Source organism: Reinekea thalattae (assembly GCF_008041945.1).
GTDB classification, from domain to species: domain Bacteria; phylum Pseudomonadota; class Gammaproteobacteria; order Pseudomonadales; family Natronospirillaceae; genus Reinekea; species Reinekea thalattae.
Map to the genome: position 1 here is coordinate 1441785 of NZ_VKAD01000001.1, position 115343 is coordinate 1557127.

Sequence of the window (115343 nt, forward strand, 5' to 3'; positions counted from 1 at the left end):
CTTAGCGATTTTATTGGGTATTTTTGGACTCATACTCAGTATTACCAAAGGCGGTTCACGACTGGTGACACTCACCGGAGACGGCGTAGCAGGCGGGCTATTGGTGTTTTTAGGTTTATCCGGCTCGCTCTCTCAGATCAACTCGCTGATTGACTGGTCTAGTGCCGTTGGCGTTGCACACGTAGGTTTTATCGTACTGTTTGTGAACATCATTCTCTACGCTTACCTCGCTCGCATTGGCAAGCGCTGGCTGGCTATACCAGCCTGTTCAGTCGTAGCCGTTGTCGTCGCTTTGGCCTTAGGTGCGCCGTTTGAGTTTAAAACCTCACCCGGCCTTCCAAACCTAAACCCAGCTTACTGGTGGTTATCAACCGAAACCGGTTGGAAACTTGGCTTACCAAACATGCAGCATTTCATCGCTTCACTACCGTTTGCATTGCTGGCGGTTGCCATGTGGTCTCCTGACTTCTTAGGTCACCGCATCTTCCAAGAGTTGAACTACCCAACTAAAGCCAAAAACACGCTAATGGATGTTGATGACACCATGACAGGTTGTGCCGTTCGACAAATTGTCGGCACTGCATTTGGCGGCGGTAACGTTACCTCGTCTTGGGGGACTTATATGATCCCTGCGGCAATTGCCAAGCGCCCTATTCCTGCTGGCGGTATTTTACTCGGTATTCTATGTATTGTGATTGCGATTGCCGGTTACCCAATGGATATCACGGTATGGCGCCCAGTGATGAGCATCGCACTATTGGTTGGCGTTTTCTTGCCACTGCTAGAAGCCGGTATGCAGATGGTCAAAAATACCAAAGACTCTCAATCTGCAGGCATCACTATCTTTGCCTCTGCAGTCGTCAACCCAGTATTCGGCTGGGCACTTACCATGCTGCTTGATAACAACGGACTGATCGGCGATGCAGAACGAGCTAAAAAATTATCGTTTGCCGACCGAATCATCATCCCGTTAAGCGCCTTTATTATTTCTGGCGTCGCCATGGCAGCAGTGGGCATGTTACCGGGCATTCCCGCACTGCTTTAATAGCGCAGGCAATTACACACACCCTAGAAACGCCAGCAAACGCTGGCGTTTTTTATGCCTTCCAATAAAAAAGAAAGCTTCCTATACTGGCTGTAACATCATTTTAAGTATTGAGCTGATTTAAAGATGACCGAAGCCGCCGCACAACAGACTATAAACCTAGCCTTACAAAAAGCAGAAAACCTAGAAAAGTCAGGTGAAGTTGGCCTAGCTAAAACGCTTTATGAGCATCTAGTCAAGACACTTCCTCATGTTCATCAAGCCTGGTATCGATTAGGCGTTATTGCTGAAAATAATAACCAACTGAAAGAAGCAGCTAAGCTAATTTCAAATGCGTCTTTGGCTAAGCCTGATAACTTTCTCTATCACAGAGAGCTAAACAGAATATATTTAGTAATCGGCGATATCGAGAAAGCAATCATATCTGGTGAGCAAGCAACCGCAACAAATCCAAAAGACTCTAGCAGCTTTTATTATTACGGTGCGGCCTTACAATCAAATAATGATACAAAGAGTGCAATTACCGCATTTACCAAGGCAATAAAACTGAACCCTCAGTTAGCTCAAGGGTTCTACAATCTAGGAGTGTGTTACGGATCTATTAATGACTTCAAGAATGCAGAAAAAAATTATCTGAAATCATTAAGTATCAACCCAAACTCAACAACTGTTGTATACAACTTGGCTGGAACCTATTTAGAAAATGGGAATACCGATGCCGCGATACAGCGATTTAACGATATCTTAAATATTCAGCCCGACCATATGGAATCACACTTCAACCTATCTAGATTGAAAAAATATTCAGGAAATAGCGATAAGCACTTTGAGATATTAAAAAGCCTTTCACGAGAAATTTCACGGTACTCACCAAAAGAGCAAGCTCATTACTGGCTCTCCATTGGAAAAGCTTACGAAGATACTGCCGATATAGAAAGCGCATTCGAGGCATTTCAAACTGCAAATAAAACCTATAGAAAGACCTTCACCTATGATACGAAAAATACAAAAACATTAACAAGCGAATTACAAAAAATCCCTCTAATAAAGCCAGACAATCAGAACTCAGCCTCAAATCATTCTCCGATCTTTATTGTTGGCATGCCAAGGTCAGGATCAACTCTAATAGAACAGATTCTAGACTCTCATTCTCGTGTATCTGGATTAGGTGAAATACCAGATTTTCAAAAATCTATAAATACCGTTCTGAGTAAAAAAGGTATTAATTATTTAGAATTTTTAAAATCAGCAACCAATGAAGACCTAAATCTTATAGGAGAGCAATACATTAACTCTATTAAGTATAAAAATTCAGTTAGTGAGAGACTTGTAAATAAGCTACCGAATAATATTTTTAACGTAGCGCTGATATATAAGATATTTCCAAATGCAAAAATAATACATTCATTACGCGACCCTATGGACACTTGCATGTCTAATTACAAGCTTCTTTTTAACGAACCGCAACCATTTGCGTACGACATGGAAGAGCTAGGGGTATACTGCAGAATATTAGATAACCTTGGTCTATATTGGAGCAATAATTTACCTGATAATTTTTACTATCGCATTGAATACGAAAGCCTAGTTAACAACCTTGAAAATGAAGCAAAAAAACTTATCGATTTTTGCGAGTTAGAATGGGAGCAAAATTGCGTGAAGTTCTATAATCATAAGAGAAAAGTAAAAACCGCCAGCCAACACCAGGTCACTAAACCAATTTACACAACATCGATTAAATCCTGGAAAAAGTATGAACCCTACATTCAGCCGATGATCGACGCCTACAATACTGAAATTGATTACAACTTATGACTCTTAACCAGAGAAATATATCGAGCTACATCGAGAAAGAACTTGCCAAAGGCGCTGAGTTACAACAGGCAGGTAAGTTCGATTTAGCTGAAACTGTTTATAAAGAGCTTTTGATAAAGCATCCTGAAGTGGCTGAAGGCTGGTTTCATCTAGGAATGATTGCCTATCACTTTAAACGACCTGACATCGCTATTCGATTTATTAGTAAAGCAGCACACTTTGATAAAAAAATGCGCAATACCATTGCACGCTTTCTAAAATCGCTAGTGAGCTAGGCGATACAAAAAAAGCTTTGCTACATGGTGAGTACGCTGTTAGGTATGACCCGGAAAAAGCCGTTACTCATTTTTACTACGGTACTGCATTTTTAGGTGAGAAAGAATTTGAACAGGCAGCCGAGCTCTTCAAAAAATCTATTGAACTTGACCCAAACATGGTTCAAGCCTACATCAATTTAGGCAGCGCCTATGGAAACTTAGACCGCCATGACCTAGCTAGAGAAAACTACCTAAACGCTATTAGGCTTGACCCTAATCGATTCAAAGCCCATCTAAATCTTGCGACCTTAGAACTTACGGAGGGTAATATAGAAGAAGCGACTAAGCAGTTTGAAAGTATTATTACATTAAATCCAGATAATTTAAGTGCGCATCGAAACCTTTCTCGGTTAAAAAAATATACCGACGGCGACCCTCATATAGAGATACTTGAAAAAATAAACCCTAACATTCATCGCTACTCAATTGAGGACCAAGTTGATTACTGGTTTACATTAGGCAAAGTCTATCAAGATTTAAAAAACTATAAGCTCGCATTCGAAGCTTTTGATATTGCAAACCAGCTGCATCGCAAAACCTTTAAAACCGATAGCGGTGACTTTTTAGAGTTTTTTGAATTACTAAAAGGTCAATATAGCGAATCAATTTCACACCGAAATCTCGATATCACTCACGATGATACTCCTATCTTTATCGTCGGCATGCCTCGATCTGGTACAACACTGACAGAACAAATTTTAGATTCTCACTCTCAAATATCGGGAGCTGGCGAACTTACTGATCTTCAAGATACTATTTTAGAACTACAAAAAACTGGAGAGTCGCCGGATTTAAATTGGTTAATGAACGCAACGGACGCCCAACTCACGACAATTCAACAGCGCTACCTTGAGCGCTTAAAAAATCGCTACCCAAAAGCAAAAAAAATCGTCAATAAATTACCAGGGAACGCACTCTATGTCGGGCTTATATATCAACTATTTCCTCACGCCAAAGTCATACATGCTATGCGCGACCCTATTGACACCTGCGTATCCATTTATACTCTGAAATTCAGTGAACCTATCGCTTACGCTTACAACTTAACAGAACTAGGTACTTACTGCCGACAATGTGATGATATTATGCAGCACTGGAAGAGTATTCTACCGAATGATTTTATATACAGCCTGCAATACGAATCACTTGTTGAAGACGTAGAAACATACGCACGCGAGCTTATTAATTTTTGCGGACTAGATTGGGAAGACCATTGCGTCGAGTTTTATAATAATAAGCGGGTTGTTAAAACTGCCAGTCAAAATCAAGTTAATAAGCCTATCTATAAGGACTCAGTAAAACGCTGGAAACATTATGAACCTTACCTCCAGCCACTTATCGAAAGTTATTATTCATCCTAACCCTGGTGACTCCTGTCTAAAAACAAATTAGCAACCGAATAGAGTTCAAGAAGTATCATATAGTCAGTTCAACCCTAATCGATTTGCTGACTTAAAACATCAAATGGCTTGATACTTGCTGTATATTTTACGAACGCTTTATCCCCATGCAGACGGTGCATGATAAGTGATCCAACTCTACACTGGGAATGCGGTGACTTCCCATAAACGGGCGTCCAATCAACTCTAGAACAGTGCAGTGTTCAATAATGAGGCGAACTTCCCGCGTTTTCTAAGAAAGCGAGGTATTAATGAAAGGTTTAACGAGCCACTATAACTCGAAAGATTTTTTTGATGAACTGATCGATTCACAAGGAAAACCTCGGCAACCTGCCAAGCAGCTATTCCATTACCTAAATAACTTAACGGAAGACGAATTAGAAAAAAGAAAATTGATGGCTGAAGCAACCGTTCAAGAAATGGGCATCAGCTTTACGGTATACACAGAAGAAGGCAATATCGACAGAGCTTGGCCGTTTGATATCGTTCCACGCACCATCGATGCCAAAGACTGGCGCTTAGCCGATGCCGGTTTAAAACAACGTTTAAAAGCTCTTAACCTTTTTATTGACGATTTATATCACGATCAAAACGTCATCAAAGACGGCATCATTCCTGAACACATCATTAAAGATTCCAAAAATTTCCGGCCAGAATGTGTCGGCGTTTCTCCAGCTCACGGCGTTTGGGCACATATTTGCGGTACCGATTTAGTACGCGCCGATGACGGCGAATTTTATGTTTTGGAAGACAACTTAAGAGTACCTTCGGGCGTCTCTTACATGTTAGAAAATCGCGCCATTACAAAACGTGTATTGCCAGAGCTATTTGAAAACGACCATATTCTACCGATCGATTCCTATACTTCTCAACTGTTTGACACGTTAGTTTCGTTATCTCCTCGTGCTATAGAAAACCCAGAAATCGTTGTCTTAACGCCTGGCATCTATAACTCTGCTTATTTTGAGCATGCTTTTTTAGCCCAACAGATGGGAACAGAATTGGTTGAAGGCAGTGATCTTTTTGTGGCTAGCGATGATTGTGTTTACATGAAAACAATTAATGGCCCAGAAAGAGTCGATGTTATTTATCGCCGTATCGACGATCTCTTTTTAGACCCAGAAGCTTTCGATTCTGATTCCGTGCTGGGTGTTGCAGGCTTAATGCGCGCTTGGCGCAAAGGCAATGTTGCATTGGCGAATGCACCCGGCGCTGGCGTTGCAGACGACAAAGTAGTTTACGCCTATGTTCCAGACATTATTCGTTACTATTTAAACGAAGAACCGATATTAAAAAATGTTGAAACCTTTTTATGCGAGGATGAAGAACAGCGAGCCTATGTATTAGAAAATTTGGATAAATTAGTGGTTAAACCCGCTAACGAGTCCGGCGGCTATGGCATGCTTGTAGGGCCTCACTCAACCAAAAAAGAACAGGCAACATTCGCAGAATTAATCAAAAAGAAACCTCGCAACTACATTGCGCAACCGACGTTAAAACTGTCTACCTCACCAACGCTTGTCGCCAAAGGCACACTCGAACCAAGACACTTAGATCTTCGACCTTTTATTTTACAGGGTAAGGATATTCATGTGACTACCGGTGGATTAACACGCGTCGCCATGAAAAAAGGTTCGCTAGTGGTTAACTCATCTCAGGGCGGCGGCAGCAAAGATACCTGGATTGTCGATACGGAGGCTAAATAATTATGTTATCAAGAGTTGCAGAACGCCTCTATTGGAGCGCACGCTATTTAGAACGAGTTGAAAATACCGCGCGACTCATCAGTGTTTATGATGAACTATTATTTGACTTACCTCGGGATATAGAAATTTCTTGGTACAATTTAATCGAAATTATCAGTGGCGAAGAAGAATTTGAAAATCGCTATAAGGTTAAAGACGAACGTAACGTTGTGAAGTTTTTGTTAGCTGATGATTCCAACTCAAGTTCGGTACTGTCATCATTAAAAATGGTGCGTGAAAATATCAGAACAACGCGCGATGTTGTGCCTGAAGAAATGTGGGAATTAATAAACGAACTCGACCTTTATGTCACCAGCAATATCAAGCAGGGCATTAACCGTTCTGATCGTCATAGCTACCTAAATACCATTATCGAAGGCTGCCAAAAAGTGATTGGCTTGCTGGCGGCAACCATGAGTCGAGATGCCGGTTGGCATTTTTTAATTATGGGGCGCTACCTAGAGCGAGCCGACATGAACACTCGAATTCTCGATGCGGCAACCAAACTTATTTTGCAATCTAAAAAGGATAAGAGCGTGCGGCTTGGCCAAATTGTTTGGTCCAAAGTACTGCGTTCACAGAGTGCTTACTTAGATTATCGACGCACCATGCGAACCTCTATTAACGGTGCAAAAGCGGCAACCTTTTTAATTAAAGATGCTTATTTCCCGAGAACACTGGCCTATTGCTTTAGCCAAATTCGTGAATCTGCGGAGCAGCTACCTCAAGGCGAAAATAACATTAAGGGAGATATTGATCGGCTCAGTAATGGTCATTATCGCATTGAAAGCTCTCATGACTTAAATGAGCACTTCAGTGAATATCTCAATGACATTCAGCTAGACATTATTAAAATCAACCAACAAATTACCGAGAATTGGTTTAACTTTCATCTAGCGGACTAAGCTGATGCCTTACCTATTGGTGATGAGCAAACAGTACTAAAAACTGTATAACGGTACCTTATTTTCATCTATTCATATCAGAAGATGTGGTACCTTTGCGAACCCTTATTTTGGACTTCCGATGACTATGGATATCGAGTCTGGCTCGTTTAACAATCCGCTAACGGCGCTGCTGTATGATCAGCCAGCGCACGCGTATGATGAAGCCTTTACCGACCAACGCAAAGCTCGCGAGCATTGGCGTTACCTATTGCATCGCCTGCAAGAATTAGGCGATGAAGGTATTCTAATGCGCCAACAACGAGCGCAGCATATTCTTCGTGAAGACGGCGCCATCTACGACCTGACCAGCGACCACCAAACCGCTGGGCCTCGTGTCTGGTCTTTGGATATCTTGCCGCACCTGATCAGCCATGCCCAATGGGCCGAAACCGAGCGAGGCCTAGTGCAGCGTTCAACCCTGTTCGACGCTATATTTAAAGATTTATACGGCGCACAAGAACTGATCAAAAGCGGGACTCTACCTGCCGCTGCAATCTTTAATAATCCGAGCTTTTTAAGGCAATGCCACGGCATAAAAACGCCCGGCCAGCACCAGCTGCTCTTGCATGCTGTGGATATGGTAAAAGGCAGTGACGGTCACTATCGAGTACTCACCGACCGAGCCCAAATTCCGAGCGGTGCAGGCTATGCATTGGAAAACCGAACGGTTATGTCACGGGTGATGCCTAACATCTATCGCGACAGTCAGGTGCGTCGACTAGCGCCATTTTTTCAGTCAATGAAGACCATGTTGTCGTCTCTGGCCGGCCACTGGACAGATACACCCAACATCGTCATTTTAACGCCCGGCGTATACAGCAGTAATTATTTTGAACAGGCTTTTTTGACCAACTACCTCGGCTATCCATTAGTGCAGGGACGCGATCTCACCGTCCGCAATGGCTCGGTATGGATGAAATCGTTAAATGGTTTAGTACGCGTCGACGTCATCGTGCGCCATGTCGATGACGACTATTGCGATCAGGCCGAATTACGTACCGACTCACTACTCGGCGTCGCCGGTTTGCTCGAAGTCGCCCGTGCTGGCAATGTTGTGCTGGCCAATCCTTTAGGCAGCGGCCTGTTAGAAGCGCCAACATTACATAAATACCTGCCCGATATTTGCCAATTTTTATTAGGTGAACCACTCATCACGCCATCAGTCACGACCTATTGGTGCGGCGATGCAGACGATCTCAACTATGTGCTGGCCCACTTGGATCAGCTGATCATTAAACCGGTATCGCGCAAATATCACGAACGCAGCATCTATGGTCATACTCTAGATAAACAGGCACTGGCCGAGGTTAAATTACGTATTCAGCAACAACCGCAGCTGTATGTCGCTCAAGACTATTTAACCGGCTCCATGACGCCAGTTTGGCAAGAAAGTAGATTAACTGCCAAGCCCAGTTTATTACGAACCTTTACCTGCGCCAGTGAGCAAGGCTATAAACTGATGCCCGGAGGCTTATTACGCACCGGCGATGCGGCCTCAGGAATGATCGCTTCGAACCTTTCTATGTCTAACACTAAAGACACCTGGGTGCTGGCCGAAAAACCTGAGCAGCCGATGTCGTTGTTGCAGAACAAGCCCGCACCGCAAGCTGCGATGCAGGGCAATATTCCCAGCCGCGTTGTCGAAAATTTATTTTGGATGGGTCGCTACGCCGAACGTATCGAAATGAATGCGCGCATGTTGCGTACGCTATTTAATAAATTGCAGGGGCTGTACCCTCTGTCATTAGAAAGTCGGCGGCTGTTATTGCAATCTATCTCGATACAAACGCAATGTTCACTGCAATTACTCAGTGCCGATGATGACTTACTCAATCAGCCAGATATGGCTCTGGCGGCAATCATCACCAACGGTCAACAACCCGGCTCGGTGAAGTCCGACCTCTATGCCTTACTCAACTGCAGCGAACAGGCCAAAGAGCGGTTGTCTTCTGATTCACGAATCATCGTCAATGGTTTGTACGATCAAATACATCAGCTCGACCAAGCCTATCAATTTGGCTTACCACTGGCCCCAGAAGAGCCGTTAAACCATTTGGTAACAGCCTTACTGGCATTAGCAGGGCTGTATCATGAAAGCACGTTACGCGGTCAATCTTGGTCGTTCCAGCAAATAGGACGTTGCACCGAACGAGCCTTAAAAACCGCAACACTGTTAAGAGCGTCGCTCAGCTATCCGTTAGCAGAAGCACATCAACAAGAGGTTTTAGAGTCGATCCTACTCAGCTCTGAAGCACTCATCTCATTCCACCGGCGCTATAAAAACTACGCCAACCTCGCCGATGCCTTGGAACTTTTAATTACCGACAAAAGCAATCCTCGTTCATTGATGTACCAGTTTGAACAGCTCAATCAATGCGTCGTGCAATTGCCACGCAGTGCGCCCAATCAGGGAGTCAGCACGGAGTACAAACTTATTCAAAGCTGCTTAATCGACATCAAACATGCCGATCTCGATAAGCTGGCAAGCATCGACAGCGATGGCAATTATCGTGAACAGCTTAATCAATTTATGTCATCTTTAATCGAGCGGCTCGAGCAATTAACCACGGTCATCAGTGACAAGTATTTCGATCACACCACCGAACCTCATAAGCTTGTACATTCGAGCCGAGGGCCCGCTTTATGAAATACCAAGTTCGTCACCTAACCCAATACGACTACAGCGCACCTGTGAGTCTGTGCTACAACCGCGCGCACCTGATTCCCAGAGACACGCAAACACAACATTGCTTAGACCACCAAATCAAAATAACACCAGAACCTGCATACCAACGTGGTGGCAAAGACTATTTTGAAAACTTCACGTTGTATTTTTCAATTGAAGAGCCACACTCGACACTGGCCATTGAAGTGATCAGCGATATCGAAAGACGACCTATCGATACTAGCCAGTGGCTGCCCTTTCAAGAATTGACCTGCGGCCAATTACGACAAACGCTGAGCCAAGCTGACAGCCCTGAATTACGACTGGCACAGGAGTACCTGTTTGATTCAACCCACATTCACCGCTCGCCATTATTGCAACAGTATTGCGAAGATATTTTCGCCGATGATCGCCCTGTCATAGCGGCCTTACAGCAGCTCACCGAAAAAATATTCCATGAATTCACCTTTGATGCCAGCGCTACCAACGTCGCAACGCCTATCGAGCAGGTTTTGCAACAACGCAGTGGCGTGTGCCAAGACTTTGCTCATCTAGCGATTGGCTGCTTGCGCTCGGTCGGTATTCCAGCACGCTACATCAGTGGCTATTTAGAAACCCTTCCACCACCGGGTGAAGAAAAACTCGTCGGTGCCGATGCCTCTCACGCTTGGTTTGCCGCCTTTATCCCCGAGCTCGGCTGGTTAGAATTTGACCCTACCAACAACATTCTGCCCGATGAACAACATCTGACCACCGCCTGGGGGCGTGATTATGCCGATGTGACGCCGTTACAAGGCGTTATTTTTGACGGCGGTGATAGTCAATATATGAGCGTTTCTGTCGACGTTAAACGACTCGACGACTGACCAAACCCACTTGCTGAACTCAGCAACGTCATGGCATATTTTTACGCCCAAATAATACTAATCAATTTGACAATCTAAAATATAACAAGGACTATAACCAGCGTTAGACACTCAAACTTTGCTAAACACAACGCACTGATAAGAGGGTAAACGTTATGAACCATCTGACTGATTTAGGCTTAATTGCAGAAACTATTGGTCGGCAACCGACCACCGTCGTCGTTTTGCCCAGCATATCCCTCGGTTATTTAACGCGCCGCTTTCGGCCCGACCTAGATAACTTTGAAGAAACCTTTTTGTTCCATCTATTTTGGCTAGCCAAATCCAATATCGAACTGATTTTTATTTTTACAGAAGGCTTCGATAAACACCTAATCGATCATTCACTCTATACCGTGGCTCAACATCTTAATACGAAACAATCATCGTTGCGCAGCCGTATTCAAATCCTTACCGTGCCTTCCTCTCAAGAAGGACTCAGCGCCAGCCTTTATCAATCGCCACAACATCTTGAACAGTTAGCAACGCTATTAAATCACCGCCAGGCTGTTATTTCGGCTTGGCAGGTCGGCCACTATGAAATTTCCGTAGCACAAGAATTAGATTGCCGATTACTTTCCGGCAACGCCGCCTGTGCTAAATACGATAATAAATCAGCAGGGCGGAAACTGGCGCAGGCCGCTGGCGTGGCAACAGCAGTGGGTGTCGAAGATATTTACTCTCTTACCTGCGCACAGAAACAGATGAGCCTGCTAGCAAAGCAGGCAGCGGCTGGCAGAGAATTTATTCTAAAGCTCAATAAAGAAGACGGCGGCAGCGGTATCGGCTACCTCAAGCTCGATCAAAGTCTCAATAACATCGAACAGCTGACCATCAGCAAAAACATTCCGAAAGCCCAATTTGAACAACAACTCGCCGTGCAAGGCGCTGTTCTTGAGCAAATGATTGTTGCCGACGTGATCGCGGTGCCAAGCATTAAGCTGTTTATTTCCGACAGCGGAGAAGCCCAAGTATTAGCAACACACGACCAATTAGAAGATGCCGAAGTCTACCTCGGCGTACACTTTCCAGCCAACGCCGCTTACCGTAATGAGCTGATTCAGCAAGGTTTAAAATTAGCGAAACAGTGCTGTAAGGTTGGTATTCGCGGTCTATTTTCGATTGATTTTTTAGCCAAGCACAACCCAACCACCGGCACTTGGCAACTGTATTTTTTAGAGCTGAACTTACGCGCCAGCGCAACAACTCATCCTTATTTTTGGACCAAGTACTTAACCGGCGCGCAGTATAATAACGACAGTGGGCATCTAGAAAAAAATGGTGAACAATTTTTTTATAACGCTTACGAACACTTCCAGCATCCGCTATTAAACACAATCGATACACAAAAAATTATTCGAGCCTGCCACGAACAGGGACTCAGTTACTGCCGCCAAAAACAAACCGGCGTACATCTGCATATGCTCAGCATGATTAACGCCTTTAATCGATTCGGCGCAACCATCATCGGCACCAGCCAACAACAGATCGAAGAACTCAGCACCGAGTTAAATACACTGATACAAAAACTCTGTGAACAAACCGAAGGGCACTTTTCGACAGACGAAAAAAAACCAGCTAAAAAGCTGGTTCTTTAATTTGGTAGCGGGGGCCGGATTTGAACCGACGACCTTCGGGTTATGAGCCCGACGAGCTACCAGGCTGCTCCACCCCGCATCAACTCGTTTAGACTGGCTTTGGCTTGGTGCTCAATGCCTGTCAACGGAGCGGTATATTAATGATTGAGCCGTTTTTGTCAACTAACTTTCTGATTTAGTTAGATTTTTACGATAAGCGAACAGTTCTTGCTTGTTTCATTCTGGCTTCCAACGGCTCGTAATCGAGAGGCTCAACCGGCCCGACAGCCAGCCATTGAGCGACCCGCTGATGAAAGTCAGCCAGCTCATCAACGCCTGATCCAACGCCGTTAGATAATAATTTCACCTGAGTACTCATTCGCAATGCGGCATCTTCTGGCGGGCTGTTTAAACCAGCCAATACTTCAAGCTCGACTGTTTTTTCATGCAAGGATTGCAAATATTCTGCTTGCGCAGGCTCGGCCCAATGCGATAACAAATTAATCAAGCCTTTGCTTTGCGCTGGTCGTTTTTCTGCTTGCCACTGTTCTACCAGTTCGGTTTGTGAGTGCTGACCAAAACGCGCCTGCTTTACCCAATCGATTGTTGAGACCCATTGCACATCCAATTCTGCTCGCTGCTCGGCATCGCAACGCTGGGAAAATTGAGCCGCTGCGGCACGCACACGTTCAGCCAATTTTTTATAGGCGGCACTGGGAATATCGGACAGCGCTTTGAACTCAGTGTGTAACGCCTCGAACTCAGCTTTTTTATCGCGACAGGATTCAAGCTCTGCATTGAGAAAACTTTCTAGCTGAGTGACGATGACTTCGGCCTGCTCAATGCTGGCTTGCTGTTGCGCTTTCGACTGCTGCATTTGTGCGTCGCGTCGCTCAAATAATTGATCACACACCTGCCTAAAGGCTTGCCACAGACGCTGCTCATCTTTGCGTGCAACCATGCCGGCCTGCTTCCATTCTTGCTGTAAGGCTTTCGCTGCTTCTGTCGCTTGGTGCGCGTCTTCTATTTCGAGTAACGCTTTACTGCGTTCGATAATGTCTTCTTTCGCCGCCAGATGCTGTACTTGTTGCGCGCTCATCAGCGCGAATAATTTTTTATGGATGGCGTCAAATTCAGCCTGAACTTTTTTATTATCATTGCGATCCACCGGCGCATACTTACGCCAGTCGTTTCTGGCAACCTGCAATACTTGATCTAGCTCTTTGGCGTCGACTCGATCCAAATCGATACGTTCAGCGTAAAGATTCAGTTGTGCCACAACCTCTTGTCGCTTGGCTAAATTTACCTGGCGTAATTTTCGCTGCTCGGCAAAGTATTCGCGGCACGGCTCAAAAGCTTGATTAGATAAATCGTGAAACTGCTGCCACAACTCCTTCTGTCGGTCTTTTAAACCGCGACTAAGAAGCTTCCATTCGTCCTGCATATCTTTGATTGTTTTCGCACGATCTTCAGGATCCAGATGTTGGTTCACCAGCTGCTGCATACGCTCAATCAACACCTGCTTTTTCGGTAACACAGCAAAGGCTTGCCAATCTCGCAGTTTTTCTAACTCATCGAACGTTTCGTCATATTGTTTTTGCACAACAGGTTGCCACTGCGAAGCCAAAGCCTGTCGCTGCTCTTCGGCCCCTTGAAACAAACCTGAGGCGCGACGTAAATGGCCATCTCGAATGGCGGCAGTACAGCGTCTTAGTTGTCCACGCAATGCCTTCACTGCCTCTGCGACATCCGCTGGCATAGCGTTAGTTGAGTGGCTTTTGGCTTCATTTTGTGAGCTGTTGGCGCTTGAAAACTCAGCCGACTCAACTGAAGATTCAGACTCTAACGGCTCTGTTTGGTTTTGGTTTTTAGCTTGAGCTTCTGCCTGCGTGTGTACTTGCTCTACATCCGCAAGCTCAACAATGGCTGATTGATCTGTTGTCTCGTTGTGCTGCTCGTCATACTGGTCAAACTTATCCACCAGTTGCGCGACTAAGGCATCAAACGACTGCTGTTCGGTATCGCTAATATCAGCCTGAGTTTGCCACTGCTCGCTTAGCAGCGTTAATTTTGCTCGGCTCATTGGTTCATAAGGCGCGCTCAACAGTTTTTGCAAACGTGTTAACAACTGCTGCTTTTGTTGCTGATGCGTTTGCTCAGCTTGCTGCTGCTCCTTTTGTTGCGACAACGTTGCCTGCAATATGCGATAAACTGCTTTATCTTTGCCTTTGGTTTGCTGCATCAATTCGGTTAATACTGCTAAGCTCTGTATTTGTTGCGCGGCGTATTTTTTTATCTTAGAAGTAATGCCAAACAGCACTAGCTGCTGCCAGCTTTCTTCGCTGTCATCATCAACCGCTAAATCAAATTCTATGGCCACGGAATTTTTTGCTTGACCAGAAAACGCCGTGCAAACATCAGCGGCTTGCCAGTCGCCCTGATCGATATATTCCAGCACAGTTTTTAATAACTTTGCCTGCGCTGCGCTATCCAGCTGATCGAATTGTTGCGCCGCCTGTTCAGGGTTTTGAAACTTTGGATATTGATGCTTTGAATGTTGAGACTCTGGATTTTTCAACAACGCCGTGTGTTTTTGTGCAGAGATTTTTTCTTTGTTATTTGGCTGTTGCGCCTTTTTATTTGAAAATCGCTTAAAAAACATGATTAGCTCCTTGATTAGCCACGCCCAATCGCTGGGAGTCAGCAAATGAACGGAATTTTACTCACAGGTCTATCTACAATGCCTAACAACACGTTAGCATAACTGGATCCAGATCTGTCCGAAATAGCGACCGCCCACTGACTCGGTCTGCTCGGCACTCGGATTGAACAATCGGCAACTCAACTGAACGAGGTTTTCTATGGCGGCTAACACTACGCTACTTTGGTACGACTATGAAACATGGGGCGCAAGCCCAATGAAGGACAGCATTGCCCAGTTTGCAGCCGTGCGTACCAACCTCGACTTAGAGATTATCGATGAGCCGATTGATATTTTTTGCCGCCCAAATATCGACACCCTAATCGAACCTGATGCCGTCAACGTCACTGGCCTTTCTCCCATCCAATTGCAACAGCAAGGCATGAGTGAATGGCAGTTCGCTCAGCAAATACACCAACAGATGATCCAAGCAGGAACCTGCACCGTCGGCTATAACAGTATTCGCTTTGACGATGAATGCACGCGTTATCTTTTTTATCGTAACCTATTAGACCCGTACGCTCGCGAATGGAAGAACGGTAACAGCCGATGGGACATTATGGATATGGTACGAATGACTAAGGCGTTACGCCCTGAAGGCATCGAATGGCCAGTTCGCGAAGATGGCTTTGCTTCATTCAAGCTAGAACACCTCACCCAAGCTAACGGCATTAGCCACGAAAACGCACACGATGCGGTCAGCGATGTTAAAGCCACAATCGCCATGGCCAAACTGATTAAAGAGCGACAACCTAAGCTTTACAACTATGCGTTTTCCCTGCGTTACAAGCGTGAAGTACTAAAGCATCTTGATGTTATGTATCACACGCCTCACCTGCACTTTAGCGGCAAGATCCCTGCGCAAGAGCACTGTTTAGGCATAGAAATACCGCTGATGATTCACCCTGATCGCAGCAACGAAGTCATCGTCATCGATATTCGCGAAGACCCTAGCTGGGTGCTGGATTACAACGCCGAGCAATTACAACAGTGGTTGTACACGGCGACAAGCGAGTTGCCAGAAGGAATACAGCGGCCGCCGTTTAAAACCATTCATATTAATCGCAGCCCGATGGTCGCGCCGATATCTCTGCTCGACGCGGAAACGGCAAACCGACTGGGAATTAACCTTGCCAAAATAGACCAGCACCGAGCTTGGGTGGCACAACACCCTGATGTATTAAAGCTGGCACTCGATGTGTTTACCGATAAACATGAGCGCGAACAAGCAAGTAACCCAGAATATGCCCTGTACAGTGGTTTTATCGACGATCACGACCGCGCTATTTTGAATCGTTTCACCGAAGCTAAAGAACCCGAAGAACGCTGGCTTAGTGAAGCCGATGCGCTGCACGATAAACGACTGCCCGAATTGGTCACCAATGTTTTAGCGCGGCACTTCCCTGAAGCACTTAGCCCTCAGCAAACCGAGGCTTGGCGCGAGCAGCGTATCAGCTACTTAGAAGAACTCGACGCAGGCCAAACCGAAACTCGGTTAGAACAGCTGCTAGCGAAAGCTCGCCTGATAAACGAAGCCGACCCTAACAACCAAGCCATAGCCGATACCTTGCAATATTTAGAAGCATTCGAGCAACGCTGGTTTGATACTAAACCTACTGCCGAGCCGCTCGTCGACGAAATAGACGAAATAGAGGGTGCTGAAAATACAACGCCCAATCAACAAACAACAGAGACAGAGACAGAGACAGAGACAGAGACAGAGACAGAGACAGAGACAGAGACAGAGACAGAGATTAAAACGAAAACAGACACTGAGACAAAACCCGAAAGTGACGAGCAAGGTCAGCTGGATCTGTTTTAACGCTCAAGCGATCAATGACCGATCATCTCAGCGCCTTTGGCAGCAAAGCACTGCCTGCTTAGCACTAAAGGACAGATGTACAAATTTTCGGCTAAGGTTTTAAAATGGCTGCGGCGTAAATTGATCGAACCGAAACAGCTTGTAACAGGTCTATAGAATTAAAATACAACAGCGATAACCGTCGCTGTCGCGAATAAAACAACACAAATAAGCACCAACATACCTAGATTGGGCGGAAGGAAGAGACGAATGACCCTTATAAAAACTGAAGACTTTGTTCAGAGTGTTGCCGATGCACTGCAGTACATCTCCTACTATCACCCTAAGGACTTTATCGACGCAGTCCATGAGGCGTACCAGAGAGAACAATCTCCGGCGGCAAAAGACGCCATGGCGCAAATTCTGATTAACAGCCGCATGTGTGCCGAAGGCCATCGACCTATTTGCCAAGACACCGGCATTGTCACCGCCATTGTTGAAGTCGGTATGGATGTGAGATTCGAAGATACCTCAACCAGCCTAGAAGATATGGTCAATGCGGGCGTACGACGCGCCTATTTGCACCCAGACAATGTATTGCGTGCATCGGTACTGGCCGACCCTGACGGCGCGCGTGCCAATACCAAAGACAACACTCCAGCGGTCGTGCACACCAAACTGGTACCCGGTAACAAGGTTCATGTGCAAGTCGCAGCAAAAGGCGGCGGCAGTGAAGCAAAATCTAAATTTGCCATGCTCAACCCTTCCGATTCCGTGGTCGATTGGGTACTAAAAATGGTTCCACAAATGGGCGCTGGCTGGTGCCCGCCGGGCATGCTCGGCATCGGCATTGGCGGTACTGCCGAAAAAGCCATGCTGATGGCCAAAGAAAGCCTGATGGAGCCGATCAACATTCAGGAACTACAAGCTCGCGGCGCACAAACCCGCTCAGAAGAATTACGTTTGGAGTTGTACGACAAGGTCAATCAATTAGGCATTGGTGCGCAAGGCCTCGGCGGTTTAACCACCGTTTTGGACATCAAAGTCATGGACGCGCCAACGCATGCAGCCAATAAGCCAGTTGCTATCATTCCGAACTGTGCCGCAACGCGTCATGTACACTTTGAACTCGATGGCAGCGGCATTGCAGAACTACCAACGCCGAAACTATCAGACTGGCCAGAAATCACTTGGGAAGCTGGCGCCAACACCAAAAAAGTAAACCTTGATACGCTGACCAAAGAAGAGACCCTAAGCTGGAAGCCGGGCGATACACTTTTGCTTTCCGGTAAAATGTACACGGGCCGCGATGCCGCCCATAAACGCATGGTCGATATGATCGATGCTGGTGAGCCACTGCCGGTCGACTTAAAAGGCAAGGTGATCTATTACGTCGGCCCAGTCGACCCGGTGCGCGAAGAAGTGGTTGGCCCTGCTGGTCCAACAACGGCGACACGCATGGATAAGTTTACCGACAAGGTACTTGAGCACACTGGGCTGTATGCCATGGTTGGTAAAGCAGAGCGTGGACCTGCCGGTATTGAGGCGATTAAAAAGCATCAATCCACTTATTTGATGGCTGTTGGCGGAGCGGCCTATTTGGTTTCAAAAGCGATTCGCTCATCCAAGGTTGTCGCCTTTGCTGATCTCGGCATGGAAGCCATTTATGAATTTGAACTGGACGAAATGCCGGTGACTGTCGCAGTCGATAGCAACGGTGAATCGGTGCATCAAACCGGGCCAAAAGAATGGGCCGTTAAGATTGCAGCCGCCAATGTTTAATAGCCTAAGCTGAATAAAAGGGCTCGATTAAAAAAACATTTTTAAAAAGCATGGCTTAAGTAACTCGCTAAGCCATGCTTTATTCTTGCCATCTTTTTATCGCTTTTTAAGCAAGGCCAGAATCAACGTCGTTCAACACAACAACCTGTTCTTGCTGAACTTCAAAATAAAAACAATCGCGGCGGTTGGTATGGCAGGCAGCACCCTGTTGATCTACCAACAAAAGCAGCGTATCGCCATCGCAATCGGCACGCATTGAAACCAATCGTTGCCGATGACCCGAACTTTCACCTTTACGCCAATAGGTTTGGCGCGAACGAGACCAGTAACAAACCTGACCTTCTTTTAGCGTTTCACGAATCGACTGCTCGTTCATCCACGCCATCATCAACACTTCACCTGTATCATGCTGCTGAGCAATGGCAGGAATCAGGCCCTGTTCGTTATATTTTAAAACAGATAAATATTCGTCCAGTGCAATGGCCGAACCCTGACTGAGCTTTTCCCACTCTTTAAACATTGTTATACCTTCTTATCTATAAATTCTTATACAAAACGGTTTAAAAAACATCACTTTCATCGCCAATATAATCGAGCAATAGTTTCGTTAGGCTGTCAGTGTTTTTAAATAATGCTCGATGCGATCAACCGCTTGCTGCAAGCGATCAATACCCACGGTGTAAGCCAAACGAATACAGCTATCAGGATTAGGCCCGCCAAAATCGAGCCCCGGAGTTACAGCTACGCCAGCTTTTTCTAACAAGTCAGCACAAAAGGCTTTGGCATCTTTTGAATAGGCAGAAATATCAATGTACAAATAAAACGCGCCATCAGGGTTGGCTAAAATATTTAATCCTAAAGCAGGTAGTGTTTGCATTAAAAAATCACGGCGGCGTTTTATTTCGGCAACCCGATCAAAACAAAGCTGTTCTACTTCTGGCTGAAAGCCAACGAGCGCAGCTTGCTGTGCTAATACTGGCGACGATAAAAATAAATTTTGCGCAATGCGCTCGCAGGCTTCAACGGCATTTTCTGGTGCAACCAACCAACCCAAACGCCAGCCAGTCATGCCATAAAATTTAGAAAAAGATTGCAACACCCAGCCATCCTGAGTGACTTCCAATAAGCTCGGCGCTAGGCCATCAAAGCTGATGCCGTGATAAATTTCATCGGCAATGAGTTGCAACGAATGCTGCTGACAAAACTGCATAACCTGCTGCCATTGTTCTTTACTCATCACCGAACCCAAAGGATTAGAAGGCGAGGCTATGAGCACTGCTTTGGTTTTATCCGTCAGCGCTTTTTCAAGGGCGTCTAATGTTAATTGCATACCTTGATCGGCTTCTAAATAGACTGGCACACCAACCGCATTGACCGTATGCAGTAGGTTTTTATTGCAAGGGTAACCGGGCTCCGGCAATAACACCTCATCGCCCGGGTTTAGCGTCGCCAAAAATGCTAACTGCAACGCCATTGAGCCGCCCGGCGTTATGATTACTCGGTTTGGATCTAGGCTCACACCATGCCAACGCTGATAACGCTCGGCGATCGCTTGTTTTAATTCTAAAATACCGGTGCTGTTAACATAGCCTTGCGATTGATGAGTGAGTGCCTCTTTTGCCGCCTCTATGATGGCTGGCGGCGTTGCAAAGTCCGGTTCGCCAACAAACAGGCGAATAACATCAACACCCTGCTGTTCTAGTTTTTCAACTTGGCCTAGGATTTCGACGACATAAAAAGGGGAAATGAGCTGGGTACGTGTTGCGAGTGTCATCGGGTTTCCTTAATGCGGTAAAATAAACAACAAAGCCGTATACTGATTCACTCATACGGAGCTTTCTAATACTGAATTTTCTAATACGAAGCTTTCCTGTACAGAGCAATCCAATACGGAACATATCCAATACTGGCTAAGCCTGTAATACAAAGACGCGCATTCTATCTAAGATTAGGCACGAAAACACGACCATGAGTATTGTACACCCTTCGTCAACCGCCGCCGTGCAAAGCCGTTCTGGCTATCGTGGCCGCTTTGCACCGACGCCTAGCGGCCCGCTGCACTTTGGCTCTTTGTTTGGTGCTTTAGTCAGTTACTTGGATGCAAAATCTCAACAGGGGCAATGGTTACTGCGCATAGAAGATATCGACCCGCCTAGAGAACAGCCCGGTGCGGCCGATGCCATCCTTGCAACACTCGAAGCGCACGGACTTTATTGGGATGAACAAGAAACCTACCAGTCCGATAACAGTGAACGCTATTTAGCTCACTTAGACGAACTCGAACAACAAAAACTACTATTTTGGTGCCAATGCAGCCGTAAAGATTTAGCGGGTGTTCATCCTTATCCGGGCACCTGCCGGCAGCACCAAAACTCTCGGCCCAATAGCGCCATCCGGTTTTTAGCACAAGAAGGTGTCGATTGTTTTGTTGATATTTTTCAAGGTGCGCAGCAGGCTAACATTCAACAGCAGTTTGGCGACGTCATATTGCGTCGCCGCGACGGCTTATTTGCCTATCAGTTAGCGGTTGTTTGCGATGATATTGCCAGCAAGATTAGCCACGTCATTCGCGGTATCGATCTGCTAGATTCGGTTTATTGGCAACGCGCGCTGTACCGAGCCTTTGGTAAAGGGCTGCCGCACTACGGTCACTTTGCAGTCATTCACAACGCCAATAGCGAACAAAAGCTGAGTAAGCAAAATCTGGCTCCAGCTGTCGATGTACAACAGGCCAGTGTTAATTTACAGCAAGCGTTAAGGCTGCTCGCCATCGATGTTGATCTCGACACCCCTGAACGCATGCTGCAACAGGCGATCACACAATGGCAGCGGGCGTCACTTGCCAACCGACAGATCATTACACTGGCGCCTGAGGCTCTGTTGCCATAACTAGCAGCATAAAACGGCCATCCATGATGACTGCAAAAAGCACACAAACTGCTTTCTAATTTCAAAGCCGTCAAGGTAAACTGATGCTCAATCTAATAAAACAAACAGCAACAGGCTTAGAAGCAGCGAAAGCCAACATCCATTCACACTAATAACAATACTGATACCTATGTTTATTAAGCTGGTTATTTTACCGATTTACATCATATTGCCATTTTCATTCAGCTGGTTTGATTCTCAAGCATTCTGGTACCTGCCTTTTATTCTTTGGCTTGGCGGCATTATTGTTAACGCCTTAGTTGAGCGTTCGCGAGGCGAATACTGATGGTTTTTGATTGGGGCCAACTGGTATTAGCCACCATCATCTACATTGCGGTGTTGTTTTATATTGCCTACCTCGCCGAGCAGGGCAAAATTCCTGATAAAATTTTAAAACACCCGCTGGTCTTTATTCTGGCCTTCGGTGTCTGCTGTAGCTCCTGGACCTTTTACGGTTCGGTTGGCATGGCCTACGAAATCCAACACGGTTATCTCGCCTTTTACTTAGGCGTCTCCATCCTATTGTTATTCTCGGCCATTATTATTCGGCCGCTCTTTACGCTGGCAAAAAACTATCAGCTTTCCTCTCTGGCGGATTTATTCGCTTTTCGTTATCGCTCACGCTGGGTTGGTTTACTCACCGCTCTGGGGGTGTTTTTAGCGGTGATGCCGTTATTAGCCCTGCAAATTCAAGCGATTACCGATGTTATTGTAACGCTCGACCCAAACGCCCACACTCGCTCCATTGCTGCAACCGTCAGTGTCATTTTGCTCTACGTCACCATGCTATTTGGTACGCGCAGCATTAAACCCAGTGAACGTCACCCAGGGCTTATTTTTGCACTGGCGATCGAATCGGCCTTTAAACTGGTGGTGCTGTTAATTATCGGCGTGGTTGCCAGCAGTGAAATAGGCGGTGGCCTTGGCTCTATGCAAACCTGGGCCAACTCGGTCGACGCAGAACTATTGCCTAGAGCCTTTATGAACCCAATGCAGTGGTTTTCGCTATTACTGCTGTTTGTTATTGCACCGTTGGTGCTGCCTCACCTGTTTCAAATTTTGTTCCGTGAAAGCGCCAAACCTGGGCGAATGCAATTTATTACTTGGGCTGCGCCGCTGTACGTCTTTTTGATGGCGTTACCTATTTTGCCAATTATGTGGGCTGGCGTTAAAACCGGCTCCAGCCTCAGCCCTGAGTATTTCACTCTCAGCGTTGGCCTTGCCCTAGAAAGCCCTGGCCTCATTTGGCTGACCTTTATTGGCGGTCTCTCTGCGGCTTCTGGTGTTACTGTAATTGCGGCGCTGTCTATTTCCAGCATGCTGCTTAACCATCTAGTACTGCCATTTAACAAGCCTAAAAACGACAGTGATGTCTATCAATGGCTGATCTGGTCCAGACGCATTCTCATCACCTTTGTGTTTGCCTCGATTTTTGGCTTTTATGTCTTTTTGAATCAGGTACATAATCAGTCGACGCTACTGATTACCTCCTATTCCGGCCTCGTACAGATGGCCCCGGGTTTGGTCGGGCTGCTTTTTTGGAGTCGAGCTAACCATAAAGCCTTTATTGTCGGCGTCACCCTTGGTTTATTTTTCTGGGTTATCTGGCAGCTGGCGCCAGTGTTGAGCGACAGTTTATCGTTAGTCAGCCGCTTACCATTACAGTTTGCTATTGATCGTGATAACTGGACTGAGGTGGTGTTCTATTCATTAAGCCTCAATACAGTCGCCTTTATCATCACTGCGCTGATCACTAAACCTACCGAAGCAGAACAGGCTGCTGCTGAAATCTGCGTTATCAGCCGAGTCGACCGACGCCAGCGCTTGCCGCTGAAAGCTAAAAATGCCCGTGAATTTATCGAAGCATTAGCGCGCCCACTTGGCCAAGTCATGGCTGAACGTGAAGTGCAACGAGCGCTCACCAAGCTGCGACTCGACTTAAGTGAATATCGGCCTTATGCCCTGCGTCGATTACGCGACACCATTGAAGCCAACTTATCTGGCTTGATGGGGCCTTCTGTAGCTCAAGCCACTGTTTCGCACTATTTGCCTTACGAACAGGTCGAAGCGGTACGCAGTGAAGACATTCACTTTTTAGAACAGAATTTAGACAACTACCACTTTCAACTCAGTGGCATGGCCGCCGAACTCGATCGGCTGCGCCGACATCACCGAGAAACACTCTACCGGCTGCCGATTGGTGTCTGCTCACTGACCTCTGATGGTGAAATCTTGCTGTGGAATCAGGTGATGACCAAACTCACCAACATCGAAGAAGAACAAGCCATCGGCGCAAAGGCGGACTCCTTACCCGATCCTTGGTATAAATTGTTCGATAACTTTATCAACGGTCACGACGAAAAAATCACCATCGAACAAGAAAACCCCAGCGATCCGCGCAATAATCGTTGGTTTAGTCTGCATAAAACCAGCTTTGGTAAAGCCAGCACCGACCTCAACGAAGGCATCATTTTGCTGCTCGAAGACGAAACCGAATACAAGCGTTTAGAGTCAGAGCTGGTGCATTCAGAGCGGCTCGCCTCCATTGGTCAGCTGGCCGCAGGCATTGCGCATGAGATTGGTAATCCAATCACTGGGATCGATTGCTTAGCGCAGGATTTAAAGTACGCCACCAGCCAAGACGACATTATTGATATTGGCGAACAGATACGGCTGCAAACCGAGCGCGTCACCAAAATTGTACGCTCACTGGTCAACTTCTCTCACTCTGGCTCGGAAAACGGCAAGTCTGGCAACCATCCGCATTCCTTGCGCCAAATCGTGCAGGATGCGATGGATCTACTGGCGCTATCACGTGACGAAAACCAGGTTCATTTCGTTAATAAAGTTGACCCCAGTTACGAAGTGATTTGCGAACCACAACGTTTGGCGCAAGTCTTTATTAACCTGCTCGGTAATGCGCGCGACGCGAGCCCTGCTAATGAAGCGGTGGTTGTCGATGCCAGCATTGAGCCAAAACGTGAAACCTTGAGTATTACCGTAACCGACCGTGGCACCGGCATCGCCGAAGATGTCATCGATCACATTTTCGACCCATTCTTCACCACCAAAGAGGTCGGCAAGGGTACCGGACTTGGGCTTTTCCTCTCCTACACCATTGTTGAAGAGCATTACGGCCACATTAGTGTGAAATCTCCGGCTTATTTACTTGAAGGTGTTGGAACTCAATTCACGATTAGGCTACCCTTGCACAGCAATACTGTTACCCTAGGTAACAATTAAATCGCTACATAAAGCAATATAACAACAATAACATCACTGTTCGCCAGAGCTTTGGAGGTCTGTATGGGCAATATTCTCATCGTAGAAGACGAGAGCATTATTCGGTCGGCACTAAAACGACTATTGGAACGCAACAAATACCAAGTCACCGAAGCTGAATCGGTCGCCGAAGCCTTACAGAACGACCTCAACACTTTTGACCTCATTATTTCTGATCTACGACTACCTGGCGCGCCCGGTACCGACCTGATCTCTGCAGCCGAAAAAACCCAAGTTTTGATCATGACCAGTTACGCCAGTATGAAATCGGCCGTTAACGCCATGAAACTGGGGGCCGTCGACTATATTGCCAAGCCGTTCGATCACGAAGATATGATTCGCACGGTAAGACGAATTATTGAAGAGGCGCGTAATAAACAAAATGCGCCAATACCAGAAGACCAAGCCGATGGCGAAAGCACCGCTGAGCCTGAGGTATTTCTTGAACGGGACGACAAACGCGCCGCACTCGGTGGGCTGGTTGGCAGCTGCGAGCCAATGCAGCAGCTTTACAAACGTATTCTAAAAGTCGCACCTGCGGACATCACCGTACTTATTCAAGGCGAGTCTGGTACCGGTAAAGAGCTGGCCGCCAAAGCCATTCACGATTACAGCGAACGCAAAGACAACCCAATGATTTCGGTTAACTGCGCCGCCATCCCTGAAAGCCTGATTGAATCTGAATTATTCGGGCACGAGAAAGGCGCCTTTACCGGAGCCAGCGCAGCCCGCCAAGGCCTTATTGAAGCGGCGGAAGGTGGCACACTATTTTTAGATGAAATTGGCGAATTGCCAATCGAAGCTCAAGCTCGCTTGCTGCGTGTTTTGCAAGAAAACGAGATTCGACGAGTCGGTTCAGTACAAGCGACTAAGATCAACATCCGGCTTATTGCAGCGACGCACCGCGACCTGAAAAAGCTGGTAAAAGAAGGCCTGTTCCGTGAAGACCTTTATTACCGTCTGCAAGTCATCGAAATCGCACTGCCACCATTACGCGAACGAATGGGTGATGTTATCGATATTGCCGAACATTTAGTCAATAAACACTGTAAACGCTTAAAACTCAGCAAAATACTGCGTCTGACCAGTAATTCACGCAAGCTAATGCGCAAATACGACTGGCCCGGTAACGTTCGGGAACTAGAGAATGCGATACAGCGAGCCATTATTTTATCGGATGACGGCCGGCTGCATAGCGCCGACCTCGGCATCTCTCAAGACGACTGGGAAATTCCAGCAACCTTCACCAACCAACAGGCGGTTCCTATCGCTGCAGTTAGTGATACATCCGATACTGAGCAAACAGAGCAAGACAGCGATGACCTTTCGCTAGAAAGCTACTTCCAACACTTTGTGCTTGAACACCAAGAATCAATGTCCGAAACCGAGCTGGCGCAAAAACTAGGCATTAGTCGAAAATGCTTATGGGAGCGCCGACAACGGCTCGGCATTCCTCGGGCAAAAAAAGTAGCTGCTCGCTAAACCCGAAGCCAAATCCCTTTAGTCAAACCTTCCTTCTCATAGCGTGCCGCGGATTAGATAAACGGCACGCTATTGAACCACTCGTCACACTGCCAAAACGGCGACTCTTTACACGGCAGCACCGGTAAATAAACGACGCTTTAACGCCACTATTATTAAAGTGCGATTAAGCTGAGGCTATTAGGTCGGGCACAGATAACCCCAAAAAGAGCAGAAAAATCACTCGGTAACACTTTTTGCTTTTACGCACACATAAAACAACAGCGTTCAACTGCCAGCCCTTGAATTTAAAGGCTTACAGCTAAAAAACACCGAGTGATCTCGGCGCTTTTGCAGTAACAGAACAGCGGTAACACCACTGTTCAATTTTTAACCTATCACATATAAGCTATTGATTTTAAAGAGGTTTTAAAATATGGCACACCAAATGCTATATACCTAGGTGTAACAAAGGCAAATCCACTATAAAAACAAAAATAGGATGCCTTCTATACAAAGCCTCATCTAAAAATAAAAATAAGAGGCTCTTTACATTGAGCAACATAAAATAAAAATAATAATCTATAAGAATAATAAGCTCAGACGATCTCGATGAAAGCAACATTACAGCCGGCAACACTGCCGGCTGGCTACTCTTAACAATTACAAACTCTTAACAATTAAAAGCTCTTATCAATTACAAACGCTTACCAATCAAAAACACTTACCAATCAAAAACACTTACCAATCAAAAACACTTACCAATCAAAAGCTCTTGCCTATCAAACATATTGTAGAAGCCAGCAATAAACAGCCTGACCAAAACCATTAACAAACGCTCTTAGCATTTTCATTGCAACTGATTCTAGAAGCCATTGCGACCAAATAGACAACTGCGAACCTAAAAACGCCCTCACCTTGACGGTCGTGGAATCTATCTGTTCTGGCCGATAACGGCATATTGGTTTTGGTCGATAGAAATGTATTTGTTTTGGTCGATAGTAGCCTAGCTCGAATAAGTGCTATAAACTGCGCCACTTCTTACAGCAAGCCTTTTAGACTCACTATTTCATGGTCGTTAACTGGATAAAACGCTGGATCAACCAGCCTGAAAAACAATCGTTGTTGGTAGACATCTCTCGTGATGATCACAAGGTGTCGCGCCGTAATGTCAGCCACAATGCCCTCAAGGTACTTTATCGCCTACAAAACTCAGGCTACGAAGCCTATTTAGTCGGCGGCTGCGTGCGAGACATACAACTGGGTTTATCACCAAAAGATTTCGACGTTGCCACTAACGCAACGCCCGAGGATGTTCGCAAACTCTTCACCAACTCCCGAATTATCGGTCGCCGTTTCCGTATTGTGCACGTTAACTTTGGTCGAGAAGTTATCGAAGTCACCACCTTTCGTGGTCAGGCAGACAAAGGCGGCTCTGATCAAAAACAGACTTCCGAAGGTATGTTGGTACGCGACAACGTCTACGGCAGCTTAGAAGATGACGCCCAACGGCGTGACTTTACTATTAATGCGATGTACTACACCGCCAAAGATTTCTCCATTAAAGCCTACCCTCAAAGTATGCGGGATTTAGCCGAGCGTAAAATACGCATCATTGGCGATGCCGAAACTCGTTATCGCGAAGATCCGGTTCGTATGCTTCGTGCGATTCGCTTTGCGGCTAAATTAGGTTTTAGCATTGAAGAGAAAACTCGCCAGCCGATTGCTAAACAGGCCAACCTGTTAGCCAACATTGCGCCGGCGCGGCTGTTTGATGAAGTCATCAAGCTGCTGATGAATGGTCAGGGCTTAAAAACTTGGCAGGCGATGCAACAGCACAAGCTTGATCAACCCTTATTTCCGCTCAGCTGCCAAGCCATAAAGCAAAGCAAAACACTCGATTACGATGCCTTTATTGCTCAAGCATTGGTCAACACCGATGCCCGAGTTAATGCTGGCAAACCGGTCACTCCGGCATTCTTGTATGCGGCGCTACTGTGGCCTGCAGTGCGAGAGCAAGCCTTAACTAACATTAAAATGGGCTCGCCAGAAATGCCTGCTTGGCACAAAGCGATGGGCAGCGTACTGAGCGCACAAGTCAAAGTGATTGCCATTCCAAAACGCTTTTCATTACCAATGAAAGAGATTTGGGAGTTGCAACTTAGACTAACCAAGCGCAGCCCAAAACGCGCCGAACAGCTACTTGGTCACCCTCGTTTCAGAGCCGCTTATGACTTTTTAGTATTGCGTGAACAGGCCGGAGAAGCCTTAAACGGCTTAGGTCAATGGTGGACCGACTATCAAAATGCGCACCCAGAGCAACGGGCTAAAATTGCCGCCAATAGCCGCTCCGACCAGCCCAATAAACGCCGTCGCCGCCGACCACCTGCAAGTAAGCCATCTCAAGCATCATGAAAACGGCTTACATTGCTTTAGGCAGCAACCTTGATGTTCCAGCGAAGCACATAGAGCAAGCGCTGGAAGATCTCGCTCAACTGCCTGAAAGCAACCTAGTTGCCTGCTCAAACTGGTATAAAACCGAAGCCATTGGCGGCCCTGCAAATCAACCGGATTACATCAATGCTGCCTGCTGTTTAAGCACCGCGCTTGACCCTGGCTTACTGCTTCAAGAACTTCAAGCGATCGAGCAGCAGCATGGCCGACTGCGACTTGAACACTGGGGTCCTCGCACGCTCGATTTAGACATCATTTGGTATCAAGACATCGCCTGTCAGGATCCACTACTGACGCTGCCACACCCTAGAGCCCACCAGCGCGCCTTTGTGCTACAACCCTTACTCGATCTCAATGCTGAATTTCCACTACAGGGACATTCTCTGAGCCATTGGCGACAGCAACTGCATGATCAGCGAATCGAACAGATCAGCTTGGCGTAATCAGATCAAGGTCTTAGCTCACTGAGCTTAACCACTATTGACATCTGAAAGCCAAATCGTAAACATTCCCCGTCCTCATCACAGTGAAGAACAGCATGACAAAAACAATGACAGTCGCGAGTCTGAAAAAAATGACCGCCGACGGTGAAAAATTCACCATGTTAACGGCCTACGACGCCACCTTTGCTCAGCTATTATCAAGCGCGGGTGTTGAAACACTTTTAATTGGCGACTCGCTAGGCATGGTCATACAGGGTCAGCATTCAACCTTACCAGTCAGTGTTGATGAAATGGTTTACCACACCCAAGCCGTAGCACGCGGCAATCAAGGCGCACTGTTAGTCGCCGACATGCCATTTAATTCTTACGGCACGACCGAACAATGCTTAGCAACGGCTGGCAAACTGATGCAGGCCGGTGCTCATATGGTCAAACTTGAAGGCGGCGACTGGCTCTGCGAATCGATTACGGCAATGAGCCGCATGGGCATTCCAAGCTGTGTACACATGGGACTGACACCGCAATCGGTGAACAAGTTTGGCGGCTACAAGGTTCAAGGCCGAGATAACGATGCTGCACAAAGCATGATCGACCAAGCATTGGCCGTGGCCAACGCTGGCGCTGATTTTATTCTGTTAGAATGCGTCCCGGCTTCACTTGCCAAGGCGATTACTGAGGCAGTACCGGTACCGGTTATCGGCATTGGTGCCGGCAAAGACACCGACGCCCAAGTACTGGTGTGTTACGACATGCTTGGTTTAACCCAGCATCGCATGCCTAAGTTTGTTAAAAACTACATGCTCGAACATCATAACTACCAGTCTGCCGTCAAAGCCTATATTGACGAAGTTAAGGCTCAGACGTTTCCTGCGGCTGAGCACGAGTTTGACTAGGCGCGAATTATTCGCGCAGTGAGCCAGACCTATTTCCTTTATTAGCGCCAAATCAGTTAGGTACTTATTACATGCAAGTTGTCGACAACCTTAATGACCTTAGAGACAAGCTCAGCCAAGTTCGAGCACAGGGCAAGCGCATTGCTTTTGTGCCAACCATGGGCAATTTACATCAAGGGCATTTAAGCCTGATAAAAAAAGCTAAGCAGCATGCCGACTTTGTTGTCGCCTCTATTTTTATTAACCCAACTCAGTTTGGTGAATCTGAAGATATCGACAACTATCCCAAGACCTTAGAAGAAGACAAAAAACATCTGATAGAAGATGGTTGCCAGCTGCTGTATTTGCCGAATAAACAAATCATGTACCCGCAACCAGATCTGACCCGAGTTCAGGTCAACCACATCACCACCTTGCATTGTGGTGCCAGCCGTCCTGGGCACTTTGTCGGCGTCGCGACAGTGGTACTTAAGTTTTTTAATCAGGTACAACCGGATGTCGCTGTTTTTGGTCTAAAAGATTTCCAGCAATTCCGCGTTATTGAAATGATGGCAGAAAATCTATTTTTGCCCATTGAGATTATCGGCGTGGATACCGGCCGAGCCGAAGATGGTTTGGCCTACAGCTCACGCAACAACTACCTAACAGCAGCAGAGCGAGAAACCGCACCCACGCTATACGCCACCTTACAAAAGGCAGCAGCGCAAATTCAACAGGGTGACAGCTTTGATCAGATTATTCGTCAGGCCAAAGAGGCTTTGCACCAAGCCGGAATGACGCCAGATTACTTCAACATCAGTCGACAGCTTGATTTAGAGCCCGCCAGTGAAGAGGATTCGAAACTGGTCATTTTGGCGGCCGCCTTTCTTGGTAAGGCTCGATTGATCGATAATATCTGCCTTACCCGCTCATAGAATAATTATTATGACGATTACTCAATAGTTTGATTTCAATCCGATGACAAATCCGTAAAATAGCGCAGCTCAATTATGATCAATTCATGGCGTTGTATTTAATCCGGCTGTTATTTTTATTGGATAGCCGTTTATAACGATAAAAACGAATACACCCCACACTGAATGCGCTGTATCCACATGAGTGCTGTTAAGGAGACTACTATGGATCTCATCATGTTAAAGGCCAAGCTGCATAAAGCTCGCGTCACGCATACCATGCCCGACTACGAAGGCTCGTGCGCCATCAGTGGCGACCTATTGGATCTAGCCGGCATCCACGAATATGAGCAAATACAGATATACAACCTCAGCAACGGCGAACGCTTTACGACCTACGCCATGCGTGAAAAGGAAGGCGAAGGCATTATTTCGGTCAATGGCGCGGCAGCATTAAAAGCCAAGGTCAGCGACCGGCTAATCATCTGTGCTTACGCTAACTTTAGCAGTGAAGAAATAGAAGGCTTTAAACCCTGCACTCTTTACATGAGCTCCGACAACTCCATTAGCCATACGGCCAACGCAGTACCAGAACAGGCGATTTCCTAACATTATTGTTCGTATTGAACAGCTTTATTAATAAAATCCGTTAACTGGAACTCATTTTAAAGAAAATATATATGATCGCCTTGCGTAGGTTAAATCAAGCATCTAACCTACCTGCTTAAAGTAATTTCTTAACTTTGGCCTCGGCCGAATCAAAATAACTGGTTAAACAACTACGATCAGACCTAACCGTTTGCTCAACCGATATAAACAGGGAATAGATAGAATGAAAAAACAAGCTGGCTTCACGCTTATTGAATTAATTATGGTAATCGTTGTTCTTGGCATTTTAACGGCCATTGCCTTACCTCGTATTGCTGACCTGAGTGGCGAAGCTGAAAAAGCAACGGCTCAAGGTGCCTTAGCTGCGGTTAAATCTGCGTCTGTAATTACTCATGCTCAGTACTTAGCGGCTGGTGCAACAACAGACAGCACAGGTACTGAAACTTTATATTCAGTAGACCTTGAAGGTAAAGCAATCGAAATCATCAACGGCTACCCAGGTGCTGACACAACCAACGACGACACTGCAACATCAGCTGCGCCTGCGAGTATCTGTGTTGCCGCTGGCATCAGTGACGACTTTAGCTGTACAACCGATTCAGCTGGCACAACCGTTACCGTCACTACTACTCAAGGTAACTGTAAATTTACTTATGCTGAAGCAGCAGACAGCAGCTCTTCGCCTGAGATTAGTACAGACGTTCTTGACGTTGATACGAACAACACTTGCGGTTAATAACCGCTGACTAGGCGAAGCATTGTTGTTTCGCCTTTCATTAGTTAACACTACTATTGTTAGTTAAAACTATGCATAAAAACCGAGGCTTTACGCTGGTTGAACTGGTTGTCGTGATGATTATTCTCGGCATACTTTCAGCTTTTGCGTTACCTCGGTTTTTTTCGACCTCGACATTCCAAAATTCATTTGACCAGTCAGACTTTATTAATGCGCTCGATTGGACAAAAAACCGCGCTGTTACCGCCCATTGCAGCTATGAAATGCGACTGACTGACCAAGGCTGGTCTGTGTATCGAGATAACGACTGCTCGACTCAATTGACCGAAGTTGGCTGCACCAGCTCACTAAAAATGGTCGGCCCGGTCAACAATAGCCTTGCCTCAGCCTTATCGGGTACTTACCCAACCGTGAGCAGTGCAAATAGTCCATTGCGATTAATCTATTTAGCCACCGGTGAATTAGCCGTGAGCAACAGTTTAGCCAGTGACAGCTGTACCGATTTACCAACCAGCTTGACCGCCAGCCGTGGTACCATCAACCTAGAGTCAAACAGAACGCTTTCTTACGATGAAGCCACTGCCTATGTTGAAATCCAATAGTTCCTCTTTGCTGCCAGCACACCCTAACAAGCGATTACAAACAGGACTGACACTCATCGAGCTGATCATCGCCATTGTTATTATTTCCATTGCCGCAGTTGCCATTTCTGCCACACTCGGCCGACAGGTACTGTTTAATGTCGACCCGATGTTACAAAGCCAAGCTCAGCTATTGGCTCGCAGCTACTTACAGGAAGTCAGCAGCAAAGCTTTTTTTGACCCCAGTAACGACCCGCGTTTGCAATCTGGTTTAACTCAGGCAGAAGTCAGTGCCGCACTTTTGGATCAAAGCCAGTCGGCCAGTTCAAACAACCGCAGTACTTGGGACAACCTTTACGAATATCATGACTATAGCGATAACATCCGAGACATAAACGGTAATCTCATTACCGAACTGGCGGCTTACCAGGTTGCGATCGATATCGATGTCAGTGCTGGGCTGACACTCGACACGCTCAGTAACAGCAGTACTTGCCCTGCTACGATTGCGCGTATCGACATCAGCGTCACCGACCCAAGTAACCAAGTCACTCGCTTAAGTGGTTACCGTACTGCCTATTGGGATGAATCCACCTATTGGGCAGGAGGCTGTTAGCATGCACACAATGCGTAACAAGGGCTTCACCCTGATTGAATTAATTATTGTTATTGTCATTGCTGGCATTTTAAGTGTTGTTATTGCGCCACTGATCGGCAATCGGTTTTCTGCTGCCTATCAATCAACCCAACGTGCCTACTGGGTACAACAAGCAGAACAAGCCTTTATTCAAATACGCCGCGATCTAGCCAACAGTGTGCCCAACTCAGTTTTTATCGCCGACAGTAATGACAGCAACGTCGAGTTTTTAACCGCTCCGGCAACCATCAGTGCTTACGCTATACGCTACCGCAATAGCGCCAATGCGCCTTACGATCATCTGAGTCTTTATAACGACAACAGCTTCGATACTTTTGTCGATGTCAGTGAAGTACCAGCTTACATCAGCATTAATACCGAAAACGCTGATGACCTGCGAGACCAAGCCGGTAATCTTAACTCGTTAGGCAGTGACATTTCGGTGGCTCAAATTGCCAGCGCCAGCACTGGCACTGCAGAAAACGGCAGCCCTATTACAACGATCACGCTTTCCAGTTCGCATTCTTTTAGTGGCCATTCACCCTATTACCGAGGCTATTTTTTTGATGGCCCAGTTGGCTATCAATGCGATACCACAAACGGCTACCTGTACCGTTATGCTGACTACAGCTCGATAGACCCTTTATCCAGCTTTACCACCCGCACCTTAAACGCGCGCCAAGATCGTATTATTAGCCGATTAAAGAGTTGTGCTTTCTCGATTGTTGAAGGCGGTGTTTACAGCCCGCCGGTATTACAAATCAGCATTGAAGTTGGCGATGACAACGAGAGCGTGCAATTAATCGAGACGATTTTACTGAGCAATGCGTCATGAATGAGCCCACTCCAGCGATAGATTTTTGCCGAATAAAAACAGCCAACGGCCGCCCACCAAAGGCCAACCAGCAACAGGGCATTGCATTAGTAGCGGCGATTTTTTTAATGATCGTTCTTGGCTCTGCGGTCATTCTTTTAAGCACGCTCAGCTTACGTAATGCTGAACAAACCACGCAAAGCCTATTACAGATGCGCGCACAGCAAGCCGTTGCCGCGGCACAAGAATATGCTGTACAACAATTGATTAAAACCGATGGCGCCGCCTGCGCCAGCATTGATGGCAACAGTCTTTCGATCGATGCATTCAGTGAATTTAACATCAACATTGAATGCACCGGCTACCAATACGACGGCGCATCGCAAACAATATGGCTCTATAATTTATATGCCAGCGCAGAATACGGCAGCATCGACAACCCTGATTATGTTTGGTCAGAGCTGGAATTTTCCGTTGAATTTTAACCCCTGTTTTGTACGCCTTGTTACGTGCAGCCAAAGTGAGTGCTAACGTCTTTCATGAAACAGCTAACCCTTATGTCATCGGCTTATCTAGCCCGCCTATTTTCACTGCTGATGTTTGTGCTGGCCTCAACTACGTCGGCAGACTCGGCATTTTTCCAACTCAATGAAAGCACCAATTGGGATGGCAGTTCTGGCGAAATTGTCGATACGCTGACCAACTACAGTTCGGCTAGACGCATTGGCGACGCGCAAATTATTAGCGACTCCGATGCCTCAGCTTGCCTCGCCGGTTTCATTCCTGAAAACTCGAACTCCAGCCAAGATGCCATCGATACTGGCGTTGACATCGACGATGATATTGGCGACCAAGGCACTATTATGTTTTGGTATAAAAGCGAGGATGACGATGAAAACCGTCGCTTATTCGATGCTTCAACAGACAGCAAATATTTTTATCTTTTTTTAGATGACGACAACGAGCTGGAATTTAAACTGGAAGATTCTGACGATGAAGATTTCACCATCTCTTCCGATGACTTCGACTCTGAACAATGGAACCATATTGCCGTCACTTGGGACCTCGATAACGATGAGCTAGTGCTCTACATAAACGGTAATCAAGAAGATAATGACGATATCGACAGTAACGGTGAATTAGGCAACCTCAGCACGCTGTACATCGGTGACAACCGGCAGACTTCCAATATTGTCGGCACTGACAATTCCGCCACTGGCTACTTTGATGACATTCGCATTATCGACCGCGCGCTTGATGAAGACGAGATAGAAGATTACGCCGACGCCAATCGTAACTGTGGCGGTAGCGGCGGCGGTGACGATGGCGATAATGACGCCGACGACCTGACTCAGCCGTTGGCTTTCTTTGAACTCAGCGAAACTGCCGCTTGGTCTGGCTCATCCGGCGAAATCATCGACTCTACTGGTAATTACAACAACGCCGTACAGGTTGGTGACGCACAAATTGAAACGCAGGCGGATGCTTCCGCCTGCCTTGCTGGCTACATTCCAAGCAACACCGATAACAGCCAAGATGCCATCCATACTTATATTGATATCGACGATAACGTTGGTAACCAAGGCAGCATTATGTTTTGGTACAAAACCACAAGCGATGAAAATAATCGTCGACTGTTCGATGCCAGTACCAACAGTAAATATTTTTATCTAGTTATGGACGATAACGACAACCTCGAATTTAAGTTAGAGGACGATGATGATGATGACTTTGCTGTCGACACAAACAGTATCAACTCCTACGATTGGAATCACATTACCGTCACTTGGGATTTTGACGATGAAACTATCGCCATCTATGTTAATGGCGTCTTACAAGACAGTGATAGTTTTAGCAGCAGCGGCGATATTGCCGAATTAAATACGCTGTACTTTGGCGACAACCGAACCACCTCAAACATTGTCGGCACCAATGATTCTGCCGCTGGCTATTTTGATGATATCCGTATTTTTGATACCGCCTTAGAGAGCGATGAAGTTGCTGGCTTCGCCGCCCTTACACGCAGTTGCAGTGATACGCCTGTTATTTTAATCCCGCCAATTGCCGCCTTTGAACTAAGTGAAACGGCCGATTGGAACGGCACAGCTGGTGAAGTCATCGACAGTACAGGTAACTTTACCAGCGCGATGCAAATTGGCGACGCTCAGATCGCTAACGACAGTTACCAAGAAGCTTCCGCCTGCCTAGCGGGTTATATCCCTAACAACAGAAACACCACTCAAGACGCCATCGATACGGGCATTAATATCAACGATGACATTGGCAATAAAGGCACTATTTTATTTTGGTATCGCAGCGTCGCAAACTCTGGCGACAACCGTTTGTTTGATGCCTCACTCGGCAATAAATATTTTTATATGGCAATCAGCAGCGACGATATTGTCGACTTCAAACTGGAAGACGATGCCGATGATGATTACAACGTGACTTCAATTTCCGGCATCGAATTACAGCAGTGGAATCACATCGGTGTGACTTGGGATCTCGATAATGACCAGATGGAAATGTACATCAACGGTAATCTCACCAGTCGAGTTTCGTTTAACAGCAGCGGTAGCATTGCCGACTTCAACAGCCTCTACTTTGGCGATAACAGACTCATTTCGCCAATTATTGGTACCGACAATTCTGCGCATGGCTATTTTGACGACATCTATATTTTCGATTCTGTCTTAAGCGACGAAAATGTCGATGAGTATGCATCGGTGTTGCGTGACTGTACGGTTAGCGACAGCACGATTCATCACTACGAATTAGATCGTGACTTTTACCAAGGGCTGACTTGCGAGCCATTAAACGTCACAGTACGCGCTTGCTTAGACGAAAGCTGTAGCCAACAAACCAGTGAATTAATCAGCACCAGCTTTTTGCCAACTTCGGGCTGGAATGGTTCCAATACCAAAACCGAATACAGCAGCGGCTCTTCTTTCGAATTTCAGCGCACCACTGCCTCGACCTATAGTTTCGACATTAGCAGTTCGTCACCGGCGTTAGACTCATCGGTCAGCGATTATTTGCGCTGCTTTGTCGGTGGTATCGAACAATCCAATTGCCAGGTTGAATTTGTTGATGCCGGTTATCGCTTCTTTGAAGCGGCCAGTGGCAGCAGCAGCGTTTCGTTTATCGATTTAATTGCCGCTGACACTTCCGACACTCTTTATTTGCGAGCAACTCAAACCGATGAAAGCACAGGCCAGTGCGTTAACGTGCAGACCAGTAACATCGAAGTCGCTTCCGAGATCGGCACCAGTTGCAGCAGCACCGATTCCTGTGTTGCTGGCGAACAGGTTATTTGGAACCAAAGCTCAGATATCGCACTTGCCAATCCAACTGACCAACAGAGCGGCAGTGATTATTCTGACATTGATATCAGCTTTGGCAGTAACGACACCGCAGCCTTTACGCTCACCGCACCCGATGTTGGTATTCAACCACTGACTATTCGCAGCGAGATTCTCGATGTCGATGGTAATGCAACCGGTGAATACATCGAAGGTAGCGTCAGCTTACGCGTGCGGCCTGCCAGCTTGGTGATTCAACAAACCGATGTCGATAACGCCGATTTTTGGACCGCTGGTAACGACTTCGGCGTCACCATTAGCGGCCTCGACGTAAACGGCAACGCCACCAAGAGCTTTGGTCGAATTAACGATCTATACAGCGTCGACTGGACAGGCTCGAGCGTTGCCGACCCGGTTGGTGGCAGTCTCGGTGCAATTATTGGCGGTGATTCAAGTGACGACTGGAGCTCTGTTGACCTTGCCAGTGGCACAGGTATTAGTGGCAGCGACGGCATTACCGAGTCGATCAACGCCGACATCCAATACCAAGAGGTTGGTATGGTTAATCTAGTGGCTACCATCGAGAACTATTTGGGCTCCGACTTCGACGTCACCAGTGCCGACAAACTGACTGGCCCATCAATACCGGCCTACCTCAATGCTGAGCAGATCGACAGCGCCATATGGGGCAGCGAAGACGACAACATTTACCAAGGGCAAAGCGCTGAACTGAGTGAGTTAAGTTTCTCCGTGCAGGCCTATTCTTCGACCGGTACCTTGCTGACCAACTATGTTGGCGATTACGTTGATTTTAATACCGGCTTAGACGACGCCTTGAGTAAACCCGATAGCCAAGCGCTTGTCGGTGGCGATATTGAAACAGGTCAACTCACTTGGCAGGTATCGAACGACGGCACGTTAGCCGAAGGCGACGGTGATGGCACCATTACCTTAACGGCAAACAATGTCGATCTTTTATGGCCACGCAACATCGCCGGAGCGAGCGTGAACGACATCGCTACCGATATCTCGCAACTCGATCTACTCAGTAGCGCGCTCACCGATGCCGATGGCGTCTGTGTTAAAAATTCAGCCAGCGAGACTGACTGTGAAGCACTCAGCGTACAGCTGGAACCACGCACACTCTATTTTGTTCGCGCCAATCTACCGGACACCGTTGCCGGCGGTTACTACGAAGCCGACATCGACATAACCTTGGAAGCCTTGTCGCTGGACAGCAACGGCGATTTTAGCTGGAGTACATTAAGCACCGATAACGACCTCGCCAGCGATACGTTTTATGGCTTAGACTTCGATAGCAGTGTGCATGGCTGTACTTTGGCATCACAATCAGATTCGGAAGCGGCCTGCTTGTTACTCGCGCAAAGCGCCATCTATTACGGCCCTGATGGAACGGGTGATTACATGAGCGCAGGAGAAGCCTTATTCCGCGTTTATTCCAGTGATCCACTCACAGGCTTGGCTGAATTACAGCTCGATGCGCCGCACTGGCTAACATGGGATTGGTCGGGCGATGCCAGCATTGAACTGGATTACACGCTAGACAGTACTGTCATTTTGTTTGGTGAGTACCAAGGTCGACCACCGGTACTGTTTACTCGGCCAAGTTATCGGTAAACACCAAACGCACGATAAGATATGAAACCTTAAGCAGCTCGTTCCAACAGCATTGGCCACAACTGCAAGTGGCTTTGCTGTTCGCTATCAAAACGCAACAAACCATCGTAATCGAATCCACGCCAACTCGATAAATATCGACGCACGCGACCAATACCCTCTGTGCGCTCGGCAATGAGTGCAAAGGCGCCGCGCTGATCTTCCAGATACCAATACAGCTGCTGCTCCAATACTCGCAATTCTGCACGCCGCAGATCGTCGATATCGACACAGGTGAGTGCGCCATTACTACGCCGATGGATCAGCTGCCCGTCTTTAATATCAACACAGGCCAACATCACTTCAGGTTGTTTTACAGTACGCCTAAAAAACATCATTAAGGAGCCTCAAAATCTGGTAAACCCAACAATGGGTCATTTGGATCATCTTCAATACGGTCAAACTGAACAGTGACACGACGGTTTTTCGCCCTTCCTGCCGCCGTTTCATTGGTCGCAATTGGGTAACGGTCACCGTGATAACGAGTCAGAATCATGCCGGCATCAACGCCTGCATTGACCAAATAATCGGTCACGCGATAAGCCCGCTGCTCCGATAACCGACGGTTGTTATAACGGTTACCAGCCGAATCACTGTGACCATCAATATAGATCGCCGTTATCAACGAGTCTTCACGCAAATAGGTAACGATGTCGTCCAGTTGCGAACGCACTCGGGTACTGAGCTGATCGCCTCCGGCATCAAAACTCAGCGTGGTACGTTCTATTTGCCGATAGTTGACCGGCAACAGGCCAGTCTGACAATTCAGATAATCGCTGTAATACTGCTTAAAATTAACTGGCGAAATATGAAGGCTAATGGTGTCGTCGCCGTATTTAGAACGCCGCGTTAATGAAGGCGACATGCCACGGCCTAGCTCATCCATCATGCGACCGGCGCGTGCGGTTTCAATTCGAATGGGAATCGCCAAGTCTTTCACTCGTACATAACCCAGCTCAGTGGTCAACGCGCTGGAGCGCCAAGGCGGCGCCTGAATGGTAATAGCCGCTTGTCCAACGGCCATCAAATTACGCGTTGATTGCAAATAAAACTCTAGGGTTTCGCCAGCCTCATGAAAAAAAACCGCCGAGCCATACTGAGGCAATGGCTGATAAAAACGACAATAGTAAGGGTTCGCTTCTATGCGCCATTCGGTATCGGTCAGGCCGGTACCAAAGGTCACCGCCTGTGCAGATGGTTGAGCAAACGCCAAAGCAACCATGGCTGTCGCACCCATGAAGGGAAACCTAGGTATTAAGGAAAACTTAATCATTAAGGAAAACAACTGCCTAATTTTGGCCATATTCTTCCGCTTTTCTAATATAATTTCTTTCATATCAGTACATTAGCAAGCCTCAGACCAACCTCGTACAACCATAGCTATTTACTGACAAATCAGTAACATGCCTCTTTTTGAATTGTTGGAGAACCCGTGTCGGACATAGACCCACTCAATACACTTGCTGAACGTTTCCGTGGCTATTACCCGGTAGTCATCGATGTCGAGACAGCTGGTTTTAATGCCAATACCGATGCGCTACTCGAAATAGCCGCCGTCACGCTAAAAATGGACGAGCAAGGCTGGCTGGTTCCCGATGATTGCCAATTCTTTAATGTCGAGCCATTCGAAGGGGCTAACCTAGAACCAGCAGCGCTCGAATTTACCGGCATCGACCCTCACAACCCGTTACGAGATGCTGTTGACGAAGGCGAAGCGCTAAAGTCTATTTTTAAAATGGTACGCGCCGGTATGAAAGCCAGTGGCTGTAAACGTGCAATTTTAGTTGGCCATAACGCGACTTTTGATCACAGCTTTTTAATGGCTGCCGCACAACGTGCTGCCAACAAACGCAATCCTTTCCATCCTTTTTCGACTTTTGATACCTCGGCGCTTTCAGCACTTGCCTTTGGTCAAACGGTATTAAAAAAAGCCTGCGAGACTGCTCAGATAGAATTTTCTGATCGCGAAGCTCACAACGCCGAATACGACACCCGAAAAACTGCCGATCTGTTCTGTAACATCATTAACCGATGGAAAGAATTAGGCGGCTGGCCGTTAGCCGCAGCAGAAGATGCAGATGCAGATACAGACATAGATAAAGAATCTATCTAAAAATTTGCCTAAGAACCTGCCAACAGCCGCGATTAAACAGACGCCAACGTACAGATGAAAGGAGCTCGACAATGAAATGCATGGCCGACCTTTGTGTTATTCCATTTAATGGCAAAATTTCAGTTGCCCAAGAAATTGCCCAGTGTCAGCAGATACTGCAGCAGTTTGATATCGACATTCAGCTGCACGGCTATGGCACCAATTTATACGGCGAATGGGACGACGTATTTGCCGCCATTAAAGCCTGCCATGAACAGCTGCATGAAACCGGCATTGTGCGCATTAATTCCACCATCAAGGTGGGCACTCGCACCGACAAAGACCAAAAGATCGAAGATAAGGTCAATGCCGTCAACGACATCTTAAACGCTTAACAGGTTTTTACTGTAATTTTTTACTGGTAATAAAGCCAAGCTGAAATGGCAGCAGCGCAACAATTACAGCAACGCACAATGACCAATAAGCAACTCACTGTTAAAAACAGGCGTTAAAAATAACCAAGAGGCCAGAGCAGGATGAGAAAAGACAGCCGACTATCACGCATGCTGCACATCTTAATCCATATGGATAACATGGAAGAGGTCGCGACATCCGAATTTCTAGCCAACATACTCAGAACCAACCCAGTGGTTGTCAGGCGTACCATGAGCGGCTTACGCGAAAAAGGTTATGTCACCTCGGTTAAAGGTCATGGCGGCGGCTGGCGGCTTAATGTTGCACTGGAAGATATAACCTTGCTGGACATTCACAACGCCTTAGGTGAAAGCTCGGTTTTTTGTATCGGCCTAAGCGATGAACACACCGAATGTAAAATCGAACAGGCGGTGAACCGAGAAATCAGCAGCGCACTAAACGCTGCCGAACAACAGCTACTGACTCGCTTTGGAGAAGTCAGCTTGGCCGTACTGGCAAAAGATTTTAAACAATAACCTTTAAATCATGATTGCTTATCACCTTCGCCACTACGCACAAAGCCGAGCCGAATAAAAACACCAACAGGCCTAATTATTTAACAATAAAATAGTTAACGTCCTGCTTTAGTTTTTTAGCAAGCTGTTCTAATGCTTTCGTTTCTTCGGTATTGCGCTGTAAAAACTGGCTGGTCTCTTTCGACATATTGGCCACTTCTTCAACACCTTGACTGATCTCCAGAACCGTCGCTACTTGAATATCCGTTGCTTCAACCACTTCCAATACTTTAGCTAGTGAATCATTCGATTGCTGCTGAATATCACTCAGTAACGCGTTCGCTTCACGGGTCAAACTCAAGCCATTTTCGACTTGCGGCACAGTGGTTTCCATCGCTTCTACCGATGCCTGGGTGTCTTCTTGAACCTGATTGATCATTTCTTCGATATCACCTGTCGCCTCGTTAGTACGCTGCGCCAATTGACGTACTTCGTCTGCAACAACCGCAAAACCTCGACCGGATTCTCCTGCACGAGCCGCCTCAATTGCGGCGTTCAACGCTAACAGGTTAGTTTGCTCAGAGATGCCTCGAATGACATTAATAATGTCTCCAATCTCTCCTGCTCGCTCTTTCAGTACATTCACTTGGTTCACGGTGGCATTTACTGTATCTGATATTTTCTCAATTTCTGTTGCGACCTTTTGCACCGCATCGCGACCTTTTCTAGATAGCTCTACCGTATCATTGGAGTTACTTTCTGTTTGGCGCACAGTGTCTGCAATCGCATTAATACTTAAATTCATATCGTTTAGGCTTTGCACTGCCTGATCGGTAAATTCAACCTGCTTATCTGCTGCAACCAAAGCCTGTTCAGTACCAGAAGCAACAGTCGCCGAACGATCTGATAATTCTTCCGATGAACCAATAATTTCATTGACAATATCGACGAGCTTTTCTTGCATCACCTGTACTGATGACATCATGCTATTTTGACTAAGTGATTTAATTTGCGCAGTTAAATCACCTTTTGCAATCTTAGCGATAACCTGAGCAGCTTGCTGCGGCTCACCGCCTACCGAATGACGAATACGACGGCTGATAACGAATGTAACGCTAACCCCAATCATAATGGCGATCACCGTTAACAGGATCATCCAACCTTGAAACGAGCTGGTTACTTTTCTGGTTTCTTCTGTTGCAACAAAATTAGCGTTCTCTTCAAAATTGATGAATTCATTAATCACCGCCAACCAATCAGTAAAGGCCGGCTTTGCTTGATTCAGCAGCAAGGCCTCTGCTTCTTGATTATTTCCGCTTCGCTGTAACGTAATAATTTGACTGACTAACGGCAGCGTTCTTCGCTCTACATTTTGAATTTTGTCGTATATCGCCTGCTCTTGAGAGGTCAACACAACAGTATCCATCGCTGTTGCAGCCTCTTTATAGAAGGCGGCTAACGAGTTAATTTCAGCGACGCTTTGGCTCGCTTCATCTGCGCTTCTTGCTAGTACGACATCACGGATAGCAATGGCTCTATCATGAACACTGCCGCGGAAATTGATCGCGTAACGCTGTTTCATAGCATTCACGTCGGTCATTTGAGTAATGGTGGCATCGATGAAGTTAACTCGCTGGACACCGATTCCAGAGAGTATGATCATCATGGCTAAAATAGCCCCAAAGCCTATGATTAAGCGAGTATTAATAGTCATCTTTAATTCCGTTTGGTTCCGTGCATTGCTGCTTAGTTCTGTTTAGCTCTATTTAGTTCCGTTGCGTCGTCCTGACAACACTCAAAAATATACAGATCTGTATATCATATAAGATGCAAACCAGCTCTAGAATGTTTTTTTGTAACAACACTGTTGATTGAACTTTTAACGAGATGGCAATCACTACCCTAGAGCCTCAGAGAAAGTGAAGCTTAGCGACACGTAAAATACAAGTAATCTGCACGCCACATCACCACCAGTAAGTCTTCCAGCCTAGCAATGGCAGGCTGACTTACAGCAGTAACAGTCTATGACATTAGAATGAGCGCGCCATTTAACATAAGGCTGGCACCTAATTTTGAGTACAAAAAAACCTCGCGTATGCGAGGCTTCTAGATTATTGAAACGAAAAGATGGACCCTTAATAACTATTTCAAAAAATTATCTTTATAAAAACGTAGCTCTTCAACCGACTCGATAATGTCGTCCATAGCGCGATGGCTGCCTTTTTTTGTGTAACCAGACAATAATTCTGGCTGCCAACGGGCGGCGAGTTCTTTTAACGTACTGACGTCGATATTACGATAATGACAATAACTATCGATGCTTGGCATGTACTTAATTAAAAAGCGGCGATCTTGCCAAATGCTATTGCCACACAGCGGCGAAGCACCTTGCTCAACCCACTGCTGCATAAAGCTCAATGTTTGCGCTTCTGCTTCAGCAAGGCTGATGTCGCTGCTTTTAACCTTATCGGTAAGGCCTGATTCGCCATGATGGGTTGTGCACCATTCATCCATCTCATCTAAAACCGAGTCTGGCTGGTGCACCACGATTGAAGGGCCTTCTGCCAAGATGTTCAGGTCTTTATCAGTAATCAGAGTGGCGATCTCAAGAATGTGGCAAACGTCAGGGTCTAGACCGGACATTTCCAAGTCTATCCAGATTAAATTGGATTTTTTATCCATTAGGCTCAACCTTTTAGCAGGGAACAAGTAAACTTAGCGCTCAGTATAACGTATTAAGCTAAGCAAGCGCATGAGCAAACGACGATTAAGCCGACAGCAGCAGCATCGAATTGACAAGGTTCAACAAGAGCGCCTTGCCCGCGCGCAAAAGAAAGATGCAATCATTGATGAACAAATCAATGGCGAACTCGGCGCGCCAGAACAGGGGTTAATTATTGCTCACTACGGCGCTACACTCGATTTACAACGTGATAGCACAGCAGGCGGAGACATTATTCGCTGCAACGTTCGCAGTAATTTACCTGCGATGGTCACCGGCGATCAGGTTGTTTGGCAGCCAGACAACAATGGCGGCGGTGTGATTAATGCTTTGGTCGAACGACGCAGCATTCTGACTCGGCCAGACGTACGCGGTAAATTGCGCCCAGTAGCAGCTAATGTCGACCGTATCATTATCGTAATTGCGCCTAGCCCACGAACACCGGTTAATTTAATTGACCGTTACTTGGTGGCAACCGCACACGATGATATCCACCCGATTATTTTATTAAACAAAAGCGATCTACTCAGCAAAGCGCCAGAAATGCAGCAAGAGCTAGATGAATATAAAGCATTGGGTTATGAGACTCATATTGCTTCAGCAACTGAAGTCGACGGGTTGCAGCAGATCCAGCAATTAGTCGCAGAAGGAAACTCGGTATTTGTTGGTCAATCTGGCGTTGGTAAATCGTCGATCATTAATCAACTACTGCCAGAAGAAGACTTAAAAGTCGGCGATATTTCACAAGCTACCGGCAAAGGTAAGCACACCACAACAACTGCAAAACTCTACCACATTCCAAGCGGTGGCCAACTGATCGACAGCCCCGGCATTCGTGAATTTGGTTTATGGCATACCAGCCTTAATGATTTACACAAAGGTTTTCCAGAAATTTCTGAGCAGTCACACTACTGCAAATTCAACGATTGCAGCCACACTCATGAACCCGGTTGCGCATTAAAAAAAGCCGTCGAAGATGGCGTTATTTTAGCGCGCAGACTTGAAAGCTTTTTATCAATTCGTGACTCACTTGATGAAGTAGATATGCGGTTATAAAAAACGCATCGGCAGTTGATAATATTCAAGTCATCAAAGACTCTGACCCTTTGATTCCTGCTTTGAAGTCAGTGCCAATTACAACATTCGCCTGTCCATTCGTGCACTTCCTTCGGCCATTTATGCTTAACAGGAGTTAATAGAGCCATTTTATTGGGGTTGAATAAAAACACAAACGGCGCAGTAATGATAAAAACTAAAACTGCTTTGAGATAACCAGTTTTCCGTGCTAATTCAGTGTTAAAACTCGGCCGCCTTGGCTTTTTAGTTATTTCAATATACAAGGGTTGCTCACTGTTCATGTAGCGGCGCACGTATTCCCAGTAGGTGTAGAGCGGGATATGGTGATTCATATTATGAAGCATATTCAGTGCGACATGCTTTTGTCCTGTTAGGTCTTGGTTAACTGCATGCTTTGGGTTTAGCCAAAGAGTCAGCTGATAACCGTCTTGTAAACCACGATAGCCTTCATTTCTTTTAGCCACTTGAACAGATAGTTCACACTCCTGCCATGGAATACGATATAAGACTTTTTTGTGCCACACGTAGACTTCTTGGTTCTTCTTATGAAAACGTACAGGAGTAGCTAAAGGACAAAGAAATGTTATCGAACTTAGACCAAAACAAAGGAAGTACATTCCATATATAATACTTTCTGGCACAACCCATGTAGTAAAAGATCGAATCACCAAGTAATCAAAAGTCCACCAGATAAAAGCAACAATTAACCCGCTATAAAAGAAAACATCTCGATTTGTAACTGAATTAACGCGCATATCCAAATAGCCATCGTGACCACCTGCGGAAGAATGGTCAAACACTTCACCTAAATATTTGGCGGACAAATCACCTGGATAATCAGGATGATCAGGCTCATCTTCATAATCGAAGCGGAATTTTTTATTGCCTGGATTCAAAGTCTCATGCAATAGAGAGGCCCCATTAGGGTAATAATTTAAAGCATGTTCCGTCCTCTGGAATTTCGGAGTTACACCGAAGTGCTCAGGGGCAACCCATAAATTGGAGCCAACTTTTTGGATGTTACTCATAGTCTTTTTGCTCCATTATAAAGCTTTCCACTTCTGTTTTATTCTGCCACTAGCGCTGACGATACCAATGCATAATAAATAATTACAGTCACACTCATGAACCCGGTTCGCGCATTAAAAAAAACGTTAAAGATGGCGCTATTTTAGCGCGCAAACTTGAAAGCTTTTTATCGATTCGTGACTCTCTTGATGAAGTAGATATGCGGTTATAAAAAACGCATCGGTATTTTATAATACGCGATGCGTTTAAATTTTATTTCGATTAATTTTAACTAAATCAATTAAAAATCATTCTGCATTTTTAATAATAGGCTTTAGTCGATAATCCGTACGAACTTCGTTTTTAAATTGATACTCTTTATTACCGAAGTTGTATTCAAACACCAGTTCTTTTAACCGCGGATAAGCCAAACAATTATCTGGTTGATGTTTTTCTAAAAAAATAGAATCACCCTTTACCAAAAGATTAAAATTCTGCTCACTAGTGCAGCCTTTATCACTTACAGATACAGTTAATTTATCTTCGCTGAGTATCGGATTATAAAGTACTACATCTTCATTAGTAGCGCTGGAATTTAACGCACAGCTAGAAAGAATAATTAGCAATAATAAAAAAATAGGCTTTAACAAATAGTGCATAATTCTATCCTTTGAAAGCAACTGGCATTAATCAATCGCTCAAGCCATGACCGATGACCATGACACTAATATCCGAGCCTGGATTTTGCTCGGCATCTTCCGCTAATTCAGCAAACAAATCCGTTGAGGGTAGTGATAAAGATTCATTCGAAGGCCAAGGCGAAGGACCTAATTGAATCAGTGCGATGTCATTTTCCAAATCATCTACATCACCACGCCAATCGTCATGAACCGTGATGTCTGAACCAGTAACCGTATGAATCTCTAAATAACTGCCGATGTATAAAACAAATCCTGTTGCATCTTCACTCTCTGAATCAGCACTCCAAGTACAATCAACCCCAAATTCATCATAAGTACATACTTCGTATGCCATTTCGTCAGAATAATTACCAACCAAAAGATAAATTTGCTCTTCAGATGAAAGATCATCAACACAATGGGCTGCGGTTAGCACCCAGCCATCGCCTAGATAAGAGCCGCCGCAAAACGGATAGTAATAACCTGTATAGTCAGGATACTTCGTCATTAGGGTAACAAAGTATTCATGATTATCTGTTTCGGCATCAATGCCACCAATAATGGTTGGCTGAACAATAGAGTCGGAGTGCTCCATTGAGGTTGCAGTAATATCATAGTTAGTCGTTGCTTCTATCCACCCGACAAATTCGTAGACATCTGCAAAGCCACCGTATTTGTAATAGGTATATTCGCAATTATTAATTGTCCAACTGGTAACGCCTAAAAGAATGTTGTCGGTACCATCGTCATAAAACAATGGGCCACCGCTGTCGCCCGAGCAAACACCTACTTCAGAATCGCCAGCACAGACCATAGAGCCAGAATCGAATGAATCACTATACACACTCTCACACTGGGTATCTGTTTGCGGGGTAATGTAGAGCTCTTGAAGAATAGCATTCTGAGTATATTCATCGCTTCCATCCCCACCATTAGAAGAGCTAGTACAAGACACACACAAGAGGACTAATAACTGCAGACCTATTCGAAAATACACCATCTAAATACTCTTTAATATAAAGTTTGCCTTAGCATAACCCAGGGCAAACTATTAAATTCCGACTCAATCCACAAAAACAATACTATTCAAACTAGCCCAACCAAACCCGCGCATTACGGAACATACGTAACCAAGCGCCATCTTCTTGCCAGCCTTTCGGTTTGCTTGAATTAGTGACGGTACGGAACACTCGCTCTGGATGCGGCATCATGATGGTGATGCGGCCGTCGGGCGTGGTGAAACCATTCATACCCAATGGTGAACCATTTGGATTCTGCGGGTAATGCTCAGTAACTTTGCCGTAGTTATCGGTGTAACGCAGTGCCAATTGGCCGCTGTTTTCAGCCAGCTGTTGATGCGCTGAATCTTTAAATTCGGCTCGGCCTTCGCCGTGTGCAACAGCAACCGGCATACGTGAACCAGCCATACCTGCTAACAGGATAGAAGGCGACTCGGTAATTTCTACCATGGCGGTACGGGCTTCAAACTGCTCGGAATGGTTACGCACAAAGTGTGGCCATGCTTCGCTGCCATCAATAATAGAACGCAGATTAGAAATCATCTGGCAGCCATTACAAACACCTAACGCAAAGGTATTACTGTCGGCAAAGAAACTTTGGAATTGATCTTTCACTGATTCATTAAACAGGATCGATTTTGCCCAGCCTTCCCCTGCGCCTAAAACGTCGCCGTAAGAGAAGCCACCGCAAGCGGCAAGGCCATTAAACTGTTGCAGCTGAGTTCGACCTGCAATGAGGTCACTCATATGAACATCTACCGCATTAAAGCCAGCACGTTCAAAAGCAGCGGCCATTTCCATCTGACCATTAACACCCTGCTCACGCAAAATTGCGATGCTTGGACGAGCCCCCTTGTTAATAAAGGGCGCAGCGATATTCTCGTTTACATCGAAGCTTAACTCGGCATGCAAGCCGGGGTCGTTGGCGTCAAGCAATCGGTCGAACTCTTGCTCTGCGCATTCGGCATTATCACGCAGCGCCTGAATGCGATAACTGGTTTCGCTCCACATACGCAAAATATCAGTGCGCGGCTTAACATAAATTTCTTCGTCATCGGCGAGCACCCGAATAAAGTCATCATCATTTAACTGACCAATCACGGCGACACAATCTTCTAATCCAGCGGCAGAAAACTGCTGCAACACCTGTTCGGTGTCGGCTTGCGCCACTTGAATCACGGCACCTAATTCTTCACTGAATAGTGCTGCCAGTAGGTTGTCGTCGTTTAGGCGATCGGCATTCAGGTCGATACCCGTACGTCCAGCAAAGGCCATTTCAACAAGGGTAGTAAACAAACCGCCGTCAGAGCGGTCGTGATAAGCCAACAGTTTTTCATCAGTAAGTAAGCCCTGTATGACTGCCCAAAATGCTTTTAAGTCTTCGGCGTCGTCAACATCCGGTGCAACATCACCAACCTTGCGATACACCTGAGCCAGCGCACTACCACCGAGCCGGTTTTGGCCTCGACCTAGGTCGATTAGAATTAAATCGCTTGCGGCTTGGGTGGTTTGCAATTGAGGCGTAACGGTTTTGCGTACATCCAACACCGGTGCGGCACCCGAAATAATTAAGCTCAACGGCGCTGTTACAGCTTTGGTTTTACCATCTTCTTGCCAAGTGGTTTTCATCGACATCGAATCTTTACCCACTGGAATGGTTAAACCCAGTGCTGGACAAAGTTCTAAACCAACCGCTTGCACGGTATCGTAAAGTGCTTCATCTTCACCCGGGTGACCGGCTGCGGCCATCCAGTTAGCCGATAAACGTACTTTTTTAATATCGCCAATTTCGGTTGAGGCTAAGTTGGTCAGCGTTTCTGCAACCGCTAATCGGCCAGAGGCGGCAGGGTTAATCAGCGCCACTGGTGTGCGCTCGCCCATCGCCATCGACTCACCCTGATAGCCTTGATAATCCGCCGTAGTGACTGCGGCATCGGCAACAGGAATTTGCCACGGGCCAACCATTTGGTCGCGCGCAATCATGCCGGTAATTGAACGGTCACCAATGGTGATCAAAAAGCTTTTACTGGCAACGGAAGGCAAATGCATTACGCGCTCAACAGCGTCGTTAATATCAATACCTTTAGTACTAAAGCTGTCTAGTTGACGCTCAACACGTTCAAAAGAGCGCGACATTTTAGGCGGCTTGCCAAGTAAAATATCGAGCGGCATATCAACTGCGTTATTATCGAAATGACGATCCGACACTGTAAGGTTTGGCTCTTGTGTCGCCTTACCAATAATCGCATAAGGGCAACGTTCACGTTCACAGAAGGCTTTAAACTGAGCCAGTTTTTCATCGGTTACGGCCAGCACATAACGCTCCTGCGATTCATTACACCAAACCGCGAGCGGCGACATGCCCGGCTCATCATTTGGAATATCGCGAAGTTCAAATTGGCCGCCACGACCACCGTCGGCAACCAATTCTGGAAACGCATTCGATAAACCACCGGCACCAACATCGTGAATAAAGCTGATCGGGTTTTCTTTACCAAGTGACCAACAACGGTCGATCACTTCTTGGCAGCGACGCTCCATTTCTGGGTTGCCGCGCTGTACCGAGGCGAAGTCTAAATCTTCATTGCCTTCGGCGCTGTCGACCGAAGAAGCCGCGCCACCGCCCAAGCCAATTTGCATAGCAGGGCCACCCAATACAATCAGGTTGGCACCAACAGGAATTGCATCCCACGCCTTTTCGATGTGCTCTTCTTTAATGTTGCCATAACCGCCAGCAATCATAATTGGCTTGTGATAACCACGAACATCGTAGCCATCAACACCCGGCACAGACTGTTCAAATGTACGGAAGTAACCGGTTAAATTTGGACGGCCAAATTCATTATTGAAAGCTGCGCCACCTAAAGGGCCGTCGATCATAATATCCAACGCGCTAACAATACGCGCTGGCTTGCCATAGCAACTTTCCCACGGCTGTTCAAAACCTGGAATGCGCAAGTCCGAAACGGTAAAGCCTGTTAGACCAGCTTTCGGTTTACCACCAGAACCGGTTGCGCCTTCATCACGAATTTCACCACCCGAACCGGTTGCCGCACCAGCAAAAGGTGCAATCGCGGTTGGGTGATTATGGGTTTCGACTTTAAATAAAATATGAATATTTTCATTGTGATAAGCGTATTGATGATCAACACCCGGATAAAAACGCTCACCCTGATAACCAGCAAAAACGGCGGCATTATCTTTATAAGCAGACAACACGCCTTCGCTGTTTTCGTTATAGGTATTTTTGATCATTTTAAATAACGACCAAGGCGATTGCTCACCATCGATTGTCCAGTCGGCATTAAAAATTTTGTGACGGCAATGCTCTGAGTTGGCTTGCGCAAACATCATTAACTCAACATCGGTTGGGTTACGTTTTAATTCGGTATAAGCCTTTAATAGATAATCGATTTCGTCATCAGCCAACGCCAAACCTAATTTGATATTGGCGGAACTTAACGCATCTCGACCGCCAGCTAATAGATCGACTTCGGTCAAGGCTTCGGGGTCATGTTCACCAAATAATTGCTCCGCTTGCGGCGCTTGTAAGTAAACCGATTCAGTCATACGGTCGTACAATGCAGCACTGGCAATTTTGAGTTCAGTCTCACTCAATGCCTGTTCAGCTTGAATCCAATAACGGATGCCACGCTCAATACGACGCACAGAATCTAATGCACTGTTATGAGCAATATCTGTCGCTTTTGTTGCCCAAGGTGAAATGGTACCAACCCGAGGTGTCACCCATAACGAGGCAGTGCTATATTCTTCGACAGCAACGCTTGGGCCATAATGCAACAATTGGCTTAACACCTGATGCTGCTTATCGGATAAGCTGTCCGTCAGGTCAACAAAGTGAACGAATTCTGCGTATACTTGGGTGATGGATGGAACAAGCGTTTGCAGCTCTTTTGTGAGCCGTTGGCGGCGAAACTGCGATAGAGCGGGGTTACCTCGAAGCGTGAGCATCTTTAAGAACCTGTGTCGTCAAAGTTTGGGCGGAAAATCGGGCGGTATAATACTGGATTTACTCAACAAATGTCAGTCGTGTTTCGGTTGATAAGCAGACAAAAAAAGCGATGTAAAAACTATGAGATTTATACAACCCTATCGCAGCAATAAACTGGCGAAAATATTTTTTTCGATTATTGCCAGCATTGGTTTTGTTTTTTTGATCGGTTACGGCTTTAAATGGCACGATCACTGGCAACAAATTGAGCGTCGCGGCGCCTTGGTGGTTGCCGTGCGAGAAAGCGAAGGAATTTATTGGCCGACTGGTCAATCTTTTACTGGACTAGAACACGACCTTTTAAACGAACTTGAACGTCACCTAGACATACCAATTCAAATTTTTGCTGTTCGCGATCTTGATGACCTTTACCGCTCATTAGAAGTCGGCGCTGTCGACATGGCTTTGCCGGGCACCAGTATTTTAAGCAGCGATTGGCCTGTGAGTATTCCATACGCCACAACAACGGTTGGACTAGTAAGCACTGGCACCGACCTACCCGCACAGCAAGAACGTCGGCTAGGCATTTTGGACAGCATTTCACACAGCGACGTTATCCCTGAAGCACTAAAACAAACGGCTTTTGATTCTGCCATTTACGAACACGGCCGACTCAGCGCCGAACTTTTTACGCTTTTAGAAATGGGCGATATTGAAACCGTACTGATCGACAAACGAGACTTCACCTTACAGCAAAGCGCCTTTCCTACCTTGCAGTTTTCAAACTTAGACTTACCCGAACGTAGCCTGAACATTTACTTTTCACCCAGCGAGGACGGTACTTTAATTAACCGAGTCAACGAAGTGCTACAGCTGTTTCAACAAAGCGGCCTGATTGCGCAAATTACCGACCGCTACCTAGGCAGCGCACTCGAGTTCGATTATGTTGACAACCTGACATTCGAAAAACATATGCGCTCGCGCCTACCCAACTACACCGAGTTATTCCAAAAGTACGCCGACATATATCAGATGGATTGGCGTCTGCTGGCAGCCATTGCCTATCAAGAAAGTCATTGGCGTCCTAACGCTCGCTCCCCGACTGGCGTGCGCGGCATGATGATGATCACACTCACCACCGCCGAAGAGATGGGCATTACCAATCGGCTCGATCCAGAACAAAGTGTTTTGGCAGGTGCTAAGTATTTTTCTAGCTTAAAACAGCGCGTTGTTCCTGAGATTAAAGACCCAGACCGCACCTGGTTTGCTTTGGCATCCTATAACGTAGGTGCAGGCCACTTAGAGGACGCGCGTAAAATAACCGAGCTACTTAAGGACGACCCGAATCGCTGGGTAGACGTTCGCAAGCATCTGCCCAAACTAGCGCTGAAAGATTATTACCCTTGGACCAAGTATGGTTACGCGCGCGGCGCTGAACCTGTGGTCTATGTCGCCAATATTCGTCGCTTTTACGAAAAGCTAAAAATGGAATACCCAACTTCAGAGGAGCTACTAGAACCGGATCGCCTTGATCAGCTACCAGATTCGGCCATTCCAATCTTTCCATTACTGCAATGATTGGGGCAAAAAAACCAACGAAAGCCATTAAAATTCGGCCTTGATTTTCAATCAAATGAGCCGAAATAGTTGTTCCCACATTAAAGGCAATGATATATGATTCGCCGTCTTTTGATGAATGGAACACTGCCTAACATATAAAGCGAGCCGTATCAATGCTTTATTAGGTACAGGTATAAATTAACAGAAGTCGCCAACCCGCCAGCTGCTTTTATATGGCTCGGTTTGCGAAACAAGACAATACGGGAATATCGCTATGCTGACTGAAGAACAACTGTTGGCCGCACCAGAAGATGAATACATGAACGAAGCTCAGCTTGCGTTCTTTCGCCAGTTACTACTCACTCAAGCAGAAGAATTAAAAGTTTCTTTGGCCAATGCCAAAGAGCAATTAGCCAGTTTTGAAAACGAGCCAGATGAGCTTGATAAAGCCAGTGTTGAAGAAGAACGACGCATGGCGCTGCGCTTTTTAGATCGCCAAACAAAGCTACTACCAAAAATTATGGAATCCATTAAGCGCATCGATGAAGACGATTACGGCTTTTGTGCTGTAACCGGTGAGCCGATTGGTATAAAACGACTGCTATTGCGTCCAACTGCCACCCTGTGTGCAGAAGAAAAACAACGCCAAGAGCTTAAAGAGCGCAATTACCGCGACGCTTAAGCCCTAAAGCAATACGCGGCCTGCGCTTTTTAAGCGAGGCCGCTTCTCACTTCCTTTCCCGCCAGCTACTTTCTTTATTATTCTGCTCTGTTGGTCTTTTTACCTCTGCCTTCGCTATTCTTTAACTGAGCTTCGCTAAACCAAGACAACGACTTTTTAATTGCCACCCTTCCGCCTTCGCTCTTTTTAAAAATGGGCCCGCTATTTGCTATTAACCCAATATCATTAACACAGAGTTTGGCCATGGATATTGCAAGCAACCTCATTCAGTCGTATCAACACAACCAGAATATTTCCGGCAACCCCGCCAGCATTGGGGCTAGCGAGGCAGCTTCACTCAACAAAACTGAAGACGAGTCGATTATTGATGATGAAGTCTCGATCAGTGATCAGCGTGATATCTACGAATGGGTGGCATCAGAACTGCCGCATTTATCCGCCGAACCGGCAACTGTCAGCCGCGCCAGTCAAATGCTGTACGAATATCAACTGCTCGACTTTAATGACATCAACACTATGAATTCTGTTATCGCTAACACCAACGAAAGCGGCCCCATTACAGAAGCGATCAACGATGCGCTTTCAGAGTCTGGCTCCTATTCAGAGAAACAATCGCTGACTCATTTAAAGCAGGTGTTCTCGACACTCGAAGCCGCTAGAAGTGCCTACAGCGGCTAAGCCGCTCTAATATGACGGAGCTGAAAAAGGCTCCAAGCTAAAACGCTGTTACAAAAATATACGTGGGAAATTCGCGATTTTTATCATCCGGTGCTAGGTTTTAAGCAGTTCTAATTGCTAAATAAGTTGCCAATAATGATAAAAAAAGAAAACATCTTAGAATCTGCCCGCACCGTTTTAACCGAACAGGGAATTAACAAACTCTCACTCAGAAAGATTGCTGCTCAAGCAGGCTGTGCAGCGCCTTCTATTTATTACTACTTTAAAAACAAACAGGAAATTGTCGCTGGACTCTGGGAAGAGATAGCACCTTCACTTGCACTGCAAATGAAGAACTCAAGCAACATGCAACAGGCCTATAAGGATTTTTGGCTTTCGCGACCTGATGATTTCCGACTGTTTATTACCAGCGCAGACTATTTTCCTTTTGTCGCCAAAACCGATGGCTACCAAGCGATTAAACAAACGCTGGGAAGTGAGCTACACGCTCTCAACGGCTGGCTAATGGAAGAGATCTTTACCCAATCAACCTAATCATTTGGCCATAACGACAGCTGGCTAGCTGGAGTCTCGTTTGCAAACCGGACTCCTAGGCCCAGCAAGCGTATAGACTGCTCACTCCGTGGTGCCTTGACTCGCAATAAGCGCTGAAAGTTAGCAATTGATAACGCCCAGTTGCGCTCAATGGTTTGGGTTTTAAAGTCAGCGTATCGCACCTTTAGCAGAATCGATTTTAGTGGCGGCGTGGTTTTATCGCTCAAGCGATCGCTGAGCTTACGATACAGCGCCTGCACTTCTTGTTCGCTCTGCTGTAGGGTTTCTAAATTGGTTTCATAGGTGTGCTCTACAGTCATCGACTTGGCTGCTCCTTGACGACCGACGTCACGCTCATCGATGCCACGAGCACGCTGATAGAGCCAAACACCAGACTTACCATAAAGCTGAACTAAACGCGGTAACGACCATTTTTGTAAATCACCACAGGTTTTAATACCCATTGCTGCTAGCTTTTCAGCAAACTTTTGGCCAATGCCTGAAACTCGCTGCACCGGCAAATCCATTACGAAACCAGGCACACTACTAGGCTCAACGACGAACAAACCATTGGGCTTATTCCAGTCCGAAGCGATTTTGGCTAGATATTTATTAGGAGCAACACCGGCTGAAACACGAATGCCAAGTTGCTGATAGATTTGCTGGCGAATGTGTTCTGCCAGCAAGGTTGCGCTACCAGAAAACCAGCTTGAATCAGAAACATCGATATAGGCTTCATCCAGTGACAAAGGCTCTATTTTATCGGTGTATTGATTAAGAATGGCGCGAATTTGCTGCGAAACCGAACGATACACCTCAAACCGCGCAGGCCGAATAATGAGTCCGGGACAACGAGCCAGCGCCATTGAGCTTGGCATCGCAGAACGCACGCCATACTGTCGAGCAATGTAATTGCAGGTCGCCAATACCGAGCGCGGCCCAGTGCCACCAACAGCCACCGGCTTGCCTCTGAGTTCAGCAAAATCTCGCTCTTCTAACGCGGCATAGTAACAATCGCAATCTATGTGGATGATTTTTCGCTGCATAAAAAACCTGTATATAAATACAGGTTTTGATTGTAGTGCGATTCGACCTAAGATCAAGTCATCATCGTTACAAGCTTTGATCAGTGCTATGTATTTAGCTCGAATTATTGAGCTTAAAGTAAGTGAGCCTAAACAGGGCTTACTTAACCAACGTGCTCGCCCTTAGCTTGCAAATCAGCATGGTAGCTTGAACGTACCATCGGGCCTGAAGCGACATTCAAAAAGCCCAATTCATAGCCATAAACTTCTAGCTCTTTAAATTCATCTGGGTGTACAAAACGCTCTACCGCCAAATGGTGTTTAGATGGCTGCAAATACTGACCGATGGTCACCATATCGACATCATGAGCCTTGAGGTCGCGCATCACTTCTTTAACCTGCTCGATTGTTTCGCCACAACCGACCATAAGGCCAGACTTGGTACGAACTTCTGGTTTACGACGCTTAAACTCTTTTAATAGATCTAACGAATGTTGATAGTCCGCACCTGGGCGCACCTTTTTATAAAGCGCCGGCACTGTTTCAAGATTGTGGTTAAACACATCTGGGGCATCTTCAATCATGATATCAACCGCCTTTTCTAAGCGGCCACGGAAATCCGGCACCAAGGTTTCAACAACAATACTCGGCGTTTTTGCTCGGACTTCACGCACGCAATCGGTAATGTGCTGTGCGCCACCGTCACGTAAATCATCGCGGTCAACCGAGGTAATGACGACATACTTTAACTGCATGTCGGCAATGGCTTCGGCTAATTCTGTCGGCTCGTTTTCATCCAGCGCATTAGGTCTGCCATGGGCAACATCGCAAAATGGGCAACGGCGAGTACAGATATCGCCCATAATCATAAAGGTGGCCGTACCGTGACTAAAGCATTCACCTAAGTTAGGGCAGCTTGCTTCTTCACAAACCGAATGCAGTTTGTGCTTACGCAGCTTATTTTTAATGCTGGCAATTTCGCTACCACCAGCAGGGATCTTAACGCGGATCCACTCTGGTTTTTTTGGCATGACTTCGGTAGGGATAATCTTAATCGGAATGCGATCAGTTTTATCTGCGCCACGCAGCTTAACGCCACGCTCTTTTTTAACTTTGGTCGTTGTCGAGCTGCTTGCTGTTGTCATTTATGATTCCCATAAAGGTTCTAGACCTAAAATAGTACAGAAGGCACTTACCCAGCGCTGCATTACCAGCGTCATATCAGGGTCAGCGACAAAATCACTCACCTGTGCCATTTCCAGTCCCGCATAACCACAGGGGTTAATGCGTAAAAACGGTTCTAAATCCATATTCACATTCAATGCTAAGCCGTGAAAGCTTTTGCCATGCTTAATTCTAAGGCCGAGCGAACAAATTTTATTGCCGCTGACGTACACGCCAGGCGCATCTTTTTTCGCGCCCGATTGAATATCAAAAGACCCAAGGGTGGCAATAATACTATTTTCTAAGGCGTTGACCAATTTTCGCACATCTGAGTCGACGCGCTTCATGTCCAGCAGTACGTAGGCAATCATTTGCCCCGGACCGTGATATGTGACCTGACCACCCCGATCAACATTCACGACCGGGATATCGCCAGTATTGAGTAGATGCTCTGGCTTGCCAGATTGCCCCTGTGTAAACACAGGTTCATGTTCTAGCAGCCAGATTTCGTCGCGAGTATCGCTACTACGGTTGGCAGTAAAATCCTGCATTCGATGCCAGGTGTCTAAATAAGGCACCTGACCTAAGTATCGAATAACAACAGGCGAACTAAGCAATATTACAGAACCATTTTAACCATCGGTGAAGCTTTTAACTGGCGATCAAGAGTTGCTAAATCGGCTTCCTGCTCAATGCGCATACGCACTGTCAAACTGGTAAAGCGGCCATTTTTGCTTGGGTTTTCTCGAAAGCTGGTCTCACTAATACGCTCATCGAATTGCTGTAAAACCTCAACCACTAAAGCTCGAAATTCGATGCAGTTGTCGCCCATCACCTTGATCATATAGTCATCACACGGGAACTCGATCTTCGGTGCGTCAGGAGTTTTCTCCTGTAACTTGGATAACGGCAATTTAGACAGCGGTAACTTAGATAAATCCATGGCGACTACTTCGCTAATAACTGATGAAAGAACAGACGAACCATATCCCAGAGTCGAGCAAAGAAGCTCGATTTCTCAACCGCTTGCAATGCGATCACATCGTGACGAGACACCTCTTCACCATCGAGAGTCAGCACCATTTCACCGAGTTTATCACCTACGGCAACTGGCGCTTTAATAACAGAGTCGATGTTCAATCGAGTCGATAAGCCTTCTTCACCACCCCGTACAATGGTCATCTTCACGTCTTCGTCCAAACCGAGCGATAGCTGCTTATCTTTACCACCCCAAATACGCGCATTATAAAGTTCATCGCCCTGATTATGGACATTCACGGTTCTAAAGAAGCGGAAGCCATAAGTCAGTAGTTTCTGGGTTTCTGAGGCTCGGGCTTCATCTGATCTTGTGCCCATAACAACGCTGATTAAACGCATGTCATCCTTTAAAGCCGATGCCACCAAACAATAACCAGCGGCGTCCGTGTGGCCTGTTTTTAAACCATCGACATAAGGGTTAGTGCCAAGCAGTCGGTTGCGGTTAGCTTGGGCGGCAACGGGACCATACTGAAAGCTACGCTCAGCATAAATTGGGTAGAATTCTGGGTTTTCATAGATAATCGCACGCGCTAACAAGGATAAGTCGTAAGCGGTGGAATAATGCTCTTTTCCAGCTTTTGGCGGTAAACCGTGCGAGTTAGCAAACAGAGTGTTGCTCATATTCAGTTTTTCGGCGTATTTATTCATCATCTGAACAAATAGCTCTTCTGTGCCACCAATATGCTCCGCCATAGCAACGGAAGCATCGTTACCAGAGGTGATGATGATGCCTCGCAGTAAGTCTTCAATGCTGACCAACTTACCTTCTTGAATAAACATTCGTGAGCCGACCATACGCCAAGCTTTTTCACTAACCAACGTTTCATCGGATAACTCAAGACGACCTTCAATGATTTCTCGCTCAGCAACATAGCTGGTCATCAGTTTAGTCAAGCTTGCTGGCGGTATGCGTTCGTGCTCATTGTGTGCAACCAAAACCTGGCCGGTTTCGGCGTCCATCAGTAAATAGGCTGTCGCGGCAAGTTGTGGTGCGGCGGGGATAATAGGCTGTGCAGATACCAATGTGGTAATAGACAAAAAAGAAACAAAGCCTAGCTGTTTAACATACTTAATGAGGTTCACGGTCAATCCTAGTTAATGTCGATCAATAGAAAAGGGTGCTTAAAATACAACTATCAAATTAAGGCACAGAAAAATAATTATTATAACAGGCTGCGCGCTAACTAGCAGGTCTAGCAGCGTTAACCTCTTCACAGCCAATACGAGCAGTCGTTGTATAGCGAAAAAATTAACGCACTAAGAACAATTAATCGCAGCCAATTTAAAAGCCTAATTGTCCGCCACGATTAAAGGCTTACCAATTGCGTCACTCGATAATTCTGTCTGCAACTGCACTGCTCGGTCGTAGGTAACAGGGCCAATCCTAACGCGATAGAAGGTATCTTGGTATATTTCCACCGGATCTTTTACTTGATCTGACAATTGGCGTTGTAACGACTGAGCTGAATTCTGTTGGCTAAAAGCACCGACCTGCACGAAATAAGAAGCGGTGTCTAATTCGTTATCTGGTAAGGCTTCGACGCGCACACGAGCGGTTCCTTTATCATGAAAACCAAGCTTCACTGCAGCGGCGTAGGATAAATCAATAATGCGACCAGAATGAAATGGACCTCGATCATTAACGCGCACGTAGATCGATTGGTTATTGTCTAAGTTAGTGACTCGAACCCAAGTTGGTAATGGCAACGACTTATGAGCCGCGCTTACTTGGTACATATCGAACACTTCACCGTTGGAGGTAGTATGACCATGAAATTTCTCGCCATACCAAGAGGCAAAACCCTCTTCGCGGTAACCTTTAGCGCTTGGCATAATATGATAGGTTTTACCCAGCACTCGGTAAGGGCTTTTATTACCGCCTCGCGATAAAGGCTCTTTACGGGGTTGTGGCACTTCGATTTGATCGGCAGATAGCACACGCGTCGGCGCTCTATCTTGCGCAATGCTGTACCGGCTAGACTGAGCATCGCCGCTCATCTGATCACCGGCTACAAATTTGCTAGAACAGGCAGGTAAGTAAATAATCACCAAGGCAGCCAAAAACGTCGTTTTGTATTTATATAGCAGTGTCAACATTGCCTCGACCCTCTATGGCTCCACTAACGCTTCTGCTAAATGAAATACCGCCATCGAATATGGGATCGACCGGTTGTATCGAGAAATGGCCCAGAAGTTTTTATAGCCTAGCCAGTATTCTTTGCCGTCTTCGCCATCTAAACGTATTGGAAACACTAATGATGACGGATCTTGCAGTAGCTCAGGCTGCCAACCTAGCGCTTGAACCGAGGCCAGTGTTCGGTCTCGATCAAAAGAATTCATCTTCACCTTTTCGAAATCGCCACTTAGCTCGACATTAGAAACAATGTACTCACCAGGTCGCCAGCCGTTTTTACGCAAATAATTGGCTACCGAGCCTATTGCGTCATAAGGGTCATCCCAAATATTAATGTCACCGTCTTCATCGTGATCGACTGCATAGGCTTGATAGCTGGTCGGCATAAATTGCGGATAACCGGTGGCGCCAGCGTACGAGCCTTTCATGGCACGCGGATCCATTCCCTGCTCAACTGAGTTGACAATAAAACGCTTCCATTCACGCTGAAAATAATTAGAGCGACGACTTTCAATAACCGCCAGCGAGCCTAAGGAGTCAAAAGTATTGTGACGACCCTTAGAGGCACCATAACGGCTTTCGATACCAATAATCGCCGTAATGATTTCTGCCGGCACACCATATTTATCTTCTGCTTTTTTTAGCAACACCGCATTGTGCTCTAAAAAACGCCGACCATTACGTACCGTCTCAGTCGAGACAAACATAGGTCGGTATTGTGCATAGGTTCTGGTTTTTTCTGCCGGAGCACTGAGCTTTTGCGCATTAGATTCCTGCACCGTACCTGCCGCCATCCAAGACTCGGCGAGTGCTCGGTCGATCTGATGTTCATCGACTAATTCGTCGACGACCTTTTGTGCCCGCTCATAAGCTAAAAAATTTTCTGCCAGCGCTGAGTTAAGCGTTAGAGAAGCCAAAATACAAAACAACCGCATACCAATACCTATTTAAAAACAACACACCAACAAACAAAACCTGTTTTAACTAGGTCCGTTTATGGGTACTAATTGACATGAGAATCCCAAAACTGCCTAACAGCGACACAATCGAAGTTCCCCCATAACTCACCAGAGGCAAGGGTACGCCAACCACCGGCAATAACCCACTGACCATGCCGATATTTACAAAAACGTAAATAAAAAAGGTCAGTGTTAAAGCGCCCGCCAAAAGGCGACAAAAACTATCACGAGCGTTAATAGCAATGTAACTACCGCGCCAAATAATTAAAAAATAGCAGACTAACAGTGCGACAACGCCAATTAAGCCAAGTTCCTCACTTAAGACAGCAATAATAAAATCGGTATGGCTTTCTGGTAAAAAGTCGAGCTGTGATTGAGTACCGTGCAGATAACCTTTTCCATAGAGACCACCAGAACCAATAGCGGTTTTCGACTGGATAATATTCCAGCCTGCGCCCAGCGGATCGGACTCAGGGTTTAAAAAAGTCAGTACGCGCTGCTTTTGGTAATCATGCAAAACAAACAACCACATTGCAGGCAGCGAACCTAATGCCAACACCACCGCACTGGCAATCAGTTTCCACGATAAGCCCGCTAAAAAAATAACAAACACGCCCGATGCCGCAATAAGCACAGAGGTGCCAAGATCTGGCTGCATAACAATTAAAACGGTCGGCACAAACAGAATAATTAAAGCCAATAGGATATGGCGAAACTTGGGTGGCATGCCTCGGCGAGCTAAATACCAAGCCAGCATAATGGGGACAGTTACCTTCACCAACTCTGACGGCTGAAAGCGGAACAGACCAAAAATATCCAACCAACGCTGAGCGCCTTTAGCGTGCGCTCCGGCATAAAGCACCGCCAACAACAACAGCAAACCTACGCCATAAAGCACGCCACTCCACTGTTGAAAGAATCGAGGATCAAATTGCGCAACAATAAACATGGCTAAAAAGCCAACACCAAAGCGCACCATCTGGCGTGATACGGCACCCAGATCACCGCCGGTAGCGCTATACAAAATGATCAGACCGGCCATAGCCACCAGCAGTAGCGCCATGAATAGATAGATGTCGATATGCAAACGTTGCAACAACGTTCGCCCTTGTGAAAAAGCACCTGACTGGTCGTAGCGAACGAAATCATTGAGCATTTATGGTTTCTTCTCTTAGTATGTATTCATCCAACAACTGCCGCACGATAGGCCCTGCGACTGCTCCACCACTGCCACCGTGATCTACCACAGCAACGACCGCTATTTTAGGATCGTCCGTCGGCGCATATCCTATAAAGAGTGCATGATCTTTAAGGTGGTCCGGCACATCACCCAATGCATTACCAAATTCATCACGCTTAATTTCAGCCACCTGCGCTGTACCAGACTTACCGGCAATGGTATACGCAGAAAGATAACCGACACTTTTCGCGGTTCCTTTCTTCCCATAGAGCACTTCTGTCATCGCGTGCTCCATTTTTTGCCAGTTGCTTTCATCCTGTAATTCGATGTCCGCTTGCGCCTTTTCAGGAAAATCTAAAAGTGTCTCGTCTGTACTGTAAAGCAATAGCCGAGGCATAAACCAATCACCATGATTAGCAAAGACGCCTGTGGCTATCGCCAACTGTAACGGCGTCGTTAACATATAGCCCTGACCAATACCTAAGTTCACCGTATCACCAGCAAACCATGCAAAACCATGACGATCTTTTTTCCAGTCACGGGTTGGGTTATTGCCGCGCGCGGCGTTATAAACATCTAATGTCGTAATCTTGCCAAAACCAAACTTGTCGAGCATGTCGTGAATAGGCTCTAAGGTCATTTTATAAGCCAAGTCATAAAAGTAGGTATCGACTGATTCTTCAATGGCATCGGTTAGGTTAACAATGCCGTGGCCACCACGCTTCCAGTCTCGATATATTCGCGCATCATTGGGTAACTTAAACCAACCCTTAGCTTCCATGGTTTCATCCCACGTAGTGAAACCACCGTCGACACCGGCCAAACCAATAAAGGGTTTAATGGTCGAGGCTGCTGGATATTGACCACCCACTGCTCGGTTCAAAAACGGCTTGTCTGGTGAATCTCGAAGTTCGTTATAGAGCGCAGTTGGGAAGCCGCTAACAAATAGGTTGGGGTCGTAACTCGGTCGGCTGACCATTGCTAAAATACCACCCGTTTTAGGGTCTATAGCAACAACAGAACCTCGCTTGCCTTCTAACAGGTCGTACGCCTTCTGCTGCAGCACACTATCCAATTGCAGGTGAATATTGGCACCCGGTGTTGGCGAGTGTCGCTCAAGTACTTCTAATACTCGGCCACGAGCGTTGGTTTCCACACGCTGATAACCCGGCGCACCCAGCAATTGCTGCTCGTATTGCTTTTCTATGCCTTGCTTACCGATAAAGCGAATACCTGCGTAAGCACTTTTATCGAGTGTTTCTAAATCCTGTTCATTAATACGGCCAACGTAACCCAGCACATGAGCAAACGCCTCACCTTTGGGATACTGGCGAATCAGTTCGGCTTCAACTTGAGCGCCATCTAAGAAGATGCGATGCGCAGCCAGTGCGGCAATTTCTTCATCGCTCAATTTAATCTTTAACGGTACAGGTGCGAACGGGCGTCGGTACTGCCCCAAACGAGTGTAGAAACGATCAATCTGATCATCACTGAGTTCAACGATATCTGCCAAACGCTCGATCAACGCATCAACGTCATCGGTACGTTCCGCGACAATGCTTAAAGTATGACTGGGGAGATTATCGGCCAGTAATTCACCATGGCGATCATAGATAAGGCCTCGTGTCGGCGGGATTGGCGCGACTTCAAGACGGTTTTTATCAGACAAAGACTGATGCTTTTCAAATTCAACAATCTGTAAAAAGAAAAACCGCGATACCAAGACAAGCAGCAGTAAGATAACGCCGCCAGCAGCAACACTCATTCGCCTTTTAAATAACCGCTGTTCTAGTTCTTTATTGTCAAAGGACTTATTTTCAAACGAACTACTTGCCATAACTGCTCATAATCTCATTTATGATAGGGGTGGTTCTGCGTTACGCTCCAAGCACGGTAAAGCTGCTCAGCCAATAGTACTCTGACTAATGGATGCGGTAACGTTAAATTAGACAGACACCAACGCTGTTGAGCTTTGGCTAAACAGCGTGCATCGAGTCCATCTGGACCACCAATCAATAAGGCTACATTTTTACCGCCCATTCGCCAACCCTGTAATTGCTCAGCCAGCTGTTCAGTCGACCAAGCTTTACCGGAAAGGTCGAGCGCGACGACGTGCTCATTTTCCTTGATCGCAGCCAACATGCTGTCACCTTCTTGCTGGATGGCCTTTTCCTTTGGCGTGTTTTTTTGGCGCTTACCCAAAGGCAACGGAACAAATTCAATCGCGGTATCTCGCGGCATTCGCTTCAGATAGTCTTCGGTACCGAGCTGAACCCAGTCAGGCATTTTCGGCCCAATAGCGATGATGCGAATCTTCATAAGCTACTAATCTAATAGGTTACTGATCTGATGCGCCACTGTCGGAATCTGTCGGCTTCATTGACCACAGGCTTGGTAAGTCATACATCGCTCGAGCATCCGGCAGCATCACGTGCAAAACGAGATCGGTAAAGTCGAGTAATACCCAATCCGAACCGGTTTCACCCTCTTGGTGGGATGAAGCAAAGCCCTTTTCTTTGAGGTCTTCTGCCACACTTCGGACAACCGCCGAAATATGTCGACTGGAAGTACCAGAAGCCACAATCATGGTATCCATTAGTGTGGTTTTATCGCGCACATCGATCACTTCGATATCGGTCGCTTTAATATCTTCTAATGCAGTGATCACAGCATCGGTTAATTCGGCACCGTGAGCGTTTTTTGGTTGACTGGCTTGATCGGTCATAAAGTGGTTTCGTTTTCCTTACTGGACCTTTCGGTACAGTTGATTTTTAGTAATGTAATCCGCTACTTCGTGCGGCAGTTTGTCTGTTTCATCTAACGACTCTCGGTAATCGGTCGAAGACAGTGGTAAATCTATCGAGTCATCACAGCAAAAATGACCAACCTGTTGAGTGAATAGCTGCTCCACGCTCAAGCAGTGATTGGTCGACTGATGAGCCACCGGCGCAGCTTCACCTGCTCGATTAAACACCCAGAAGGAGACCTTTTGCATTAACTCTGCAGCTCGATGCCAACGAGGCAAACTATGCCAAGCGTCGGCACCTAAGACAAAGATAAGCTTAGCGTCTGGTTGCTGACGAGCAATATTCTCAACAGTGTCAATGGTATAGCTAGCGCCTTGGCGCTGAGTTTCCTGTTGATCTATCTGTATGCGAGCCGCTTCACTTTGAGCTATTCGCCACTGCTCAAGCATTGCAACGCGATGCTCAGCCGAGGCGGTAGCACCTTGCTTTAACGCTGGGATAAAACAGGGCACCACTCGTAATTGCGACACCTGAGAAAAACTCAAAACCCGATGGCACACCGCTGCGTGCGCCTGATGGAAAGGGTCAAAGGTGCCGCCATAAATGGCAATAATTGGAGACTTAAGGCTCACGGATTTGACCATCACCCAGTACGATATATTTTTGCGATGTCAGGCCAACCAAACCAACCGGACCTCTGACATGAATTTTATCTGTTGAGATACCAATTTCAGCACCCAGACCATATTCAAAGCCATCGGCAAAAGAAGTCGATGCATTAATCATCACCGAAGCCGAATCGACCTCGCGTAAAAAGCGACGTCCCTTGGTGTAATTTTCGGTAACAATGCTGTCGGTATGATGACTGCCATATTGGTTAATGTGGGCAATGGCTTGATCTAAATCTGCCACAACCTTCACAGCCAAAATTGGCGCAATGTATTCGGTCGACCAATCTTCATCAGTCGCAGGGGTGCAATCAATAATGGCTTGAGTTTGCTCACAACCACGCAACTCGACACCTTTTTCCTGATACCGCTGCGCTAACTCTGGCAATAGAGCTTGAGCGCAAGCCTGATCAACCAGCAGCGTTTCCATGGCGTTACACACACCATAGCGGCGAGTTTTAGCGTTAAAGGCAATGTTCAGCGCTTTATTGGTATCCGCTTCAGAATCGATATAGACATGGCAGTTGCCATCAAGATGCTTAATCACCGGTACTTTAGCGCTATTACTAATGCGCTCAATTAAGCCTTTACCGCCGCGAGGCACAATGACATCAACATACTGAGGCATGGTAATAAGGTGATGCACCGCTTCTCGGTCTTTGGTTTCAACTACCTGCACGGCATCTTCAGGTAAACCGCTGGCTTTTAGCCCGGCCTGAATACAGGCGGCAAGCGCTTGGTTTGAATGCAATGCTTCACTACCACCACGTAAAATCACCGCGTTGCCAGACTTTAAGCACAGGCTTGCAGCCTCGATTGTAACGTTGGGACGAGACTCATAAATAATTCCGATAACACCCAATGGCACGCGCATCTTGCCGACCTGAATGCCGCTCGGTCGATAATCCAAATCGGTTATATTGCCGACCGGATCAGCCAATGCCGCAACCTGCGATAAACTCTCAATCATGGTATCCAAACGGGCTGGCGTAAGCTCAAGGCGATCCAACATGGCATCGCTTAACCCCTTTTCTTTACCGTTGAGCAAGTCTTTTTGGTTGGCCGCCATCAACGTGCTTTTGGCGGCGATAATGGCATCGGCGGTCGCCAACAATGCTTGATTTTTTTTAGCTGTTTCACTGGCGGCCATTAGGCTCGAAGCCTTGCGCGCACGCTGGCCAACTTGGGCCATATAGTCGGCTATATTGTTAGTCGTCATATCTTCATTACTGTGGTTAGGTACTATTTGTTTTCGGCTGTGTTACCGAAATGCAATGATTCGGCAGTATACCTTGCTTAACGCACGAGCTCTACGCTGTTTGCTATGGCTCGACAATGTTTGCGCATAAATTGGAAATCTAATATGAGCACCCGCACACCATGCTAGAGTCACCGCTATTTATTTTATTGATCATTGCGGGCGTCTGCTTCTTTGAATGTTTAGCCTTATTCGGCTTGCTGATCCCTGGCGTGGTCGTGCTATTTTCGCTAGCCGCATTGGCAAATCTTTATGGTTTACACCCATTGCCGATGCTTGCAGTGGCGGTTATTTTTGGCTTTTTAGGCGATCTAGTGAGCTTTTATCTGGGTCAGCGTTATCTAAGCTCGGCATTTAACAGCCGCCGCTTAGCACGCTATAAACAATGGACCGAGCACGGCCACTGGTTTATCGAACGATGGGGTTGGATCAGCATTCCTGCAGGGCGTTTTTTAGGCCCTTTACGACCTATCGTGCCCTTTTTAGCTGGCGGCTTAAAAATGCAAAGCCGAGCCTTTGTCATACTAAGTTTTTTTTCTTGTCTTATTTGGGCGCCCGCCTATTTGCTGCCGGGTTACTTCACTGGTGAATTATCCAGCGTCTGGACTGTACAGCCGCTCAGCATTCGTTCATTAATTAGTTATGTGCTTTCGGCGCTCGCCATCTGCGCATTCAGCCTCACTATTTACCACCATATGCACCCAGAAAAAATGCATCTTCGCGGCTGGATTAGCCAGCATCAGGCCGAACGTTGGCCAATCACATCTTTCGTGGTTTTACTTATCGCGGTGGCAATACTAATTACTGTTCGCCAATGCTATCCGCTTAACGTCGACCAGTTATTTATTATCTGGCGGCAAGACTGGCAGTCCTTTACCACGCTCAGCCATCTGCTCTCTGCGCTAAACCTGTTATCTAACCACCTGCTGGTGAGCGTCGAATTCGCCATGCTTATTCTCTGGCTGTGTATGATTGGCCGTTACAGCATTGCTTCCATTGCTAGTATCGGTTTTGTTCTGCTTTATGTTTGTATCAGCCAAATCAGCCACTGGGTCGAGCACACCCAACCTGTGCAGCTCTGGAACATGGCATCGTTTATTTTTACTTATGGACTGCTAGCGAACATTACCAACACAACCATGCCGGCAATAAAAAGATGGCAAGTCTATCTGTTTATTTTTATTTTAAGCCTTGCCATAACAATGAGTCATCTCTGGCTAGGGCACCTATCGCCTTCTGCCAGTCTAATTGCGATAGCCCTAACCGCCGCAATCATTGCCTGCGCCAGAGGTATCTGGAAACTGTTTAACCGACAGCCAAAAGCCGCCATCAGTCGTGCGTTTTTACTCTGGCTCGCATTGCTAAACACACTTCTGTTCACTGTCGCGTTAAGTCGCTAACACGTGACAACCCAACAGCCGTCAAAGACTACCAGTGCGCAACCTTGACTTTGTTTCGGCTCGGGATGCCATCAATCAACGACAGTCGATAGATTTCAGCCACCGATTCGCGAATCCAGTTGATAACCTGCGGGTCATTTAGCGAGTAATCCTGTGGCAGCAAATACCATTGATCATAAATGCGGCCATGGGCCACCCAATGCGTATCCGCACACAGCTGTTTCAGTTCATCAGCCAAATTCGATTGCAGCGCTCGGATGCCAACCTGCCCTGAAGCATTGACAACCAAGCTTAGCTGGCCGTTAATTCGAACCACGTGCTCACCAAAATAGATGCCAAGCTTTGGCTCAAACTCTTTCGGGATATATCCCATTAAAAATTGAATACGTCGAGAACGGTCTATCTTTTCCATTACATCAGCCCTAAGTATGCTTAGTCATAACACAAACCCGCGATCAGCTGGTCATAATGACTAATACTAGACGGTAATATTCAAAATGACAGGATGGATATAAAAATCTTGCTCTCGACCTTCGCATGCCTTGGACTTAGGCCCTAACAGCGTAAATTCGCGCTAAATCATTTTTCAATCACCAGCTCTGGCTATTCATTACGTTTAGACCATTGAGTTCCAGCAAAACTGGCTTTACTATTTGTTTCGCTAGTTGCGAAATTTGAGACCCCAATGGAAATAAACAGTGAAAGTCTAAGATTTGTTTTAGGCCTTAAAATCAAGCAGTTCAGGCAGAGTGAAAACCTTTCTTTAAAACAACTCTCTCAACTCACCAGTCTTTCAATTTCATACCTGAGTGAAATCGAAAAGGGCAAGAAGTACCCAAAACCAGAAAAAATCGCCACACTGGCGCATGCGTTAAATCGCAGTTTCGATGATCTGGTGTCCTTAAAACTCGACGATGAACTCAACCCGCTAACCGCGCTGTTAGAGTCACCAGTATTGAAAGAATTTCCGTTGCAGCAGTTTGGAATTGGCTTACCCGACATTTTCGAACTGGTGAACGACTCACCCAGCAAGGCCGGTGCTTTTATTAGAACGTTGCTAGAAATTAGCCGCGGCTACGATATGAACGTTGAGCATTTTTTACTCGCTTCGCTGCGTTCTTATCAAAAAATGCACCTGAATTATTTTGCCGATTTAGAAGAGGCCGCCAGCTCATTCCGCGCAGCCAATGCTATTGAAGAGACAACGGTCATTTCTCAAGAGTGGCTAGAAAATATATTGCGTAATGAATTCGGCTGCGACATTCAGTATGGCGACTTCAACGAACACCCTGATTTACAGCCATTGCGCTCTATCAGCCCGACCCCGAAAAAGATTTGGATTAACAGCCGACTTTACCCTCAACAGCAAAAATTTGTTTTGGCTCGAGAAATTGGCTATCGATTTTTAAAACTAAAAGAGCGTGCGACAACCTCTTCTTGGATCAAGGTTGAAACCTTTGATCAAGTATTTAACCACTTCAAGGTTTCCTACTTTGCTGGCGCGCTATTGATTCCTGAACAGAACATCATCGCTGATTTAGAAATATGGCTACAAAATTCTGAGTTCGATGGCGCTGCGTTAACGACGTTAATGCAAAAATATGACTCCACACCAGAAATGTTTTTGTACCGGATGTCACAAGTCATGCCGACCCATTTCGGCCTGCATAAAATGCATTACATGCGCCTGAACCATAAGCTGAATAGCAACTCATTTCATATCACTAAAGAACTGAATCTGACCAATGTTTTTATTCCGCGAAGCATTGGTCCAGGCGAACACCAATGCCGGCGTTGGGCTGCAACCTCTGGGCTAAAACAGTTAGCTGAACACCCAGACCCAATGAACGAAGTTCAGGTATCAGCCCAGCTCAGTACCTTTGTTAGTCAAGGGCAAACCTTTTTCAATATCGCTATCGTGCGCGCCAAATCCTTAGATGACCGTACCAATACAGGCATGACTTTAGGGTTTATCATTGATGATAACTTCAAACAAAAGGCTGCCTTCTGGAACGATAAGCAAGTGCCTAACTCAGAAGTGAACGAAACCTGTGAGCGCTGCCCAGTAAACGATTGTGAAAGCCGTGTTGCACCGCCATCGATCTATAACGCCCAGAAAAAACAACGCTCACGCGAACGATCTCTGGCAGCCTTTATCGAGCGGAACCAATAGCAATGACGCAAGCTCCATTAAAAATCCGCAGCCGATTAACGGCAAGTCACCAAATAGCACTGACTACGATCGAACTCGACCCGTTTGAAGCGCTGATAAAAAACACCATAGAAAAAGCGCCAAGCCTATTTCACTATGCGCCGACGGTATTGGACAGCAGCGCCTTAGAAGAACTGCCTGATAGCGATAGATTACAGGCATTAATCGGCATTTGCCGTCAATACAGACTTGTGCCGTTTGCGCTCACCAGTAATAACAGTGCGCATCAGGATTATGCCTATCAACATCAATTGGCCTGGATTGAGCCGCGTGCACGCAGTGCGGCTAAAGACGAACCCAAGCCAGCTCTGGCAATGACCAAAACAGAGGTGATCAATACACCTGTCCGCTCAGGGCAACAGGTCTACGCTAAAGACGCCAACCTGCTGATTACACGGCAAGTCAGTGCTGGAGCAGAAGTCATTGCAGATGGCAACATCCAAATACTCGGAGCCTTAAGAGGCAAGGCCATTGCTGGTGCTCAGGGTGCAGAACATTGTGAAATTATCTGCAACCAAATGGACGCAGAATTATTATCGATTGCCGGAACCTATCTCGTGCAAGAAGACATCGGTACCGCAAACGGCCCTGCCCGTTGCTGGTTAAATGGCGACCAAATTCAGGTTGATTATTTTTAATTCAAGCCGCTATCACGACGAGAAAAAACTGGAAAGCATTAGCATTGCAGTAACCAACAGCCGCAGCATAAAAGAGTGGTACGAATCACACTTCTTGCTTGCGGCGCGCTGGCCACTAAGATCGATTGAAAAGCAAATTGAATGCAACACTGGCTTGTTTTAGGCTAGTAGCTAGATTCATCGTTAACTGAATAATAAGGAAATACACTTGGCAACAATTATTGTGGTGACCTCAGGAAAAGGCGGCGTTGGCAAAACAACCACCAGCGCGGCAATCAGCATGGGGCTAGCAAAAGCAGGCCATAAAACCGTCGTCATCGACTTCGACATTGGCCTACGCAATCTAGATATTATTATGAATTGTGAACGTCGAGTGGTGTATGACTTTGTCAACGTCATCCAAGGCGATGCCTCGCTTAATCAGGCGTTAATTAAAGACAAGCGTTGCGATGACCTCTTTATTTTACCGGCGTCTCAAACACGCGACAAAGAAGCGCTGACAAAAGACGGTGTTCAAGCGGTACTCGAACAACTCAAGCAAGATTTTGAATACATTATTTGCGACTCGCCCGCAGGTATCGAGCACGGCGCTCAAATGGCATTGTATTTTGCGGACATGGCGATTGTTGTAACCAACCCAGAAGTATCTTCGGTTCGCGACAGCGACCGCATTCTAGGCATCCTACAAAGCAAGAGCTACCGAGCAGAGCAGAACTTAGAGCCGGTTAAAGAACAGCTGTTGATCGCCCGCTTTAACCCTGAGCGTGTCGAAAAAGGCGAAATGCTCAGCATCGATGATATTGAAGACATTCTTGCCATTCCGCTATTAGGCATTATTCCGGAAAGCCAATCTGTGCTGAACGCCTCCAATAATGGTATTCCTGTGATCTTGGATGAAAAAAGCGATGCAGGCCAAGCCTATCAAGATACCGTAGCTCGTTTGTTAGGCGAAGAGCGACCGCATCGGTTTATCGAAGCCAACAAGAAAGGCATTCTCAAACGCGTATTTGGAGGTTAAGGCATGGCCATCGGTGATCTATTTAACCGCGGCAAAGAAGAAAACTCTGCACGCGTAGCCAAAGAGCGGCTTAAAGTGATTGTTGCTCACGAGCGTCGGGTTAGGAATGCACCATCCTATTTACCGGCTCTGCAAAACGACATCTTAAGTGTCATCCGTAAGTACGTTGAAATCGATCACGACCAGTTACAGGTTGAGCTCAACGACGATGGCAACTATTCCGTGCTTGAGGTCAATGTAAATCTGCCAAAATAACCGGCCGGCTTGCCATGCATCGAGACGATACGCTACTTACAACAATCGAGACGAGAACTTAAAAAATAGCGCTCGCCCAAAAACGCTCACTAAAACAGTTCTAGCTAAAAGTACGAACCACAAAAAAGGCCGCAATATTTGCGGCCTTTTGCATTTACTAACACACGAGTATAACGAACGAGCTGTGCTCTATTTATTCAATGCGTCGAGATATTTCTCAGCATCCAATGCTGCCATACAGCCAGTGCCAGCCGATGTAATGGCTTGGCGATAATGGTGATCCATCACATCACCTGCTGCAAACACACCTTCGACACTGGTGGCTGTCGCGTTGCCCTGCAAGCCAGACTGAACTTTAATGTAGCCACCTTCCATATCCAGCTGACCGTCAAATATCGCTGTATTTGGCTTATGGCCAATCGCTATAAAGCAGCCGTCTAAAGCAAGATCTGTTAGCGCGGCATCGGCGGTACTTTCAATGCGAATACCAGTCACACCCATTTCATCACCCAACACTTCATTCAGGGTGTGATCTAAATGCAGCACAACCTTGCCTTCTTCGACCTTTTGGTAAAGCCGGTCGGTAAGAATTTTTTCTGATCGGAAGCTATCACGACGATGCACAACATGTACTTTACTGGCAATATTGGCTAGGTACAGAGCTTCTTCAACAGCCGTGTTTCCGCCACCGACAACAGCAACTTCTTTATTGCGATAGAAAAAGCCATCACAGGTTGCGCAAGCCGATACACCCTTACCTTTAAATGCTTCTTCGCTTTCTAAACCTAAGTACTGCGCACTGGCGCCGGTGGCGATAATCAGAGCATCGCAGGTGTAAGTCGCCTGATCACCGATCAACTTATAAGGCTTAGCCGACAAATCGGTAGTATGAATATGATCAAACACTATTTCAGTATCGAACCTTTCAGCGTGCTCTTTCATATTGACCATCAACTCAGGGCCTTGCAGCTCTGCGTGACCACCCGGCCAGTTTTCGACTTCGGTTGTGGTGGTAAGTTGACCACCCATCTCCATGCCCGTTATAACCACCGGCTTTAAATTTGCTCGGGCAGCATAAATCGCTGCGGTATAACCCGCAGGCCCAGAACCTAAAACGATCAGTGAATGGTGTACCTGATTCATAACTACCTCTAATTCATTTTTTCAAACCAACGATGGCGGCAAAACTGAGTTATTCAAGTCGCCAAAACGCTAAATATCGACGTAATGCTAAGATCGCTAAATGCTAAACAATAGCCAGAAGCCTAACATCACCAACCAGGCAAATTGCGTGCGTTTGAGCAGCTTCAGTGTTTCGCTGAGCATATCACATTCATCCGCTTGGCAGATTGCAGACTGCATGCAGCGAACCAACAGGACGCGGTCATCGCTGTCGAAATCTTTGCTTTGCTGAGTCCAAACTGGGAAACAGTGTGAAAAGCTACCCACTAGCGCCGTGGTAATCGCCATGGCTCGTACAGGTATCCAATAGAGCGCATGTTTCACCTTATGGCAAAAGGCATCAACTTGCTCATCGCGCATCAAGGCCGATGTTAACCAAACCAGTAATACGCCTGGCGCACCAAAGGCAATAAACCAAAACACAGGGACAAAGAAACGCTCTAAGAATAGATAACCCAAACCTGCCTGAACACCTTCGTCGATGCCGTCATCTCCAGGCTGATACATTTGCGACTCTAAGCCTAAGCTGTCGACTGCAATCTGCCACGCGGCCTGCTCATCACCCTGATCAACCTTCGCTTGATACTCGGCCAATTTTTCTGGCTGATCACCAGAACGAAACACCAACAGCAACAAAGCCAATGAACAGACAAAACTCACTAGACTATTAGAGAAAAACCATAGAACTGCAGCCAATAAAACCACTGGCGCCAATAGATAGACGGCCAACGCCAGCGCTCGGTTCAATTTAATGCGCGCAGTTAGCCGCCGCCAACCGAGCGTCCATTCGGTAAAGGGTTCGTCATAACTCGATAAACTGATCGAAACCAAATAGGCAATAAGAACCACTAGAAAATCCACAAACACCTCCTAATTAGGGCTGTTTTGACTAAGACAGGATAAAATATGTCAGGTTAACTATAAATCGCAGCGACAACAAATGACAGTAAACGCCCTAGCACGATAAAATAGCCCGCAAATCACTTAAGAGCGACTCACTATTTATGTTCATTGCCGATACGCCTTACGCTAAAACATTGCGCGACCATCTTGTACGTTCCGTCCGATTCGCTATCGAAGAAGACCTTGGCAGCGGTGACATTACTGCGCAATTGATAGCCGAACAGGCCACTTGCCGCGCTACCGTTATATCACGTGAGCCTGGCGTTTTGTGTGGCCGAGAATGGTTTGAAGAAGTATTTCGCCAAATCAATCCGAGCGTCGAATTGCACTGGGCAAAACAAGACGGCGATGAAATTTGCGCCAATGACGAATTAGTCAGCATTCAAGGTAATACGCGCTCTATTCTAACCGCCGAGCGTATTGCATTGAACTTTTTACAAACGCTCAGCGGCACCGCATCGTTGGCCGCTCAATACGCTATAGCGCTGGCCGATAAAGACGTTGTCATTCTCGACACCCGAAAAACAATTCCTGGGCTGCGCTTGGCGCAAAAATACGCCGCCCGAGTTGGTGGCTGTCAGAATCACCGCCTCGGCTTATACGATATGTTCTTGATTAAAGAAAACCACATCGCAGGTTGCGGCAGCATTGCAAACGCAGTCACTAAAGCCAAAGAAATTGCACCGGATAAAAAAATTGAAGTCGAAGTTGAAAGCATCGAGCAACTAAAAGAAGCTCTAGCCTTACCCATAGATGTCATCATGCTAGACAACTTCAGCGCACAACAAACCGCCGAAGCAATTGCACTGAATCATACCGAGATCAAATTAGAAGCCTCTGGCAATATGGATTTAGCAAAAATCCAAACGCTCATCGAAAACCAACCCGACTACATTTCGGTCGGCAATCTAACCAAGCATGTAACGGCCTTAGACTTAAGCTTACGACTGCAAGACTAACCTCAACTGCTGTTTGCTCGTTCGCGACAGTCTTGCGAGCGACATACCGCTGTAGCCTGCTCTGCAACCAGCAACTGGCTACAGCAATAACGACTGATCAATAGCGATAAACTCACTGGCGGAATCAACTAGCGCCTTTGCAGTCAGCGCTGGCACACCATAGACAACAAACTCTTTACCGTAGGCGGTTCTCACCTTATCAGCGAGTACGGCAAAATCACCATCGCCAGAAACCAAAACCACCACGTCAGCCTGTTGTGCAGCATCTAACGCGTCTATCGTAATGCCAACATCCCAATCGCCTTTCGCGCTGCCATCGGCTCGCTGAATGTAAGGTTTCAATTTTACTTCAAAGCCAATCGCCCTGAGTATATTTTGGAACTGGCGTTGCTTTTCATCGCCTCGATCAACAGCGTAGGCATAAGCAGAAACGAGCTCACCGCCTGCAGTAACTTGCGCCCAGAACCTGTTGTAATCGAAATTTTTTTGGTAAGCGCTGCGCGTGGTGTAATAAACATTTTGCACATCCACTAAAATAGAAATCTTTTTCATCTATAACCTCAGCACTAGAGCGCTCTTAGCATTACTCAATATGAACCCAGCTATGCTTTCAGTAGCATCAACAACAGATGCATCAGCAACAACAAAAAAAGGGGCTGATGCCCCTTTAATAATACCTGCTTATTCTATCGGGTTATGACAAGTAAAGCTCAAAGAACGCTAAGGTACGAGACCAAGCTAATTCTGCTTGTGCTTCATCGTAGCGACCGGTTGAGTCATTGTGGAAACCATGATTAGCGCCCGGATAAATGTGCGAGGTATAGTCTACGTCATTCGCGCTAAGTGATTTTTCATAATCTTCTTTACTGGCATTAACTCGAGCATCAAGCTCAGCATATTGCAGCAATAGCGGCGCGGTAATGTTTTTCTGCAATTCTGCCGCGGCAGGTGTACCGTAAAATGGTACGCCAGCATCCAAATCATCGCCCAAGGTTGCAGCTAACATATTGACCACATAGCCACCAAAACAAAAACCAACGGCACCTAATTTGCCAGTACTCAATTCATGGCCTTTCAAGAATTTGGCTGCTGCTACGAAATCTTCTTCGATTTTAGCGCGATCCAACGAACTCTGCATCGAACGACCTTCGTCATCATTACCTGGGTAGCCACCGAGCGGGTGTAACGCATCTGGGGCAAACGCAATATAACCGGCTTTGGCTAAACGACGAGCAACATCTTTAACATAAGGGTTAAGGCCGCGGTTTTCATGAATCACTAAAACAACAGGCGCTTTGCCCTTTAACTCAGCAGGCACTACGAAATAGCCTTTACCTTCACCGTGACCTTTTGGCGATGGGAAGGTCTCGTAGGTCGCTTTAATTGAAGCATCATTAAAGGAGACTTGCTCAGCTTCTGCATAGTTCGGCATTAATGCAGAGGTTAATGTTCCCATGGTTAGGCCAACAGCCGTTAACGTCGAAAGACGCGCCAAGAACGTTCTGCGGTCAATCAAGCCATGCGCATACTCGTCATACCAATCAAATGCTTCCTGCGGAATAGGACGGGCTGCATCCACTGCTTCGAGGGGTTGATTTGCTAGGGGTTGGTTCGTTTCTTGATGTTGCATCAGTGAATCCTCAGTGTTGTTTATTCATTCGTTTTAGAAGCCGATATGGAATGACTCTCAACATTCGTTACTCGGCTAAACTTCATGGTTTGTTATTTCACTTAGCGCTACAGGCCATTTTCAATGACCATCATTTCATCAGTAAGTTCTGCAATTTTATTCATCAATAAAATGATAAATAAAAGAATAACTCACCCTACTGATTGGGTGTAAAACAAATTACTATACGCAGCTATTTTATGCGAGATCATCATGAGCACAGAAATCACCTATATTGGCCTTATGAACCCAAAGAGCGCCTCCAACGTCGGCGCTATTATGCGAGCCTCTGGCTGCTTCAAGGTCGATAAAGTTTGTTATCAGGGCAGTCGATTTGACCATGCAAGAAAATTTGCCACCGACACTCAGCTGGCAAGCAAACACATTGCTCTGGTAAAGGTCGATGCAATCGTCGAGCACAAGCCCAAGGATGCAAAACTCATCTGTGTCGAATTAACCGTTGGTGCGACGCCTTTACCAGAATTTGAACATCCAGATCAGGCTTTTTATGTATTTGGCCCTGAGGATGGCTCGATCAGTCAGCAGGTTATCGATCAGGCTGACGAGGTAATTTATATACCGAGCCTAAATTGCTTAAATTTAGCCGCCACCGTCAACATAGTGCTTTATGACCGAGCCAGTAAAAAACAGCTGATTAACCGCAGTGATGAACAGATCATTCGCAGTCGAGATCGCAACAATGCAACAAAAATTTAATATTTTTTTATGAAAACTTGCATGCATTGAACTAAATTCAAGATGAGAGCCTTATTTGGCTTCATATTCTGCAACAATCAAATCCCTACCAACAAAGAATCAAAATGATAGCCTTTGAAGAGAATTAGTGAGAAGAAGACTATCAGATAGATACCATGATGCTTGTGACGGATACTTGTAAAAATTAAAAGTTGACTAATTTTTTGAATTTTGCCTGACCGTTCAGTCAAATACATCTTTTGGTTCTTTACTGCAGTCTTTTAAGTCGTTTTTTGCATAACCCACCAGTTGACGGCCAAATAACAAAAAACCTATAGTCCTTTACCAGCTAGAGGGTTAGCCTTATTAACCTCATTTCGAAGCCAGTTTTGAGCTCCGACCTGTTGTTTATAAGTAGCTTTACGTTTGGCTACAACCATGCTCTAAGAGCTCGTACTTAATATTAGAAAGATAGGAAAAAACTATGTCGGATTCAGTCACTGGAACAGTTAAATGGTTCAACGAAACTAAAGGCTTTGGTTTCATTGAGCAAGAAAACGGTCCAGATGTATTCGCTCACTTCAGTGCTATTGCGGGTTCTGGCTTCAAAACCCTTGCAGAAGGCCAGAAAGTTCGCTTTACAATCACTGCAGGCCAAAAAGGCCCTCAAGCGGAAAACATCGAGAAAGTCTAATCCGGCCTTGGCCATTTAGATTAGCTTGTTGATACACCCAAATTCCTAGCCCGAGCAGACTGATGAGATTTATCTTGGCAGTTTGCTTGGGCTTTTAATTTGTATAACGCAAAACCCACCTGAACAATCAGCCCTTCTTTTTACTGCAACAATCAATGCCTACGCATAGAATAGGCGGCCTCAGCTTCTTAACAACGACACACTATGCATCTATTGCTCATCGCCAAAAACTGGCCAGAACCTAATTCCACCGCAGCAGGTAGAAGAACACTCAGCCTACTCGACCTTTTAGCGCAAGCTGGCTATCAAATACACATTGCCAGCGCCGCAGAACCAACACCCTTTCAAGCGCCATTGGAAACGCTTGGCTATAGCAGTCATCGTATCGCGATCAACAGCTCTAGCTTTGATGACTGGTTAGTCACGCTAAAGCCTGACTTGGTAATCTTTGATCGATTCGTCACCGAAGAGCAGTTTGGCTGGCGCATTAATAAGCTCCTGCCTCACGCCACGACCATTCTAGACACTAGCGATTTACACTGCCTACGTTTGGCTAGAGAGAAAGCCTTTAAACAAAATTCGGCGATCGATCTTAATAACGAAACAGCAGTTCGAGAGGTCAGCTCTATTTTACGCTGCGACCTAACATTGATGATTTCGAAAGTAGAAATTGAGCTCTTAATCAACCATTTTAGCGTGCCGCCCCAACAGCTTTATTACTTACCTTTTTTGATCACTGAATCAGACACTATTCAATCAAAGCCATACCAACAACGAGAACATCTGGTCGTCTTTGGTGGCTTTAAACACAGCCCAAATAAAGATGCCGTGCATTGGCTTAAGCAAAGCCTTTGGCCTGAGCTAAAAAAACATCTACCCAAACAGGTTGAGCTACATATCTATGGTGCCTACGCTGACCACGCAATTAATCAGCTACACAACCCGAGTGAACGATTCTTTATTAAGGGTCGGGCCAAAAACGCCTTAGACAGCATGAATAATTATCGCGTTAATTTGGCACCCTTGCGTTTCGGTGCTGGGCAAAAAGGTAAGATTCTCGATGGCTGGCTTAGCGGCACACCGACCATTACAACGCCGATTGGCGCAGAAGCAATGGCCGAGGCTGACGAGCTGGGTTATTGGCCATCAAATGAGCCGGTAGAGTTTTCAAAGCAGGTTAGCCAGGCTTATCTCGACATCGAGCATTGGCAAGACTTACAACAGCGCGGTCAGAAAATTCTCGACAACCAATTCCATTTAAATCTGCACGCCAATGCATTTAAACAGTGCCTTGCAACAATAACAGCGGATACAAATAACCATCGACAACCTCTCTTTTTGAGGCAATTAATTTGGCAAAACCAACTAAGAGCGAGTGAATACATGAGCCGCTGGATTGAACTGAAGAACCGTATTTCGAACGAACAATAGCGTCATAATGACAAGCTCCAAACCAGTCGACATTTGCACAAAAACAATACAATTGGTCGCTCGCATTTTACACCACTTGCGTCTATCCTAATTTGAACAAATATTCATTACTTAGGTTTTAAAGCGGTTTACTTATGTTTATAGAAGGACTTTCAGATACGGAAAAACGTCAACTTGCAGTGACATTGCGCGAGCGCGGCCACATTGCATTTATGGCGATCAAACATGCGGTTGCGGCCATGCTGAGCCAAAAGCGCGGCGGCCCAATTAACGAGGTCGATCAAGCTTATTTACGTTTAGTGGATAACACCATTGAAGAGCTTTTTGGCTACCAACGACAAACTGGTGAACTCTATTACATGGCGCCAGAACAAACCGCTGCAACAGGCACCGGCTTTAAGTAATCGCTAAAAAATTATGACATAATAAAAGCTTCCTACTGTCTGCAGGAAGCTTCATGCACCCTTCACTCTACTCATGCCCGGTCTGCTCAGACCCTCTTAACCTTAAAGATAATTCATGGCACTGCGATAACGGCCACCAGTTCGACGTGCACAAAAAAGGCTACGTCAACCTACTATTAAGTAATCATAAGCGCAGTAAAAATCCCGGTGACGATGCATTAATGATTGAAAGCCGTCGACGTTTTTTACACGCCGGTCATTACCAGCCGTTGGCAGAACAAATATCAACTAAAGTAGCTGAATTTCTCAGTCCAGAGTCTTGCGTATTAGATGCAGGCTGCGGCGAAGGCTATTACACCGACTACTTAGCCGCGAATCAGCCTAAGAGTTATTTTTATGGTTTAGATATCTCCAAGCCTGCCATCAATGCAGCGGCTAGGAATAAAGCGATTCAATGGTGCGTTGCCTCAAGCACTCGAGCGCCATACCTTGAGCAACAGTTTGATGCCATCATTAGCGTCTTTTCTCGAATCGATGCAGACAGCTTTCATCGCATTATGAAGCCAGAGGGAGTGGTTGCTATTGCCGCACCAGATCACGACCACCTGACGGAACTGCGTCGGCAACTCTATGCTCAAGTTAGCGCGTATGACACCAGCAAACACCTTAGCTATTTGGATGATCGTTTTACATTAGTCGATGAAACACGCGTTGAAGCACCTTTATCGTTAGAAACCAATCAGGCAATAACAGACCTAGTGAGAATGACACCCCACCAGCATAAAATCAGCTCTGATGCGAAAAGCCGGATCGAAAGCCTTGATCAGCTAAACGATACAGCTTGCTTCAAGCTTTATTTATTTAAGAAAGGAAGTGAATAGGTGCTGCCTAGCCTGCACCTAAACCAAATGCACGGCGACGTTTTTCTCTCGCAGTAACTGAAGCATCTGGGCATCTGCGCCTTGGCCTGTCACTACAACATCGATTTCATCTAAACCAAACATCGATATGCCGCCGAAAACACCAACCTTGTCAGAGTCGACCAGCGCGATCACTTTATCTGCGTAATCGAGCATCTTTTTCTCTTGCATAAAGGACAGCAAGGCAGACTTGGTTAGGCCAGCTTCGGTCAAGCCATCACCTGTCACAAACAGATAACGCCCTTGATAATTCATCTGTTTTTCAGGAGTCATTAATAGATTTTGATTTTTAATATACTGACCACCCAAAACCACCAAATGCGGAAAGTCTTCAGAGATTAAATAAGTAATCAACGGTAGATAATTGGAATACACATGAATATTGGTGTTAACCAAATACTTACCCATCAAGAATGCGGTCGGCCCTTCACCAATAAAAATACTGTCTTTCCCCTGACATAATCCAACGGCACACTGAGCAATTCGCTCGCTTTCATCGTAATGACTAAAGTCAGAAATATTGGGATAGAAGTGTTTAAAGCCTGGCGCTTTCGATGTACTAGGCGATAGAATTTTTTCCGCACCGTTGCGAATTTTTTTCAACTTACCTTGCTGATCTAATTCAACGATGTCACGCCTTACCGTCGCAGGTGAACACGCTAAATGCTCAACTATTTGCTGCACTGTGACAATCGAATGCTCTTCTAAAAAACTCAACAGGCTTTGCTGCCTAGACCGGGGATTCAACGCTCAACCTCCTAAAAACCCTACCATTAGCATGATTACTTTTGATTAGATTCAGATTAGATCTATAATCAACCGCAAATTCTGATCTATTTTGACATACTATGAGTAACAAGTGGTAGAAAATCGCGTAAGTGACCGAGTCTTCACTCTGATGATTCTAAACCTATTGATCAGTTTTGAAGTCTTTCAACGATATCTTATACTGTTAAATAGGTTGTACGAGGTACCAAGATGCACAACACTCTAATAACAAAAGAAACAATCTTGCTCAATCTTGACGCCAAATCCAAAGCCGATGCTCTTCACAAAATGTGTGGTCATCTGTTTCTCGTTAAGAAAACGCAAAACCCTTCTTCGTTATTTGCTGACATTACTGCTAGAGAGTCAGTGGTCAGTACGTTCGCAGGCACAAAAACGGCAATTCCCCATGCAATTAGCGCGCATGTTGATGAACCTGTACTATGCTTTGCTCGTGTACAGAGTGATGAATTCACTTGGGATGGAAATGATGAGGACGTTCGATTCATTTTCTTACTATCGGCTCCTGCGAAGGATGATCTTAGCGAACTAAGACAGAGTCAATCATATGTATTTTCGTCTGTCGCCGAACTGATTAGCCGCCCTGAAACGCTCGAACTTTGGGAACACGCGGACAATGAGTCGGTCATATTAGAAAGCTTAAATCATGAATTCAAAGCCAAACTAAATAATAGAATAACAAACTAACTAGGAGAACTCCTATGTCTGGCAATAACTTAAAAGTCGGCGTTCAATCCGTTGGACGTTTCTTAAGCGGCATGGTGATGCCGAATATCGGTGCGTTTATCGCATGGGGTCTTATCACTGCATTATTCATCCCAACGGGCTGGGTACCAAACGAGAAGCTTGCTGTACTCGTTGGCCCGATGATTCTAAACCTACTGCCACTACTGATTGGTTATACCGGTGGTAAAATGGTTGGTGGTGAGCGTGGCGCTGTTGCTGGTGCTGTAACCACAATGGGGGTCATTCTAGCTGCGGACATTCCAATGTTCCTTGGGGCAATGATCGCAGGTCCATTTGGCGGTTACTGCATCAAAAAATTTGATGAAGCTGTCCACGGTAAAATCAAGCCAGGTTTTGAAATGTTGGTTAACAACTTTTCTCTTGGTATTGTTGCTGCCATCACATCAGTTCTAGCACTGGTTGCTATCGGCCCGGTCGTTTCTATATTGACGACGGCACTCGGCAAAGGTGTTGGTGTTATCGTTGATGCACACCTATTACCGTTAGTCTCAATTCTGGTTGAGCCAGCAAAAATCCTATTCCTGAATAACGCAATTAACCACGGTGTCTTCACGCCATTGGGTGCGGAGCAATCTGCAGCACTAGGCGGCTCGATCTTCTATCTTATCGAGACAAACCCAGGCCCTGGTCTAGGCGTACTATTGGCTTACATGTTTGTTGGTAAAGGCGCTGCGTCTAAATCAGCATCAGCAGCTTCTATTATTCATTTCTTTGGCGGTATTCATGAGATTTACTTCCCTTATGTACTCATGAAACCAGTATTAATCCTCGCGGTCATCGCTGGCGGCATCACCGGTGTCACCGTTAACATGGTGACAGGCAATATGCTGGTTGCTCCACCGTCACCAGGTTCTGTGTTCGCGTTAGCGATCATGTCAACTAAAGGTATGGGTCTAGTACTTACATTGCTTTCAATAGCTGCTGCGACTGCTGTTTCCTTCCTTGTTGCGGCCCTATTTATTCGTGGCGGAAGTGAAGACGAGCAAGACTTAGTTGCTGCTCAAGCTGCCGTTGCTGCAAACAAAGCTGAGTCTAAAGGGCAAGCAACAGAATCCCTAATGACCGGTGGCAGCATCAAGAAAATCGTTGTCGCTTGTGATGCAGGTATGGGCTCTTCAGCGATGGGTGCAACGGTACTGCGTAATAAAGTCGATGACGCAGGATTAGACATCGAAGTCACTAACCAAGCGATTAATGACCTATCCGATGCAGACATTGTTATCACTCAAGCAGAGTTGTCAGACCGAGCAAAAGCGAAATTACCAAGTGCACAGCATTACAGCATTGGCAACTTCATGGACGCCGGCTTCTATGATGAACTAATCGCAAAACTTAAATAATCTTTCTCAGATTATGATTAAAACCTGAGCTTATTCGAGCTAAGCTCAGGTTCTTTCAAAACAACGTCTCTCTAACCAAACACACAAACAACATCAGTAAGGCGTTCGCCATGTCTTTTTTTAAAAAATTATTAGCCGGCAATAAAAGCTCGGCGCAAAATGACGAGAAACCAGCAGCGAGCAAAAGCTCAACTGCCGACAACACTCCGTCACCGATAAACCTATCCGCCAGCAACGTTCTGGTAAAGCAACAGTGTGCCGACAAATCTACGGTACTTGAGTTGGTTGCAAAAAAAATGCTCGAGCTAGGCTATGTTAGCGACGATTACCTACAGGCTATTATCGATCGAGAACAGAAAGTCAGCACCTATTTAATAAACGGTGTCGCCATTCCACACGGTACCGTCGAAGCAAAACACCTTGTACAGAAAACAGGGCTGGTGATTATTCAATTACCACAAGGCGTTACTTGGAGCGACAAAGGCGAGACCGTTAAGTTTGTCGTTGGCATTGCTGCCGCAGGCCAAGACCACCTTTCTATTTTACAAAAACTAACCACCGTTGTGATGGATGAACCACTGGCGAAAAAGCTAGGCGAATCCGCATCGGTTGATGACATTATCGCAGCGCTAGGCGCAGAAAAAAGCAGCGCCGAACAATCCATACCTGCATCTGATTTATCTATCACTAGCAGTGCAACTATTGTCGACGCGTCAGGCATGCATGCTCGACCTGCCAGCCTCATTTCAGAAACGGCGGCAAGTTACAAGAACACCGACATTCGCTTACGTAATAATGATCGTATGGCCAATGCTAAGTCGATGGCCGACCTTCTGACCATGGGCGCTATTATGGGCGACGAGATTACCGTCTCGGCCGAAGGCGATGAAGCTGGCGAAGCCGTTAACAAACTGGTTGAGATGATCAACGCAGGTTTGGATAACGATGCTGACGGCGGCAACGACAATGCTAACTACAACCCATTAGAGTCACTTGCTGCCATTGAATCTGCCAATGGTCGCATTGTAAAAACAGGTTCTGCAGCTTCGCCAGGCATCGCAATGGCGGCGGCATATATTTTAAAAGCTGACTCGACACCAGAAAATAGCCAGCCATCAGACCTTGCCGCTGAAGTTGAAAAATTCAGTGCAGCAATCACGACCGGCGAACAGCAACTCTCTGAGCTGCAAGAGTCGATGCAAGCTTCTGCTCCCAACGAAGCGGCGATCTTTAAAGCACAAAAGCAATTACTGGCCGACGAATCGATCATTCAGGCCATCGAAGAGACCATTAAAAAAGGCAACAATGCCGCCTGGTCGAGTCACAGTGTGTTAGCTGAAAAAGCCTCTCAATTGCTGGCAGTAGAAGATGAACGCATTAAAGCTCGAGCTGCCGACATGCAAGACGTTGCCGCTCGGCTGGTTAAAATACTGCTAGGGCAATCCGACAATCCTGGCTTCCCGACCGATCACGACTTTATCCTGATTGCACGTGAACTAACGCCATCACAAACCGCACACCTGAGCGAGTTACCGGTGAAGGCAATTTGTACCGAACTCGGCGGGCCTAACAGCCATATGGCTATTTTGGCACGAGCGCTGGGCATCCCTGCAATCGTGGGTGTGGGTGAAGGCTTAACGCAGGACGTTAACGAAGGCGAACTCACCTTGGTAGATCCTCAAGGACCTTGCTTTGTCGCCGGTCCAGACGAGGCAACTCAAGCTAAGGCAACCAAAGCCATTGAAGATTGGCGTCAAATTCAAGACATCGAAAACGCAGCCAAACATGAAGCGGCTATCACCTTAGATGGTCACGAAATGGATGTTGTCTGCAACATTGCAACGCCTTCGGACGCACCTGCGGTATTAGAAAACGGCGGCGCCGGTGTTGGTTTATTACGTACCGAATTTTTATTCGAAGCCTCAAAAACCGAACCTACGGTTGAAGAGCAAACTGATGCATTGAAAGAGATCGTCAAGGTATTAGGTTCACGCCAACTGGTGGTTCGCACCGCTGATATTGGCGGCGACAAGCCAGTTTCTTGGCTTTCTATGCCAGAAGAAGATAACCCCTTCTTAGGCATTCGTGGCATTCGTTTGTCGTTTAAAAATCCACAGATGTTTCGCAATCAGTTAGAAGCGATTTATCGAACCGCGATGTGGCAACAAGAACAGGGCGTTGAATCGGGTATTCACATCATGTTCCCGATGATCGCTAAAGTCAGCGAATGGCGTCGTGCTCGCGACATCGCCGAAGAAGTTCGTAGCGCCCTTAATGCGCCAAAACTGAAACTCGGCATTATGATTGAAGTACCAGCGGCGGCAATCCAAGCTGACCACTTTGCTACCGAAGTAGACTTCTTCTCTGTCGGCTCGAACGACATGACGCAATACGTACTGGCTATGGATCGTTTACATCCAGAACTTGCTAAAGAGGCAGACAGCTACAGCCCTGCGTTACTACGTTTGATCTCAATGACCGTCGAAGCAGCAGAAAAACACGGTAAGTGGGTAGGTGTTTGCGGCAACATGGCAGCAGACCCAGACCTTGCCAGCGTTCTTATTGGATTAGGCGTCAAAGAACTTTCAGTTTCAGCGGCGAATGTCCCGGCACTTAAACTACTGATCCGTTCTGTGTCTTATGAAAAATTAAAAGAGAAAGCGAAAAAAGCGTTACAACAAGAGACAGGCTCAGACGTGCGAGCGCTTTATAAAGATCGCTCAGATCTTGTCTAAAAAATCTTATAACACGTAAAGCAAAAAGGCCTAACAGCAATTCACTGTTAGGCCTTTTTTTATAATTTAACGATAAGCCAATACTGTAACTTTGCGGACAATCTGAATTCGTCCTATTTAACTATTTAGCTATCCAGTTATTTAACGTCCCGCTGATAAACCACCTTACCCAGTGAATACGTCTGCTCAATACAACGATCATCACCGAGCATCATTAGGGCAAATAATTTTTCGTGTAACTCGCTAACTTCTTGCAAACGGAAATCTAACAAGGGCGTCGCTTTTGGGTCGAGCACGACACAGTCAGCCTCACAACCTATTTCCAATTGACCAATAACACCTTCTAAGTCTAGCGCTCTAGCGCCACCTAAAGTCGTCAAGTAAAGCCCTTCAAAAGCGGTTAATTTTTTACCCTGTAGCTGCTGAACCTTATAAGCCTCGTTAAAGGTTTGCAGTAATGAAAAACTGCTGCCACCACCAACATCGGTTCCCATGGCAACTTCAATATGATTTTCTTGCATGCGTTTTAAATCGAACAACCCGGAACCAATAAATAAATTCGAGGTTGGACAATGCGCAATCGCAGTGTCATGTTCTTTGCAGCAATCGATCTCACGCTGGCTCATATGAATGCCGTGAGCGAGTACCGATTTTTTTCTTAACAATCCTGCGTTTTCATAAACGGCCAAATAATCTTCGGCGTCCGGAAACAACGACTTAACCCATTCGCATTCATCGAGATTCTCTGATGTATGGGTTTGCATATAAACCGATGGATTCTCTTCTAACAGTTGCTTACAGGCCTGCAGCTGTTCAGGCGAAGAGGTTGGCGCGAAACGTGGCGTAACCGCGTAAGCTAAACGATCAACACCGTGCCATTTTTCGATTAACTGTTTAGATTCTAGATAACCCTGCTCCGGCGTGTCCTGTAGCTCTTCAGGGCAATTACGGTCCATCATTACCTTGCCCGCAATCATGCGCAGGCCTTTCGCTTGGGCGACTTGAAAAAAAGCATCGACCGATTGCGGATGAACGGTACCAAACACTAATGCTGTGGTCGTACCGTTTTTTAACAGCTCATTAAGAAAGAATTCGGATACCTTCACGGCATGGTCGCGATCGGCAAATTTCATTTCTTCAGGAAAAGCATACTCGGTCAGCCAAGTGAGCAGTTGCTCGCCATAAGAAGCAATCATCTGGGTTTGTGGCAAATGAATATGAGTGTCGATAAAACCAGGCACAATAAGTTTATCGGTGAACTCTGTCACCTCGGCTTGGGCGCCATAATTAGCCAAAATTTCTGCTTTTGGGCCACGAGCGATTATTTTACCTTGCTCAATAACCAAGGCACCTTCAGGCTGAAAGCGTACCGCCTCCTCGCCTTGATGAAACGGATTGCCCGTAAAATCCAAAAGATCGCCGCAAAGTATTGAGGTTTTCGACTGCATAACTATTACCTAGTATTAGAAAGATATATTTCGGCTTGGCATTTTCCAAACCAACCGGTCAAGATTAACCAAGATAAGGTTGCGCAACAAGCCAAAATTCGCGCAATAGGCATTCAATCGGCGCTCAACCTAATTCGATGCCGCGGCATTAGCTGCTGACTTTGGCTGTAAAACTGCGTAGCGGCCTCACTAATCCAGCGTTCAAAAAGCTGCACCTTCTGCCGCTTAAAATACGACTCCGGCGCAACCAAATAATAACGGTAATTCGATTGCACCTCATAATCACCAATGCTTGAGATTAACCCTTGGCTCAGGGCTTTATAGGCCAAGCTATGACGAACTAATGCAACGCCCTGACCTGAAAGCGCACCTTCCAGCACGACCTGTGCACCAGCGTAACGTATTGCCGGTGCGGGCAGCTTAGCTGTAATGCCAACATTCGCCAGCCAGCGTTTCCAGTTCATATCTGGGCGCTGATCTTCGATCAGCGTCGCCTTATGTAAATCCTCTAAGCCACGAATACCGTGAGACTTTAAGTAATCAGGATGCGCCACTGGATACAGGTGATCCGGCATAAGCAGCTTCGACTCCAGACCATCATACTGACCTAATCCAAAACGAATACAAAGATCGAGCCTTTCTTGGTTAAAGTCGGCTAGATTATCACTGGCCATAAGATACACCGACAAATCTCGGTGTTGCTGATTAAAGAGGCCTAATCGAGAAACCAGCCAGGTTTGCCCAAACGACGGCAGTACAGAAATCGCCAAGCTATTGGGCTCAGGGTCTGCTCCAACCTGATCGATGGCTCGGTTCAATAGCTCAAAAGCTTGCTGAGCAGCCGGTTGCAACAACCTTCCCTCATGCGTCAACTCGATACTGCGATGTAAACGATGAAACAAACTTACCGCCAAACGATCTTCCAGCTGGCGAATCTGCTGACTCATTGCAGCCGCAGTAATATTCATCTGTTCAGCCGCCTCTTTAAAGCTGCCTAAGCGAGCTACCCAATAAAAACAATAGAGCCCAACCAGATGATGAGACCTCAAATTCACTTAAGCACTCCTTAATCGACGTTAAGAATTGATCGTTTGTCGACCCGTCATGACGATCCTATAGTAATCGCAACAAGCAAGCAAAGGAGAGAGCCATGACCCAATACCACTTAAGTTCGATAGCTAATACAAACAACACTAAGCAAGCTTTAGTTAATGCTATCTTAACTAAATTGAAAACTTACCGGCATAGACATTCAACTAGGAAAACTCTTAAGGAGCTACCAGACTATCTACTCGACGACATGGGCATTAGTCGCCATGAAGCCATTAAAGAAAGCCAAAAACCCTTCTGGATAAAATAGTATTTTGACTTATTGGCCGCGCCTTTCATCTATCTACCTGCGGCCAATAACTGCCCACACAACTCTTTAAACACTCTCTAAGCACTCCAAATACTCTAAAAACAGACTCAGGCAACAAACGAACATATAAAACACCTTAATAATCTAGGTCAGCAACCGTTTACATTCGTGAAATTATAGTGATAATCATTCGCAATCAATTCTCATTATCACTGAACTCTCTGAGGAGTCCATCCGGATGTACAACAGCAAGCCCCTAAAACTCTCGGCGTTGACCGCTGCCATTACACTCACCACTCAAGGCTATGTACTTGCAAACGAAGAGGTTGATCACGAACAAAACACCATCATCGTAGTCGGAGAAGCGACCGCAGGGCTAGATAACATAATTACTCAAGAAGAACTCAACAAAGCTCAAGCGACTAATCTAAGTGATATTTTTCGCAGCAACCCTACCGTTAATGCATCTGACGGCATCGCTTTGGCACAAAAACTTTATGTCCGAGATATCGGAGAGGCAATGCTTAACATCACTGTCGACGGGGCCGAACAAGCTGCCAGCCCTTTCCATCACACAGGACGTCTAAACATTGAACCTGAACTACTTAAACAAGTAGAGGTTGAAGCCGGAGCAGGTAGCGCAACTGTTGGACCAGGCGCTTTGGGCGGCTCAGTAAAATTCACAACTAAAGATGCAGCAGATTTGCTAAAAGCTGATCAGAATACTGGAGCAATCGTCAAAACAACCTACTCAAGTAATGGTGAGCTATTCAAAAATAGCGCCACGGTATATGGTCAGGCACTAAATGAAAAAATCAGCGGTATTGCTAGTATTGTTAGCAGCAGTAATGACCTATTCGTTGATGGTAATGGTGATAATATATACGGCTCTGAAAATGAAGAGTTATTTGGCTACGGTAAAATCACATTTCAGCCTAGCATCGAGCACAAATTATCTTTTAGCTATGAGAACTTAAATGGCGACAGCAGCGTACTTAAAAGACCAGAGTGGGCTTATGACGAAACAGTCAACCCCTCAAACCAATACGAAATAGAGCGCGAAACAGCTACTCTTAACTACAACTATACCAGTATAAATAATGAATTAATTGATACTTACATCAACATCTATCAAACAGAAAACCAACTAGAAAGATTAGACGGCGATGCATTTGTAGGTTCTGTAGAGTCGAATGGAGTGACCCTTCAAAATACTAGTTTAGCATCAATTAATGAGTTTATTTATGGCATTAACTTACGTGCCGACACTAGCAAAACATCTGATAACAACGAAGAAAACGGATTCGTATGGGGCTTATACATTCAAGATATCATTGATGTTTCAGAGAGCCTGACTGTAACAACAGGCTTGCGTTATGATACCTATAGCCTTGAGGATTGGAATGATCAGCAGTTTGATGATGCTGGCTTTTCTCCTAATCTTAGCGCTAATTATTCATTCACTGACAACTTCAGCTTAAGCGCAGGCTATGCGCAAGCTCTGCGCGGCGTTGAAATCGCTGATTCTTTTGTCGTTGGACTCAACACCAATGCTGCCAATTTAAAAGCCGAAACATCTCACAACACCGAACTTGGTGCGAACTTTTCAACAACCAACCTAAATATTGAAGCAGGGGTCTACTACGCCGTAATCGAAGACGTGATAACTTTTTATCGCGATTCAGGTGTTAGCTATTACGGGAATTTGGATGAAAACTTCACAAACAAAGGCTTATATATAAGCTCAGCATATAATTTTGGAAAGCTAAGTTTAGGCGCTGACTTAAAAATATCAGAGACTAAAGTAGGCGATGAATATGTCTCAAGATATGTTCACGGCTCTAATGCAGTATCAACTGGTAACACTCTATACTTGAATGCCGATTACGAGTTCACTAAAGATTTATCTGTAGGTTGGCAGTCTACTATTGTACAAGGCATAGATGAGTTTATAACCACCAGCGCATACGGTGAGATAACCACAGAAAAGCCTGGATACTCTACGCATGATATATACGCCTACTGGAAGCCCCTTGATCGCCACGACCTTACTTTTGACCTGCGGGTAAATAATTTATTCAATGAACAGTACTTATCACACTCTAGTGTAGAAGATTATACTGATACCTATTATTACCTAAGAGGCAACTACGAACCGGGCCGTGACATCCGCATTACTGCCGCTTACAAATATTAATCGCCCATCGATTAATTTAACTTAAGCAACAAAAAAGCCGCAATCGTCATTCACTTTAAAGTGAATGACGATTGCGGCTTTTTTTTTGATAACTATTTTAAAGCGAATCAACGCTAAAACGCGTTAAGCTTTTTTAACCACTTTTGATTTCAACATCATGTCACCTGCGCCATCCACTTTGCAGTCGATGTCGTGATCGCCTTCGACAATGCGTTTAATGGTGGCTTTGGTGCCGACTTTAATCACCTGCGATGAACCCTTAACTTTTAAGTCTTTCACCACGGTGACCTTATCGCCTTCGGCTAATAAGTTACCGACCGCGTCTTTTAAAATAATGGCATCTTCATCCACTTCAGGTTCGCTCGGGTTCCACTCATAGGCGCACTCAGGGCAAATAAATAGGCTTTGATCTTGATAGACATATTCAGACTGGCACTTTGGGCACGGCGGCATTTGTTCACTCATAACAACCTCACAACTTAGCTTAACTTCATATTTGGCGCGCATCATAACAAGCGACGCCGATAAAAAGGAGACTCAACGCAACAAACTAGCCTTTTCTTACTTTACCAGGCGAGACCTTAAAAAAGGCTTTGAAGGCTTTGCTAAAGGAGGCTTCTGAGCCATAACCGGTCGCTTCGGCAATTGATATCATCGATGCCGAAGACTGCTCTAACTGCCGTTTGGCTCGCTGCATTCGCGTGTCGGTCAAGTAAGCTTTTGGGTTTACACCAACCATTTTAGTGAATTTTTCGCTAAAGGCGGTACGCGATAGCGCGGCTTTTTCTGCCAAGAGTTCTACCGTCCAGTAAGCTTCTTTTTCAGAATGAATTCGATTCAAACTCACGCCAATCTTTTCATCTGCCAGAGCGGCTAAGTAAGTGCTGTCTTGGCTATGCTCTGCTATGTGTAAACGCATCAACTGAATAAAAAGTGCTTCCGTAAGTTTATCGATCATCGCGACGCTGCCTTGAGAAGGCTGCTGTGATTCATTAGCAATAACAGACACCAAGGTTCGTAGCCAATCAAGCTGCGGTGTCTCTACCGCTTTTGCGTGAATAAAACAGGGTAAATCTTTAACAAACGGATGCGATAAGGAGCTATCGTAATGGAACGAACCACATAGCAGTGTTAGGTTGCTTGGTTCGGTATTCGGCTCAGGCTCTAGGTTAGCATCTGAGCTTTCTGGCATTGCCGCTAATTGATGTGCTCCACCGGTTGGGAAAGCAATAATGTCACCGGTCTTTAATTCAACCCAATCTGCATCATCCGCCTGCTGCTTTAGCCAACAACTTCCCTTTACCACTACGTGAAACTGGCCTTTAGGCTGGCTGGTTAAAACCAAGCTTTCTGACTCATCAAAGCCACCACAATAATAGGTGCTACCCGATAAGCGAATGGTTTTAAGAACATCGCTCAATGCATCAACCTTATCCACCTTACACGCTCCGACAAAATGACAAAAAACAACGCTATTATGACATGGTTTCATACCGCACTCGGCTCAATAATAGATTTAACCCTGTTACTCACCTTTTTGGAGTTTACAAACTATGAGCCAAGCAACAACGATAAAACACCTATCCTTATATCACTATGATAGTTGCCCATTCTGTTTGATGACTAAAGCCGCGATAAAGAAAACCAAGGTAAACATTGAGCAACGCAACATCCAAAAAAACCGCGCCTTCGAAAAGCAACTCGTACAGCAAGGCGGTAAACGACAAGTGCCTTGCCTTCGTATAGAAGAGTCTAATGGTGAGGTTCGCTGGTTGTATGAGTCTCGCGACATCATTGCTTGGGTACAAGAATACGCACGATCTAACTGAGGGAGTACACAATGAACCAATCAGATTTCAACGCTGCTACGAAAAATCTAGATGAGCGCTCTGTCGATGTCGCCATTATCGGCACCGGAACAGCAGGCATGGGCGCCTATCGAGCTGCATTAAAGCACACTGATAGCATCGCTGTTATTGAAGCGGGCGAATACGGTACAACCTGTGCCCGCGTCGGCTGCATGCCTAGCAAACTATTAATTGCCGCTGCAGAGGCCGCTCATCAGGCCAATAACACCGAGCTATTTGGTATCCATGTAAATCAGGTTGAAATCGATGGCAAAGCGGTAATGCAGCGAATTCGATCAGAGCGCGACCGCTTTGTTGGTTTTGTTTTAGAAACCGTGGATGAGTTTAACCCTGAGCACAAAGTAAAGGGCTTTGCACATTTTATCGACAACAACACCCTACAGGTTGATGATCACACACGTATTCACGCCAAACGTATTGTCATCGCCACAGGTTCGCGTCCGTCTTACCCTAATTTTTTAGCGCAAGCAGAAGATCGCTTACTGATAAACGATGACGTGTTTGAACTCGAAGATTTGCCAAAGTCTGTTGTCATATTTGGCCCCGGCGTCATCGGCCTAGAGATTGGTCAGGCTTTAAGTCGACTTGGTGTTGAAATTAAAATGTTTGGCGTACGCGGTTCACTCGCAACGCTCTCCGACCCTCTGGTAAAGGATTACGCCAAAAAAAGTTTCAGTGAAGAATTTCATCTAGACACCAATGCAGAGGTAAAACAGGTTACACGTACCGACAGTGGTGTTGAAATTACCTATTTAACAAAAGATGGCAAAGAAACAAAGCAAACCTTCGACTACCTATTAGCCGCAACGGGCCGAATACCAAACGTAGATAAGTTAGCGTTAGACAATACCGAATTGCACTTGGATGAGCGAGGCGTTCCTGAATTCGATCGATTTACTCTACAAACCAATTTAAGCCATATCTTTATTGCTGGTGATGCCAACAACGATATTCCATTGCTGCACGAAGCGGCAGATGAGGGCCGAATTGCAGGCGGTAACGCTGGCAGCTTTCCTGAAATTCGTGCTGGTCACCGCACGGTACCAATGGGCATTGTCTTTACCGACCCGCAAATCATGACGGTCGGCGAAAGCCTTACTGATATAGAAGCAAGGCTACCCGATTGCTACGCTGCAGGGTCGATCGACTTTCTTGCTCAAGGCCGAAGCCGTGTCATGGGTAAAAATAACGGCCTATTACGAGTATACGCTCAGCATGGAACCGGATTATTTTTAGGCGCAGAAATGTTTGGCCCAGCAGCCGAGCACGTTGGTCATCTATTAGCGTGGGCATTACAGCAGGGGTTAACGGTAAATGAAATTTTAGAAATGCCGTTTTATCATCCGGTCATTGAAGAAGGCGTGCGCACCGCATTTCGTGATGCACGCGCAAAACTGCAGTTAGGGCCAGCCATGATAAATCGCTGCATCGACTGCGGCCCCGGCGCGTAATTTTATACAGGCTAAAGCTCGGCAAGGTTGACTATGCAGTAGAACCAAGCCGAGTTTTTTCTGATCGTGCTCGTAAATATTCAATGGTTAACAATAACAAGACTGACACCACAACTAACAACGTAGCAACAGCTAAAATTGTCGGGTTAATCTCTTCACGTAAACCCGAGAACATTTGCCGTGGAATGGTTCGCTGTTCCGGCCCAGCTAAAAACAACACCACCACCACTTCATCAAACGAAGTCACAAACGCAAACAACGCACCAGAAATTACACCCGGGCGAATCAACGGCATAATGACTTTAAAGAATGTATAAACCGGCTTTGCGCCCATGCCTAAAGAAGCATTCACTAACGAATAATCGAACCCAGCTAAGGCCGCATTAACGGTAATAATCACAAAGGGTGTACCCAAAGCCGCATGGGCGATAATCACACCTAAGTAATTACCCACCAGATTAAACTGGGTATAAAAAAAGAACATCCCAGCCGCGGTGATAATCAATGGAACGATCATCGGTGAAAGCAGCATCGCCATAATTAATCGCTGGAAAGGCATGTCAGAATTGCTCATACCAATGGCTGCCAAAGTGCCTAGCGTTGTCGCTATCAACGTTGCAAAAATACCAATAATAAAACTGTTTTTAATTGCGAGCAGCCATTTATCATCGGTTAAAATTTGTTGATACCACTTTAACGAATAGGCTTCTGGGTCCAGCGCCAGCATGCCATCGGTAAAAGTAAAAAATGGCTCAGCATTAAACGATAGCGGCACAATCACTAAAATCGGCAACATTAAAAATGCCAAAACTAAATAGGCACTGCCTGTTAGACTCAATGCGCCTAATTTTTGTAATGGTGTGTAGTAACTCGGAAAGCGAGGCATATATTTTATCTCGTCTAATTTAACTGTCGTGGTTCTTTAATGCTCTTTAAGCCTAACTGTAAAATCCATTACTGAATTTTCTGGCTCTTATTATGTGCGACTATTTTTACAACTTGTTGATCAGCCCAACTTCAAATTGCTGACACCAACAAAGCGATCGTACAACCAATAAAGCGCAATAATTAAAATAAGTAGCAAGCTGCCCAATGCTGCAGCCAACTCCCAATTGTTAGAAGACTGCATATGGAAGGCAATGATATTACTGATCATCTGGCCGTCCGTTCCACCGACCAAAGCAGGTGTAATGTAGTAACCAATTGAAATAATAAACACCAACAGTGCTCCGGCACTTAAACCGGGCAAGGTCATCGGGAAATACACTTTCGCGAAGGCTGGCATCGGTCTGGCGCCTAAAGATAACGCCGCTCTAAAATAACTGGGGTCAATGTTTTTCATGACGCTGTAAAGTGGCAGCACCATAAAGGGCAGTAAAATATGCGTCATAGCTAACACCGTCGCAAACTCGGTATAGAGCAACTCTAACGGCTCATTAATTAAGCCAATCGCCTGCAAGGTACTGTTAACGACACCATTGGTTTGCAGTAGCGCAATCCACGAAGTTGTTCGTACTAATAGCGAAGTCCAAAAGGGTAACAGTACAAACACCATTAGCAGGTTCGCTTTTTTAGAACTGCAATGCGCTAAGTAATACGACAGCGGGAACGCAAGCAGCGCTGTCAGCAAGGTAATGGTCAAGGCGATTCGCAAACTGCGCCAATAAAGCTTTAAATAAATTTGAGTGTCACGCGCGGCGATTTTACCGTCGACGCTTTTTTCTAAATCGAGTGCGGTTAAATAGTAACGTTCAGTCCAGACGCCACCGAGCGATTTCATCGCTACCCACAACTCAGGGTTATGCCATTTTTTATGGCTATCTAAGAGCGGGTCGCCTTGTCCGGCTTCTAACTCTTCTATACTTAATCGACCTAGCTTTCGTGCCGTCGATTTAATTAAACTGGAGGAACCCGGCACAGCACGGTTTAACTCTTCCGCTAACTTGCCCGAGTTTCGTGATTCGGCTAATTCTTTTAATTCAACACTAAAAACCGTTAGCACGTCTTTAGGTGGCAACTGTTCAGTTGTCGCCTGCCAAGATTGCATTTGCGCTAAGGTATTGGGAATTAATTGCGCCACCGTTGGGTGATAAACACTGCGATACAGCATGGTTCCAATCGGGGCAACAAATGCCAGCAAGATAAAAATTAATAGTGGCAAGGTAAAGGCCAGTAACTTAATTTTTTTAAGCCTTAATTGACGTTGGCTCTGCTTTATCTCATCAATACTGAGATAGGCTGACATAGTAATCTCCTAACAAAAAATATTGGCTTTTCTCTCGATGTTAACCAAGAGAAAAGCCAAGCATTACGATCTTATCAACGAGTTCAACTGTTGATTATTTTAACAACCATTCGTTGAATTTCTCGCCTAAAGACTCACCATAGTCAGCCCAAAAGATGCTTGACGCCTTGATACCTTCATCAAGGTGAGCCGATGGCAACATTGGGATCACGTCTTTATCAACATACGCATAAGATGATTGACGAGTTGGACCATAAGCAATGTCAGGCATACCTGCTAATGGCTTAGAGCTGGTAGCAAAACGAATGAACTCTTCTGCGACTTCTTTATGTTTAGTACCTTTAACGACAGCCCAAACGTCTAAGTCATATAGGTGTCCGTCCCAAACCATTTCAAACGGCTTACCTTCAGATTGAATAGCATCAAAAATACGACCATTCGCTGCCTGAACCATAACCGCACCACCATCGTTTAGCAGTTGTGGCGCTTGCGACCAAGAGTCGAACCAGATGATGTCATCTTTCATTGAATCTAGTTTTGCAAAGGCGCGCTGTTGGCCTTCTTCTGTTTCTAGCACGTCGTAAACATCTTCTTTAGCAACGCCATCAGCGAGTAGTGCCCACTCCATATTCACTTGTGGACGCTTACGCAAGGCACGCTTGCCTGGGAAGGTTTCGGTATCAAAAAGGTCCATCACCGTCATCGGCTTACCGCCTTCGATGGTGTCGTTGTTGTATGCAAACAAAACGGTCCAAACAATGGTGCCAACACCACATTCGTTGGCTAACGCTTCACCTGCAAAATCTTCAGACGCTGGTGTGCCGTCATCACCGGCTGGTAGCGTGTCCATTGGGAAGGTTTCTAACAAGCCTTCAGAACAGGCGCGTTCTAAATCAATTACTTCAACATCGATCACATCCCAAAGCACATTACCGCTTTCGACTTGAGCTTTTAATTCTGCAATACCACCTGAGTAGTTTTCGAAAAGAATTTTATGGCCAGTCTCTTCCATAAAAGGGTCAAGCATATATTTTTGCTGAGTTTCACCGTAAGAACCGCCAAAAGAAACGGCTGTGAACTGTTCTGCATGTGTGAAAGAACTCATGCCGGAAATAAGAGTACCTGCGAGTAGCAAGGCTGATGTCTGTTTACTTATCATACTGGTTCCTTTCTGGTCATTGATGTTAATTGTTACGGGTAAATTATTTTTCGGTCTAAACGTTATTTTCAAGCGCAAGGCCTGCGGTAGCAGCCCAAGTTAAATTAATTTTTTCACCGGCTTTAAAGCTAGGTGCCTGATGATCATTAAGGATTTTCACCATGACTTCGGTGTCATCACTTAACTTAAAGAAGTAACGAATAAAGTCGCCAACATAAAGCCGAGTAATGAAAAACGCCTTTAAGCTGTTTTCGGTTTCTTCGCCCGGTTCTGCAATAAATAGGTTTTCTGGACGCACTGTCAGTATGCAAGACTGGCCGGTTTTCAATTCATCTGACGAAATTGCTCGCACACGAGTATCGTCACTTAAAACTAAATCAAAGTAATCGCCATTCGGCTCTTTGACCTTGGCTGGAATATGATTATTTTCGCCAATAAAGTCAGCCACAAAAACGTTGCTCGGCGATTCGTAAAGCGTATCTGGACTGGCACACTGCTGAACCACGCCGTTATTAAATACCGCAATCCGATCTGACATAGTCAGTGCTTCGGTTTGGTCATGAGTAACATAAATAGCCGTAAAACCAATTTTTTCATGCAATCGTTTAATTTCAAATTGCATCTGTTCGCGCAAGTTTTTATCCAATGCGCCAAGTGGCTCATCCATCAATACAATCGACGGTTCAAAAATTAACGATCGAGCCAAGGCAACTCGCTGACGCTGACCACCAGATAACTGTGCTGGGTAACGGTTACCAAAATCGCCAAGCTCTACCAATTCGAGCGAGTCGGCAACGCGACGTTCTACTTCAGCAGCAGGCAGCTTACGAACTTTTAGCGGGTAGGCTAGGTTTTCTGCCACCGTCATGTGAGGGAATAAAGCATAATGCTGAAACACCATACCGATGTTTCTATCATAGGGTGCGACATTAGTAATGGGCTTGCCATCCACTAAAATTTCACCTCTGGTGACATCTTCGAAACCTGCCAGCATCATTAAGCAGGTTGTCTTGCCCGACCCTGAAGGGCCAAGTAACGTCACAAATTCACCTTTGCGAATATCGAGATTAAATTCCTGTACAACGAGATTGCGTTGATCGTAGCTCTTTTTTACTTTGATAAACTGAACGTATTTTTCATCACTCATTGTATTATTCGTCGACTCTCTGAATTGGTGATTAAACAGTAAACAGGATATGTGCTTTACGTTTTGACGTTAAAGCACGTTCTTGATCGCCCGCACCGTCATGACTCATGCATTTAATTGATGCATTCTAATGCACCATTTTGGAACGGCCAAGCCTTTTACAGTTCAGGCTGATCCGCTATTACTGCGTTGAACAGGCAGCGCGCCGATCTCGCTGATTTAAATTTGCAATTAGCGAGCCACAGTTTTTTTAAAGCAGTTATTTGAACAACTTCTATTCAAGGCTGAGCAATAACCAACCGACCAGATGAGCAAAAAAAAGCGCCAAGGTTTGGCGCTTTTTTAAACGGCTAAAGTAATTTTTTGAACGGGCCGATCCGCTCAATATTTACTGACTAATCTAACTGGCCTTCATCCAAAGCAGAGGCCAGCCATACCAATGGTGCATTCCAGTTAATGGTTATTTCATTCATCGTCCAGGCATGCATGTTATCGACATAGCAGGTTTGACCAACACAGTTTCCTTTCATGGCACCGGCAACTGGGTCGCTAAAGCTAATGGAGTTAGGGCCGCCAATTAATGCTCCGGGGGCTGGCTTTGGATAATTTTCATCAACGCTGTTTGCCCAAAAGCGGTGGTGTGGTTGCTCTGCTGCGTGAGCACCGTAACCGGTGATGTATGAAATATTCATCGGGTTCGCGCCCAGCAAATAATCCATGCTGTTAGCTGCTGCCTTAATAAACTCTAACCGTTTGGTGAAATCGTGCGCGTACACCAAAAATAACGCTCGGTTAGCGATGCTAGAATTAGAACCCCAAGGGTACTGCTCGACGGTAAAGGGAATGTCGTAGCCCTCTTGTTGACTTTGAGTTAAATAGGCTTCGGCAGTTTTTAATAGGTTTTTTCGTGCCTGATTGATCTCTGATTGCGGCAGTGCGTTCTCTACCACAGCCAAACTCAATGTTGCCATTGGTGCGGTAAACTGCCAGAACATATCGGAATCTGCATCGTCCTTGCCAGACGGCGTCATTAAGAAGTAACGCGAAGCGCGCATCGCTTTTAGATAGGCGGAGTCGGCAGTAGTAATAAACAGCTCGGTTGCTGCCCAATAAAATTCATCGTCCAGCTGAACATCATCGTAAGGGCCTGAGCCGGTAAAATTATCGTACGCGAACACATCCGGATGGCGATTCGCCGCTTGCCACGCGCGCTCTGCAGCAGACAAACAACGCGCAGAAAACTCAGCGTCGATGTCCTTCCATATACGCGCGCACTGAGCCGAAATAGCCGCTAAGTTTAACGTTGCTGCTGTACTTGGTTGGCCAACATATCGCGATTGAGTATCTTCATGAGGTGCCAGCGGAGCGCCAGTCCATTCACCGTCGGCAACCTTATGGAAGACCATGTCTGATGCGTCAATTTCACTTAAGCGTAAAGTTTTATCAGCCGACTGATCGCCTTTAGGCACAAACAATTTTTGCCCACTGGGTATTTGCATGGCAAGCATAAATTCGACATTCCAACGCACTTCTGACAATAACGGGTTAACGCCATTGCCCGCCTCTGGAATCTTAACGCCGCCTTCGGCAAAGGGGATTTTTGCGTTTTCTAACCACTGGCCTCGCTCATAAAGATTCAATAGCGTCCAAACTGTGATACCACTGTTAACAACATACTTGCCGTGATCGCCAGCATCATACCAACCGCCGGTCACATCCATTGTTAAATCACAACCCGGCCACGAATTCCCCCAAGCATCTTTCTGATCAAAACAACGTGCGATGTCTGGTAAGTGTCCTGCTGGTCGAGCGAGATCCGGACGCTGAACAAAATCAGCTTTAATGTCGATACCGCTGCGATTCTGATAAAAATAACTTAGCGCATCGTACTTTAATGAATGATAAATCGAGTCACGAATATCAAACGCAAAACTTTCATGCTCGCCTACTTTCAAAACCAGCTGCGTTAGCGGCACGCTATAGTGCGACAAATCAACCCGATGCAGCTGCTCAGCGGATGCTTTATTTACACCTAAATATTGGGTTTTGCCGGCATCGATATTGACGCCATTTTGATCAACCAAGGTCCAATCAAGTGGCTGCGTTTGCTCCGACTGAACATAGATGTATTTATTTGCTTGCGGCAAAAAGCCCAATTGGTTGGCCCGAATGGGGGAGATAGTGACGCTTTCCATGTAGGGATTTCCTATTAACGAAACATTACTAACGCAAATACGGCCAGTATTTTGCGCACCCAGTTGAAATTGAAATTCTGCCCGAGCATCGCTGTCATTTGTCTGAGTAAAATCATATTGGTAGTGTTTTTTACTCGGACCGACCTCAGTATCGACAATAAAGTGATGGGTATAGGGCGGGCCTTCGTGCTGTATCAGTGTTTTAAATTGGGTTTCGCTCTCGGCATAAGCATCGAAGCTGAGTTGATAGCTTTCTGACTGCGCCAAACCAACGCCGCCATGGCCTAAGATAACACTCCAAGGGTCTGTACCCGGGTTTTGAATATCAATACAGGCTTGGTTATCTTGGGCGACAACCTCGGCACCGCTGTACCACCAGCCGTCGGTATGGCCATTAAACTGACCGTTACGAATCATCTCTTGAGCTTGCACGCCATTAATGACAACCAGCATTGCAAAGGCTGAGTTTCGCCAAGTTGTTGTTATTGTTTTCATCTTGGTCTCTTATTTTTTTAGTTATTATTGAGTGTCTGAGTTTCTACATATCTTCTAGAGTTCTCCGAACCTACTATGAAATTTTTTACATCAGGTAAATTTTTGACATCAGGTTGGCTTTTTATAAAAGCCAACCTAGTTAAGATGAAAATCCGGTCCGCTTCAAGCAGCGGCGCAGGAAATTAAAAAATTTCTTCCGGATCTAATTCAAATAACGATGTATCACCCGGATCAACCAATTCTTCTGGCTCAGGCTCTACCTCATAACTTGGGAAGTTAGGGTTTGGCTTTTTAATCACAATTTCAACGCGTCGATTCTCTAACCGGCCAGCCGCAGTAGTATTATCTGCCATCGGTTGACTGGAACCGTGACCGACAACGGTAAAGCGATTCTCATCCATTTCTGGAGCGATAAACAGGTACTCGGCAACAGCCAAAGCACGAGCAGAACTGAGCATCCAGTTATTGCGGAATCGCGCTGTCGATATTGGCAAGCTATCGGTGTGACCTTCGACATAAATATCACCCGGCGTTGTCACTAATAGGTCGCGAATAATATCCAGAATCGGCAAAAACTCATCAGCAACATAATCACTTCCGGCACCAAAACTCTGCTCTTTGATACGAATAATAATGGTGTCGTCGAGCGTTTCGACCTGCAACAGACCATCGGCAATCGGTTCAGACAAGGCCTCACCAATACGTTGCGCCTGCTCATCGAGCTGCTCTTGCTGAGTTTCATCCGGCACAATAATCTGCCGAGTCAATTGCCCAGTATCACCCTGCTGAGTTTCTTGCATGGTAAAGGTGTCTTGGCACATCACTTCGAGCGTGTCTTTCACCTGAGGCATTGTGTCTTGGCGAATCACATTCAGCGGTGTCGGCTCTGGTTTGGCTGGGCTAAATTCTTTAGCGATGATACTGGTGCCTTTTGGCACCTGCTGCAGTTCTAATTCTGCCTGCACACCAAAGGCTTGGCGCAATGAACCTGCCAAACGCTTAAACTTTAGTGCGTCCATTTCGGAGAAAGACAGCAGCAAGATAAAAAAGCACATCAACAGTGCCATCAAATCTGAAAAGGTGCCCATCCATGCCGGTAATCCGGGAACACATTCGGGGCAGTTGTCGTCTTCTTCTTCGTCCATACTCTGCTCTTAATACTGATCACACATGGTACTGATATGCCGATTGCCGCCCGTATCATTCACAGGCAAGACCGGCTTATCGGTAGCGGCCTCGGTTAAACGAGCTTATAAGTGCAAACTGACTTATACGCTCTCTCGCATCGTTGCAGGCAAGTAGCTGCGCAGTAGAGATTCGATTACACGAGGGTTTTGACCTGCTTGAATGGCCAACAAGCCATCGATACACATCTTCTGAATAATTTCTTCTTCTTTGGTACGAACAGACAATTTATCTGCAATTGGGAACGCCACTACGTTCGCCAAAAAAGATCCGTAAAGTGTCGTTAATAGTGCCACAGCCATCGCTGGACCAATGGTTTTTGGATCATCCATATTTGCCAACATACCTACCAGACCAATCAGCGTACCGATCATGCCCATCGCCGGGCCTACATCCGCTAGTGCACCAAAGAACTTTGTACACTCATTGTGTCGGTCAGAAGTCATGCGCATATCTTTATTCAACAGCAGCTTTACTACTTCTGGGTCATGGCCATCCACCAACAGTTGGATGCCTCGAGATAAGAAATCAGCGCTGGTTTCTTTACCTTCTAATGAAAGTAAACCACCTTTACGAGCAGAATCTGCTAGCTCAACAATTTCACCGATTAGATCTTCTGGCTTGACTAAAGAGAAAGAAAAGGCCTTACCAACTACTTTACCGACGTTTAAAAACTGCTCTAAGGTAAATTTCGATAAAGCCACAAAGGCGCTGCCACCAAACACAATGAGTACTGATGGGATGTTGATATAAATGGTAATACTACCACCCAGTATCATGGCTATGATAACCATAGCCGTCGCGCCGATAATCCCGACGATCATTGCTAAATCCACGAATACCTCCTCTGATTATTCAATACTCGCAACCTAATTAACGTAAAGCCTAGCAACAAAAGCCTAAACTTTTCCGTGAACTGGCTTTTCATGGATGAAATTTACTGGCACAAGCCTCTATAATGACTGCCTTTATTGGCCGTGGTTCCCTAGCTTGCCGCTTTGCTTAGGCATTAAAAGTAATAGATGCTAAGAGAAAAGACCAACGATTAACTGCCTATCTAGATGAGCTATCGGCCTAACAGATAATTTATTAACCGTTATTTACATACAAAACAGTCATAATAAACCACTGTTTTACAGCCTTACAGATCAAATAGGAACCCTTATGGCGAGCCAAAAAACTGCTCCATTTGAAGAAAACCTTGCTTCACTAGAGGCCATCGTCAACCAACTCGAATCAGGTGAACTCTCATTAGATGAATCTCTGAAGCAGTTCGAACAGGGCATCGCCCTGACTCGATCATGCCAAGAATCCTTAGCTAAGGCCGAACAAAAAGTTCAAATCCTAATGTCTAAAGATAACCAAGAGTCATTACAAGACTTTGAAGACCTGGCCGACGAATGACACTCGATACCTTTTTAACCGGCACTCGCAGCCAACTCGAAACGGCCCTAGCAAATAGCTTTACTGACTCGGGTAATCGCCAACTAACCGAAGCCATTCATTATTCGTTACTCGATGGCGGTAAACGTTTGCGACCGGCGTTGGTGCGTGCCGCCGGTGAAATCGCCGGTGCTGACGTCAATCAATGGCTAACCCCGGCGTGCGCGCTGGAAATGATCCACGTTTATAGCCTTATTCACGATGATTTACCGGCCATGGATAACGATGACCTGCGTCGAGGCAAGCCAACCAGCCACAAAAAATTTAACGAAGCGACCGCCATTTTAGCCGGCGATGCCTTACAGGCCGAAGCCTTTGCTCTATTGGCTAACAGCCAAGATCTAAACGACGCCCAAGCGCGTAAAATGATACAAACCCTAGCTTCTGCTTGCGGTGCAAGTGGCATGGTTGCAGGCCAGATGATCGACTTACAATCTGAAGATAAAACCCTCGATCTAACACAGCTGGCTAATTTACATTCGCTGAAAACAGGCGCGTTGATTCAAGCAGCGCTTAAGCTGGGCGCTTATGGTCAAGCAAACGCAGATGCAGCTCTTATTGAAGCTCTGGATCTATACGGCCAAGCGATCGGTCTGGCGTTTCAAATTACTGACGACATTCTCGATGTCACCGGCTCGACCGATGTGCTCGGCAAGCCTAAAGGCAGCGATCAGGCGGCAGAAAAATCGACCTACGTCAGTTTGTTAGGCTTGCCAGAGGCGCAGCTAAAAGCCAAACAACAGCATCAATTGGCGATCAAAGCGCTGCAAGCAATCGATCTAGACGAGAGCAGCATTCTTTGGCAACTGGCCGATTACGTGATCGAACGAGATCACTAACAAATTTACTCATTTGGCCGGCAAATTCGTTACACTAGCGGCCCGCTCTGATTGGTGCGCCCAGCAGAGGCTATTTTTTGGTATCAGGTATTTACATGAAGGTTTTTGACCACATTCCCGCCACTCGGCCCAACACCCCGCTGCTCGATCAGGTAAATAGCCCTGCACAGCTCAAGCAACTCAGTCTGCAGCAGCTGCCACAACTGGCCAATGAATTACGAGAATACCTACTGTATAGCGTTGGCCAATCAGGTGGTCACTTCGGTGCTGGCTTAGGTGTGGTCGAACTCACCATCGCTTTGCATTATGTTTATGACACGCCCGAGCAATCGCTCATTTGGGATGTTGGCCATCAGGCTTACCCGCACAAAATTCTCACTGGCCGCCGCGAACAGCTGCCAACCATTCGTCAAGAAGGTGGCTTGCACGCCTTTCCGCATCGCGATGAAAGCCCTTACGACAGCTTTGGCGTTGGTCACTCCAGCACTTCGATTTCAGCAGCATTAGGCATGGCTATTGCCAAGCGCCAAGATGGCGACAACAGCCAAAGCATCGCTGTCATTGGCGACGGCGCCATTACCGCAGGCATGGCATTTGAAGCGCTCAACCATACTGGCCACGATGGTGCCAATCTATTGGTAGTATTAAACGATAACGACATGTCGATATCAGAAAACGTCGGTGCGTTAAATCGCGCATTCTCACGCGTCTTTGCCTCTAAAACCTATTCTCATCTGCGCGAAAACAGCAAAAAAGTCCTTAAGCGCGTACCGCCGGTTTTAGAATTTGCTCGCAAAGCCGAAGAGCACATGAAGGGGATGGTGGCTCCGGGAACACTATTTGAAGAGCTTGGCTTTAACTATGTAGGCCCTGTTGATGGTCACGAAGTTATCGATTTAGCCTTAACCTTTAAAAACTTAAAAACCTTTAAAGGCCCTCAACTTTTGCACGTGGCAACGCAAAAAGGCAAAGGCTTTTTACCCGCCGAACAAGCGCCGACCAAATACCACGCCATTACTAAAATTGAGCCGCAAAAAAATCTCGATAAGAGCGTTAAAAAACCAGCCACCTACTCAAACGTTTTTGGTCAATGGCTGTGCGACATGGCACAAGCCGACGAGCGACTGCACGGCATTACGCCAGCCATGCGCGAAGGCTCGGACATGGTCGAATTTTCTAAACGCTTTAATTCGCGTTACCACGATGTCGCCATTGCCGAACAACATGCCGTCACCGTTGCTGCTGGTATGGCCTGCTGTGGTAAAAAACCGGTTGTCGCTATCTATTCGACCTTTTTGCAACGCGCCTACGACCAATTAATACACGACGTTGCTCTGCAAAATTTAGATGTACTGTTTGCCATCGACCGAGCTGGTTTAGTGGGTGAAGACGGCCCAACACACGCCGGAAGTTTTGACCTCACCTTTTTACGCTGCATTCCAAACCTAGTATTAATGGCCCCGAAAGATGAAGCCGAATGTCGGCAAATGCTTTCTACCGGTTACCAATATGCAGGCCCAGCCGCGGTACGCTACCCACGCGGCAGCGGCACAGGTGTTGCTGTAGAGCCTAACTTAGACACGCTCACTATCGGCCAAGCCGAAGTTTGCCAGCAGGGTAACGACGTCGCCATTTTAGCCTTTGGCAGCATGGTCGAAGCCAGCCGATTAGCCGCAACAACGCTCAACGCAACGCTGGTTAACATGCGCTTTATTAAACCGATTGATGAGCAGGCCATTTTAACGGCAGCGAAAAATCATCAGCTGATCGTCACAGTGGAAGAAAACAGCATCATGGGCGGCGCAGGCAGCGCAGTCAGTGAAGTTTTAAACAAGCACGATATTAGCTGTCGCCTACTGCAACTTGGCCTGCCAGATGAATACATCAACCAAGCCAAACCAGAACGAATGAAAGCAGAAATAGGGCTGAGCCCAGAAGGTATTTTATCTGCCATTCGTCAGCGACTGGCGAAAAATAGTTAACCGTTACCGATCAAACTTGGAGGGCAATCGATGATTATTATTTTAATCGTAATTTTTTTAATTGCCCTGCTTGGCCCAAGCCTTTGGGTAAAGCACGTACTCGCTAAACACAGCAATGAACGCGACGATTTAGACGGCACCGGTGGCGAGTTGGCCGAACATCTCATTAAACGCTTCCAGCTGGATGATGTAAAATTAGAACTCACCAAAGCTGGCGATCATTACGACCCAAGCACCAAAACCATTCGTTTAAGCGAAGCGGTGATGAATAAAAAAAGCATTACCGCCGTCGCCACTGCAACGCACGAATTTGGTCACGCACTGCAACACGCCAGACAATACGGCTCGTTATTACTGCGTTATCAGCTAGCTATTTTTGCTGACGTTGCTCAGCGTTTTGCTAACATCGCAGTTATCGCATTACCCATAGTCATCGCCATTCCTGGCCTAGGCATCCTAGCGCGCTTATTAATTTTGCTATTAGTCGGTACCATGCTGCTAAGTACCATTATTCATTTGGTGACACTGCCAGTTGAATTCGATGCCTCGTTTGGCCGCGCCTTACCGATTTTAAAAGACGGCAACTATGTTTCTGAACAAGACTTATCAACCGTCAATCGTGTATTGCTCGCCTGCGCACTGACTTATGTTGCGCAAGCCATGTTCGGGCTGCTAAATTTTTCACGTTGGTTCCGCTTGCTTAGGCGATAAGCTAAAGGCTGAAACTTATCTAAAAAAGCAAAGTAAGTCAGGCTTAAAAAATCGAAATAAAATCATCAAAAAAAGCAATAACCAAAGGCGGCTTACAATGACAACATTCAGCGACGATATTCAATATTGGCGACAAACCTGCCAAAACAAACTCGGCGCAAGCGAAGAAACACCCTTTGGTGAAGGCACGCTGGTGTATAAAGTTGGCGGTAAAATGTTTGCCTTACTGCGCCTTAGCGAACCGCTTTCGATCAACCTGAAATGCGACCCGCAAGAAGCCATGATTTTGCGCGACTCCTTTTCCGAGGTGACGCCCGGCTACCACATGAATAAAAAACATTGGAACACTGTCGACCTTTCTACCGAGCTAGACAATGAACTCATTAAAGGCTGGATCGACGATTCTTATGATTTGGTGTGTAAAACACATCGACTCCTATAAACCTTCAATACTCATAACTATTTTTATAAATAGTTAAAATCTTAGATATATAACACCACTAATCTTTAGGAAAAACTCGGCCATGACCATCACAACGAAAATAAAAAACATTGTGTTATTTTTAAAGTGGCCAGTAATCGCCGCAATAGTCGACTTCATTGCATTAGCTTTTGTAACTAATCTCGAAAAATTCTCTACAGTCAGTGTTGCTTTTATTGCTATGCAGCCGCTAATCATTGTCATCTATATTGAAAACACCATTTCACATTTAACACACCAATTTAATGGCGATACAGAAAAACAAAAAAATTATAAAAAAATATTCAACCGCCTTGCAACAACAGCCACTATTTCAGCACCGATATTATTTTTATTAGCAGACCCTTTTTTATTATCAAATGGTTATACATCAAAAAAATATACTGACGTTAGGGGGAGAGAACACAGCGTATATACAAATAACGAAATGAAGGAGTCTAAACAACAAGAAGCCAATATTAAAAGGCTAACTGAATACCGAGAAACGGCGGCGCATATAGATTCTGCTATTGAGAAATACCGAGAAAAACTAACCTTTATTGAAAACTCTTTTACTGGCTTGCCAATACTCACAAATGACACCAATAACCTAATACTAAAAACACGACCGCCAACGCTTTACTTTACTACCGAGAATAAGTTATCTGAAGCCAACGCACTCGAATCCGTTTTAAATGATCATTCATCAGCTGCGACTGTAACTATTCAAATGAAATCTGAGCAAGAAGATCGACTGACGTTAATGTCACGTAACGTCCCATTACATCTAGAAACACATAATGGCACTAGATCAAACCTATACATAATATATGCACAGCCAGTAACCGATGATGAGATCGCATCTCTAATCGAAAAAGAAAGTCAGATAATCAAATTAGACGCCAGCATCTACGGCATTTCAAATGAAGAAGTTTTATTTAGATACACCCCGTCACTGCGATATAATAAATTGCTGTATCAATACTCTTTTAAAAAAGAAGATTTACTGGGAAGCCCGGCTTCAATAAATCATCCGTTTTACCAGACATTAAGAAGATTCACCGACGACACTGTTCTTTATATCTTCAGTGATTTTTCTGACGATTCAGAATCTTTGCAAAACTCAGTAAATTTATTGATCAAAAAATTCCCCTCAATTAAAAGCAATGTCGAAAAACTCAACTTACAACACATTAAATTTGATACCGAATTTATCGAGCCTATTAAACGACAGAGCCCAATCGTAGTTGATATAGACGGCATACTGCATGTAGAAGGCATGCAAGAAGATAGTTACAACTAGATCGAACCTGTAAGTATTTTCCTTTTAAGATTCACTAGGCTCGCTAGAAGCTTCAATACCGGGCAATACAAAGGGTTCTATTGCCTTCGCCATAGTGGTATTTGCCAATTTCATTTTACTTAATCTTCGTACTTGCATCGTGATCTTATCTTCGCCCACATTCGATGTTTGGTTTCCAAGCTGCGCTCTGAGCTTGCTTCCAAGCTCAAGGTCATTAAGGTTGTTTAAGTATTCCAACGCGCACAGCGTAACCAGCATTGGAAATTCGTGGTGATCAAAAAGTTCTGTAAACTGATCTTCACCATAATAGTTACGCAAAAACTGATAGCTATTGTTTAAACGTTTTAGTTGGCGAGGATTGGAAAGCTCAAAATGTTTTACCCAATGAAAAAAGGCTGCCTTTTGTTCTGCACTTAATCCTTCTACCTGTTTAATAGTTGGCTCTGGTTTTGGGCTTGCTTTATTCTCTGAGTTTTCTGGCTGGCGTAAGCTTTGGTTACTTGCTTGATTTTTTAAATTTTCTGGGCTTTCTATGTCGCCTAAACTTCCTAGTTTTTCTAAGTTTTCTGGCTGGTCGAAATTTTTTATATCGCTTGATTCATCAGGAACATTTAACTCTCGTTCTTGCTCGTTTTCAGCCTGCTCTGTATTCGCATCGCTAAGAGGGTAAGAAGCTTCTTCTGTTCCAGTATGGTTCCACATGTATTCTAAATAGCCAGCTACGGATGATTCATCAGGTTCTGTTAATACAATTGGCAAATGAATAATTTTAGAGAGGTAATCGCGAGCGATTATCTGTGGGCTTTTTTGGTAATGCTCGGCAGCAAGTTCTTTGTAGTGCAGCGCCAATGCAGCCAAAGCGATGCGTTGATCTACTGCGATGACCACTACGACATTGTCGATATCCAACACCATGCGCACCGCTTCCATAATTTTAACAATGCTTTTTGGGTCGCAGCGATCCAGATCGTCCACCACATACAGCACTCGTTGGTTTGGCTTTAGCCGAACCTTGGTAAGTTTTTTAATGTGCTCGCGCATAATGGGGATGGTGCCCAAATGCTCACCATAGTTTGGTAATTTTAAATAGGTAAGCAGTTCCTTCGCCAAAGGCCCAGCGAATACGGTTTTGATACTTTGCCATGTAGGATAAAGCAAACCCATAAACCATACATAAGGCAGCGCAGTCGTAAACTCAGATTCATCAGTCCTGAATACTTTGGCAGTAACATCCGGAAATAGATAGGAAAACACAAATGGTAACAAGCCAGCTAAAAACCATAAAACAGGCTGCAATAATTTATAGCCATGTATACTCCAAGCAAAGCGCAGAATAAGGGAAGGCCGCCTCCATAAACCCCAGCAGAACTTTTGCCTAAAACTAAGCGTTGGTTCTGGGCTAGATAGGGTTTTGATCATCTCTTGGGCGATGCCCGCTTGCAGGTTATCGGTGTGTTCGTATTCCCAAGCATTAAATTCGGCAAACAAGAATTCGGTTTTCTTGCCGTTTTCATGCCTGCCTTTGTTGGCTGTATTTTCTTTTTTATTAAGCGATGCTTTTAACAGATGAATCAGAGTCGATTTACCGATGCCCCAATGTCCTAACAAACCAATGGTTTGGTGCTGGGTATTTGCTGGGTCAGATAATAAAGCACCGAGGCTATCGGCCAAACGCTGGCGATTAAGCGCATCTTCTTTCGCGGCTTGGTGGCCATTGTGGTTATAGCCAGGATGGTGTTTTTTTATTTCTGCGTCTGTTTCTTCTGTTTGATTTTCAGTTTGGTCGCTGCCGCCAATATTGGCTAGAGTCTCAGAAATATCGATAGCAGCAACCGGCTCATTATTCTGTTCATCAAAATATTGCTCAAGCTGCTCCAGCGTATTTTTTAAATCCTTCTCGCTCGCCTGCCCATTAAAAATAGACCAATAGATCGGCCAGATATTCTCTAAAATGCGCTCAGCACCAGAATCACCACCGTTCCCATTCTTGGCTTTCTCTTCATTCGCTTGGTATTCAAATGCTTTTTTTACATCGCCTTGCAACCAAGCAATAAACTCAGCATTGGTCTGTTGCCAAAGCGGGGTGTCAATTAAGGCTTGCACGCCACTTTCTTTTAATAGGGCTAAATCGCTTAACATCACTTCTTTAACATTAGGGAAAAAGGGAAGGCCAGCAGCATAGGCCGCGCCAGCAGCATAGATGGTGGCAACAGTAGTATTGGCGGCGTAAGTCTCGGCATGAATGGCATTGGCGGCTGCAGCTGCAGCATGAGTGGCTGCGTCAGTAGCGTCATCACTAGCAACAATGGCAGCGTTATAAACAGCTAATGTACTAACATTTTTTTCGTAACAACTAATCACACAACAATGAACCAATACATTGGCATGCCAAACCGCCAAAAAATTTTTGCTTACCTGATCTTTTTCCCAAAAATTAAAAGGCCGTTCATTTTCTTGATATATGGCTAACAGAGGGAATACCCGTAAAGCACAACGGGTAGAAAATAAGCGCCTTTCGTCTTGGGTTAATGTACTTAACGCTTCCAGTAACTCGCTTCTTTCCTGCTCCGTAACCCTTTGATTAGCCGCCACTGCCTATCCTTGCTTTTTATAGAACTTAAAAGGATTTAAGCGGAATAGCGGCGCGACATCAAGCTAAGTATTTTGCATTTTATGCTGCGCGCACAAAGCTGTTTAACGAGCCAGTGCAAACAAGTAACGGAACAGATAAGCTCGGTTTGCCAAAGCTAATTTGCTGCTGCACACTTGATAGCCTATATAACAAAACTGCCGCCGATATGAATAACTACGAAACACAACAAACCATTCAGCGTTTACCGGCGCTCGATAGCCTACGCGGTTTTGCTGTGCTTGGTATTTTAGCAATGAACATTCAGTCGTTTTCGATGCCGCAGGCGGCGTACATTAACCCAACGGCGTATGGTGATTTTTCGGGCATCAATAAATTGGCTTGGTTACTGAGCCATGTGTTTTTTGAAGCCAAGTTCATGGCGATTTTCGCCATGCTGTTTGGTGCGGGCCTGTTGATTTTTTGCCAACGGTTAGAAGCGCGTGGCGAAAACAGTTTTCCGCGCCATGCCAGCCGTATGTTTTGGTTGATGCTGCTTGGAATAGCACACGGCTACTTGCTTTGGTACGGCGACATTTTATTTTGCTACGCTGTTTGTGGCCTACTGGTTTACTCAATGCGTCACTGGGCAGCATCGCGTTTAATGATAACTGCAATACTGTTGCTAGGCATTAGCATGCTACCTAACTTAATTTCACAAGCGACCTTACCGCTTTTCGATAGCGCAACACTTGCGGCATTTAGCAACGATTGGGCACCG

Annotated in this window: 101 protein-coding genes and 1 tRNA gene (2 of these 102 cut by a window edge); 59 read left to right on the forward strand and 43 right to left on the reverse strand. The window is 45.9% G+C overall.

Translation table 11 applies throughout. The features are described 5' to 3' along the window. From FME95_RS06605 to FME95_RS06645, 9 genes are all read left to right on the forward strand, one after another. On the forward strand, nt 1-1045 hold the 3' portion of the coding sequence (locus FME95_RS06605) for a DUF3360 family protein (protein WP_147713599.1). It extends 437 nt beyond the left edge of the window; only the last 1045 of its 1482 coding nucleotides appear in the window; the start codon falls outside the window, past its left edge; its stop codon occupies nt 1043-1045. A 126-nt stretch (nt 1046-1171) separates the two neighbouring features. Further along, nucleotides 1172-2860: a tetratricopeptide repeat-containing sulfotransferase family protein gene (locus FME95_RS06610; protein WP_147713600.1), complete on the forward strand. Its 1689-nt coding sequence runs from the start codon at nt 1172-1174 to the stop codon at nt 2858-2860. Next, entirely contained in the window at nt 2857-3135 is a 279-nt protein-coding gene (locus FME95_RS06615; protein ID WP_147713601.1) for a tetratricopeptide repeat protein, read from the forward strand. Before FME95_RS06610 ends, FME95_RS06615 begins: the two co-directional genes overlap by 4 nt. A gap of 17 nt (nt 3136-3152) precedes the next feature. Further along, on the forward strand, nt 3153-4538 hold the full coding sequence (locus tag FME95_RS06620) for a tetratricopeptide repeat-containing sulfotransferase family protein (protein ID WP_147713602.1): 1386 nt from the start codon (nt 3153-3155) through the stop codon (nt 4536-4538). A 290-nt stretch (nt 4539-4828) separates the two neighbouring features. Next, on the forward strand, nt 4829-6283 hold the full coding sequence (locus tag FME95_RS06625; RefSeq protein WP_147713603.1) for a circularly permuted type 2 ATP-grasp protein: 1455 nt from the start codon (nt 4829-4831) through the stop codon (nt 6281-6283). 2 nt (nt 6284-6285) lie between these two features. Further along, nucleotides 6286-7227, forward strand: coding sequence for an alpha-E domain-containing protein (locus FME95_RS06630; RefSeq protein WP_147713604.1), 942 nt, complete (start codon nt 6286-6288; stop codon nt 7225-7227). 121 nt (nt 7228-7348) lie between these two features. Continuing rightward, entirely contained in the window at nt 7349-9916 is a 2568-nt protein-coding gene (locus FME95_RS06635) for a circularly permuted type 2 ATP-grasp protein (protein WP_147713605.1), read from the forward strand. Continuing rightward, nucleotides 9913-10800 carry a transglutaminase family protein gene (locus FME95_RS06640; RefSeq protein ID WP_147713606.1) on the forward strand — a complete coding sequence of 296 codons (888 nt, stop codon included), beginning with the start codon at nt 9913-9915 and terminating at the stop codon, nt 10798-10800. The genes FME95_RS06635 and FME95_RS06640 overlap by 4 nt, the downstream gene beginning before the upstream one ends. Nucleotides 10801-10955: 155 nt before the next feature. Next, on the forward strand, nt 10956-12437 hold the full coding sequence (locus FME95_RS06645; RefSeq protein ID WP_147713607.1) for a peptide ligase PGM1-related protein: 1482 nt from the start codon (nt 10956-10958) through the stop codon (nt 12435-12437). Between the two features lie 2 nt (nt 12438-12439). Here the strand turns inward: FME95_RS06645 and FME95_RS06650 are convergent. Then, nucleotides 12440-12516: transfer RNA gene (locus FME95_RS06650), tRNA-Met, on the reverse strand. Between the two features lie 108 nt (nt 12517-12624). Next, nucleotides 12625-15078 carry a DUF349 domain-containing protein gene (locus FME95_RS06655; protein WP_147713608.1) on the reverse strand — a complete coding sequence of 818 codons (2454 nt, stop codon included), beginning with the start codon at nt 15076-15078 and terminating at the stop codon, nt 12625-12627. Nucleotides 15079-15277: 199 nt separating this feature from the next. Between FME95_RS06655 and sbcB the strand changes: the two genes are divergently transcribed. Both sbcB and FME95_RS06665 read left to right on the forward strand, forming a co-directional pair. Next, on the forward strand, nt 15278-16939 hold the full coding sequence (sbcB, locus tag FME95_RS06660; protein WP_147713609.1) for an exodeoxyribonuclease I: 1662 nt from the start codon (nt 15278-15280) through the stop codon (nt 16937-16939). Between the two features lie 249 nt (nt 16940-17188). Next, nucleotides 17189-18700 (forward strand): fumarate hydratase, encoded by a 1512-nt coding sequence (locus FME95_RS06665; protein ID WP_147713610.1) that lies wholly within the window; start codon nt 17189-17191, stop codon nt 18698-18700. Between the two features lie 106 nt (nt 18701-18806). Here the strand turns inward: FME95_RS06665 and hisI are convergent, their stop codons facing one another. After that, nucleotides 18807-19220, reverse strand: a complete 414-nt coding sequence (gene hisI / locus FME95_RS06670) for a phosphoribosyl-AMP cyclohydrolase (protein ID WP_147713611.1) — start codon at nt 19218-19220, stop codon at nt 18807-18809. Nucleotides 19221-19307: 87 nt separating this feature from the next. Continuing rightward, entirely contained in the window at nt 19308-20474 is a 1167-nt protein-coding gene (locus FME95_RS06675) for a pyridoxal phosphate-dependent aminotransferase (RefSeq protein WP_147713612.1), read from the reverse strand. A gap of 194 nt (nt 20475-20668) precedes the next feature. On the opposite strand from FME95_RS06675, the gene gluQRS reads away from it, so the two are divergent. The 15 genes from gluQRS to FME95_RS06745 all read left to right on the forward strand — a co-directional run bounded on the left by gluQRS (nt 20669) and on the right by FME95_RS06745 (nt 39371). Beyond that, on the forward strand, nt 20669-21589 hold the full coding sequence (gene gluQRS, locus FME95_RS06680) for a tRNA glutamyl-Q(34) synthetase GluQRS (RefSeq protein WP_147713613.1): 921 nt from the start codon (nt 20669-20671) through the stop codon (nt 21587-21589). Nucleotides 21590-21758: 169 nt separating this feature from the next. Next, complete coding sequence (locus FME95_RS13625) at nt 21759-21914, forward strand: hypothetical protein (protein ID WP_187265461.1); 156 nt, start codon at nt 21759-21761, stop codon at nt 21912-21914. Continuing rightward, nucleotides 21914-24871 (forward strand): sensor histidine kinase, encoded by a 2958-nt coding sequence (locus FME95_RS06685; protein ID WP_147713614.1) that lies wholly within the window; start codon nt 21914-21916, stop codon nt 24869-24871. The genes FME95_RS13625 and FME95_RS06685 overlap by 1 nt, the downstream gene beginning before the upstream one ends. Nucleotides 24872-24934: 63 nt before the next feature. Continuing rightward, entirely contained in the window at nt 24935-26392 is a 1458-nt protein-coding gene (locus FME95_RS06690; protein WP_147713615.1) for a sigma-54-dependent transcriptional regulator, read from the forward strand. A 1050-nt stretch (nt 26393-27442) separates the two neighbouring features. Next, a complete protein-coding gene (gene pcnB, locus FME95_RS06695) occupies nt 27443-28786 on the forward strand; it encodes a polynucleotide adenylyltransferase PcnB (protein WP_147713616.1) in 1344 nt (447 codons plus the stop codon). Continuing rightward, nucleotides 28783-29268, forward strand: coding sequence for a 2-amino-4-hydroxy-6-hydroxymethyldihydropteridine diphosphokinase (gene folK, locus FME95_RS06700; protein ID WP_147713617.1), 486 nt, complete (start codon nt 28783-28785; stop codon nt 29266-29268). The genes pcnB and folK overlap by 4 nt, the downstream gene beginning before the upstream one ends. 95 nt (nt 29269-29363) lie before the next feature. Next, a complete protein-coding gene (gene panB / locus FME95_RS06705) occupies nt 29364-30161 on the forward strand; it encodes a 3-methyl-2-oxobutanoate hydroxymethyltransferase (RefSeq protein WP_147713618.1) in 798 nt (265 codons plus the stop codon). Nucleotides 30162-30232: 71 nt separating this feature from the next. Further along, the gene (gene panC / locus FME95_RS06710) at nt 30233-31075 is read left to right on the forward strand and encodes a pantoate--beta-alanine ligase (protein WP_147713619.1); all 843 of its coding nucleotides are present in this window, start codon (nt 30233-30235) and stop codon (nt 31073-31075) included. 204 nt (nt 31076-31279) lie between these two features. Next, nucleotides 31280-31663, forward strand: coding sequence for an aspartate 1-decarboxylase (panD, locus tag FME95_RS06715; RefSeq protein ID WP_147713620.1), 384 nt, complete (start codon nt 31280-31282; stop codon nt 31661-31663). Nucleotides 31664-31886: 223 nt separating this feature from the next. Beyond that, the gene (locus tag FME95_RS06720; RefSeq protein ID WP_147713621.1) at nt 31887-32399 is read left to right on the forward strand and encodes a type II secretion system protein; all 513 of its coding nucleotides are present in this window, start codon (nt 31887-31889) and stop codon (nt 32397-32399) included. A 71-nt stretch (nt 32400-32470) separates the two neighbouring features. Continuing rightward, nucleotides 32471-33001, forward strand: coding sequence for a prepilin-type N-terminal cleavage/methylation domain-containing protein (locus FME95_RS13765; RefSeq protein WP_147713622.1), 531 nt, complete (start codon nt 32471-32473; stop codon nt 32999-33001). Then, nucleotides 32970-33596 (forward strand): prepilin-type N-terminal cleavage/methylation domain-containing protein, encoded by a 627-nt coding sequence (locus FME95_RS06730; protein WP_147713623.1) that lies wholly within the window; start codon nt 32970-32972, stop codon nt 33594-33596. The genes FME95_RS13765 and FME95_RS06730 overlap by 32 nt, the downstream gene beginning before the upstream one ends. A 1-nt stretch (nt 33597) precedes the next feature. Next, on the forward strand, nt 33598-34452 hold the full coding sequence (locus FME95_RS06735) for a prepilin-type N-terminal cleavage/methylation domain-containing protein (protein WP_187265462.1): 855 nt from the start codon (nt 33598-33600) through the stop codon (nt 34450-34452). Then, nucleotides 34449-34916, forward strand: coding sequence for a hypothetical protein (locus FME95_RS06740; protein ID WP_147713625.1), 468 nt, complete (start codon nt 34449-34451; stop codon nt 34914-34916). Before FME95_RS06735 ends, FME95_RS06740 begins: the two co-directional genes overlap by 4 nt. Nucleotides 34917-34970: 54 nt before the next feature. Then, nucleotides 34971-39371 carry a LamG domain-containing protein gene (locus FME95_RS06745; protein ID WP_147713626.1) on the forward strand — a complete coding sequence of 1467 codons (4401 nt, stop codon included), beginning with the start codon at nt 34971-34973 and terminating at the stop codon, nt 39369-39371. 29 nt (nt 39372-39400) lie between these two features. Here the strand turns inward: FME95_RS06745 and FME95_RS06750 are convergent, their stop codons facing one another. Both FME95_RS06750 and FME95_RS06755 read right to left on the reverse strand, forming a co-directional pair. Beyond that, nucleotides 39401-39748, reverse strand: a complete 348-nt coding sequence (locus FME95_RS06750) for a hypothetical protein (RefSeq protein WP_147713627.1) — start codon at nt 39746-39748, stop codon at nt 39401-39403. After that, on the reverse strand, nt 39748-40647 hold the full coding sequence (locus FME95_RS06755; RefSeq protein WP_246109335.1) for a flagellar protein MotY: 900 nt from the start codon (nt 40645-40647) through the stop codon (nt 39748-39750). Before FME95_RS06755 ends, FME95_RS06750 begins: the two co-directional genes overlap by 1 nt. A 195-nt stretch (nt 40648-40842) precedes the next feature. Between FME95_RS06755 and rnt the strand changes: the two genes are divergently transcribed. The 3 genes from rnt to FME95_RS06770 all read left to right on the forward strand — a co-directional run bounded on the left by rnt (nt 40843) and on the right by FME95_RS06770 (nt 42452). Next, the gene (rnt, locus tag FME95_RS06760) at nt 40843-41523 is read left to right on the forward strand and encodes a ribonuclease T (RefSeq protein ID WP_222709916.1); all 681 of its coding nucleotides are present in this window, start codon (nt 40843-40845) and stop codon (nt 41521-41523) included. A 71-nt stretch (nt 41524-41594) separates the two neighbouring features. After that, nucleotides 41595-41897 carry an MTH1187 family thiamine-binding protein gene (locus FME95_RS06765; protein ID WP_147713628.1) on the forward strand — a complete coding sequence of 101 codons (303 nt, stop codon included), beginning with the start codon at nt 41595-41597 and terminating at the stop codon, nt 41895-41897. A 141-nt stretch (nt 41898-42038) separates the two neighbouring features. Beyond that, entirely contained in the window at nt 42039-42452 is a 414-nt protein-coding gene (locus tag FME95_RS06770) for an Rrf2 family transcriptional regulator (protein ID WP_147713629.1), read from the forward strand. A 76-nt stretch (nt 42453-42528) separates the two neighbouring features. On the opposite strand, the gene FME95_RS06775 is transcribed toward FME95_RS06770, so the two are convergent. Continuing rightward, nucleotides 42529-44145 carry a methyl-accepting chemotaxis protein gene (locus FME95_RS06775; protein ID WP_147713630.1) on the reverse strand — a complete coding sequence of 539 codons (1617 nt, stop codon included), beginning with the start codon at nt 44143-44145 and terminating at the stop codon, nt 42529-42531. A 428-nt stretch (nt 44146-44573) separates the two neighbouring features. Then, nucleotides 44574-45113, reverse strand: a complete 540-nt coding sequence (orn, locus tag FME95_RS06780) for an oligoribonuclease (RefSeq protein ID WP_147713631.1) — start codon at nt 45111-45113, stop codon at nt 44574-44576. A 70-nt stretch (nt 45114-45183) separates the two neighbouring features. Between orn and rsgA the strand changes: the two genes are divergently transcribed. Next, on the forward strand, nt 45184-46209 hold the full coding sequence (gene rsgA / locus FME95_RS06785; protein WP_147713632.1) for a small ribosomal subunit biogenesis GTPase RsgA: 1026 nt from the start codon (nt 45184-45186) through the stop codon (nt 46207-46209). Between the two features lie 68 nt (nt 46210-46277). On the opposite strand, the gene FME95_RS06790 is transcribed toward rsgA, so the two are convergent. From FME95_RS06790 to purL, 4 genes are all read right to left on the reverse strand, one after another. Further along, complete coding sequence (locus FME95_RS06790) at nt 46278-47258, reverse strand: DUF6708 domain-containing protein (RefSeq protein WP_147713633.1); 981 nt, start codon at nt 47256-47258, stop codon at nt 46278-46280. A 288-nt stretch (nt 47259-47546) separates the two neighbouring features. Next, nucleotides 47547-47897, reverse strand: a complete 351-nt coding sequence (locus FME95_RS06795) for a hypothetical protein (protein ID WP_147713634.1) — start codon at nt 47895-47897, stop codon at nt 47547-47549. Nucleotides 47898-47928: 31 nt separating this feature from the next. After that, nucleotides 47929-48918, reverse strand: a complete 990-nt coding sequence (locus FME95_RS06800; protein ID WP_147713635.1) for a trypsin-like serine protease — start codon at nt 48916-48918, stop codon at nt 47929-47931. A 91-nt stretch (nt 48919-49009) separates the two neighbouring features. Next, entirely contained in the window at nt 49010-52909 is a 3900-nt protein-coding gene (purL, locus tag FME95_RS06805; RefSeq protein ID WP_147713636.1) for a phosphoribosylformylglycinamidine synthase, read from the reverse strand. Between the two features lie 121 nt (nt 52910-53030). Here purL and mltF point away from each other — a divergent pair, with 121 nt between their 5' ends. From mltF to FME95_RS06825, 4 genes are all read left to right on the forward strand, one after another. Further along, entirely contained in the window at nt 53031-54467 is a 1437-nt protein-coding gene (mltF, locus tag FME95_RS06810) for a membrane-bound lytic murein transglycosylase MltF (RefSeq protein ID WP_147713637.1), read from the forward strand. Nucleotides 54468-54723: 256 nt separating this feature from the next. Next, nucleotides 54724-55131 (forward strand): TraR/DksA C4-type zinc finger protein, encoded by a 408-nt coding sequence (locus FME95_RS06815; protein WP_147713638.1) that lies wholly within the window; start codon nt 54724-54726, stop codon nt 55129-55131. A 243-nt stretch (nt 55132-55374) separates the two neighbouring features. Beyond that, nucleotides 55375-55809 carry a hypothetical protein gene (locus FME95_RS06820; RefSeq protein WP_147713639.1) on the forward strand — a complete coding sequence of 145 codons (435 nt, stop codon included), beginning with the start codon at nt 55375-55377 and terminating at the stop codon, nt 55807-55809. Between the two features lie 135 nt (nt 55810-55944). Continuing rightward, on the forward strand, nt 55945-56343 hold the full coding sequence (locus FME95_RS06825) for a TetR/AcrR family transcriptional regulator (protein ID WP_147713640.1): 399 nt from the start codon (nt 55945-55947) through the stop codon (nt 56341-56343). Here the strand turns inward: FME95_RS06825 and dinB are convergent. The 13 genes from dinB to FME95_RS06890 all read right to left on the reverse strand — a co-directional run bounded on the left by dinB (nt 56340) and on the right by FME95_RS06890 (nt 68477). Then, entirely contained in the window at nt 56340-57389 is a 1050-nt protein-coding gene (gene dinB, locus FME95_RS06830) for a DNA polymerase IV (RefSeq protein WP_147713641.1), read from the reverse strand. The genes FME95_RS06825 and dinB overlap by 4 nt on opposite strands. A 143-nt stretch (nt 57390-57532) precedes the next feature. Beyond that, nucleotides 57533-58513 (reverse strand): lipoyl synthase, encoded by a 981-nt coding sequence (lipA, locus tag FME95_RS06835; RefSeq protein ID WP_147713642.1) that lies wholly within the window; start codon nt 58511-58513, stop codon nt 57533-57535. After that, nucleotides 58514-59152, reverse strand: coding sequence for a lipoyl(octanoyl) transferase LipB (gene lipB, locus FME95_RS06840; protein WP_222709960.1), 639 nt, complete (start codon nt 59150-59152; stop codon nt 58514-58516). Continuing rightward, nucleotides 59152-59475, reverse strand: a complete 324-nt coding sequence (locus tag FME95_RS06845) for a YbeD family protein (RefSeq protein WP_147713644.1) — start codon at nt 59473-59475, stop codon at nt 59152-59154. The genes lipB and FME95_RS06845 overlap by 1 nt, the downstream gene beginning before the upstream one ends. A 5-nt stretch (nt 59476-59480) precedes the next feature. Then, complete coding sequence (locus FME95_RS06850) at nt 59481-60653, reverse strand: D-alanyl-D-alanine carboxypeptidase family protein (protein WP_147713645.1); 1173 nt, start codon at nt 60651-60653, stop codon at nt 59481-59483. 207 nt (nt 60654-60860) lie between these two features. Beyond that, nucleotides 60861-61667, reverse strand: a complete 807-nt coding sequence (locus FME95_RS13770; RefSeq protein ID WP_147713646.1) for a septal ring lytic transglycosylase RlpA family protein — start codon at nt 61665-61667, stop codon at nt 60861-60863. 12 nt (nt 61668-61679) lie between these two features. Continuing rightward, a complete protein-coding gene (gene mltB / locus FME95_RS06860) occupies nt 61680-62639 on the reverse strand; it encodes a lytic murein transglycosylase B (RefSeq protein ID WP_147713647.1) in 960 nt (319 codons plus the stop codon). 49 nt (nt 62640-62688) lie between these two features. Continuing rightward, nucleotides 62689-63819: a rod shape-determining protein RodA gene (gene rodA, locus FME95_RS06865; protein ID WP_147713648.1), complete on the reverse strand. Its 1131-nt coding sequence runs from the start codon at nt 63817-63819 to the stop codon at nt 62689-62691. Beyond that, a complete protein-coding gene (mrdA, locus tag FME95_RS06870) occupies nt 63809-65680 on the reverse strand; it encodes a penicillin-binding protein 2 (RefSeq protein WP_147713649.1) in 1872 nt (623 codons plus the stop codon). The genes rodA and mrdA overlap by 11 nt, the downstream gene beginning before the upstream one ends. A 14-nt stretch (nt 65681-65694) precedes the next feature. After that, a complete protein-coding gene (gene rlmH / locus FME95_RS06875; protein WP_147713650.1) occupies nt 65695-66162 on the reverse strand; it encodes a 23S rRNA (pseudouridine(1915)-N(3))-methyltransferase RlmH in 468 nt (155 codons plus the stop codon). Nucleotides 66163-66181: 19 nt separating this feature from the next. Continuing rightward, entirely contained in the window at nt 66182-66568 is a 387-nt protein-coding gene (rsfS, locus tag FME95_RS06880; RefSeq protein WP_147713651.1) for a ribosome silencing factor, read from the reverse strand. Between the two features lie 18 nt (nt 66569-66586). Continuing rightward, nucleotides 66587-67222: a nicotinate (nicotinamide) nucleotide adenylyltransferase gene (gene nadD / locus FME95_RS06885; RefSeq protein WP_187265464.1), complete on the reverse strand. Its 636-nt coding sequence runs from the start codon at nt 67220-67222 to the stop codon at nt 66587-66589. Further along, on the reverse strand, nt 67212-68477 hold the full coding sequence (locus tag FME95_RS06890) for a glutamate-5-semialdehyde dehydrogenase (RefSeq protein ID WP_246109336.1): 1266 nt from the start codon (nt 68475-68477) through the stop codon (nt 67212-67214). The genes nadD and FME95_RS06890 overlap by 11 nt, the downstream gene beginning before the upstream one ends. A 161-nt stretch (nt 68478-68638) precedes the next feature. Between FME95_RS06890 and FME95_RS06895 the strand changes: the two genes are divergently transcribed. Then, the gene (locus FME95_RS06895) at nt 68639-69916 is read left to right on the forward strand and encodes a DedA family protein (protein ID WP_147713653.1); all 1278 of its coding nucleotides are present in this window, start codon (nt 68639-68641) and stop codon (nt 69914-69916) included. Nucleotides 69917-69944: 28 nt separating this feature from the next. Here FME95_RS06895 and FME95_RS06900 read toward each other — a convergent pair whose 3' ends face one another. Next, nucleotides 69945-70328 (reverse strand): hypothetical protein, encoded by a 384-nt coding sequence (locus FME95_RS06900; RefSeq protein WP_147713654.1) that lies wholly within the window; start codon nt 70326-70328, stop codon nt 69945-69947. Between the two features lie 273 nt (nt 70329-70601). On the opposite strand from FME95_RS06900, the gene FME95_RS06905 reads away from it, so the two are divergent. From FME95_RS06905 to minE, 4 genes are all read left to right on the forward strand, one after another. Beyond that, nucleotides 70602-72089 (forward strand): helix-turn-helix domain-containing protein, encoded by a 1488-nt coding sequence (locus FME95_RS06905; protein ID WP_147713655.1) that lies wholly within the window; start codon nt 70602-70604, stop codon nt 72087-72089. A 2-nt stretch (nt 72090-72091) separates the two neighbouring features. Further along, nucleotides 72092-72766 (forward strand): septum site-determining protein MinC, encoded by a 675-nt coding sequence (gene minC, locus FME95_RS06910; RefSeq protein ID WP_147713656.1) that lies wholly within the window; start codon nt 72092-72094, stop codon nt 72764-72766. A 208-nt stretch (nt 72767-72974) separates the two neighbouring features. Next, a complete protein-coding gene (minD, locus tag FME95_RS06915; protein WP_147713657.1) occupies nt 72975-73784 on the forward strand; it encodes a septum site-determining protein MinD in 810 nt (269 codons plus the stop codon). 3 nt (nt 73785-73787) lie between these two features. After that, nucleotides 73788-74039 carry a cell division topological specificity factor MinE gene (minE, locus tag FME95_RS06920; RefSeq protein WP_147713658.1) on the forward strand — a complete coding sequence of 84 codons (252 nt, stop codon included), beginning with the start codon at nt 73788-73790 and terminating at the stop codon, nt 74037-74039. A gap of 189 nt (nt 74040-74228) precedes the next feature. Here the strand turns inward: minE and trxB are convergent, their stop codons facing one another. Next, on the reverse strand, nt 74229-75182 hold the full coding sequence (gene trxB / locus FME95_RS06925) for a thioredoxin-disulfide reductase (RefSeq protein WP_147713659.1): 954 nt from the start codon (nt 75180-75182) through the stop codon (nt 74229-74231). 96 nt (nt 75183-75278) lie between these two features. Beyond that, nucleotides 75279-76082: a regulatory signaling modulator protein AmpE gene (gene ampE / locus FME95_RS06930; RefSeq protein WP_147713660.1), complete on the reverse strand. Its 804-nt coding sequence runs from the start codon at nt 76080-76082 to the stop codon at nt 75279-75281. Nucleotides 76083-76225: 143 nt separating this feature from the next. Here ampE and nadC point away from each other — a divergent pair, with 143 nt between their 5' ends. After that, nucleotides 76226-77083, forward strand: coding sequence for a carboxylating nicotinate-nucleotide diphosphorylase (gene nadC, locus FME95_RS06935; protein WP_147713661.1), 858 nt, complete (start codon nt 76226-76228; stop codon nt 77081-77083). Between the two features lie 78 nt (nt 77084-77161). Here nadC and FME95_RS06940 read toward each other — a convergent pair whose 3' ends face one another. Both FME95_RS06940 and FME95_RS06945 read right to left on the reverse strand, forming a co-directional pair. Continuing rightward, nucleotides 77162-77635, reverse strand: coding sequence for an NYN domain-containing protein (locus FME95_RS06940; RefSeq protein WP_147713662.1), 474 nt, complete (start codon nt 77633-77635; stop codon nt 77162-77164). 142 nt (nt 77636-77777) lie between these two features. After that, nucleotides 77778-78713: a dienelactone hydrolase family protein gene (locus tag FME95_RS06945; protein WP_147713663.1), complete on the reverse strand. Its 936-nt coding sequence runs from the start codon at nt 78711-78713 to the stop codon at nt 77778-77780. Nucleotides 78714-78965: 252 nt separating this feature from the next. On the opposite strand from FME95_RS06945, the gene FME95_RS06950 reads away from it, so the two are divergent. The 5 genes from FME95_RS06950 (at nt 78966) to FME95_RS06970 (ending at nt 82858) form a co-directional block, all read left to right on the forward strand. Next, nucleotides 78966-79469: an RNA methyltransferase gene (locus FME95_RS06950; protein WP_147713664.1), complete on the forward strand. Its 504-nt coding sequence runs from the start codon at nt 78966-78968 to the stop codon at nt 79467-79469. 463 nt (nt 79470-79932) lie between these two features. Then, the gene (locus tag FME95_RS06955) at nt 79933-80142 is read left to right on the forward strand and encodes a cold-shock protein (protein WP_147713665.1); all 210 of its coding nucleotides are present in this window, start codon (nt 79933-79935) and stop codon (nt 80140-80142) included. 204 nt (nt 80143-80346) lie between these two features. Beyond that, nucleotides 80347-81573 (forward strand): glycosyltransferase, encoded by a 1227-nt coding sequence (locus tag FME95_RS06960; protein WP_147713666.1) that lies wholly within the window; start codon nt 80347-80349, stop codon nt 81571-81573. Between the two features lie 134 nt (nt 81574-81707). Next, nucleotides 81708-81977: a hypothetical protein gene (locus FME95_RS06965; RefSeq protein WP_147713667.1), complete on the forward strand. Its 270-nt coding sequence runs from the start codon at nt 81708-81710 to the stop codon at nt 81975-81977. Between the two features lie 53 nt (nt 81978-82030). Then, nucleotides 82031-82858 carry a putative RNA methyltransferase gene (locus tag FME95_RS06970; RefSeq protein WP_147713668.1) on the forward strand — a complete coding sequence of 276 codons (828 nt, stop codon included), beginning with the start codon at nt 82031-82033 and terminating at the stop codon, nt 82856-82858. A gap of 18 nt (nt 82859-82876) precedes the next feature. On the opposite strand, the gene ulaR is transcribed toward FME95_RS06970, so the two are convergent. Beyond that, the gene (gene ulaR, locus FME95_RS06975; RefSeq protein WP_147713669.1) at nt 82877-83644 is read right to left on the reverse strand and encodes an HTH-type transcriptional regulator UlaR; all 768 of its coding nucleotides are present in this window, start codon (nt 83642-83644) and stop codon (nt 82877-82879) included. A gap of 231 nt (nt 83645-83875) precedes the next feature. On the opposite strand from ulaR, the gene FME95_RS06980 reads away from it, so the two are divergent. The 3 genes from FME95_RS06980 (at nt 83876) to ptsP (ending at nt 88505) form a co-directional block, all read left to right on the forward strand. Next, entirely contained in the window at nt 83876-84370 is a 495-nt protein-coding gene (locus FME95_RS06980) for a PTS sugar transporter subunit IIA (protein WP_147713670.1), read from the forward strand. 14 nt (nt 84371-84384) lie between these two features. Beyond that, nucleotides 84385-85770 carry a PTS mannitol transporter subunit IIBC gene (locus tag FME95_RS06985; RefSeq protein WP_147713671.1) on the forward strand — a complete coding sequence of 462 codons (1386 nt, stop codon included), beginning with the start codon at nt 84385-84387 and terminating at the stop codon, nt 85768-85770. A 110-nt stretch (nt 85771-85880) separates the two neighbouring features. Continuing rightward, nucleotides 85881-88505, forward strand: a complete 2625-nt coding sequence (ptsP, locus tag FME95_RS06990; RefSeq protein WP_147713672.1) for a phosphoenolpyruvate--protein phosphotransferase — start codon at nt 85881-85883, stop codon at nt 88503-88505. 137 nt (nt 88506-88642) lie between these two features. On the opposite strand, the gene guaD is transcribed toward ptsP, so the two are convergent. Beyond that, a complete protein-coding gene (gene guaD, locus FME95_RS06995) occupies nt 88643-89953 on the reverse strand; it encodes a guanine deaminase (protein ID WP_147713673.1) in 1311 nt (436 codons plus the stop codon). A gap of 113 nt (nt 89954-90066) precedes the next feature. After that, a complete protein-coding gene (locus FME95_RS07000) occupies nt 90067-91008 on the reverse strand; it encodes a LysR substrate-binding domain-containing protein (RefSeq protein ID WP_222709917.1) in 942 nt (313 codons plus the stop codon). Between the two features lie 95 nt (nt 91009-91103). Between FME95_RS07000 and FME95_RS07005 the strand changes: the two genes are divergently transcribed. Together FME95_RS07005 and FME95_RS07010 are read left to right on the forward strand one after the other, a co-directional pair. Further along, entirely contained in the window at nt 91104-91313 is a 210-nt protein-coding gene (locus FME95_RS07005; protein ID WP_147713674.1) for a DUF1127 domain-containing protein, read from the forward strand. A gap of 238 nt (nt 91314-91551) precedes the next feature. Further along, nucleotides 91552-93510, forward strand: a complete 1959-nt coding sequence (locus tag FME95_RS07010) for a TonB-dependent receptor domain-containing protein (RefSeq protein WP_147713675.1) — start codon at nt 91552-91554, stop codon at nt 93508-93510. Nucleotides 93511-93633: 123 nt separating this feature from the next. Here the strand turns inward: FME95_RS07010 and FME95_RS07015 are convergent, their stop codons facing one another. Both FME95_RS07015 and FME95_RS07020 read right to left on the reverse strand, forming a co-directional pair. Beyond that, nucleotides 93634-93975 (reverse strand): zinc ribbon domain-containing protein YjdM, encoded by a 342-nt coding sequence (locus FME95_RS07015; protein ID WP_147713676.1) that lies wholly within the window; start codon nt 93973-93975, stop codon nt 93634-93636. A gap of 85 nt (nt 93976-94060) precedes the next feature. Beyond that, a complete protein-coding gene (locus FME95_RS07020) occupies nt 94061-94948 on the reverse strand; it encodes an AraC family transcriptional regulator (protein WP_187265465.1) in 888 nt (295 codons plus the stop codon). A gap of 115 nt (nt 94949-95063) precedes the next feature. Between FME95_RS07020 and FME95_RS07025 the strand changes: the two genes are divergently transcribed. Then, the gene (locus FME95_RS07025; RefSeq protein ID WP_147713678.1) at nt 95064-95339 is read left to right on the forward strand and encodes a glutaredoxin family protein; all 276 of its coding nucleotides are present in this window, start codon (nt 95064-95066) and stop codon (nt 95337-95339) included. Nucleotides 95340-95350: 11 nt separating this feature from the next. Continuing rightward, nucleotides 95351-96829 carry a dihydrolipoyl dehydrogenase gene (locus tag FME95_RS07030; protein WP_147713679.1) on the forward strand — a complete coding sequence of 493 codons (1479 nt, stop codon included), beginning with the start codon at nt 95351-95353 and terminating at the stop codon, nt 96827-96829. A gap of 31 nt (nt 96830-96860) precedes the next feature. On the opposite strand, the gene FME95_RS07035 is transcribed toward FME95_RS07030, so the two are convergent. The 7 genes from FME95_RS07035 to pomA all read right to left on the reverse strand — a co-directional run bounded on the left by FME95_RS07035 (nt 96861) and on the right by pomA (nt 106091). Continuing rightward, complete coding sequence (locus tag FME95_RS07035; RefSeq protein ID WP_147713680.1) at nt 96861-97715, reverse strand: ABC transporter permease; 855 nt, start codon at nt 97713-97715, stop codon at nt 96861-96863. Nucleotides 97716-97835: 120 nt separating this feature from the next. Continuing rightward, entirely contained in the window at nt 97836-99074 is a 1239-nt protein-coding gene (locus FME95_RS07040) for an ABC transporter permease (RefSeq protein ID WP_147713681.1), read from the reverse strand. A 94-nt stretch (nt 99075-99168) separates the two neighbouring features. Then, complete coding sequence (locus FME95_RS07045) at nt 99169-100233, reverse strand: ABC transporter substrate-binding protein (protein ID WP_147713682.1); 1065 nt, start codon at nt 100231-100233, stop codon at nt 99169-99171. 55 nt (nt 100234-100288) lie between these two features. Then, nucleotides 100289-101380, reverse strand: coding sequence for an ABC transporter ATP-binding protein (locus FME95_RS07050; protein ID WP_147713683.1), 1092 nt, complete (start codon nt 101378-101380; stop codon nt 100289-100291). A 395-nt stretch (nt 101381-101775) separates the two neighbouring features. Beyond that, nucleotides 101776-104070, reverse strand: a complete 2295-nt coding sequence (locus FME95_RS07055) for a glycoside hydrolase family 9 protein (protein ID WP_222709918.1) — start codon at nt 104068-104070, stop codon at nt 101776-101778. 182 nt (nt 104071-104252) lie between these two features. After that, nucleotides 104253-105215, reverse strand: coding sequence for a flagellar motor protein MotB (locus FME95_RS07060; RefSeq protein WP_147713684.1), 963 nt, complete (start codon nt 105213-105215; stop codon nt 104253-104255). 123 nt (nt 105216-105338) lie between these two features. Further along, on the reverse strand, nt 105339-106091 hold the full coding sequence (pomA, locus tag FME95_RS07065; RefSeq protein WP_147713685.1) for a flagellar motor protein PomA: 753 nt from the start codon (nt 106089-106091) through the stop codon (nt 105339-105341). Between the two features lie 328 nt (nt 106092-106419). Here pomA and FME95_RS07070 point away from each other — a divergent pair, with 328 nt between their 5' ends. The 6 genes from FME95_RS07070 to FME95_RS07095 all read left to right on the forward strand — a co-directional run bounded on the left by FME95_RS07070 (nt 106420) and on the right by FME95_RS07095 (nt 111993). Further along, on the forward strand, nt 106420-106659 hold the full coding sequence (locus tag FME95_RS07070) for an exodeoxyribonuclease VII small subunit (protein WP_147713686.1): 240 nt from the start codon (nt 106420-106422) through the stop codon (nt 106657-106659). Continuing rightward, nucleotides 106656-107537: a polyprenyl synthetase family protein gene (locus tag FME95_RS07075; RefSeq protein ID WP_147713687.1), complete on the forward strand. Its 882-nt coding sequence runs from the start codon at nt 106656-106658 to the stop codon at nt 107535-107537. Before FME95_RS07070 ends, FME95_RS07075 begins: the two co-directional genes overlap by 4 nt. Nucleotides 107538-107632: 95 nt before the next feature. Next, nucleotides 107633-109519 (forward strand): 1-deoxy-D-xylulose-5-phosphate synthase, encoded by a 1887-nt coding sequence (gene dxs, locus FME95_RS07080; protein ID WP_147713688.1) that lies wholly within the window; start codon nt 107633-107635, stop codon nt 109517-109519. 30 nt (nt 109520-109549) lie between these two features. Beyond that, nucleotides 109550-110230, forward strand: a complete 681-nt coding sequence (locus tag FME95_RS07085) for a zinc metallopeptidase (RefSeq protein WP_147713689.1) — start codon at nt 109550-109552, stop codon at nt 110228-110230. 97 nt (nt 110231-110327) lie between these two features. Then, nucleotides 110328-110672 (forward strand): MmcQ/YjbR family DNA-binding protein, encoded by a 345-nt coding sequence (locus FME95_RS07090; RefSeq protein WP_147713690.1) that lies wholly within the window; start codon nt 110328-110330, stop codon nt 110670-110672. Nucleotides 110673-110754: 82 nt separating this feature from the next. Then, nucleotides 110755-111993 carry a hypothetical protein gene (locus tag FME95_RS07095; RefSeq protein WP_147713691.1) on the forward strand — a complete coding sequence of 413 codons (1239 nt, stop codon included), beginning with the start codon at nt 110755-110757 and terminating at the stop codon, nt 111991-111993. Between the two features lie 24 nt (nt 111994-112017). Here the strand turns inward: FME95_RS07095 and FME95_RS07100 are convergent, their stop codons facing one another. Then, nucleotides 112018-114585, reverse strand: a complete 2568-nt coding sequence (locus FME95_RS07100; protein WP_147713692.1) for a KAP family P-loop NTPase fold protein — start codon at nt 114583-114585, stop codon at nt 112018-112020. 206 nt (nt 114586-114791) lie between these two features. Here FME95_RS07100 and FME95_RS07105 point away from each other — a divergent pair, with 206 nt between their 5' ends. Further along, nucleotides 114792-115343, forward strand: partial view of a DUF418 domain-containing protein gene (locus tag FME95_RS07105; RefSeq protein WP_147713693.1) — the beginning only. 666 nt of this gene lie beyond the right edge of the window; 552 of the gene's 1218 nt are visible here — the first part of the coding sequence; the start codon lies at nt 114792-114794; the stop codon falls past the right edge of the window.

What these genes read in the sequence shown, in the direction of transcription:
- FME95_RS06610 (WP_147713600.1), top strand. Translation starts at nt 1,172, where the DNA reads ATGACCGAAGCCGCCGCACAACAGACTATAAACCTAGCCTTACAAAAA.
- FME95_RS06615 (WP_147713601.1), top strand. Translation starts at nt 2,857, where the DNA reads ATGACTCTTAACCAGAGAAATATATCGAGCTACATCGAGAAAGAACTT.
- FME95_RS06625 (WP_147713603.1), top strand. Translation starts at nt 4,829, where the DNA reads ATGAAAGGTTTAACGAGCCACTATAACTCGAAAGATTTTTTTGATGAA.
- FME95_RS06630 (WP_147713604.1), top strand. Translation starts at nt 6,286, where the DNA reads ATGTTATCAAGAGTTGCAGAACGCCTCTATTGGAGCGCACGCTATTTA.
- FME95_RS06635 (WP_147713605.1), top strand. Translation starts at nt 7,349, where the DNA reads ATGACTATGGATATCGAGTCTGGCTCGTTTAACAATCCGCTAACGGCG.
- FME95_RS06640 (WP_147713606.1), top strand. Translation starts at nt 9,913, where the DNA reads ATGAAATACCAAGTTCGTCACCTAACCCAATACGACTACAGCGCACCT.
- FME95_RS06645 (WP_147713607.1), top strand. Translation starts at nt 10,956, where the DNA reads ATGAACCATCTGACTGATTTAGGCTTAATTGCAGAAACTATTGGTCGG.
- FME95_RS06655 (WP_147713608.1), bottom strand. Translation starts at nt 15,078, where the DNA reads ATGTTTTTTAAGCGATTTTCAAATAAAAAGGCGCAACAGCCAAATAAC.
- sbcB (WP_147713609.1), top strand. Translation starts at nt 15,278, where the DNA reads ATGGCGGCTAACACTACGCTACTTTGGTACGACTATGAAACATGGGGC.
- FME95_RS06665 (WP_147713610.1), top strand. Translation starts at nt 17,189, where the DNA reads ATGACCCTTATAAAAACTGAAGACTTTGTTCAGAGTGTTGCCGATGCA.
- hisI (WP_147713611.1), bottom strand. Translation starts at nt 19,220, where the DNA reads ATGTTTAAAGAGTGGGAAAAGCTCAGTCAGGGTTCGGCCATTGCACTG.
- FME95_RS06675 (WP_147713612.1), bottom strand. Translation starts at nt 20,474, where the DNA reads ATGACACTCGCAACACGTACCCAGCTCATTTCCCCTTTTTATGTCGTC.
- gluQRS (WP_147713613.1), top strand. Translation starts at nt 20,669, where the DNA reads ATGAGTATTGTACACCCTTCGTCAACCGCCGCCGTGCAAAGCCGTTCT.
- FME95_RS13625 (WP_187265461.1), top strand. Translation starts at nt 21,759, where the DNA reads ATGTTTATTAAGCTGGTTATTTTACCGATTTACATCATATTGCCATTT.
- FME95_RS06685 (WP_147713614.1), top strand. Translation starts at nt 21,914, where the DNA reads ATGGTTTTTGATTGGGGCCAACTGGTATTAGCCACCATCATCTACATT.
- FME95_RS06690 (WP_147713615.1), top strand. Translation starts at nt 24,935, where the DNA reads ATGGGCAATATTCTCATCGTAGAAGACGAGAGCATTATTCGGTCGGCA.
- pcnB (WP_147713616.1), top strand. Translation starts at nt 27,443, where the DNA reads ATGGTCGTTAACTGGATAAAACGCTGGATCAACCAGCCTGAAAAACAA.
- folK (WP_147713617.1), top strand. Translation starts at nt 28,783, where the DNA reads ATGAAAACGGCTTACATTGCTTTAGGCAGCAACCTTGATGTTCCAGCG.
- panB (WP_147713618.1), top strand. Translation starts at nt 29,364, where the DNA reads ATGACAAAAACAATGACAGTCGCGAGTCTGAAAAAAATGACCGCCGAC.
- panC (WP_147713619.1), top strand. Translation starts at nt 30,233, where the DNA reads ATGCAAGTTGTCGACAACCTTAATGACCTTAGAGACAAGCTCAGCCAA.
- panD (WP_147713620.1), top strand. Translation starts at nt 31,280, where the DNA reads ATGGATCTCATCATGTTAAAGGCCAAGCTGCATAAAGCTCGCGTCACG.
- FME95_RS06720 (WP_147713621.1), top strand. Translation starts at nt 31,887, where the DNA reads ATGAAAAAACAAGCTGGCTTCACGCTTATTGAATTAATTATGGTAATC.
- FME95_RS13765 (WP_147713622.1), top strand. Translation starts at nt 32,471, where the DNA reads ATGCATAAAAACCGAGGCTTTACGCTGGTTGAACTGGTTGTCGTGATG.
- FME95_RS06730 (WP_147713623.1), top strand. Translation starts at nt 32,970, where the DNA reads ATGAAGCCACTGCCTATGTTGAAATCCAATAGTTCCTCTTTGCTGCCA.
- FME95_RS06735 (WP_187265462.1), top strand. Translation starts at nt 33,598, where the DNA reads ATGCACACAATGCGTAACAAGGGCTTCACCCTGATTGAATTAATTATT.
- FME95_RS06740 (WP_147713625.1), top strand. Translation starts at nt 34,449, where the DNA reads ATGAATGAGCCCACTCCAGCGATAGATTTTTGCCGAATAAAAACAGCC.
- FME95_RS06745 (WP_147713626.1), top strand. Translation starts at nt 34,971, where the DNA reads ATGAAACAGCTAACCCTTATGTCATCGGCTTATCTAGCCCGCCTATTT.
- FME95_RS06750 (WP_147713627.1), bottom strand. Translation starts at nt 39,748, where the DNA reads ATGATGTTTTTTAGGCGTACTGTAAAACAACCTGAAGTGATGTTGGCC.
- FME95_RS06755 (WP_246109335.1), bottom strand. Translation starts at nt 40,647, where the DNA reads ATGGGTGCGACAGCCATGGTTGCTTTGGCGTTTGCTCAACCATCTGCA.
- FME95_RS06765 (WP_147713628.1), top strand. Translation starts at nt 41,595, where the DNA reads ATGAAATGCATGGCCGACCTTTGTGTTATTCCATTTAATGGCAAAATT.
- FME95_RS06770 (WP_147713629.1), top strand. Translation starts at nt 42,039, where the DNA reads ATGAGAAAAGACAGCCGACTATCACGCATGCTGCACATCTTAATCCAT.
- FME95_RS06775 (WP_147713630.1), bottom strand. Translation starts at nt 44,145, where the DNA reads ATGACTATTAATACTCGCTTAATCATAGGCTTTGGGGCTATTTTAGCC.
- orn (WP_147713631.1), bottom strand. Translation starts at nt 45,113, where the DNA reads ATGGATAAAAAATCCAATTTAATCTGGATAGACTTGGAAATGTCCGGT.
- rsgA (WP_147713632.1), top strand. Translation starts at nt 45,184, where the DNA reads ATGAGCAAACGACGATTAAGCCGACAGCAGCAGCATCGAATTGACAAG.
- FME95_RS06790 (WP_147713633.1), bottom strand. Translation starts at nt 47,258, where the DNA reads ATGAGTAACATCCAAAAAGTTGGCTCCAATTTATGGGTTGCCCCTGAG.
- FME95_RS06795 (WP_147713634.1), bottom strand. Translation starts at nt 47,897, where the DNA reads ATGCACTATTTGTTAAAGCCTATTTTTTTATTATTGCTAATTATTCTT.
- FME95_RS06800 (WP_147713635.1), bottom strand. Translation starts at nt 48,918, where the DNA reads ATGGTGTATTTTCGAATAGGTCTGCAGTTATTAGTCCTCTTGTGTGTG.
- purL (WP_147713636.1), bottom strand. Translation starts at nt 52,909, where the DNA reads ATGCTCACGCTTCGAGGTAACCCCGCTCTATCGCAGTTTCGCCGCCAA.
- mltF (WP_147713637.1), top strand. Translation starts at nt 53,031, where the DNA reads ATGAGATTTATACAACCCTATCGCAGCAATAAACTGGCGAAAATATTT.
- FME95_RS06815 (WP_147713638.1), top strand. Translation starts at nt 54,724, where the DNA reads ATGCTGACTGAAGAACAACTGTTGGCCGCACCAGAAGATGAATACATG.
- FME95_RS06820 (WP_147713639.1), top strand. Translation starts at nt 55,375, where the DNA reads ATGGATATTGCAAGCAACCTCATTCAGTCGTATCAACACAACCAGAAT.
- FME95_RS06825 (WP_147713640.1), top strand. Translation starts at nt 55,945, where the DNA reads ATGATAAAAAAAGAAAACATCTTAGAATCTGCCCGCACCGTTTTAACC.
- dinB (WP_147713641.1), bottom strand. Translation starts at nt 57,389, where the DNA reads ATGCAGCGAAAAATCATCCACATAGATTGCGATTGTTACTATGCCGCG.
- lipA (WP_147713642.1), bottom strand. Translation starts at nt 58,513, where the DNA reads ATGACAACAGCAAGCAGCTCGACAACGACCAAAGTTAAAAAAGAGCGT.
- FME95_RS06845 (WP_147713644.1), bottom strand. Translation starts at nt 59,475, where the DNA reads ATGGATTTATCTAAGTTACCGCTGTCTAAATTGCCGTTATCCAAGTTA.
- FME95_RS13770 (WP_147713646.1), bottom strand. Translation starts at nt 61,667, where the DNA reads ATGTTGACACTGCTATATAAATACAAAACGACGTTTTTGGCTGCCTTG.
- mltB (WP_147713647.1), bottom strand. Translation starts at nt 62,639, where the DNA reads ATGCGGTTGTTTTGTATTTTGGCTTCTCTAACGCTTAACTCAGCGCTG.
- rodA (WP_147713648.1), bottom strand. Translation starts at nt 63,819, where the DNA reads ATGCTCAATGATTTCGTTCGCTACGACCAGTCAGGTGCTTTTTCACAA.
- mrdA (WP_147713649.1), bottom strand. Translation starts at nt 65,680, where the DNA reads ATGGCAAGTAGTTCGTTTGAAAATAAGTCCTTTGACAATAAAGAACTA.
- rlmH (WP_147713650.1), bottom strand. Translation starts at nt 66,162, where the DNA reads ATGAAGATTCGCATCATCGCTATTGGGCCGAAAATGCCTGACTGGGTT.
- rsfS (WP_147713651.1), bottom strand. Translation starts at nt 66,568, where the DNA reads ATGACCGATCAAGCCAGTCAACCAAAAAACGCTCACGGTGCCGAATTA.
- FME95_RS06890 (WP_246109336.1), bottom strand. Translation starts at nt 68,477, where the DNA reads ATGACGACTAACAATATAGCCGACTATATGGCCCAAGTTGGCCAGCGT.
- FME95_RS06895 (WP_147713653.1), top strand. Translation starts at nt 68,639, where the DNA reads ATGCTAGAGTCACCGCTATTTATTTTATTGATCATTGCGGGCGTCTGC.
- FME95_RS06900 (WP_147713654.1), bottom strand. Translation starts at nt 70,328, where the DNA reads ATGGAAAAGATAGACCGTTCTCGACGTATTCAATTTTTAATGGGATAT.
- FME95_RS06905 (WP_147713655.1), top strand. Translation starts at nt 70,602, where the DNA reads ATGGAAATAAACAGTGAAAGTCTAAGATTTGTTTTAGGCCTTAAAATC.
- minC (WP_147713656.1), top strand. Translation starts at nt 72,092, where the DNA reads ATGACGCAAGCTCCATTAAAAATCCGCAGCCGATTAACGGCAAGTCAC.
- minE (WP_147713658.1), top strand. Translation starts at nt 73,788, where the DNA reads ATGGCCATCGGTGATCTATTTAACCGCGGCAAAGAAGAAAACTCTGCA.
- trxB (WP_147713659.1), bottom strand. Translation starts at nt 75,182, where the DNA reads ATGAATCAGGTACACCATTCACTGATCGTTTTAGGTTCTGGGCCTGCG.
- nadC (WP_147713661.1), top strand. Translation starts at nt 76,226, where the DNA reads ATGTTCATTGCCGATACGCCTTACGCTAAAACATTGCGCGACCATCTT.
- FME95_RS06940 (WP_147713662.1), bottom strand. Translation starts at nt 77,635, where the DNA reads ATGAAAAAGATTTCTATTTTAGTGGATGTGCAAAATGTTTATTACACC.
- FME95_RS06945 (WP_147713663.1), bottom strand. Translation starts at nt 78,713, where the DNA reads ATGCAACATCAAGAAACGAACCAACCCCTAGCAAATCAACCCCTCGAA.
- FME95_RS06950 (WP_147713664.1), top strand. Translation starts at nt 78,966, where the DNA reads ATGAGCACAGAAATCACCTATATTGGCCTTATGAACCCAAAGAGCGCC.
- FME95_RS06955 (WP_147713665.1), top strand. Translation starts at nt 79,933, where the DNA reads ATGTCGGATTCAGTCACTGGAACAGTTAAATGGTTCAACGAAACTAAA.
- FME95_RS06960 (WP_147713666.1), top strand. Translation starts at nt 80,347, where the DNA reads ATGCATCTATTGCTCATCGCCAAAAACTGGCCAGAACCTAATTCCACC.
- FME95_RS06965 (WP_147713667.1), top strand. Translation starts at nt 81,708, where the DNA reads ATGTTTATAGAAGGACTTTCAGATACGGAAAAACGTCAACTTGCAGTG.
- FME95_RS06970 (WP_147713668.1), top strand. Translation starts at nt 82,031, where the DNA reads ATGCACCCTTCACTCTACTCATGCCCGGTCTGCTCAGACCCTCTTAAC.
- FME95_RS06980 (WP_147713670.1), top strand. Translation starts at nt 83,876, where the DNA reads ATGCACAACACTCTAATAACAAAAGAAACAATCTTGCTCAATCTTGAC.
- FME95_RS06985 (WP_147713671.1), top strand. Translation starts at nt 84,385, where the DNA reads ATGTCTGGCAATAACTTAAAAGTCGGCGTTCAATCCGTTGGACGTTTC.
- ptsP (WP_147713672.1), top strand. Translation starts at nt 85,881, where the DNA reads ATGTCTTTTTTTAAAAAATTATTAGCCGGCAATAAAAGCTCGGCGCAA.
- guaD (WP_147713673.1), bottom strand. Translation starts at nt 89,953, where the DNA reads ATGCAGTCGAAAACCTCAATACTTTGCGGCGATCTTTTGGATTTTACG.
- FME95_RS07005 (WP_147713674.1), top strand. Translation starts at nt 91,104, where the DNA reads ATGACCCAATACCACTTAAGTTCGATAGCTAATACAAACAACACTAAG.
- FME95_RS07010 (WP_147713675.1), top strand. Translation starts at nt 91,552, where the DNA reads ATGTACAACAGCAAGCCCCTAAAACTCTCGGCGTTGACCGCTGCCATT.
- FME95_RS07015 (WP_147713676.1), bottom strand. Translation starts at nt 93,975, where the DNA reads ATGAGTGAACAAATGCCGCCGTGCCCAAAGTGCCAGTCTGAATATGTC.
- FME95_RS07025 (WP_147713678.1), top strand. Translation starts at nt 95,064, where the DNA reads ATGAGCCAAGCAACAACGATAAAACACCTATCCTTATATCACTATGAT.
- FME95_RS07030 (WP_147713679.1), top strand. Translation starts at nt 95,351, where the DNA reads ATGAACCAATCAGATTTCAACGCTGCTACGAAAAATCTAGATGAGCGC.
- FME95_RS07035 (WP_147713680.1), bottom strand. Translation starts at nt 97,715, where the DNA reads ATGCCTCGCTTTCCGAGTTACTACACACCATTACAAAAATTAGGCGCA.
- FME95_RS07040 (WP_147713681.1), bottom strand. Translation starts at nt 99,074, where the DNA reads ATGTCAGCCTATCTCAGTATTGATGAGATAAAGCAGAGCCAACGTCAA.
- FME95_RS07045 (WP_147713682.1), bottom strand. Translation starts at nt 100,233, where the DNA reads ATGATAAGTAAACAGACATCAGCCTTGCTACTCGCAGGTACTCTTATT.
- FME95_RS07050 (WP_147713683.1), bottom strand. Translation starts at nt 101,380, where the DNA reads ATGAGTGATGAAAAATACGTTCAGTTTATCAAAGTAAAAAAGAGCTAC.
- FME95_RS07055 (WP_222709918.1), bottom strand. Translation starts at nt 104,070, where the DNA reads ATGAAAACAATAACAACAACTTGGCGAAACTCAGCCTTTGCAATGCTG.
- FME95_RS07060 (WP_147713684.1), bottom strand. Translation starts at nt 105,215, where the DNA reads ATGGACGAAGAAGAAGACGACAACTGCCCCGAATGTGTTCCCGGATTA.
- FME95_RS07070 (WP_147713686.1), top strand. Translation starts at nt 106,420, where the DNA reads ATGGCGAGCCAAAAAACTGCTCCATTTGAAGAAAACCTTGCTTCACTA.
- FME95_RS07075 (WP_147713687.1), top strand. Translation starts at nt 106,656, where the DNA reads ATGACACTCGATACCTTTTTAACCGGCACTCGCAGCCAACTCGAAACG.
- dxs (WP_147713688.1), top strand. Translation starts at nt 107,633, where the DNA reads ATGAAGGTTTTTGACCACATTCCCGCCACTCGGCCCAACACCCCGCTG.
- FME95_RS07085 (WP_147713689.1), top strand. Translation starts at nt 109,550, where the DNA reads ATGATTATTATTTTAATCGTAATTTTTTTAATTGCCCTGCTTGGCCCA.
- FME95_RS07090 (WP_147713690.1), top strand. Translation starts at nt 110,328, where the DNA reads ATGACAACATTCAGCGACGATATTCAATATTGGCGACAAACCTGCCAA.
- FME95_RS07095 (WP_147713691.1), top strand. Translation starts at nt 110,755, where the DNA reads ATGACCATCACAACGAAAATAAAAAACATTGTGTTATTTTTAAAGTGG.